Genomic DNA, 115,343 nt, shown 5'->3' with positions numbered 1-115,343 from the left:
TTTCCCTTCATTCGTAAGGATAAGACGTGAAAAGCGAATAGGTTTTTCGGGATCAAGTGTATGAGTCAGTTCTAATGCGATTTCTGAATGTGTTGATTTAAAAGTTGAGAATCCAAACCCATGACAAGCCTCATAGACAATATTTTCATCACATTCTACAGCAGAAACGGGTGAAAAACGTTTTAAAGACTGGCGATCAACCAGATAAAGTGCTTCTCCTGGCCGGTTAGATGTTGGATCATTTGCCCAAGGAGTTAATTTATAATCGCGGCTATTGTTAACCCAAGTAAAAATTGCACCTTCAGCAGAGACATGAAAACCAAATTTGTGATTAGCGATGACGTTAATCCACGGATGCGGTGTAGTTGTACGTCCATGAAGACGTATTACATAATGGTTATACTGGTTAAAACCACCGTAACCATTCCAATATTTTAGATCTTCTCCGTTTATGGGAAAAGAAGATGGTTTTCGTTGGCTAATAAGACCAATGGAAGCAAAAAAATTTTGTTCAGTTTGTGTTGTGACTTGCCTTCCTTCGTTATATTTTTGGTAATCTAATTGATCATAAGATTCTTGATAATTTTTACGAATTGTAAGATCAAAATCACTCTCATCAAATCGTTTAAGCTGTTCAGATAAAGAGCCATCTTGGGCATCAAGAACGATGCGCGCTGATGCAAGAAGCGTTTTAAAGCTTTGTTCACTCATTTGATCGCGCCGAAGCATGAAAATATGTTGGCGTTCATCTGCTTTTTGCATGTGGTGATAATAAGATTCACAGCCCCACTCAAGAGCGCGTTGTGTATTTTGTATATAGGAAAATGTTTGTTCATTAAGAATGACCAAATCCACAATGAGTCCGCGCATACGCCAATATTCATGTGCTTTAAGGAGCTCGCGCAGTACGGTTATATTTCCCTCGTTATTTAATCTAAGAAGACAGAGTGGATTGTCTCCTGAGATAGACATGGGCCAAAGATCAGACTGTTTTCCTAGCGTTTTTGCTAATATTTCAGAAGGAAGACGCCACGTTCTTTCTGGATAAATAAGCGGTGTTGCATATTTTTGATAGACAATAGCTTCTTTAAGCTGGGTTCCGCTCTGATACAGTGCAACTTGTGAGCGCGTCCATGCCATTGAAAGTTCTTTTTGAAACATATCAGGTTGTCGATAATGTTTAATATGATTATTTAGTGCTTCTTTTGTATGAGCAGCAAAAGTCCAAAAAATAAGTTCTGCTTTTTCATGGGCTGGAATTTTTATACGGCATCGCAATGACATAACAGGATCAAGAACGCAACCTTGACTGTTACTGAAACGAGCATTTTGATCAAATGCAGCGGGCCGATGAATGGATCGGCCCCGCCCAATAAAAAGAGAGCGATCCGTTTCAGCTTCTGTCTCTCGGAGAGTATCTGTTGTACTGGAGACAAAATGAGCAACATAGATTTCAGGATCGCTAGGTGAGCGTTTGCGCCTTTTGGCAAAAATTGTTTTACCTTCCTCAGCAATTTCTGTCTCTATAAACATGCGGGAAAAAACAGGATGAGCTTGGTCTGTGCCCATTGTGGCAAGCGCTAATTCACCATAAGAAGTCACTTCAATGAGGCGCTCTTTATTTGTCGTATTCATCAGTTGAATACGTCTACCTTCGCCACATCCTTCAGATGTAATAAGACATTCAAGTGTTGATTTTATACCATCAACCATTTTTGTATATTCAGCCTTTTCATCTGTAAAAATGCTGACAGCTTCTTCTTCAATAACACGTGTTGGTTCACCAGTAACAGACCACCACCGTCCACTATGCGTATCCCGTAAGAAGAATAAAGTACCTTGTTGATCTTCTGTTGCATCGGGAATAAAACGCGTAATCGCATAATCGCGCCAACGGCTGTAACCAGAACCATTCGCTGTTAACATAGTAAAATAAAAGCCATTAGACAAAAGTAAAGTTGCTCGTGGTTTGAACAACGGGTTTGTAATAATGCGCAAAGGGGCGGCGTCAAATGCTTGAGACTTGTTGCGCATACGATTAACAGCTTTGGTATGAATAATAGGAATAAGATGAGGCGCTCTTTCCTGTAACAGCAGTTGCGTTGCTTCAACAACGGGATCACGGTGAAAACGATCACGCATTCGCCCTTGAAAAATAACATTGTTAAGAGCAAGGATAGACATGCCATGATGGTGCGCATAATAATTGCGTACAACAGCGTATTTTTCCCCTGTTTTCACGCGTGAAGGGGTAAAATCGACAGAGTCATAATAACCATATGTTCCTAAAGCTCCAAGATCACGGAGTCGTTTTAAATTAGCAACAGCACAAGCAGGAGCATATTGTGCCGCTAGAAGGCTGGCATAGGGAGCTATGACAGCATTGCGTGAAAGACCACGTTGGAGTCCGAGGTTTGGAACACCAAAATGAGCGTATTGGTAATTCATTAAATGATCGCGAGCGTTAAATGCGGCCTCTGAAATACCCCATGGCAATTCCCGTTTATGGGCATATTGTATTTGACAACGAATAATCAATCGATTTGTTTGATCTAGGAGAGATCCTAAAGGTTCATGCATTATGAGAGATGGCATAAGATATTCGAACATCGATCCAGACCATGATAGGAGCGCACCTTTCCAACCTATGGGTACGAGGAGTCGGCCAAGACGAAACCAATGTTTAAGTTTTATGTCTCCTTTTGCGATAGCAAAAAAACTTGCAAGACGTGCTTCTGAAGCAAGTAGATCATAACAATTGTCATCGAGTTTGTTTTCTTGAACACGATATCCAATAGATAAGAGATGCCGTTTAGGCTGTTCTAAAAAGTCAAATTTCATATCAAAGGCTACTTGCCGTGCCACTATAGCCAGTCTGTTTAATTTTTTACGTAATTTGTCAGTATCACAATGAGCAGTCGCATCATAATGATAAGCGTTACAGGTATCGATAACGCATTTAGCCCAAGAAAGCGCATGAGCAGATTCTATCGTTTGAATTTTGTGGTCAAGTTCACTGACTAAGTGCACAATATCGTGGGCTGCATGTGAAAGGTCTGTGATGTGAGAAGGAATCGTATTTTCTTGTTCTACAAAAGTGAGGACAGAGTCATGAAAACGAGTGATGTTTTCTTCAATTTTTTGACGTAAAGAGCGTAAATTGGGTTGATGATCTGGAATTTCTCTGACAGTTTCTTCAAGAATAGCAAGAACATCCGATAAGCCTTCTCGATCACTTTGAAAAAAAAGATGCGGTTTTTCAGCCCATTCACTTAAGGCAGAAGAGAGTGTTATCAAATGACCGGCAAGATTTCCTGAATCAACGGTTGATACATAAGTAGGTAAAAGAGGCCTGAGTGTATCCGTTTCATACCAATTATAGAGATGACCACGGAACTTTTCCATTTTTGTAAGAGAGCGTAATGTACACTCAATACGGGTAATGGTCTCTTCAAAACCAATCCAGCCAAAATCACGTGCCGCAATAATAGAAAGGAGATAAACGCCAATATTCGTAGGAGATGTACGTTGAGCAACAAGAGGTTCAGGATCTTCTTGAAAATTATCGGGAGGCAAATAGTTGTTTTGTGCATTGACAAAGGTTGTATAATAAAGCCATGTACGCCGTGCAATAGAGCGAAGTTTTTTTTCATCTTTTGAAGAAAGATCAAGGCTATCTTGAAAGGTTGAAGGTTGACTCACAATCCAAGCAATGAAGGGTGAAAAAAACCATGCTATCCCAAAAGGCAAAGCAATCAAGCTTGCAAAACTATCAGAAAAAAGAGGGAGTGCTATAGTAAGGATACCAATAAGCGATGCTGGTGCCATTGTAAAAACATAGAAACGCAAACTATTGGGCATTGATTTTGTTGCGGCAGAAGTTTTCCATTCAAGAAGATGCTGTTTTGAAATCGTCATACGATAGAGTGTACGAATAATCGCATCGGTCATAAAATACGCCGAATGAGCAAGAAACGTCGTTTTAAGAAATATATCAGCGCTTGTAAGAGCAGTTTTGTTCCAAATTAATTGAAAATGTCCACGCAAAGAATGATCTATATTGGACGAGACTAGCGTTTTTAATACACATAGAATGGGAGAAATGAAGGAGCTAAACAACAAGAATATTTGCCAGACAATTGCACTCTTGAAAGACAAAAAAGCCCATCCTGCAAATGCTGCGATTAACCACATAAGTGGAGTAAGAGAACGACGTAAATTATCCTGCATTTTCCAACGCGTCACGAAACTTATTTGACGGTGGAAAAAAAGATAAGGCAAAAGCTGCCAATCACCGCGAATCCAGCGATGATAACGCATAACATCAATATTATAAGCGGTTGGATAATCTTCAATGACTTCTATGCTACTCACCAGAGCAGTACGAGCATAACCTCCTTCTAAGAGATCATGACTAAGGATAGTATTTTCTTTAATTTTGCCATCAAGCGCTTGTTCGAATGCATCAATATTATAAAGACCTTTACCGATAAAGGTACCTTCTCCTAAAAGATCTTGATAAGTATCAGAAACAGCAAAAACATAAGGATCAATGCCACGGTTGATAGAAAAAACCCGTTGGAGAATTGATGTTTTTTTTCCTGTTGTAAGCGAAGGAATAATGCGTGGTTGTAAAATGCTATAGCCCTTTACAACCTTTCCACTTTGCGGATCAAAAATGGGATGATTGAGTGGATGGTTAAGCTTTCCAACAAGTTTTGCGACGCTCTCTGGAGTAAGACGTGTATCACAATCCAACGTCATAACAAAACGGCAATCCATAGGAAGATGTGGATTGGGAGGATAAAAGCTTGTGTTTTCATCGCCTCTTAAGAGCCGATTGAGTTCATGAAGTTTTCCTCGCTTTCGTTCCCAACCCATCCAACATTTTTCGCTTGTATTATAAAGGCGTCGGCGATGTAAAAGGAAAAAAAGAGGAAGTTCATCACGATGATAACGACTATTGAGTTTATCAATACTCTTTTGCGCATAGTGCAATAAATCAAGATCATCTTGCGTTTCTCTCAATGGAGCATCCACCCAATCTGTAATGAGTGCAAAATGAATGGCACCTTTAGGATTGGAAAGATAGTGCACTTCAAGACTGCGTACTTGTTCATCAATATCATCGCGTGATGTCATCAAAGTAGGTACAACAACCATTGTCCGTGCATGTTTTGGAATACCTTCTTTATATTCATAGCCAATGAGTTGTCTTGATGGGACAAACCATGAAACAACAGTGTTAAATAAAGCAAAAGCAGCATCGATAGCAGGAAAAAGCGCTAATACAGTAAAGCAAAAAGACATCCATGATGTCATGCCAGATATTTGTAAAAGGGCGTAAATTACAAGCAAAAGAGCGAGCGTCAGAAAAGAGACAGGAATGGCGATGACTCTCAATTTTGAGCAAGAAGCTCGTGTCCATTTTATGAGAAAGGGCGGGATATATCCACAAGCCTTTTCAAATATGCCACGACCATCATCAACAAGGTACCACCCCACACAAGAATGATGAGGCATATCTTTAGAAGTGGAATTTGCCATTTCTACAACTTTATGTGCAATTTCCAGCTCACTAAGAGGCGAAAAGCGTGCAACTTTTTCAATGACTTGTCGATAAATATTGCGTGAGTGAGAATCAATTTCAGAAAAATCACTATTTTTACGCAAAATAGAATCGACACAACTCACTGTTTCAAACCATGCTGTCCAATCAACATCATCTATAGCTTTAAGAGCACGGATAATATTTCCCATGGTCACACCATCTGCTGCTTGTCGGGTATGTTCATCAGCTGTTGCAATTTCTAAGCTACTGCCTTGGCTTTTCAATTGCTTTTCAAGCCAAGTTAATGCTACGGTTGAATCGACAGATGCACTGCGTAGGCGATAGAATAAATGTGCTGAAAACGTTGGATCAACAGTAAACGGTTTATACTGCGTAAAGAGAGAGTGTAGATTTGTTTTATTTTCTACAAAAGAAATTTTATTAGCTACTTGATTAGCAAGATGGCGCATATGTCGCGCTTTTTCGATACGGACTGAAAGACGACGGACATTTTCAATGAGCAGCATTTGCATAACAGAAGGAAGAGCCCACAATTCACCAATTGTGAGCGCACAAACTTCTTGAAATCCGTTGGTTATAGCAGTGAGTGTTTCTTGTGAAAAGCTGCTATCGGTATGCGCAATATAAAGCCAAGTTAAAGCAAAAATTCGTGGTATTCCCGCTTTGTGTGTAGAAAGAGGAAGTTGCTTTATGAAAGACTTGGGCAGATTACGACGTAGCTTTTGTATGGTTTTATCAATGGTGTAATGATTATCAATGAGCCATTGAGCAGACGGTGCGATGGTCTCATCATTTCGGGCAGCAAAATCACTGGTATGAAAGGCATGAAGAATAAGTTTAGCATTTTCATTCAATCTCTTGCGAAAATCTTCTACTCCGTCATATTCAGGGAGTAAAATTTCTTTACCAGAAGCTATAGCATGCCCTAAGTTATAAAGATCTTCCTGTACCTTATAAATTGCACGAAGAGGAAAATCCGTATTAATAAAATAGCCTTTTTTCTCTTTTTGAGAAAAAAAGCACTTTATGAAAGGTATTATGCACGTCATAATGTCCCATTGTTATCCAATTACATCGTTTTTATTTAAATTGTAAGCATTTTATCTGAATAGTGAACCGTTGATAGACAAAAAACAAACTTTTTGTTTTTATTTGCAAGCATTTATAATTTTTGACGCCAATAATTAGAAAATAAGCAGACAATTTTTTAGAAAATAAAAAGGTCACCCTAAAATGAGTGACCTTAATAACACCGTCAACTTTAGTGATTGATGATTAATCTTGTTCTTGTTTTTTCAAAGCTGCACCAAGAATATCACCAAGAGAAGCACCTGAGTCTGTAGAACCATATTGTGCAACAGCTTCTTTTTCCTCTGCAATTTCTAAAGCTTTAATCGATACTGAAATTTTACGTGTTTTTTTATCAAATGCTGTAATGCGAGCATCAACCTTTTGCCCAATTGCAAAACGCTCAGGACGTTGCTCATCACGATCACGCGCGAGATCAGCGCGTCGAATGGTTGTCTCAAGGTTGTGGTCAATCAATTTCACACCAATGTCATTGTCGTTAACAGCAATCACTTCGCATGTTACAACAGCACCTTTTCGCAATTCGCCAGAAGCAGCTGCTTCTCCAACTTTATCACTGGAAAGCTGCTTAATTCCAAGGGAAATGCGCTCTTTTTCAATGTCAACATCAAGGACCACAGCTTTAACGATATCGCCTTTATTGTAAGTATCAATAACTTGTTCACCAGGACGGTTCCAATCAAGATCAGACAAATGAACCATACCGTCAACATCGCCTTCAAGCCCAATAAACAGACCAAATTCTGTTTTATTTTTAACCTCTCCTTCAATTTGCGAATTGACAGGAAATTTATTGGCAAAAGCTTCCCATGGATTTTCAAATGTTTGCTTTAAGCCAAGAGAAATACGCCGTTTAGAAGGATCAATCTCAAGAACAACCACTTCTACTTCTTGTGATGTAGACAGAATTTTTCCAGGATGAACATTTTTCTTTGTCCAGCTCATTTCAGAAACATGGATTAGCCCTTCAATTCCTGGTTCAATTTCAACAAAACCACCGTAATCAGTAATGTTGGTAACAGCACCCGTAATTTTTTTACCAATCGGATACCGAACACTGATGCTTTCCCAAGGATCACTTTCAAGCTGTTTCATTCCAAGAGAAATACGGTGCGTATCTTGATTAATGCGAATAATCTGCACTTTAATCGTTTGGCCAATTGTGAGCACTTCAGATGGGTGATTAACACGCCGCCATGCCATATCTGTAACGTGCAAGAGACCATCAATCCCACCAAGATCAACAAAGGCACCATAATCTGTGATATTTTTCACCACACCTTCAACGATTTGGTTTTCTTCAAGATTTTGTACAATTTCTGAACGTTGCTCAGCGCGACTTTCTTCTAAAACAGTGCGACGTGAGACCACAATATTGCCACGACGACGATCCATCTTCAAAATTTCAAAGGACTGTGAATTATGCATGAGAGGTGAAACATCGCGAATGGGACGAATATCAACTTGGCTGCGCGGCAAGAAAGCAACGGCACCATCAAGATCGACTGTAAAACCACCTTTTACTTGGCTAAAGATCACTCCATCAACGCGCGCACCAGCATTGAATTTTTCCTCTAAACGGACCCAACTTTCTTCGCGCCGTGCTTTTTCACGCGATAAAACAGCTTCACCCATCGCATTTTCAATGCGTTCAATGTAAACCTCAACTTCATCGCCAACTTGCAAAGAACCGTCTTTTGCTTTAGCTCCAAATTCTTTGAGAGGAATACGTCCTTCGACTTTAAGACCAGCATCAATAATGGCCATGTCTTTTTCGATTGCAATAACACGGCCTTTAACAACAGATCCTTCATTAAGATCATTAGTTTGAAAAGATTCTGTTAAAAGGGCTTCAAAATCCGCTGTTGTGGGATTGTATTGTGACATAAGAACTCCTAATATATACCTTGTATTATAAGGTATGAGCGCTAGGTTAGTGTTAACATAAGCAACTCCTAGCCTTTTTCCTTGAATAAAGGAAGAAAAGTTAGCGCTAGGCTGGAAGTTACCTTAACGAATTTATCCAATTATATGCATTTTTATGATTGGATCAATAAAACTGCATGCAATTTCAAATGTTGCTTCTATACTCAATTCTGACGTATCAAGCAAGTGGGCGTTTTTTGCTGGTTTTAGTGGACTTTGTTTGCGCGTTATATCGCGACTGTCGCGCTGTTCAAGTTGAGCTAGGATTTCATGATAATTTGCCTGAACACCTTTTTTTAAAATCTCCTGATAGCGACGTTTGGCGCGTGTTTGAACATTGGCTAGAACATAAAACTTGATATCGGCATCAGGACAAACAATAGTTCCGATATCACGCCCATCAAGCACACAGCCGGGTAAAACTTTAGAAAAGTTGCGTTGTTTTTCGACAAGAATTTTGCGTACAGCAGGGTTAATCGCTATTTTTGAAGCCGCTTCACCAAGTTCATGAGAAGAAAGAAGGGCAGGATTTAAGGTGTTAAAATCAAGTTCTTTAGCATAAATAATAGCATTTTTTTCATCATTAAGAGCTAAATTTTGTTGTAAAAGCGTATGAGCAACACTACGATAAGTAAGACCAGTATCGAGATAGCGAAGACGATAATGTACAGCAATTTTGCGTGCTAAGGTTCCTTTGCCTGAGGCTGCAGGTCCATCAATGGCAATAACAAAAGGCTTCAAGCGATTTTCCCCCCAAGTTGTTTTATAAAAGGAATAAATTCTGGAAAGCTCGTAGCGATCATTCGTTTATCATCAATGGTGACAGGTTTTTCTGATACAAGCCCAAAAATGAGAAAACACATAGCAATTCGATGATCAAGATGTGTGGAGACATGTCCACCACCCAAACCTTTGGCAGAACCTTTCCCATAAACAATAAGAAAATCTTGACCTTCTTCACAGTCTACGCAATTAATTTTTAATCCTTGAGCAACAGCAGACAGTCGATCTGATTCCTTTACACGCAATTCTTCAATTCCTAACATCACTGTTTTGCCTTCTGCAAAGGCTGCTGCTACTGCCAAAGCAGGATATTCATCAATCATCGATGGAGCACGTTCTTTGGGCACCGTAACGCCTCTAAGAACCGATGATTTTATCCGTAGATCAGCAACATCCTCTCCACCTGTTTGACGTCGGTTCAAAAATTCAATTTGAGCACCCATTTCCCACAATGTTTCGATAAGTCCTATTCGAGAGTTATTTATCAAAACATTTTCAATGGTGATATCAGAGTCTTCTACAAGAAGGGCTGCGATAATTAGAAAAGCAGCAGAAGAAGGATCACCCGGAATATGAATTGTTTGCCCAATAAGATGGGGTTGACCGTTAAGATGAATCAAACGCGCACCTTCATTATCTTTTTCTATTTCAAGTTGTGCACCGAATGCTTTTAACATTTTTTCCGTATGATCTCGTGTCAGAACTGGTTCAATAACAGTTGTAATGCCGGCGGTATTGAGTCCAGCAAGCAAGACTGCTGATTTAATTTGAGAGGAAGCTATTGGAACACGGTAACGAATCGGATTAGCCATTTTCGGGCCATAAAGCGTTAAAGGAAGGTGATCGTCGTGCGTTGCTTCAATTTCAACCCCCATGAGACGCAGTGGATCAAGGATACGTCCCATTGGACGTTTAGAGAGAGAAGCATCACCAATAAAGGTTGTTTTCATATGATATGGACCAACCATTCCCATAACCAAACGAGCACCCGTTCCAGCGTTTCCAAAGTCTAAAGGTTTTTGTGCAGCTAAAAGGCAACCATTCCCTGTTCCTCGTATGGTCCAGAAGCCATCTTTTTTAATAATACAGGCACCCATAGCTTGCATAGCAGCAGCTGTATTGAGTACATCAGCGCTTTCAAGTAATCCATGAATATGTGTCTCACCACTTGCTAATCCTCCCAATATAAGAGAGCGATGAGAGATTGATTTATCTCCTGGTATTTTAATTTTTCCAGAGAGACTACTCGATTTATAGGTGGTTATAGGGATTGCTTTTTGCATGGAAATTCTATTTAATTCTATCTAACTTTTATGAAATTGTGCATCCTTTAGCACATGCTTTAAAAGACGTCATGAAAAAATCACTGTGGAACAGTGTATTTATCTTTGACAAAGGCATTATTTTTCGATTAAGCACCATACAATTTATCTTTTAATGGAATAATAGTTAATCAAAGAGGCACGGTTTATGGCAAAACAAGAACTTGGAACTAAACGTGTTGATCCAGAAACGGGAAAAAAATTTTACGATCTAAATCGCGATCCTATTGTGTCGCCCTATACAGGAATTTCTTATCCGCGTTCTTACTTTGAAGTTGCAGCAGCTGAAGCAAACAATGAGGAAGACGTTGATGCTGAAGAGCTTGATACAGCACTTGAAAAATCTGCTTTTATGCTTCTTGAAGAGGATGATGAGGATTCTAAAGATGACGATCTTCCTGATTTAGAAGATAGTGATGTAGATCTCGGTGATGACGATGATACATTTTTATCTCATGATGATGACGATGAAGATGATGACGTTACTGATATTCTCGGAGGCGGTGTTTCTAATGATGACGATGCTTAAGAGAAGTAAAAGAGGATATCTTTTCCATTGAATGTAAATTCTTCTTGATCTTCAATTTTGATCGTTCTAGAAAAGCTGAAATTGTATACTTCCCTTTTGGGAAAGATTGTTTTTGTAGGGGCTATAGCTCAGCTGGGAGAGCGCTTGCATGGCATGCAAGAGGTCAGCGGTTCGATCCCGCTTAGCTCCACCAAAAGGACCAGCTATCCTATCAAGGGTTAATTATAATAGAGAATGTGTGCATCAATTTAAAAGGTCTATGTGCTATTTAATCATCATTCCAATAGCGCCTGTTCCTTGCATTTTTATGATATTATAACACATTTTTAATCATTTGTTGGATTATAAAATTTTACTGTCGTAACTGTAAAAGTAGATAATTTTTATGCTTTGCATAGAAATAGACGATGAGCTGTTTAACTTACGCTTTGTTTTAAAGGACAAATTTTGAATTCCCTTTATCACAATATTTCCACAAAATCATAATATGTTGGTTATCTATATCTTTTTAAAAGGTACGAAGTACCTAAACAGAGATGAGAGAATAAAATATTAAAATATACTTCTCAGTTATTGCGAATGAGAACTTTTTTTGAGTATTTTTACCCTAGTCAGATGTCCTGCAAATTAAAAAATTGCCCACCTTGAGTAGCATCTACCTGCTCAATACTAAGGTATATTCACGCTTAAATAACATATTGAATCAATTAATTTTGTTTCCTTGCCCGTCACAAGCAAGGTTGAGTTGTGAAAGCAAAGTGGCGCCATCATTATATGTGCTAATTCCCTATGTTGCCGATAATTCTTACATTTGAGAATGTTCATAAAAAACATTTTTAGTCTTTTCTTTCACAGTTTTTATCCACATGCCAATTACGCTTGTTATGTGCAAGCCAATAGTTTTTATTGATTTAATCTCAAGAGATCTGAAATGATAAAACCCTACGCCATTCGAGATTCTTACTTTGAATATGATGCTCGAATTGCATTTTTTTGATTGCTATTTTATACGCTTAACAAAGAAAATATTCATGTAATAATCAGCCAGTAATACGCATAATGAAAATAAAAAATGATATTAAACTTTAAAATTTTTCTTTAATAATCTCTGATATTTAGACCTGTGCGAAATGCCTGAGCCAAATAGGATATAGTTTCCATTGTAAATTTTTTAAACAAAGAAGGTAAAAATATCGAGAGTACAGTCAAATATATTGAGCATTGCAAAAGCTTTCTGTCTCTTGGGTTTATTCTAAAAAATAACAATTTATTTCATTTAACAATCAGAAAAACGATACAACCTTATTACGCCATAAGAAATTTGGCTCTCAAATAATTTTACCGCAACAATTCCCTAATTGAGATTTTCAAAAATCTTCCCTAATGCCATCCACATCTCTTTAATTGCTGTTCATAGAGCCTTGATATCCTTGCCATGCGCTGTGCTGCCTGTGAAAGTGCAGCAGTGACACGCCCGCCACGCGCATAAGCACCATGTCCCATATGATAATTTAAATAAAGGCTATATGCATCATCAAATCTCACCCCATTGCGTTGAACACTTTGGCGATGGTACCAAGCAATAAAATCAGCAGAATCTGCAAAATTCGTACGCCATGCAAAAGATCTGCCCGTAGAGCGAAGATACATTGCCCATGTACTGTCAAGCGCTTGAGAATAACCATAGGCTGTCGATTGACGCTTCCATGGAATAAAACCAAGTAGTTTTTTACGTGGAGGACGTGCATTGTGACGAAAGCTCGATTCCATATTAATGGTTGCAAGAATAATAGGCACAGGAATCCCATAGCGCATTTCTGCACGTTTAGAAGCCTTACCCCAATTGTCAAAAAAACCATTTTTTTGTGCCAAAATAGCACAAGCATTGTTTGTGTGGGTGGGAGTGGTCGTTGCACACCCATCTAGCAGAAACACCAGTGCCCCTAAAAACAAAAGGTGTCGCATCTTCCTATTCCTCTCGTTTAAGAAATAAAACAAGATAGAGATACTAAAAAAGTATTACCAATCAATAAAGAACATGATCTGACTTGTGATTTTAAAAAGCTTTCTTTGCTTTATTCCTCGTCAGCAAAACGCAATGTTTGCGACTGAGCCAATGTTGTTATTTTTGTTTGTTCAGAGTGATTCTCTTTTAATTCGACAGTTTCAATGCGATTTGCCCGTTTCATAATTTTGGAGGATGATATCAAAATTCCCTCTATATCTTCACCTGCTTTGTGAAAGTGCTTCTGTAACGCACGAACACGTATATCCATTCGTCCAAAATCTTCCATCAATTTTGCTACTTCTGATTGAATTAAATGTGCTTGTTCACGCATCCGTGCATCTTTCATAATGGTTTGTACCACTTGGACAGAAAGCATCAACAAAGATGGTGAAACAATAATCACATGGGCTCTATTGGATTTTTGTACCAATGCCTCAAAGTCCTCATAAATTGTTGCAAAAATCGATTCAGATGGCACAAAAAGGAAAGCAGTGTCATGGGTTTCTCCGGGAATCAAATATTTTTGTGCAATATCACGAATATGGACTTCCATATCGGTACGAAATTGGCGTTCTGCCTCTTGACGCTCTTGCGCTGATTCTGCCTTACGCATAGCATTCCAAGCCTCCAGAGGGAATTTAGCATCAACAACAAGAGAAGGGGCTTTATTGGGCATATGAATGAGACAATCTGGGCGCTTTCCATTGGAAAGAACAGCCTGAAAAGCATAAGCATTTGTTGGTAAGGCATCGGCAATAATTGCTTCCATCCGCCCCTGACCAAAAGTACCACGTGTCTGCTTATTGCTTAAAATGGACTGCAACTGAACAACTTGTCCCGTAAGCGATTGAATATTATTTTGCGCCGCATCAATCACTGCTAAACGCTCTTGCAAACGATTCAAATTTTCATAAGTGGATTTGGTCTGTACCTGAAGTGTTTGGCCTAAGCTTGTTGTCATCCCATTGAGTTGCTCACTGAGTGATTTATTTAATTCAGCCTGCCGTTGACCAAAAATTTCCGCCATCGTTTGCATTCGCCCTTGCATTTCAGCTTGTGTTTTCAGCAAGGTAGCCATCTGCATTTGTGCCTCACGTGCGCGTTCAGCAATTTCATTTTCCAAAAATGCTTTTTTTCGATGAGAATGTATCAACATAAAAAATGCCAAACAGACAAATATAAATAAAAGCAAAAGCATTAGTTTAGAAAAAAACTCACCAGCGAGTATGGAAAAAAACGAATCAAACATAAATTATAATATAACGCTCTTATTGTAAAAAAACGCAAGAATCCGTTATTCAATATTGACCAATAACAAACCATTGATTAATCTCTACTTATGCCAATGAGATCTTTAGTTACTTTACCTGATCCGATTTTACGGGAAGTGTCCAGACCTGTTGAGCAGGTCGATTCAGCTCTCCAAAAACTTGCGGATGATATGTTGGAAACCATGTATAATGCTAAAGGCGTTGGTCTTGCTGCTATTCAAATTGGTATACCGCTACGTATGTTGGTTATAGATGTCTCTGGAAATTCTGAAGATGAGCAGAAAAGACCATTTGTTATTATCAACCCTGAAATTTTATGGCTTTCAGATGAGCGTAATATTTACAAAGAAGGTTGTCTTTCTATTCCTGATTATTTTGCAGAGGTTGAACGTCCTAAACGCCTTCGTGTTCGCTATCAGAACCGTGAAGGAAAACAAACAGAAATTGAAGCAGACGATCTCTTAGCAACTTGCTTGCAGCATGAAATTGATCATTTAGATGGGCGCCTTTTTATTGATTACATTTCAAAGATCAAACGCGATATGGTGATACGAAAATTTAAAAAACGCGCAAAAGAAAAAAACATGCAGGAAGCAGTTTTGTAATGGCTTTACGATTAGCTTTTATGGGGACTCCAGATTTTTCTGTTCCTATTTTACATGCTTTATTGGATGCAGGTCATGATGTTGTTGCTGTTTATAGTCAACCCCCTCGCCCAGCAGGACGTCGAGGACTTAAATTAATCCCCTCAGCTGTTCAAAGTGCAGCGCAAGAAAAATCTATTCCCATCTTTACGCCACAAACACTCAAAACAATCGAACAACAGGAGCAATTTGCAGCACTTTCTGTTGATGCTGCTATTGTGGTGGCTTATGGACTCCTTTTACCCAAAGCTATTCTCGAAACGCCGCGTTTTGGTTGTTTTAATGCCCACGCTTCACTCTTACCACGTTGGCGTGGTGCTGCGCCTATTCAACGAGCAATTATGGCTGGTGATAAAGAAACAGGTATTATGATCATGAAAATGGATGAAGGACTTGATACGGGACCTATCGCTCTTTCTCGCTCCATCCCCATTACTGATAACACCACCACTGCTGAGCTTTTAAACAAACTTTCACATATTGGCGCAGAACTTATGGTAGAAACCCTATCAACTCTTGAAAAAGGACAACTTAAACTGACCCCACAATCAGAGGAAGGCATCACCTATGCTGCCAAAATCAAAAAGGAAGAGACCCGCATTAATTGGACAAAACCTGCAGAGTTTATTCATAGGCATATCCGTGCGCTCTCTTCTTCTCCTGGCTGCTGGTGCAATATGAATATTGGGGGACGAGAAGAACGTGTAAAAATTCTTGATAGTCGCTTAACAACAGGTCCTTCTCTTGAAATTGGACGAATAGAACCAGATTCTTTGATTGTCCATTGTGGACAAGGGCGGATAGAAATAACCTCTCTCCAAAGATCGGGTGGTAAAGTCCTTGATAGCGCAACCTTTTTGCGAGGCGCTCATATTTCTGCTGTTTTTTAAGATGCCACGTTTTAAACTCACTCTTGAATATGATGGCTCAAATTATGCTGGTTGGCAGCGTCAAGCAAAACTTCTCACTATACAAGGAGCTCTTGAACAGGCGCTCTTTTCCTTTAGTGGACAACAATTGACCATAACAACAGCAGGAAGAACCGATGCGGGCGTACACGCTACGGGACAAGTTGCGCATGTTGATTTCATAAAAAACTGGCATCCCCATACTGTACGTGATGCGCTCAATGCTCTTTTACGTAAACAGGGAGAAGCGATTTCAATCTTAAACGTACAAAATGTCCCTGATGACTTTGATGCACGATTTTCCGCAACCAAACGCCATTATCTTTTTAAAATACTTAATCGTCGCTCTCCACCAGCCTTAAATGCCAAACGCGTGTGGTGGTTGCCAAAGCCTCTTAATGCTGAAGCCATGCATGAAGCTGCTCAAAAGCTTGTAGGAAAACATGATTTTACCACTTTCCGTTCAGCACATTGCCAAGCCAAAAGCCCTATTCGCACCCTTGAACGCCTCGATATTCAAAGAGAAGGTGAAGAAATTTTCCTTTATGCGCAAGCTCGTTCTTTTCTTCATCATCAAATCCGTTCATTCGCAGGAAGCCTCATGGAAGTGGGTATTGGACGTTGGACAGCTCAAGATCTCGAAGCAGCTCTTCATGCTAAAGATCGTAAACGTTGTGGTGTTGTTGCTCCTCCTTCAGGACTTTATTTAACTAAAGTAGAGTATTAATTATCCTTCAAGAATGAACGTCTTAAAAGTCGTTAAGGCAGTTTATAAAAAGAACGAATTTCTTCAAAAGCTTCTGCTGCTGTATTGACAAATTTCATATAATTAACATCAGTAGGAGAAATTGTACCTTGTTCAGACAGATACTCAAAATTGATAGCATTGCTCCAGAACTCTTTGCCAAACAATAAAATTGGTACCTGTTTCATACGCCCCGTCTGTACTAAAGTTAACGTCTCAAACAGTTCATCCAGAGTCCCAAATCCTCCAGGGAAAATAGCTAATGCTTTCGCTCGTAATAAAAAATGCATTTTGCGCATCCCAAAATAATGAAAATTGAAACACAAATGCGGCGACACATACGAATTAGGCTCTTGCTCATGTGGTAAAATAATATTCAAGCCAATCGTTGGGGCACCAACATCACAAGCACCACGATTTCCCGCCTCCATGATTCCTGGTCCGCCCCCCGTAACAACCACAAATTCACGATATTCTGTCGTAGCGGAATAAAGTGAGCACAAACGCGCAAACTCTCTTGCTTCATCGTAATAATGTGACATAGCATGCAAATTTTTCTTTTGTATTTCATTTTTTGCAGCCCACGCTGCTTGCCCAGGTTCAGGAATACGCGAACCACCAAAAAAAACAACTGTTGATTGAATGTCATATTCTTTAAGGGTTATTTCCGGCTTTAAAAATTCAAGACCAATACGTTGTGAGCGCAACTCTGGACGCATTATAAAATCTTGATCGATATAGGCTAAACGATAAGTAGACGAACGCATTTGTGCTGAATTAGAGATTTTATGTATTTGTTGTAGAGCATCCTTCGTATGGAGAAGTGGTGTCCAATTTTCTTGCTCCTCTTTTCTTTTTTCTTTACAGCTTTTTTTCATGCACCTGTTCTACTTCCTCATCGTTTTATTGACTGAACACATTTCTTCGCGTAGTTCATAGAGAATAAACCTTGAAGCTTTCAACTTGTTTAACGGAACTCTCGTCATGACCCATCTCACACAACTTGAAATGATTATCGAACAAGCTTTTGACGATCGCGATTCTGTCAATACTACCACAAAAGGCGAAATCCGTGAGAGTGTCGAACATGCATTGAACCTTCTTGATAAAGGTGAAATCCGTGTTGCAGAACGACAAAAAAATGGACAATGGCATGTTCATCAATGGTTGAAAAAAGCGGTTTTGCTCTCTTTTCGGCTTAATCCTATGCAACTTATTACTGGTGGAATCAATGGAACACATTGGTGGGATAAAGTTCCTTCAAAATTCTCTGGTTGGCAAGAAGCAGATTTTAAAAGTGCTGATTTCCGTTCCGTTCCTGGAGCCATTGTACGCTATTCTGCTTACATTGCACCCAACGTTATATTGATGCCATCCTTTGTTAATCTTGGTGCTTTTGTAGATGAGGGCACAATGGTTGATACATGGACCACCGTTGGTTCTTGTGCACAAATTGGTAAACATGTCCATCTTTCTGGCGGTGTTGGTATTGGAGGTGTTTTGGAACCACTGCAAGCAAACCCAACAATCATTGAAGATCATTGCTTTATCGGTGCTCGCTCTGAAATTGTTGAAGGCTGCATTATCCGTGAAGGTGCTGTTTTGGGAATGGGAGTCTTTATTGGAAAATCTACAAAGATTATTGATCGTACAACAGGTGAAATTTTTATCGGTGAAGTACCAGCCTATTCAGTAGTTGTACCAGGTTCTCTCCCTGGAAAACCTTTACCAAATGGTGAAGCAGGACCGAGCCTTTATTGTGCTGTTATCGTAAAACGCGTTGATCAAAAAACACGAGAAAAAACATCCATTAATGATCTTTTACGTTCTTAAACACAAAATTAATTCATAATAATATTTCATCGTTTTTTAACTTGAATAATAACCTCGAATACAAGGATTCTCTCATTTCAAATCCTTTCATAGTGAATCCAATCACTATCATTTCCTTGCACGTTACAAACGCAGTTAGTGTGTGGGTAAGAAACACTTTAAGTAAAGAGTAAAAATATCTTTAATGAATTCTCTTAAGTGATAAGGACTGTCATAATATTTTGAGCTGAAAAAGAGTATGATAGGTGCGCTTTGCACCTTTATGACGCGTAAAGACGCTGATGCCAAAAGGATTTTATATCATTCACAGTGTATGTTACTTTATATTTTTTACAGCCCCATTGTGAAATGGAATTTGATGCATTGAGTGATGATTCACTAAAACAAGCACACCAATATGCAACATAAATGTATTTCGTTTAAAGCATTCTTTTTTACGTGAGAAGCATGACACCATTACGCAATACACAAAAATATGAAGCACAGCGCAATTTTATTTAAAAGTGTTCTTTAAGCATCTGAACCAATCGACAAAAGCAAAAGCACAATCAATGAGAGAAAATACTCCTTTTTTCATTATTTGTTCATTTTGAGCGCTTGAATAAATGCCGATTGTGGAATTTCTACTTTTCCAAATTGGCGCATCCGCTTTTTGCCTTCTTTTTGCTTTTCCAAAAGTTTGCGCTTACGCGTGACATCACCCCCGTAACATTTCGCTGTTACATCTTTACGCAAAGCACGAATTGTTTCACGCGCTATAACTTTACCACCAATAGCCGCTTGAACTGGAATCTGAAACATATGTTGGGGAATAAGATCTTTCAGTTTTTCACACATGGAACGCCCGCGCTTTTCTGCAATCGTGCGGTGCACAAGCATAGACAATGCATCTATAGACTCTCCATTTACCAAAATAGACATTTTAACTAAATCCCCCTCCGCATAATCGGTCATCTGATAATCAAAAGAAGCATAACCCTTTGAGATTGACTTTAGCCGATCATAAAAATCAAAAACAACTTCATTCAGTGGTAAATCATACGTTACCATAGCACGGGTTCCAACATAGGACAAACCAACCTGTACCCCCCGCCGCTCTTGGCATAGTTCTAAAATCGACCCAAGATAATTATCAGGAGTCATGATTGTCGCCCGAATCCATGGTTCTTCGATTGAAGAAATTTTAACCACATCAGGCATATCCGCTGGATTGTGCAACTCTTTAACAGAACCATCATTCATATTCATGCGATAAACAACCGAAGGTGCTGTCGCGATTAAATCCAAATTAAACTCACGCTCTAACCGCTCTTGAATAATTTCAAGATGAAGAAGTCCCAAAAAGCCACAGCGAAAACCAAATCCCAAAGCCGCGGATGTTTCCATTTCAAAAGAAAAACTCGCATCATTTAAGCGTAATTTGCCCATGGCTGCACGCAAATCATCAAAATCGGCAGCATCTATTGGAAAAAGACCACAAAATACAACTGGTTGCGCCGGCTTAAAACCAGGCAAAGCATTTTCACAAGGACGGCGCTCTTCAGTAATCGTATCCCCAACCCGTGTATCTGCTACTTCTTTGATAGAGGCAGTGATAAAACCAATCTCGCCTGGTCCTAACTCATCAACCTGTACCATTTTAGGTGTAAACACCCCAACACGCTCAACTGGATATTTTGCTCCTGTACCCATCATACGAATGGTTTGGCCTTTTTTTAAAATACCATCTATCACCCGTACCAAAACAATGACACCAAGATATGCATCATACCAGCTATCAACCAACATTGCTTTCAAGGGATTTGCAACATCGCCTGTATGGGGAGGTGGTAATTGTGCAACAATTGCCTCCAAAACATCAGGAACACCCAAACCTGTTTTTGCTGATATTTCTACTGCTTGAGATGTATCAATGCCTATCACATCTTCAATTTGTTCTTTAACACGCTCAGGTTCTGCTGCTGGAAGATCAACTTTATTGAGTACAACAACCAATTCATGCGAATTATCAATCGCTTGATAAACATTTGCTAACGTCTGTGCCTCTACACCTTGGCTTGCATCTACCACCAACAGAGAACCTTCACAAGCTGCCAATGAACGCGAAACCTCATAAGCAAAATCCACATGACCAGGTGTATCCATAAGATTTAAAATATAGGTTTCACCATTCTTTGCCTTATAGTGTAAACGTACCGTTTGTGCTTTAATAGTAATTCCACGTTCACGCTCAATATCCATGGAATCGAGTACTTGTTCTTTCATCTCACGTGTATCAAGTCCACCTGTTATTTGGATCAAACGATCAGCTAAAGTGGATTTGCCGTGATCAATATGCGCCACGATGGAAAAATTACGAATATAATTACGATCTATTGTCATATAAGGCGATTTAGCAAAGAATAATACAAAACGCAAAGACCAATTATGCTCCGGCTTCTATCAAAAGAATATAAACCTAAAAAGCTTCTCAAAACACAACTTTTCATAACCTAAAAAATAAGGCTTTTATTTGCTAAATTAAATCCAACGGTGCTAAAATGATATTTTCACATCTTATTTTATGACTCATATGCTGGATAAACCGATACCATCACACATTTTGCCAGCCTCCAATGTTGCAACAATCCTTTACACTTGAAAAAGTTTATAAGAGATATGCCTTTCTTGTACAGTTTTTACCCACATGGACTACCTGCTTGTAACGTGTCAGCAAGTAGATTTGGATTGATTTAATATGAAAACGATTTGAAGTGAGAAAATTTTACGGTATTCAGGGTTCTAATTCAATGTGAATAATTCTATATTATAATTATAAATCAATGTGTTATAATATTTATATGATGGGCGTGTATATCACTTAAGCTTGCAATAAAATTCGCAAGAAATGCTTTTTTATTTATACGCAATAACCTGCTTTTTTTAGCAATCTTATATAAAATAACATGAATATCGCGAGCCTTTCTCATTTTAAATCTTTTCATAGTGAATCAATCAAATTTTGTGCTTCCCCATTATAAAACAGGGCTAGTATATGGATAAAAACGTTTAAGAAATGAGTAAACATGCCTCTCTCTCTTTCAAATGCCAAAGGCTGTCATAATATTGAGAACTGACAAAGAAAATGCTAGTGCCTTTTATTTAAGTAAAACGATGATGCTCTGTAGTTTTTCTATACTTCACGCGGACCGTCAATGAATATGATGTATATTAAGAAAATTGTCTTTTTAAAAAACGCGTTAATATACAACATTATGGGAGGCTGCTTTAGGCGTTCTATTTTACGTGAGAAGCATAACTCGATTAAAGGACAAAAGAAATAAAGTGCGACAGTGCGTAATTTTCATTATTCAAAAACATTACCATGGATGTTTTTGAAAATTGTAAAGCTAAATTTAAACATGATCGTAAAGATGAAAGCTGTTTTTTGTCTTTACCACTTCATGCTTTGACTCAATGAAAGTTGACTTCCCGTTTCAGAGGTTAGGCAAACAGATAAATATTATTGCTCCAATTTTCTATACAAAAGCTGGAATAGCTTATAAAGCCTCCTTTATCTTCATATTAAAAAAAGCCTCAAAAATGAAAACTTTGCAAGCAAAAATCTCATGTAATAAAATCATAATAGAAAAGGTGCATAGCTAATCATTTTTTTCAATTGCTTTGTTTTTTTTACGCCATTGTGAAGGTTGTAATTCAGCCACAATGATCCCAATCAGAATAAGCAAACCGCCCAATAAAGCTAAGGGAGATAAATGTTCTCCAGCCAAACGCCCAACAATACCAGCCCATACCGGTTCACCTGCGTAAATGAGTGTCGCACGCGTAGGGGAAATGGACTTTTGTGCCCAATTCATAGCTAATTGAATGATGGCACTCATTAATGCCAATCCTATACCAATATTAAACCATACCCACGAAAATTCAGGGATGCTTTCACCCATCAAAGGCATACAAGCAAATGAAAAAAAACCACTAAAAAATAACTGAATAATGGTCACACGCCGACTATCAACCTTATTGGCAAAAATTCCGATGAGTATGACTTCTCCAGCAATCGCTAAAGCACCTAACAAAGTCAAAATTTCGCCTTTTGAAAAATCAAAATTTCCCGGCTTTTGTCCTGAAATAAGTACAAGCCCGATAAAAGCGAAAACAATACCAACCCAACAAGCAAAACGGGGAGGTTTTTTAAAAACAATCCATTGCAAGATTGGAACCATAGGTACATAAAGCGCTGTAATAAAAGCTGACTGACTACTAATAATTGTTTGAAGTCCAGCTGCTTGAAAAGCATAACCAAAAAACATGGCTAAACCAATCGCCATCCCAGCGAAAACTTCATAAACCGTTATACCTTTTATAGAGCGCCAAAAAATTGCTCCACATATAAGAGATGCAACAATAAAACGAAATCCAACAAAAAACAGGGGACCACTATAGCGTACTGCAATATGAATGACTAAAAACGTAATACCCCACAATATTGTTGCAGCAAATATTGCCAATTCTGGCTTACTTAATAAAGGATATTTAAGCTGTTTTATATTTGTCATGAAAGGCTTTCTCCTCCAATTTTCCGCACAATTTATGAAACAATAAGCGTTCCAATTCCCTGTTCGGTAAACAGTTCTAGTAAAACAGAATGAGGAGTTTTACCATTTAAAATGACAACACCTTCCACACCATTTTGAAGGGCTTTTATACAAGTCTCTACTTTTGGAATCATGCCTCCTGAAATTGTTCCATTTTTGATAAGTTTCTCTGCTTCAGAAACTGTCAATTCTTTTAAAAGTTGGCCCTGTTTATCCAAAACACCAGGAACATCAGTGAGAAATAAAAGGCGTTTAGCCTCTAATGCACCAGCAATAGCCCCAGCAAAAATATCAGCATTAATATTATAGGTTTTTCCATCGCGTCCTGGAGCCACAGGAGCAAGAACTGGTATCATTTCAGAACATGCTAAAAGATCCAGCAATGTGCGATCAACTTCAATAGGCTCACCAACAAATCCCAAATCTAAAACACGTTCAATATTCGAATCAGGATCAATGACAGTTTTATAAGCCTTTTCGGCAAAAACCATATTGCCGTCCTTGCCACATAATCCTATTGCCCATTCACCCTCTGCATTGATGAGAGCGACAATTTCTTTGTTTATGGAACCGGCCAAAACCATTTCAACGACTTCAACGATCCGCTCGTCGGTTACCCGTAAACCGTTTTCAAATCGTGATTCAATCCCCATTTTCATCAAAATTTCAGCAATTTGAGGTCCTCCACCATGAACAACAACAGGGTTAATCCCCGATTGCTTTAATAGAGCAATATCACGCGCAAATGCTCGCCCCAAGGCAGGATCACCCATAGCATGACCGCCATATTTTACCACAACCGTTTCATTTTCGTATTTTTGCATATATGGTAAAGCAGACGATAGAAATGCTGCTTGTTTTTCTAAAACATCTACAGCACCGTTTTTAGCATCATCCATTAATAGGGCCTCCTCATCACTTTTTACCATCTCTTAGTGGAATTTAGGAAAAGTAATAACGAAATGAAACAAGAAAACAACTTCCTCAAAAAATTGACAGCGAAAAATTAAACAAAACAGGCGTACAAAACGTCATTATTTTATGATTTTATGTATAAAATTGAAAAGCAAAGTTCTGAAAAAATTTTAAGCTATGCCGTACATTCGACTCGTTAGTTTACGCTTATGGATACTTAACAATGAATAAGAATATATACAACCATTGATTTTGTAAGATAAAAACAAAATTTTCTTATAATAATAAAATTAACAGATCACCAAGATAAGAAATAGGTTGACTTAGCACTGTAACCTTATCCAAGCAATTTTTAAGACTATCAAAAATGCCAAAAATAAAATTGGTTATGAGGAGTTGATATTTTATTTGAAAAAAATGGATTGTCTAACAGCTTATTTAGCTACTTTTTGGTAGGCTACTACCTATTTGACAGTTTTAGCATAGGGCTTTTAAAAAGGCATTTTGAGTAAAACAATAAATACAAAAAATGCCGAATGCATAAAGGCAGTTATCATGACACTGGAAATTAGTCACTCAATTGCGTTCTTCTTGTATGGATAAGTCCTTTTTAAAATATCATAGATACTCAAAAATAAGACTTATCCATAAAACTCGTTAAATGTAAAAAACTATCAGTGGCAGGCACTTACCCTAAATTAATCGTTTCTCTCTTTTCTTTTCAAGAAAAAAATGCTTTTCACAGATGATAAGGCTATAGAAAGCTTAATTAAAATAACCTTCCAAAAGTTTTTTCTAATCTATTCTGAGAACATTCACATATTTTAACCAGAAATATTTTCAAAAAATTCTTTCATACGTGAAAAAAAGCCATGTGATTGCGGTGAATTCTCATGATTTGAAAGTTTTTCAAATTTTTGCAATAGTTCACGTTGTTCTTGCGTTAATTTCTGTGGTGTCTCAATCGTGATATGGATGTAAAGGTCACCCCTTGCTTGCTGACGGCGCAACATGGGCATACCTTTGCCTTTAAGGCGGAATTGACGTCCATTTTGTGTCCCTTCTGGGATCTTAACACGCGCTTTAACACCATCAAGATCGGAAACTTCAAACTCTCCTCCTAAAGCAGCTGTTACCATTGAAATAGGAACGCGACAGTGAAGGTCTGCTCCTTCTCGCTGAAAAAATTCATGCGGTTTAACGGAAAGGAAAATATAAAGATCACCATTGGGGCCACCACGAATACCAGCATCACCCTCACCAGAAAGGCGAATACGCGTTCCATCTTCAATACCAGCTGGAACATTCACGCTCAATGAACGTTTTTTCTCTATGCGTCGTGTCCCCTGACATTTTGGGCATGGATCCATAATAGTTTCACCACGTCCATGACATGAAGGACATGTTCGCTCAATAGAAAAGAAACCTTGCGCAGCACGCACACGACCAGATCCATGACATGTTCCACAAACTTGTGGCTTAGAACCTTTTCTCGCTCCTGATCCTTCACAAACATCGCACGTGACGGAACTGGGAATATTAATTTCTGCAGTTTTTCCTGAAAATGCCTCTTCTAAAGTCACTTCCATATTATAACTCAAATCTGCACCACGTTCGCGACTATCACCACGCTTACGGTGTGTACCTCCCATAATCTCACCAAAAAAGTCTTCGAAAATATCCGCAAATCCACCACCAGCAGCAAAACCGCCAAAGGGATTTGCTCCCCCTTGACCACCGCTATTTTCAAAGGCCGCATGGCCAAATCGATCATAAGCAGCACGCTTCTGAGGATCTTTAAGAACTTCATAGGCTTCGCCAATTTCTTTGAATTTTCGCTCTGCCTCTTTATCCCCCGCGTTGCGATCAGGATGATATTGCATTGCCAACTTACGAAAAGCAGATTTCAACTTTTTATCATCACATTCGCGAGTCACGCCAAGAATTTCATAATAGTCAACCTTCATCATGTATTCCTGATAATTTTTCTGTCATCCATCTTTATGGATAAGATTGCTTTTAATTTATATTTTTAGCAACAAAGTTGCAACTCACTCAAATAATAAAGCCCAGCCTTATATTTCAAAGGCCGGGTTTATAAATTAATCAACACATATGCTGACACTATTTCTTCTTATCATTAACTTCTTCAAAATCAGCATCAACAACATCGTCATTCTTTGCTTCTGTTTCAGTGTCAGCGCTCGCTGCTTGTGAAGCTTCATACATAGCCTGTCCAAGCTTCATACTGACTTCAGCTAATTTTTGCATCTTTGTTGTTACTTCTTCAGTATCACTGCCTTCAAGCGCAGATTTCAAATCAGATATTGCTGTTTCAATCTGTCCTTTTTCTTCAGCTGATACTTTATCGCCATATTCACTGAGTGACTTTTCAGTTGAATGAATAAGAGCTTCCGCTTGATTTCTGGCTTCAACACCTTCACGGCGTTTTTTATCCTCAGCTGCATGCTCTTCCGCATCCTGTACCATTTTTTCAATATCAGCATCACTTAAACCACCTGATGCCTGAATACGAATTTGATGTTCTTTACCAGTTCCCTTATCTTTGGCCGAAACATTAACAATACCATTCGCATCAATATCAAAAGTAACTTCAATTTGAGGTATACCACGCGGTGCTGGAGGAATACCAACAAGATCAAATTGAGCCAATAACTTATTATCACTCGCCATTTCCCGTTCACCTTGGAAAACACGAATAGTCACAGCACTCTGGTTATCATCAGCTGTCGAAAAAACTTGCGATTTTTTCGTTGGGATAGTGGTATTGCGCTCAATGAGACGTGTAAAAACACCACCCAAGGTTTCGATCCCCAAGGATAAAGGTGTTACATCTAGAAGCAACACGTCTTTGACATCGCCTTGCAATACACCCCCTTGAATGGCAGCACCCATTGCAACAACTTCATCAGGATTAACGCCTTTGTGTGGATCCTTACCAAAGAAGCTTTGCACGACTTGCTGAATCTTGGGCATACGTGTCATACCACCCACTAAAACAACTTCGTCAATCTCACCGGCCTTTAATCCAGCATCTTTTAACGCAGCTTTACAAGGCTCGATGGTGCGCTGCACTAAATCGTCAACCAGAGATTCAAATTTTGCCCGAGTCAATTTCATTGTTAAGTGCTTGGGACCTGATTGATCTGCCGTGATAAATGGTAAATTGATTTCTGTTTGCTGTGACGAAGAAAGCTCTATTTTTGCTTTTTCTGCCGCTTCTTTTAAGCGCTGTAAAGCGAGTTTATCATTTTTCAGATCAATTCCTTGCTCTTTTTTGAATTCATCTGCAAAATAACCAACCAAGCGCATGTCAAAGTCTTCACCCCCTAAAAACGTATCTCCATTGGTTGATTTAACTTCAAAAACGCCATCTCCAATTTCAAGTACTGAAATATCAAATGTACCACCACCAAGGTCGTAAACAGCAATTGTTTTTCCGTCTTTTTTATCCAAACCGTAAGCTAAAGCAGCAGCAGTCGGCTCATTAATAATCCGTAAAACTTCAAGTCCAGCAATTTTACCCGCATCTTTAGTCGCTTGGCGTTGCGCATCATTAAAATAAGCAGGAACAGTAATAACCGCTTGTTCAACTTTTTCACCCAGATAAGATTCAGCTGTTTCCTTCATCTTTTGCAAAATCATAGCTGAAATTTGCGATGGAGAATATTTCTTACCCGCTTCTTCAACCCATGCATCACCATTGTCACCTTTAACAATTTTATAAGGCACAAGTGCTTTATCTTTTTCAACCATAGGATCATCAAAACGACGCCCTATCAAACGTTTAACTGCAAAAACTGTCCCTTCAGGATTTGTTACCGCCTGCCGTTTAGCAGGCTGTCCAACAAGCCGCTCTCCCCCATCAGTAAAGGCAACAACGGAAGGTGTTGTTCGTGCTCCTTCTGAGTTCTCGATAACCTTTGCGTTTTTGCCATCCATAACAGCCACACAAGAGTTCGTTGTCCCCAAATCAATACCAATTACTTTTGCCATATTATAATCTCCATTCAGCAAGCTACCTCAACCTTCATAAAGCATCTTTTTAAGACAGCTCCTCATAACACTCAAAGCCCATATATTGCTTTAAGCAACATAAAATAATTAAATTGCAAGTCGCAATAAGCCTTGCTGCCTCGTATATAAGAACAGGCTTTTATTGCTACAAGAGAATAATGAGAGAAACATCTCCAAAATAAAAAATTTATTTTAAAATAGGCGCTCTAATGACCCATAAATACCATATTTATGAGAGACTTGAGATCATAATATATTTTTCTTGCAATTTTCAATAAATATATCTTTCTATAAAAATTAAAAAACAAAAGAATGATTACACTCTCGCTCTTAATTTTCTCATCATTAACAAAAGATACTCACGTAAAAGCTTTTTAAAAGGCGAATAATTTATATCACGAATATTATAAATTTTCCTTGGACTAAAATAGTCATCATATCTAATGCTCATATCAGTAGAGATATTATTTATCGATCTCCTTTCAAAAATTCTCCTTTTAACGGTCTCATTGTTTACTGCTATTTGAAAGATGTGCTTTAAACCCACCTAAAGCGTTTTTTCTTAACTGTATAATTTTGAATTTTGAAAATATATAAAAATGTCTCTGTATAAACGCTTTAAGATACCAAGAGCTGTCGTAATATTAAAAATTGGTAAAGTGGTTGATGATTGTTCTGTGTTATATCTTTATTAAGTAAAGTAGTAGTGCATCATAGATTTTATACCATTTACAAACACTATTATGAGATGAACACGGAAGCGTTAAGAGGTGTGTTGTCATTGTAAACCTTATTATCTTCCTTTAAAATCAAAGAATTCTATGATTTTTATTCTCATATTCAAATCAATTTCATTTTAGCATTTCTTTCTTTTATTTTAAATAAAAGCTCTGCTAAAATAAAAAGTTATTCAAAGTGTGAACCTTATGAAGGAGGGTAAATCAATGATGACATCTATTATTAAGAAAATAACAAATCTTATCTTTAAGAATATAATAAATACACAATATCCATACAAAAAGGTTATCATAAATATCGTGTGTGCTCTTCTCTTTGCTGGTATAACCCTGCCTGCAGGTGCTCAGCAATATCAACTTGGCGACATAGAAATTCTCAATCCTTGGACACGCGAAACACCTAGAGGTATAAGAGTTGGTAGCGGTTATCTCTACATTATTAATCACAGTAATACCCCAGACCGTTTGGTTTCTATTTCCACAAACGGAGTAAAAAAAACAGAGATACACTCTATGGCTGTCGTTAATGATATTATGAAAATGGAAAAAATGCACAATGGCATTGAAATTCCGGGAAATGGCGAAATTACGCTTAAGCCTGGCGGCGATCATATTATGTTTATGGGGCTTTCACAACCATTCAAGTTAGGTGATAAAATTAGCGCAAAATTGACATTTGAGAAAGCAGGAACGATTGATGTTGATTTCTCTGTAAACGCTATGAAAATACCATCACCTTCTAAATCCTCTCCTGGTCACTAAATTCCTTTTTTATAATACACACTTTTAAAATAAAGAAGCGTGAAACTTTTGCACGCTTCTTTATTTTTTGTTTAATGCCATCAGTAAAAAATTCTCCCCTTTGATGAATTAACTATAGTCAATTTCAGGAATACGTAAAACTTGTCCAGGATAAATTTTATCGGGAGATTTTAGCATTGGCTTATTGGCTTCAAAAATAAAAGTGTTTTTATTACCTTGCCCTTTTCCATAAACCTCTTCAGCAATTTTCCAAAGATTATCACCAGATTTAACCTCATAAAAGCGAGAAGGTTTTCTGGGCGTTGTATCTATAACCTTTAATTGATCAACATCTACAGAAGAGATACCTTGTGAATTGCCAACAACTAGCAGTGCTTTTTCAAGTGTTTCCCTGTCTGGAACTTCACCGCTTAAAATAGCTTTACCGTCTTCAACTTGAATATTTACTTTTTCTGTACCGAGTTGAAAATGATCAAATGCCGTCTTAAAATCTTTTTCTTTTGGTTCATGGTCCCCAATACCTAACTTTTCCCCTACAGTTTTAATAAAATTAAAAAATCCCATTACAACCTCCTTCCGTGTAGCAGAAACAAATTTTTGTGCATATATTGCCACATTCTTTTCTTTGCTCTTAAAACACATAGGCAGATTTTCTAAACTTCAACAATCAAAACTATACCTGTTCAATTATGAGACAAATACAATAATAAACTTTGTAATAAACCTTGATAAAAAAAGCCTTTATGAAAATTTTCTCTCAAACGAAGGGATCTTAATAGACGTAGAAACATTATGAATTATGAAAGCAAAACAAGATTTTACAGTAATGACAAAAGGTTTTTTACTTTGCTACAATTTGTATCATATTTGTTTTGCAAAAAAAATATGAACTCCCATATAAATAAGTGTGGGTAATTTGCTACCACAGCAATAGAAAGGTCTAAGAAACCATGAAAGATACACCAACAATCACACAAACGATTGTACTTGTTGATGATGATCGCAATATTTTGACATCTTTATCTTTTGCGCTTGAGACAGAAGGATATCGGGTTGAAAGCTATACAGATGGAGCATCTGCACTCAAGGGTCTCACACTTCACCCTCCACACTTAGCTATTTTTGATATTAAAATGCCCCGAATGGATGGGATGGAACTCTTGCGTCGTTTACGTCAAAAATCTGATCTTCCAGTTATTTTTCTTACCTCTAAAGATGATGAAATTGATGAATTATTTGGTCTCAAAATGGGAGCTGATGATTTTATTACTAAACCTTTCTCCCAACGTCTTCTCATTGAACGCGTGAAAGCTATTTTGCGCCGTTCTAATGCACGTAACCAACCACTTTCTACAGGAACTTCTTCCACCTCTTCTCTCAAACGTGGAGATCTTGTGATGGATCAAGAACGCCATACCTGTACATGGAAAGATAAACCTGTTATTTTAACCGTTACGGAGTTTTTGATTCTGCAAACCTTAGCACAAAGACCAGGAGTTGTAAAAAGTCGTGATGCTTTAATGGATGCTGCCTATAGTGATCAAGTCTACGTAGATGATCGCACCATTGATAGTCACATTAAACGTCTGCGTAAAAAGTTTAAACAAGTGGATGATGATTTTGCAATGATTGAAACACTTTATGGTGTAGGTTATCGTTTCCACGAGGTATAAAACTACTTTGTCGCAAAAATTTGAACGGCAATCAAATCGATGACAGACAATTCTCAACTGGAAACTTTACAAAAAACAACCGTTAATGGTACATCCTCAACGCCATTTCTTATGTTTGCCCGTTTGCATCTTCGTACACAACGTCTCTTTAGACAATTGCTTTTTTCCAGCCTCACACGTCGCATTGTTATATTAAACATTGCTGCCCTTGCCATTTTAGTTACAGGCATTTTATACCTTAACCAATTTCGCGATGGTTTAATTGAAGCAAAAATTAAAAGTTTATGTACCCAAGGAAAAATTATTGCTGGGGCTATTGCTGCTTCTGCAACAGTAGATACAAATTCTATCCTCATTGATCCCCAAAAACTCTTAGAGTTACAAACTGGTGAAAGCGTTACACCCGCCCCTCAATCAACCGATTCTTGGGATTTCCCTATTAACCCTGAGCAAGTTGCCCCTCTTTTACGACGTCTCATCACACCTAAAACGACAAGAGCACGTATCTATGATCGTGATGCTACTCTCCTTCTTGATTCGCGCGTTCTTTATTCTAGTGGAGAAGTTTTCAGTTATGATTTACCCCCACTTAAAACAGAACAAAGCATGTGGGATCGCCTTACTTCATGGTATTCAAGCACATTTTATGGCAAAGGTATTGCTCTTGACAGAGAACAAACAAAAACCAGTGGTATTGCTTATCCAGAAGTGTACCGCGCATTAAACGGATCTCTTGCTACGGCTAAAAGACGCAACAGACAAGGTCAATTAATTGTTTCTGTTGCTGTTCCTGTTCAACGCTATCGCGCAGTGGTTGGAGCTCTTCTTCTTTCAACCACTGGTTCTGATATTGATAACATTGTAAAAGGTGAAAGGCTGGTTATCTTTAAAGTTTTTGCCGTTGTAGGCAGCGTACTTTTGGTCCTTTCTCTCTTTTTGGCCCATACGATTGCCCATCCATTAAGTAAATTATCTGCCTCGGCTAATCGAGTGCGTAATGGCAATAATCAGCGTGTAGAAATTCCTGATTTTTCAATGCGTGAAGATGAAATTGGTCACCTTTCAACCTCTATTCGTGATATGACTAATGCCCTTTATATGCGCATTGAAGCCATTGAACGCTTTGCTGCTGATGTAAGCCACGAATTAAAAAATCCTCTCACCTCCCTACGCAGTGCTGTTGAAACGCTCCCTCTGGCTAAAAATGAAGAAGCACAAGAGAAATTGCTTGAAATTATTCAACATGATGTGCGCCGTCTTGATCGGTTGATTACAGATATTTCTGATGCATCGCGGCTCGATGCAGAGCTTGCACGAGAAACCGCAGAGATTGTTGATATGACACCGCTTTTGGAAAGTCTTGTTCATGCTGTTCAGGAAGTGTATCGTAATACGCAAACCATTGATATAAGCCTTAATATTGTCCCGCGTCCTCATGGAAAAGCCTATCTTGTATTGGGACATGAACTCCGTTTAGGGCAAGTGATTTCAAACCTTCTTGAAAATGCACGTTCTTTTATTCCTCGGAATCGTGGCAGAATTTGCATTACTATGAAAAGTCATGCTTCAACCCTTATTTTAACCATTGAAGATAATGGCCCAGGTATTCGTTCAGAAAATATTGAACGCATTTTTGAGCGTTTTTATACAGATCGACCAAACGAAGATGCTTTTGGACAAAACTCTGGACTTGGCCTTTCTATTAGTCGGCAAATTATCGAGGCTCATAATGGGACAATTACAGCCGAAAATATTATTGATCCTACACTTGGGAAGTGTAAAACTGGTGCACGTTTTATTATTATGCTTCCCCTCGCTAAATAAATCTTTTATCCAAAGTAAAAGACATGAAAACAAAATGTGAAATACTCCACGCAAATTGCCTTCAATTAGGCGGCAAGGGGCTGTTAATTATAGGTCCATCGGGATCAGGTAAATCAACCCTTACCCTTTCTTTGCTCGACCGTGCTGAGTGGTCAAAACGTGAAGCGAAGCTTATCAGTGATGATTATACAATGTTGCGTGCGGAAAATGGAAAGCTCCACGGATACACTCCTGATAATTTAGAGGGCGGTATCGAGATTCGTGGCGTTGGTCTTTATATGATAGAATTTGAAAAGCATACAACTATCGATTGTGTTATTTTTCTCGGTCCAGAATATGAACGTTTTTCCACAAATAAAACTTTTCAATTTGAAGATTTGCACATTCCTCTTTTAAAACTTCCCTCTCTTCGTGAAGCCGATTGTACAGCCATTTGTCAAGCTATTGAAGCATTTTTGTTTAGAAAAATATGGCAAAAATCTGTCTAATTTTTTTCTAAAGATAAAAAATCACAATTTTTGCCTTTTTTTTGCAAATTTTTCTTGGCAGCAAGACAAAGCCTTGTAAAATGTGTTTCCCACCAATATGGTCGGATCTTATTAGTTAACAGGAGTTTGCGTAAATGATTGGACTCGTGCTTGTAACGCACGGTGAGCTGGCTGTCGAATTTTTACATGCCGTGGAACATGTTGTTGGTGTACAAGAAAAGTTCGCAACAATATGCGTTTATCCCGATGACGATATAGATCAGCGCCGAGGTGATGTTATAGCCGCAGTAACCGATACAGATACGGATCATGGCGTAATCATATTAACAGATGTGTTCGGTGGAACACCATCGAATATAGCTATCCCTGCTATTGAAAAAGGACGCGTTGAAATGATTGCGGGTGTTAATTTGCCCATGCTTATTAAACTGATTTCTATTCGCAAATGTCCTGATATTTCATTATCAGACGCGTTAAGAATAGCACAAGAAGCAGGGCGTAAATATATTAATGTACCAAGTATGATTTTATAGTGGATAATAAAATACCAATGTTTTCCAAAGATACCCTCCCATGTATAAGTCGTCATTTCAATATCTGTAATAAACGTGGCTTGCATGCACGTGCTTCTGCAAAATTTGTACAAACTGTTGACAATTTTAATGTTACTGTTGAAGTTGAAAAGGATGGAAAAATCGTTGGTGGATCATCAATTATGGGACTTATGATGCTAGCGGCTTCATCCGGTTGCAACCTCACCATTCGTGTTTCAGGACCAGAAGCAACAGATGCTCTTAATGCTCTTGAAAAGCTTATCAATAACAACTTTGGAGAGGAAAACTAGCGCTTTCTCACCATAAATAAGGATGATGATTCTTAGAAAATAGGAACTTTCCATCATTGTTTTGAATTTTAATTTCTCTTCCCGCTTTTATACCAATATTCATATCCATTATGGATTGGCATAATTATCATAAATGTAAAAGCTTATAGTAATTTTATTATACTGGAGTTTTTCCCTCCTTTCCTAACATTATTTGATCAATTTGAATAGTTTTGCGTATTACGGCTATTACCCGACTTAACCGTATAATTAAATCTTTACAGAAAAAGAGAACTCTTCACCTTGTATTAGAATATGCTTTATTTTAGGCTAAAGATAGATGTCAAAATAATTTCGCACATCAAAAATCTATCAACTTTTCTTATTTTCTGCTCACTTTGTAGTCTTTATAATACATAAGTAATCTTCTATTGCACATCATTGTGATACAGCTCATGAAAACGCAATTCTTATCGATATCATAACCATTTTTTAAAACGAATAAGCTTTGTACGCTCATAATTATAGTAAGCATTTTTTAGACATTCTTTTTCAATACTATTGCCTTATTTTCTATGGTACATGCCTCGCCCTTATTATCTATATTGTGCTTGGAATAGCATCTTTCATTATAAGGAGATAATATTATGGGTCGTCTATTTAGTGCCCTTCAGATTCCTCAACAAACAACACAACAACTTGTATCGTTGCAAAATGGCTTACCAAAAGCGCAATGGATCAACCCGCAAAATTTTCACGTCACCTTATCTTTTTTCGGTGAAGTTGAAAGTGCTACCGCAGATGCACTTATGCACGCCTTTGATACAATAAAGCTCTCTCCTTTTATGCTACAAATAGATGGTTTTGAAGTTTTTGGTTCAGAAAATGCTCCCCATTCTCTTGTAGTTCGCATTGAACCTTGTGAAAAGCTTAATCTTTTACATGAAAAGATGCAATATATCCGGAATAAATTAGAGTTAAAGCCTGATGAAAGACAATTTATTCCGCATATTACTCTTGCACGAATATTTGATATCAATCTTGAAGATCTTTCTTCTTATCTATCTTTTCAAGATGATTTTTTTATCCCTCCTTTTGAGGTTGATCATTTTGTTTTATTTTCATCGTCATCTCCCTCAAGCGAGTCCGTGTATCTTGTAAAAGGAAGTTGGGCGCTTCAAAGATAAAAGGGTGTTTATAACACCCTTTAAAAACTCTTTGAGAAAAGACCTCATATATGTGTAATTGCAGGGAATACTGCATTTTATGTTGGAGATTTATTATTGATGTGTTTTAAGCAGAATCAGCTTCACCAGAAGCTTCTTTTGCTCCTCCTTTAGCTACACCCACTATAGCTGGACGTAACACCCTTTCCCCGATAATATAACCTGCCTGAACAACTTGTTGAACAGTGTTATCTGGAACATCGGCATTAGGAATTTCAAACATCGCTTGATGAAAATGAGGATCAAATTTTTGTCCCTCTGGATGAATTTTTTGCACCCCATGACGTTCTAATGCTGCCATCATGGCACGTTCAGTCATTTCAACGCCTTCTGCCAATGATTTCAAACCAGCATCACTTTCCCGCGCCCCTTCTGGAATGGCTTCCAAAGCACGATTGAGATTGTCAGAAACCGATAACATATCCCGTGCAAAATTAGCAATGGAATAAGCCTTTGCATCCGCCACATCTCGCATAGTACGGCGTCGAAGATTTTCCATATCTGCAACAAGACGTAAAAGCTGATCTTTCAGTTCTTTATTTTCATCCTGCAAAGACGCTAAAAGATCACTAACCTCATTGCTTTCTTTTTCAACGTTTTCGTGTTCCTCTGTTTTATGTGTTTTTAAAAATTCATCGGCTGCCTGTTTAAGTGTATTACGATCAGCTGGATTTTTTAAATCACAATTTTCAAATGAAGCGTCAGTAAATTTGTTTTTTTCATCAGACATAAAAATTTTATTCCTTCATAAGATTCGTTATTCTCGATATCGAAATTCTACAGACAAAAATCAAGGGGTATCGATGTATATAATACAATGAGCTTCTATAGTACAAATACTTACCTGCATCGTTTTAACGCAATAACTGTGACACAAGTTGAGCTGTATAATCAACCATGGGCACAATCCTTGCATAATTAAGCCTTGTAGGACCAATAACGCCCAAAGCACCAATGACTCTTTGTTGTGAATCACGATAAGGTGCTACAACTAAAGAAGAACCAGAAAGTGAAAATAACTTATTTTCTGAACCAATAAAAATTCGAACCCCAGAACCTTCATCCGTTAAATCGAGAAGCTGTGCCATACTCTCACGCGTTTCAAGATCATCAAACAAATGGCGTAACCGTTCTAAATCTTCTTCTGCTTTCACATCTTCAAGTAAATTGCTACGCCCGCGAACAATGAGGTGTATTTTATGATCAGCACCTTCTCCTCCCCAAAGAGCTAATCCCGTTTCAACAAGATGATGCGATAAATCATCAAGCGCAGCCCGTGTTTCTGCGCATAAGCGAGCAATTTCCCCTTTAGCTTCACTCAATGTACGTCCTTGGATATGGGCATTGAGAAAATTCGTTGCTTCCGTCAATTGTGCATGGGTAACCCCTTCTGGCAAATGAACAATACGATTTTCAACTTCACCTTGTTGAGTCACCAAAACGGCAAGAGCGTGCTCCCTATCAAGACGCACAAATTCAATATGTTTCAATGTTCCTTCTTGTTTTGTTGCTAAAACAAGCCCTGCCCCACGTGAAAGATCTGAAAGAACTCGGCTTGCTTGAACAAGAAAATGTTCAACCGATTGTGCATGACCAGCCTCTTTGACTTGCATTTCAATATTTTCTCGCTCTTCGTTTGGCAAATCACCCGCTTCCATAAATGCATCTACAAAAAAGCGTAAACCTGATTGTGTCGGCATTCGACCCGCAGAAACATGTGGTGCATAAATCAAACCAAGATGTTCAAGATCACTCATCACATTGCGAATCGTCGCAGGCGATAATGTCTGTCGTAAAAGCCGCGAAAGATTGCGTGACCCTACAGGTTCACCATCATTAAGATAAGCTTCAACAATATGGCGAAAAATATCACGTGAACGTTCATCAAGATATTTTAGTTCATTATCAATAGTTTTGTGCTTCATCACAATTGTTTCACTACTTTTAAAATCCTCATCTCTTATATAAGTTTTGCCAAGGTTTGGTCAAATAGTCTAAAGTAGTATAAAAACATATTATCCTATTGACCCGTAAAATGCTAGCTTCAGAGTGATGATTGATAAATTACGCAGGAGGTATTTTTTGTTAGAGTGTGTGAGAAATATTTAAGATTAAGAGTTGATCTGTAAAGTGGTCTGCTGTAGGAACTTGCCAAGATAATTTGACCAAGAGAATCTGGATTGTTCAAAAACCGCTGTAAATAGAAAATTTCACCCTTTAGAGCAAACAAGAAATTGGAAATTTACCATAAAAATGCTATCATAAGAAAAAGACATGTCTTTCATATCTTTGCAAGGTTATCTTCATACAAGATAAAAAATTTTATTGGAATAAAATATCATAAAACGTGTAAAATAATCATATTATGTAAAATCAAGCAGAATGTGTGTGTATGAGCATTTAAGCCGGTTTTTAGCACAAAAACAATTCCCCTTTCATTTTTGGAGAAATCTATATGAGAAGCATAGCAGATAAAAAACTTGTCATTGCTACACATAACACCGGCAAATTGCATGAAATCACTACTTTAACTAAGCCTTTCGGTTTAATAATACAATCGGCAAAAGAACTGGGCTTGCCAGAACCAAAAGAAACGGGAAAAACATTTGAAGAAAACGCTTATATTAAAGCTTTTTCAGCAGCAAAAAAGACAGGACTTCCTGCCCTCTCTGATGATTCAGGCTTAGAGGTAGATGCATTAGAGGGTGCACCAGGCGTTTATACCGCTGATTGGGCAATTCAAGCTGATGGTACACGTAATTTTCCCAAAGCTATGGAAAAAATAGAAAATGAACTCCAAAAAGTTGGAGCGCGAGAAAAAAGCCAACGAAAATGCCGTTTTATATCCGTCATTTGCATTGCATGGCCTGATGCTCATGCAGATTACTTCCGCGGATGCGTTGAAGGAACGTTCATTTGGCCTCCACTGGGAGACAAAGGCTTTGGTTTTGATCCTATTTTTTTACCAGATGGATATGAAAATACCTTTGGAGAAATGTCAACAGAGCAAAAACACAACTGGAAACGTAATGATATTCCGCCTCTTTCACATCGCGCACGTGCTTTCAAACTTTTGGCAGAAAACCTTTTAGCATTCTCATGAATGAACCTTTTGGCATTTACATTCATTGGCCCTTTTGTGCAGCTAAATGTCCTTATTGTGACTTTAATTCGCATGTTCGCATCCATGGTGTTGATCAACCACGTTTTGTCACCGCCTTTAAGCGCGAAATAGAAACGCAATATCACAAAATAGGCCCACGCCATATTACAAGTATTTTTATTGGTGGAGGAACCCCTTCTCTTATGGAGCCGCAAACTGTCGATGCCCTATTGCAAGCACTTGCAAAAAAATGGGTAGTCGATGATAAAGTTGAGATTACATTAGAAGCTAATCCATCCAGTGTGGAAGCAGAGCGCTTTCGTGGATACCGTGCGGCAGGTGTTAATCGCTTATCTCTAGGGATACAAGCGCTCAATGATAAAGCATTGCGCAAACTTGGCCGACTCCATAATGTGGAACACGCTCTTTTTGCCATTACTTTAGCACGACAAATTTTTCCACGTTTATCCTTTGATCTCATTTATGCCCGTCCCGAACAAACCCTTGAACAATGGAAATCTGAACTTATACAAGCAATTGATTTGGCAGCGGACCATCTTTCTCTTTATCAATTGACAATCGAAGAAGGAACTGCCTTTAAACGGCTTCATGATGCAGGAAGACTTATCCTTCCCCCATCAGAGCTAGCAGCAGATCTGTATAATCTTACCCAAGAAATAACAGCATTGCATGGTCTTCCTGCCTATGAAATCTCAAACCACGCAATACCCGGTGCTGAATCAGCACACAATCTTCTTTACTGGCGTTATCACCAATATGCAGGCTTTGGTCCAGGAGCACATGGACGTTTCATTGAGCACGCACCGAATCATTCCTCTGCCTGTTCAAAAACATTGTCATCACACCTTGAAAACCGCGAACGTTATGTCACAATAAATGAAAAGCATCCTGAACAGTGGCTTAATTTGGTAGAAACAACAGGACATGGCTGTATTGAAACGGAACATTTAACCACTGAACAACAGGCAAATGAAATGCTCCTTATGGGATTACGCCTTAGCGAAGGCTTAGAACTTATACGCTATGAAACCTTAAGCCCTAAACGCATCCCAATGGAAAAACTGATCGATTTACAACACCAAGAATTGATAGAAATGGTGGATAACCAACGCTTAAAAGCGACAACCAAAGGACGTATTGTTCTTGATCACATCATCAGCCAACTCGCAAACTAAAGTTTTTATAACAACATACTTATTTTAATCATAATCATCATTTTTCACAGAAAAGGCGAGATTAGAGTATCGTGAGATACTCTCATTTCAAAACTATTTACAGTAAATTAGTTACCACCATTTGCTTACACCTTAAAAGTAGAGAAACGTATGGATAAAAAAGCTATAAAAAGAAGTAAAAATAACTCTTATGAACACCCTTAAGTGCTAAAAGCTATCGCAATATTTTGAGCTAGAAAGTGTGTGGTGGTCTAACTTTTTTTTCATAAACGTAAAGATGGTGGGCACTGTAGACTTTATACACTTCACGGAAAATTTTATATTACACTATTCACAAACACCGTAATGGCACGAATGTGACAAATATTGAGAAAATTTCTTTAAAACAAGTATGTGAATGCATAATACGATAATGTATTGTTTTTTATGAAATCGTGGCACCATTTAAAGAACCAGAGAAATGAGCATGAAACCATGTATCAATCTCTAATTATTTAAAAAGGTATTACTCTAGATAATTTTGAAAACTGTAAAACCGAATAAAAAAGGAGAGTAAAAAAGCACACTGATTTTCACCTTTATACCTTTATATTTTCCCTCAATCAGGTTGTGGTTGTATGTCTGTTTCAGAGATTACAAAAAAATAGATATACACAATACTTTTATCCTATTCTGGTATATAAAAGCTGTTGTCGCAAAAAAATACTGAACCAATATTTATTTGAGATACGCGGCTGTATGATTGGTATTGATCTATAAGTCACAGCAAAATCATGAGTTTTATTAAAACAAATAATGCACTCAAATGGCAAATATATCAGATATGAATCGAGATTATTTTGTTAGCGAGCGAAACGACATTAATCCCATATGATTTTATTTGTATGCATACATGCTTATGAGTGTCTGTACGCGTCCTTTAAGGTTATTTTATTAAAAAATTGAGAAAAATACTAGGCTAAAGAAGTCAACGTGATGCTACAAAAGAATTTCTGTGTATCTTTATCATAACCAATATTAAAGCTGATTAAATGAGCTCACCTTCTATCTCGTAATGATTTTGCAACAGAAGTTCTTGGGAACAAAAAGGCAGGGCAAAATATATGAAGTCAAACAAACTTAAAACGCGTTTCCTATGGACTTTACTCTAAGAGAGGCTAATTGAAATAAGAGGTACCTTTTATGAGAGTGCAGAAACCATATTAAGACACGAGCTATGAATGAGCGCATTTATGTTGTATGAATTTTTTACAATAGCAGCATGTTTTTGTGTGTCTTTATGGCTTCAACCGGTCATCACACAATTATGATATAATATTCATTGTTTTCCATTATGATTGCGTATTAACTTCCTTTCCAAACTTTAAAAAACAAATATTTTTAATCCAATATAGTCTGTAAACAGTTCTGCTTCTTAAAGCAGCTCCCTCTTGGCTTTCAAATTATGTAATTCACTTAACTAAAGACGCTACAGGCAAGAAGCCCAATTTAAGAAGATTCACCACTTACTCTAAAACCACTTAATATATTAAGTCTTACGAGTCTCATATCACCACACCTTAAATGGTAATATCTTATGGAACAACAAGACAAAGGTATTTTTGAACCAGCAATCATTTCTTCATGCAAAAAAATCAACAATAAAACGCTCATAAATAGTAGTAAGAGCTTCCACCGCATCAAGGGCTACACACTCATCTACCATATGCATCGTTTGCCCTGGTAAGCCAAATTCAACCACTGGGCAATAATCCTTAATAAATCGCGCATCCGAACTCCCACCTGAAGTGGAGCATTCTGGTATATTCCCTGTTACACTTTTAATAGCATTGGATAAAGTTTGAATGAGTTTATCATTTTTGGTCAAAAAAACATCCCCTAAACTTGGAATCCATTCAAGCTGATAAGAGGGATATTGATCACTATTGTTTTTTGATTGCACCAAAGCAAGACGCTTTTCAATTTCTTCCACCAGTGTTTCTTTTGTCCAAAGATCATTGTAGCGTATATTAAAACGAACTGTTGTCTGCGCTGGGATAATATTGACTGTTGAATTACCGGTATCGATGCTTGTTAGCTCCAAATTACTGGGTTGAAAATTCTCTGTCCCTTTATCTAAAGCAGTTTGTGTCAATGCCTGAATAAGCTTATTTGCCAAAGGCAAGGGATTAGCAGCCCGCTCTGGAAAAGCAACATGACCTTGGCGACCTTTCACGGTAATGATACCAGAAATCGATCCGCGGCGACCAATTTTGATGACATCCCCAACAGTCTTTACACTTGTTGGTTCTCCCACAAGAGCCGCAGTCCATTTTTCGCCCTTTTTTTCCGCCCATTTGAGAAGTTTTATAGTACCATTAACAGCAGGTCCCTCTTCATCACCGGTAATCAAAAAACTTACCATTCCTTTAATGGACCGTTTCTCAAGAACTCGCGCTAGCGCCGCAATAAAACAAGCGATTCCGCCCTTCATATCAACAGCACCCCGCCCATATAATTTTCCCTGATCTATGACAGCTTCAAAAGGTGAATAGGTCCATTCATCCAATGCACCTGGTGGTACAACATCTGTATGACCCGCAAACATAAGATGGGGTCCTTCGTTTCCCATTTTGGCATAAAGATTTTCAACATTATCTGTATTTTTATCCGTAAAAATAGGGCGCTCGACATGAAATCCCATTTTTTTCAAAAATTGTTCCAAAGTTGATAAAGCCCCTGCTTCATGAGGTGTAACAGAAGGACAACGGATAAGTCTCTGTAATAGCTGAAGCGGATCTGTAAGAACAGGCATAAGGTCCCTTCCCATTTTTTATAAGTCATAGCAACTTAAGGTTATTACGCTGAATTACAAAAAAGATAAAGCAAAAACATTGAAGACACTCAGCAAACCAAGCAGGGGAAAACAATCGTGCTGAGAGCTTCAATGGCTTCCTCATTATGCATGAGCAAGTACACACACAACAAAACACTCAACAAAAAGTTCCGTTAAATATTGCCTTCATTTGAAAGTTTTTGACGCCTCTAAATTATATGAATCAAAATTAATTGCTTGCAATCTATGAGCATTTTCCTTCAACCAAGCACGATACGTTTTACTATCAGGACATAGTTCTTCACAAAGAGCCCAAAATCTTGGACCGTGATTCATTTCAACAAGATGAGCAACCTCATGAGCAACAACATATTCCACAACTTCTTTTGGTGCCATAACAAGGCGCCAAGAAAAAGAAAGACGCTTATCTATTGAACAAGACCCCCAACGACTTCTCGTATCTTTATAACAAATTGATTTGACTTTACGCTCTACTTTATGGGCATAATGTGCCACCAAAGGTGTTATAATACGTGCTGCTTGTTTTTTCAAAACGTCAGCAATGCGTCTTGGAAGGTATTCTAATTGACCATAAACGATAATTTGAGGTTCTTGTTCTGCATCTCCTGCAATAATTTCCGTTACCCCACGTCCTTCTCTATGCTTTATGGAATGGCAAACACCCAACAAAGGAATCGTTGCCCCCTCTTTGAGATAAGCATTTTCATGAGAGATTTGTACACGAGCAAGACGCGCCTCAATCCAAGACCGATGCTTTTCAATAAAACTTTGAATCGTACAGAGACTTATCGCTGGTGGTGTTGTTACACAAATCCTCTGTCCGCTCGCATCAATACGTAAGGTAAGACGGCGCGCGCACTTATTTTCCCGCACCTGTACAGGTACAGAGCGATCAGAAAAAATAAAATGCTGTTTAGAAATGCTCATACATTATATCTTCATCATCAATGAATTTGCCCCTTCTCCCGCATTAATCCGGTCAATCAATGACCTCAATACCGTTTCGAGGCAATCCAAATCTTGCGGACGAGAAAAGCGATGATCAGCATCACGAACGAGTGTCAATGTTACATCATGGAGAGGCAAATGATCAAGTAAAGTCATAGTATGCTGATAGGGTATCTCCACATCTTCCATCCCTTGTAGAATATGGATTGGACATCCAACATCTATACATCCCTTCATGACGCAGTTGTCTCTGCCATCTTCAATAAATACTTTTGTAAAGGGAACCGGCTCCGTATAACTAATCGCAGATCGTTCAATATGCTCTGTTTCTTCTAAAATTTTCCACCCCTTTCGACCCAACCCTGATTCTATCAATGTTTGTGTAAAATCAGGAGCTGGCGCAATCAAGATCATGCCAGCAAGCTTCTTATTTTTCTGTGCTAACATCATAGCAAGCTTGAGTGCAATCCACCCGCCCATAGAGGTGCCAATCAAAATTTGTGGACCCTCACAATAAGTTTCAAAAACCGCTAAACTTTCTTTAACCCAGCGTGAAATCGTTCCTTGAAAAAAATCACCACCTGATTCTCCATGTCCAGAGTAATCAAAACGTAAACAAGACAAATCATTCTTCTGAGCAAAACTATCAACCAACATCGCCTTATCCCCTGACATATCGGATAGATAGCCATGAAGCCAAACCAAACCTGGAGATTGGCGCCCCTTGCGATAGCGTACTGCAAGTGCGGTGTTCTCAAACGAAAAAAACTGACAAGGAATATTTTGATCCATAATTCTTTATCCTCCATAAAACGATTTCTTTAAATTAAAAGAAAAACTTTTATAATCTAAATCATTTCAAAAAGTAATAAATCAAATAATGAAAAAGGCGCGAATTATAGTTGTTTTTAGGCGCATAATTGTATATTAAATTAACTGTAGTTGAATCAAAATTAAGGAGCATAAACCATTCGTAAACCGTTTAAAATGACACCTACCCAAAAAGACGGACCACGTTCAAATCAGGATATCCGAGTACCTCATGTTCAGCTTATCAATGATGAGGGGCAACATCAGGGAGTTGTTGCGATACAAGAAGCTCTTGCTATGGCTGCAGATGCGGGGCTTGATTTGGTTGAAATTGTACCAAATGCGGAGCCACCCGTATGTAAAATCATCGATTTGGGCAAATTAAAATATCAAACCCAAAAAAAAGCTGCTGAAACACGTAAGAAGCAAAAAGTCATCGAAATCAAAGAGATTAAGATGCGCCCAAATGTTGATGTCCATGATTATGGAGTCAAACTCAAGGCTGTTCATCGCTTTATTGATCATGGTGATAAAGTAAAGATTACTTTGCGTTTTCGTGGTCGTGAGATGGCTCACCAAGATCTTGGATTAAAGCTTCTTCAGCGTGTGAAAGAAGATACAAGTGAAATTGCCAAAATTGAATTGGAGCCAAAGCTTGAAGGCCGGCAAATGATGATGGTGATAGCACCTAAATAGTTTTGCATTGGAATAATATTTGCATGCAACTCGTCAGCGTGCAACTCATCAAAATGATGCGTATGGTATTATTTAGAAGCACCACATAGAGTTTTTGTGGTGCTTCTAAGGTTTTATAAATGTGTATAAATCCTTTTAAGAGTTTAATAATGCTTTATCGATTTATAAGAAGAATTCGTTATTTTGCATATTAAATGAAAAAGCTCAAACATCGTAAGGTGTTCTTATTTCAAGCTCTCTTATCATGTAATGCGGCAAAAATTTTTGCTTACACATCACAAACGGAAATGATACATAAAAATTATTAAAAAGCGAAATATTTTTTGTGAGCTATTTCAAGTGCCAAAGGCTATCACAATATAGAAATTGGTAAATACAATGGTGAAACTCGCCGTTACCTTTTATTGAAAATTAAAAATAATGATGAACAACAAATTTTCGTTATACCTTTCACAGAAACTTTGCACTACATTTTTCACTCTCACCGTCGTGAAATTGATATGATGAACCTTGAAAGAAAAGGCTATTTTTGTAAAAAAGATTAAGGGGCTTTTTAATTAAGAATGTTTCAATCTTGCATAAAATAATGAGAGAATATAGAAGCATTTCATGGCTAAAAAACAAATTTCCTCTTTTGATAAACATCTTATTATCCGCCTTTTGCGAGAAAATTTTCGTAAACATATGCGTTGGTACAGTGCTGCGATTTTCTCAATGATCATCATTTCTTGTACCACAGCAACCAGTGCATGGATTATGCGTGATGTTGTTAATCAGATTATTGATGCACAAAATTTTCCTATGATTGTTTTGATTTCTAGCTTCATTGCTTTTATCTTTATTCTCAAAGGAGTCGCAACTTTTTCCCAAACTTACTTTCTAAACAAAGCAGGCAATAGTATCATTGCGGAACAACAGCGTAAAATTTTTGCACGACTTATGGAACAAGGAGTCTCTTTTTATCATAATAACACTTCATCTGATCTTCTTGTTCGTGTAACTCATAATGCGACAGCTGTACGTAATATAATTGATACTATTATCACAACTTTTGTACGTGATTTGCTTTCCGTTAGTGGTCTGTTGCTTGTCATGTTCATTCAAAACTTTGTGTTAATCTCCATTACTTTAATCGTAGGACCACTAGCTTTTTTAGGCGTTCGAATGGCTTTAAAACGCGTTCGCCGCCTGATGGAAAAAGAGCTCCTTTCACTTGGTGAAATTATTAAAATCGTACAGGAAACGGCTGTTGGTATTCGAATCATCAAGGCCTTTTCACTAGAAGAGGTCATGAAAAAACGGATGGACAAAGCCATTTGTGATGTTGAAAAACAAACAAACAATATTGCCACACTCGAAGCTATTACCAATCCGATTATGGAAACACTCACGGGTGTTGCCATTGCAGGTATTATTTGTTTTTCCGGTTATCTTGCAACCCAACGCGCAGGTGTTCAAGGTGAATTTATGTCCTTTATTGTTGCTTTACTTTTAACTTATGAACCCGCAAAAAGACTAGCAAATGTACGTGTCAAAATTGAATCTGGCTTGGTCAATATCCGTACAATGTTTGAAATACTCGATTGTCCCCTTACAGTTATAGAACATAAAGAAGCTAAAGATCTGAGTAAAAAGCAGGGAACTATTCGTTTCGAACATGTTTCTTTTGCATACACTAATAACAAAATGATATTGAAAGATATCAACCTAGAAATAGAAGCCGGAAAAATGACAGCATTGGTGGGACCATCCGGTTCGGGAAAGTCAACCCTTATCAACCTTATTATGCGCCTCTATGACCCCACAAAAGGACGCATATTGATTAATGATCAAGATATTCGCTACACAACATTTCGCTCTCTGAGAAACCTGATGGCCTATGTAGGACAGGATACTTTTCTCTTTCAAGGAACTGTTAAATATAATATCGGACTTGGAAAAGAAGGGGCTAGTGATGACGAAATTATCGAAGCAGCAAAAGCAGCAAATGCTCATGACTTTATTATGAGTTTGCCAAATGGTTATGATACACAGATAGGTGATAATGGCTGTAACCTTTCAGGGGGGCAAAAACAACGGCTCGCTATCGCTAGAGCAATGATTCACGATAGCGAAATTCTGATTCTTGATGAAGCAACGAGTGCGCTTGATTCACACACCGAAGCACAAATTAATGAAGCCATTCACCACCTTACCAAAGGACGCACAACGATCATTATTGCTCATCGCCTTTCAACGATTGCTCGTGCTCATAAAATTGTGGTCATACAAAATGGACAACTGATTGAACAAGGTACTCAGAAAGAATTGCTAGCAAAAGAACATGGGTTTTATAAAAAAATTCATAATATCCAGTTCAAAGACATACCTCCTAATTTCTAGATCCTTAAATAAGATTTGAAATAAAAATGGATAGAAGGTAATGCTCCATTTATAAAAAAGGCTTGTTACCAAAAAAAGTATTACTTCAATCAAGAATTGGCAAAGAATTTATGGTTTATTGAAAATAAACTTCTTGGATTTAGATGAAAACTTTACTCGCTATTTTGTTGAATGCAATTGACTTTAACAGTGAAACTTCAAAAACCCCTTTCCTTCCTCAAATAAGTGTTGAAACATTCATAAATGTTTTGAATCCTAAAAGAGAGAGCATCAAGGTCTGAAAAAATTGCCGCGGATTATGATGATGAATCTGGATTAATACTACCTTTATCCGTGTTTATCCCTGCACTAACAATTTTTTCTCCACACACCTTAAAGGACAAAGATTCTACCCAATCTGATCTGTAAACAATCCAGATTTTTATTGAGTTCGTTCCACTTGATAACAAATCATGTGATTCACTTATACAAGACTTACCCTAAATATTCACCCTGTGCTTTCAAAATACTTTGTCAAAAAGACTTACATGCCTTATATCACCAAACCTCAAATGTCAGTCTTTTATGGTACAACAGGATAGGCTCACAATTATAAATTGTGCTGCAAATTATAGATACACTCAGCGTAAAAGAAAAACATTAAAAAATAAGAGAAGATTTATTATAAAACTTTTTTACTGTTGTAGATTGCTTTAAAGCAAGCTTTGCTGTTTTTTCTACATCCGAAACTAAAGTGATATTCCTCCAATACCTTAACTTCTTGAAGAGTTTATAAATGCACAACGTTAGTGCTTATATAAGGCTATGATTTCAATATGAAAAAAAACAGATGAAAAGTAAAATGACATTCCTCTTTCTTTTAACCGCCTAAATAGAAAAATACGGCATATAACTCTGATAAACATTTTTACAAAAAATATCTTTTGACCTGCATTTTAATACTTTGATTTATAATCATAATTTATTACTTTACATCTTAAATAAAAGATAAGATGTAATTTGCTTATTGTAAATTTTCTCTATATTTATGATGAATTAATCAAAAGCACTTGTTGTACGTCATAAGAGATATTGGTGTATGCATAAAAACTCTTAAGATAAGCAATAAAAATACCTCTACATTTTCAAGTGAAAAGATTGTCGGCAACATGAGAAGCTGGAAAATAGAATGATAATGCCGGCTTATATCTTTAATAAATACTTATACCTTTATTAACAATGGTAGTATGGATTTTATACCATTCATAAGAGGTACTTTATATCATTTCACAAGCAATCTTATGAAATAGGCTCAAGCCACATTGAGAAATGTTTCTTTAAAACAAGCACATGAATTTGCAACACAATAGTGTTATATTTTGGAGTGTTCTGTTTGGGGGGCTATTCATTATAAGAAAAGTGATCTCATTCAAAAACACAATAAACAAAAATCGAATATTTCAGATATATTTCTTCACGCCTCAAAAAATCTTCTTCTTTTATAGGATTTCTAGTCTATGTATCCTTCCTCAGATTTAGAAATGAGAGACAAAAGACAAAGAATTTATTTTTTAAATTCAATCTTTAATAATCTCTTTCATAAAAGAGACCAATGCTAGAATTTTGTTCATTTCCTATGGCACCTTTAGCTTTGAGATGACGCGAAATATCTAAATTAATTGTTCCTTTCGTCGTTCCATCGGACCCTGCTTCAAAGCCCAAATAAATATTATTGTGTATGTAGCGTCCAATACGTAAGCCTGTATTACCCTTCTCATTAACGATAACATCAAGATCATCAAGCCCAATTTTAGTTCGTAAAGTATTCAACAAAGATGTATTAGAAGCACCTGCAAGATCAGCCGCTGCTGCTGCAAGTTGAGCAATCTGAAATGGTGATAATTCATTAAGAGAGCGATTAAAAATCAAACGCGCCAAAATCTCATCCTGAGGCAAATTCGGTTGTGAAGAAAAATTAATATCAAGATTATCAATCGTCCCACTTACCGTTACAGTGACGCGAATATCACCACTGTTATTGTTGGTTACAAAATAAACCGTAGGATTAAGATTACCGCTAAAACTCGCTTGCCCTTGATCAAAATTAAGACGTTGCGAAAGAATATCAAAACGTCCACGAATCATTCTAAATTCACCAACTGGATGCACATCATTCAATGGGCCTGCTAGATTAATGCGTCCTCCAAGTTCAGCATCTAAGCCTTTTCCGCGTACAAAAAATTGATTGCGTGCTGTAATACTCATATTTGATAACACGACAGATGAAGATTCTTGTGTAACTATACGGCTTTTGCTTTTGTTCGTTTTCTTAACATCAGCACGTTCAAGTGTTGTTTGAATCGATTTAGTTAAATTCTTATTTCTAATATCAAGAAACTTAGCACTTTTAAAATGATCAGGAACAAAAACTTCAGCTTTTTCAACGATGATATCACCACCAACAACAAGATCATTTAAAAAATGACCTTTCATTGTCATCTCACCTGACAATGTTGCCAGAATCATAGAACCATCATTATAATTGGCATTATCAAGATGAAATATCAAATCTGTCTCTAGACCATTAGAGATACGACCTGAAGCAGAAATTCTCCCCCCCTCAAACGAAGAAGCTGAAGCTTTCTCTATAAGGATATGATCACCATTTAATTTGCCTTCAAGCGTTATATTATTCAATCCTACATTTGTTTGTGAATCAAAAAAGCTACCGTCGCCTATAGAAATATTTCCTATCAATTGTGGCTTTGATAACGTTCCATTAAGAACTGTATCAATTCTTGCTGTACCCGTTATATGTGCACCACGCTTAGCTAATAAGAGATTAACAAAATCAAGAGGCATTATCCCTTTAACGTTTAATTTTGCCTCTGAACGATTAAGAGATACAGGCCCATGGACGGAAAGATCTAATCCTTTATCTCCAGTAGCTATCATATTTTCAATATGAAATGTCGATTTTTTATAAGAACCACGAGCATTTATATTGATTGACATTGGTCCTTTATGCGTCATAGCGGTTAAATTTTCACTAGAAAGCTCAAAATGAGCAGATGGATCCTTCATTATTCCACCAATATCAATTTTGCCTATCAGTGTCCCATCAAGCGCTTGTCCTGCAATAAAACCATTCGCCAAACGTGCAGATAAATTTTGCAAATTAATATGAAGATCAAGCGTATTTTTCTCTAGAGATACATGCCCCTGAGCTTCTGCTTGTACTCCTTCTCCTGTTAAATTTGCATTTAAAGTAAGATTTTGATCTACAGTGTTTCCCGTAGCAGAAAGAGAAAAAGGCATAATTTTTTTATCTTGAAAAGCAACGGTTGTCAGTCCCTCACCTTTTATATCGTACGTTATATCAGGTTTTTTTAAATGACCACGAATCATAACATGCCCTGTTACACTCCCTGCTGCTCCAAGATCGGCTTTCCACAGATTGACTAAAGTAGCAGGAAGCGCATTCATTGTAAGTTGCAAATTCAGGGTATCTTGAATATTCCCTGCTAAGATGATGTTGCCTCCATTTATTGCAATTCCTAATTCATTGATTGTCATTCCATCTTTATCAAAAGCAATTATGGATGGTTTCAGCAATGTTGCATGAAAAATGTGTTGTTTTAGATCCACAGTTTCAATTTGCACTTCTCGTTTTATACTGTCTGGAAGTTCCTCAACCATTAAACGACCAGAAAGCTGTGCATTGAGAGTATCATGCAACATCGCTTGGACAGTAAAAACCGTTTGTCCATTATTTCTATCGGCGTGAGCATTTAAACGATTGACCATTATCAAAGGTGTTTGAATATGTTCTGCATTGATAACTCCTTCAAACTGTGTCATGCCAAAAGGATCGAATATGTCAGCATCTATTGCCAATTTTTTTATTTTATTCTTGGAAAAATTCAAATGGCTAACATGCGCCTTCACATTGGTTTTTTGTCTGCCATTTTGTTCATCAAAAATAAAATCTCCTTTTACTTTTCCACTACCATCCTGCAAAAATAACGCTGAAAGTACAGAAATATCATCGGCATCAATATGCAACGCTCCTTTCAACCCCCCCCCAAGTTGTTGAGAAAGAGCACCCGTTATTTTTGCACTTCCCCCTCTAATATCGATATTTTCAAGTTTTCGAATTTTATGAGAATCTTTAAAAGAGGCCGATAAATGCAAAGGTTTCTTAGCAAAAATCCCTTCACCTTTTACCACCCCCGTTAAAGCAGTAACTGGTGCTGTATTATCTATAAGTGCATCTATGTTAAATGTTGTGTTTTGAAGTTTCTTCCCTACGATTAATGCTTCAGCAATATGAGCACGTGTATTTAGTTTTATATGGCTATTGCGCCCTCTCGCCGTACTTTCAATCGTAAGCGCACCGCTTATCTTTGGATCTAATTTGGACAAATCAGATATTTCAGCAGATAGATCCATTTTAGCGCTTTCATCTGAAAAATAACCATTAGCCTTTATGTTTGTATATTGATTTTTCAAATTAAAATGACGAAAAATGAAACCCTTCGTATTTCGAGTAGCACCACCTGAAAGAGTGATGTTTCCTTTGAATAAACGATCAAAAGACTGCACGCCTATTTTCATATCGTCAGCCATTCCTGATAATTGGAGATCAAAAATGCCACTCAATAAATTGATCGTTCCTTTGGCTTTAATATCTGCACTACCAGAAAGTGATTGTTTACTGAACACTTCCAAAGGAGTTAATGTTTGAGCTTTTAAACCGAGATCGCCTTTAAAAACAAAACCCTCCATTGTCCCTTTTAACCAAGAAGAAAAACCCTGAGCCGTAACACTCAGATCATGAATCAAAATTGGTTTATCCGAAACAATATCCGTATCTAAATGCACATGAACCGCTTGGCTTAAATTTTCTACTAACGCTCCCTTAATTTTTTTAACCCCTTGAAGCGTTCCTTTAACCTGAACACCAACATGACGAGAAGCTGCATTATCAAGATTTTCGCTTACTCCTCCCATATCAAAAATTGCATCGCGAATATAAATATTTTTATTGCTTAAATGACCTACAACCAACCGCCCATTCCAAGATTGTTGCCCTTCGCGACCATAGTCAATGTTCAAAGCAAGAGTATTCGCAGGTTTTGATACTTCCGATACAGGTAAATGAATAGACTCCTGTTCGTTATCAAGAGCCATTTTACCATCAACAAAAAGCCGCCGCAAAAATCCATCAGCGGTTATTTCAGCATTGGCTATAACATTCATTGCTTTGCTCTGAATAACCATCTGATCAAGGTGTGTCACACCTTCTTTTGTTCTTCTTGTCTTTGCTTTTAATGTTATATCAGATTCGAAGAGACTACGATATTGAGAAGGTATTAAAGGGCTCAGTGTTCCCTCTAGTTTCGTAGAAAAACTGTGTCCTTCTGGAACACTTGCAAGAATAACATTACCATCTAAAATAGAATGATGATCGGACTCTAAAGAAAGTTTGATAACCAAATCATCAAAAGTACCATCACCTTTCACGACGAGATTTAATGCTGGACGTTGTTCAATGTTAAAAATATTCGCCAAAATACCATTTTGTGGTTCGTTAGCAGAAATATCAATTTGAGCTGTACGATTACTATCAGATATCTTGGTGACAACAGAAAAAGAACCTGGTGCATCTAAACGATGCGCCGCTATATCGACATCAAAATTACCACTAGCCAAAGTGAGATTACCTTTTAATGACATATCAGCAGAAAAACCAAAAAGATTCTGTTCAAATGTCACATGTTGAGCTATAAGCGTATTGATAGAAAGAGCAAGCGGCAATTTTGGTAAAGAGAACTTGCCCGTCCCAAGGGAAGAAACAAAAGAAGAATTGCCTTGCGGTTTGCGTAAAAATGTAACCTGTTCTGCCGAAAGCTGGTTAATGTCCATCCGCCCTCTCAGCAACGCTAGACGATTCCAATCCATTTTAGCATTGGTAATTTTAAGCCAAACCCCTTTTTTATCACTGACAGTAATAGCATCAATTGATGTTTGAGAAGACAGTGTCCCTTGTATATTATGTAAACGAACTTGACGATTGGGCGTTGAAAGCTTTCGTTCAATTAAAGAAACAAACCATGAGCGATCATCTGTTTTCATTTCGCTAGAGGGAAGAGTATCTCCTCTTTGCGCAAAAACAAAACCACCCACCCCAAAAAACAAAAATACAAAGAAGAAAGCTGATAAATGTACACCTTTTTTCATTAAAATGCTTGCCCTATACCCACATAAAAACCAATGCGAGGATCACCCTTCTCTCTCTTTAAAGGAAAGGCTAAATCAACGCGTAAAGGACCAAGACCCGTCATATAACGACCTCCTATACCGGCTCCCCATTTAATTTTTTGAGAAAAATCAAAATTCGCCTTTTCCCCTACGGCACCTCCATCAAGAAAACCGACAAACCCTATTTTATCATTTAAAGAAACACGCAATTCTGCCGATCCCTCAACAACTGCCCGTCCACCAACAACCGCATCATTTTCTGTTTTGATACCAATATTACGGTAAGCATAACCACGAACAGAGCCCCCACCACCAGCAAAAAAAAGCGTATTCGCGGGGATTTGTGCTGTATCATTCCCAAGAATTGTACCAAGCTTTGCCCGCGTAGCAAAAACAAAACGATTCCCTTCATCCAACGCCCAATAAGAACGACCTTCTGCTGTTACTTTTGCAACAAAGTTGCTAAAACGCATCTCATAAAAAGGCTCAATGAAAACTTCACCATATAAACCTTTTGTTGCATTAAGCTTATTATTACGACTATCGTAAATCAAACCGCTAGGGAAACCTATTGTTGTAAAATTACGGCTCCCAAAATAAATATCACGTGAATAACCATTTGAAACTTCTACAGCAGCCTGTCCCGATAGATTACCATTGAAAATATGTGTAATTCCTAATCTTCCTTTGATGGCCTTTGTCGTATAATTTTCTAGAACATCTTGTTGTATTTTTAATTCTGATCTGAGATCTGTATCTGGCGTGAGTACACCAGGCTTTATAAACGTACCACCGAAAAGATAATCAAAATTTTTAAAATTATACGATTGCTTTTTATTGCTACCAACACCACTTATTTTTGTTTCAATTTTAAGAACCTCTGCATGACCAAAAAGATTGTTATGCATCCAATAAGCTTCAAAACCAGCACCATCTAATGTTGAATAGCTACCGCCTACACCAAAACGACGCGGTTTACGTTCTTGTACAACAAGTGAAAGCGGTAAACTGCCATCTAGATTAATGGTATCAGCCTCACGTATATTGATAGCACGAAAAACACCAAGGCGCGCAAGACGTTCATTTGCCTTCGCTAACGCATCGGAATCGTATTTCTGACCTTGCTTCAATCCGGTCATCCATGCGATATAAGCTGAATCTACACGTGGTTTATTACTTATATTACGCACACTTAAAGGACCATAATGAGCCTTTTGTCCAAGATCAACAACAATCCGTCCTTCAACACGCAACGCAGCATGATCAGCCACGACCTCACTTTTCATAATTTTAGCTTTGGCATAACCTTGTTGACGCCATCCTTCTATCGCCCATTTTTCTGCTTTCAAAATGGTTTCAGATTTAGCAATAGCCCCAACTTTATAGCCCAATTCTTCAATTGTGGGCATTTTATGCGCTTTACGTTTTTCAAACGGAGCTACTTTATCAATATCTGCAATACTAAAAACATATTGTGGACCGGCATTAATTGTAATAACAATATTGGATTGTGCTGGAAGTTGAGTTACCGGACTTAAATCAGCGACTTCTAAGCCATTAATTTTAATACTAATAACACCACCGTAGCGTCCATCAGCATAAAGAGCAGAAAGAATTGCTCGATAATCTGAACGCGCCTTGGCTAGCAAACCAGAAGAACTGGCGGACGCTTTCTCTTTATCAGCAACAAGAGAAGAAACAGATTTAACTATTTTTATACCTTCTAATGGCGCGCCTGGCGGAGCAACAACATCAACTTTATAAAATCTCTCTGTACTTTTGGCATAATTTGAAGGAGAATTTGTTTTCTTTTGACCAAAAAAAGGTATGCCGAAAAAATCAAATGCAGCAAGTGGCTGTGGAAAAGCAAAAGCGAAACACAAGCCTATAAATACACAGCGCACAGTCCCTGATTTTAACAAAATTCTTGCCTGGTATACCATAAAATCAGATACCTTATAATACACTTTGCATCTACTACACTTTAAATAATATAAAAATGGGAAAGGTAAATATAATTACTTTGCACATTTTACACGTTTTATCACATCAAATAACATTCTGCGATACATAACGTCACCCTCCCCTTATATTTTCATAAAATTCTGCACTGTTGCATAACACGAACAGCCTCATTCTTTTTCCTTAACATATTTATTTAGCTTATTATAAACGTTTTATTGCGTTCCATACTATCATGGTTAAATTTGTACAAATGACTTTCCATGAGAACGCTAAAAAACTGCCTACGTATATAGATCTCTCTATAAAAAAAACCATAGAGATGCTTCTTGATTTTTATGCATAGATATGATTGTCTCTACAAAGTCTAAAGGGGGAAATAAACAAATGATCGCACGTGTTACAACTGTCGCTTTTCGCGGTCTAGAAGCAGTCCCTGTGGATGTACAGGTTATGATTTCATCTGGTAAAATAGGAATGGCTATTGTTGGATTAGCTGATAAAGCAGTTGCAGAAAGCCGTGAACGTGTACAAGCAGCCCTCCACGCTTGTGGACTTTCTATGCCTACTAAACGGATTACGATTAATCTTGCACCAGCTGATTTGCCTAAAGAGGGCTCGCATTATGATTTGCCAATCGCCGTAGGCTTAATGCTTGCTATGGGAATCCTCCCTCCCGAAGTAGCACAAGACTATATCATTTTAGGAGAATTATCACTGGATGGTTCACTTACCGCTGTTAATGGTGTTTTACCAGCTGCCATGACAGCTTTATCACTCGATAAAGGACTGATTTGTCCTTTCCAATGTGGACCTGAAGCTGCTTGGGCAAATGCAGAAATAAATATTCTTGCCCCAGAGACTCTGCTCACTATAGTCAACCATTTCAAAGGAACCCAAATTCAAAAACGTCCACAACCGCGCCAATATACTATCGAAACTGAACTTCCAGATCTTTGCGAAATCAAAGGACAGAAAACAGCCAAACGTGCCTTAGAAGTTTGTGCTGCTGGACGCCATAACCTCTTGTTTGTAGGACCTCCTGGTGCTGGGAAATCTATGTTAGCGCAACGCTTACCTTCCATTTTGCCACCTCTTGATAGCCGTGAGCTTTTAGATGTCTCTCTGATTGCTTCTATTACAGGAGAAGCGGTTCATAATACCATTTCACTTCATTGCCCCTTTCGTTCCCCACATCATTCTGCTTCCATGGCCGCAATGATTGGTGGGGGACTTAAAGGACGACCGGGAGAGGTCTCCCTTGCCCATAATGGTGTGTTATTTCTTGATGAATTGCCTGAATTTTCTCCGCAGGTTCTTGATTCTCTTCGTCAACCCTTAGAAAGTGGGGAATCGGTTATCGCCCGCGCTAATCACCATATTAGCTATCCTGCTCGCTTCCAACTCATTGCCGCAATGAATCCTTGCCGTTGTGGTATGGCAGGCGAAAAAGACCATGTTTGCGCTAAAGGAATACGCTGCCAAATCGATTATCAGTCCCGTATTTCTGGTCCTCTGCTTGACCGAATTGATTTACGGATTGATGTCCCTGCTTTGACAGCTATGGACCTTATGCAACCAGAACAATCAGAAAAAAGCTGCGATGTTGCCAAACGCGTCGCACGATGCCGTACCATTCAAGCTAAACGTTTTGCAACAATGGGGTTTGATCATATTCGCACCAATGGCGATTGCCCTGCCAAAATTATAGAACAGATTGCCATTCCTGATAAAAGTGCGACCACACTCTTACGAGATGTGAGTGAAAAAATGCACCTCTCTGCACGCGCTTATCATCGCATTCTCAAAGTTGCACGCACAATTGCTGATCTTGACGAATCAGATAATCTTTCACGCTATCATCTCGCAGAAGCTATTTCCTATCGACTAGGCACAGAAAGATTAACAGCTCTTAATTAAAAAACTATTCATCAATAAAAACTTATTGGAAAATACCGCAAATAAAGTTCTGTAAGTTTACCATCCTCTTCTAGAGATTTCAGCGCATAATTGAGTATATCAACCAATTTTTCATTCTTTTTTCCAACAGCAAGCTGCATTCCTTGTCCCAATAACTGTGGCGCCATATATGCCCCCCCAACAAAATGACAGCAATCAACAGATTTTTGTTTTTTGAACCATAACGATAAAGCAAATCCATCATCAAAAATAAGGTCAATTTTACGCTCCTGTAATGCTTTATAGAGCTCTTCTCTCTTTTTAAATTCTTGCCATTTTGCTTTAGGAAAATAATGATGAAAGAGCTTTTCGTGAATACTTTTAGACAAAACACCACTGGTTAAATGCACCAATTGATCGCTTATTGGCTCATCGAGATCTAAAAGTCGAGAAGCAACAAATCGCGCTGGAAAGCGCAAATATGACTTTGTAAAAACAAGATCTTGCTGGGTTTTACTTGTTTCTTTTAAACCCGCAATAATGACTTCTGCACCACCATTTTTAACATATTCTACAAGCTCTTTCCAAGGAATTACTTCTACTTCACAAAGCTTCTCTAATTTTAATTTTGAGCAAATAGCGCGCAATAAATCGATATTATAACCTGCAAGATGCCCCGTTTGATCAAGGAAATTAAAAGGAGGAAAATCAAAAGTTGTTACAAAACGCAAACGAAGAATATCCGTCGTATCAGGTTGTACCAAATGTTCATGCGAATCAAAAAAAGAAGGCAACCTTTCAGCTTCTCCGTAAGAGGAAAATAGAACCCCCCCTGCTACAAATAAAATACGAATAAAAATATTGTATGGATTATTGAATAAAAAGTACCATAAACGCAATTGAAGATGTTTTATATATATAGATTTTTTTATTTTCAAAATCTCTCCCCCATTTTTAAAGCTAAGATGCAACCCTTCTCAATTATTATCTAACGCACTTCACCAAAATATCTGGCGTTTAATAAATAAAATTCTTGCTATTTATAAAAAGTAATTTGAGAGAAAGGCGATTTGATTTTTTAAATATAAGAAATAAGCTGTACATACTTTAGTGGCACACTCCATTTTATCAAAACCATTTTCTTGCGTATCACAACCAGAGGGAGTATATAGACACTATTAAAGAAAAGAGTAAAAATACCCTTCAAATGCCGAGGGTTTTCTCAACATTAAGGTTGCATCAACATTTAAGAACCGGAAAATAAAATGATGATGCTGGTTTGTGCCTTATTGTCAATATGGGCAAAATGAGGGACATGAATCTTGTAGTATTCACAGGGTATTTTGCGTTATACTATTCAAACATCGTTTTAAAATGAGTTTAGGAACATTGAGAGATGTTTCTTAAAAAAGCGCGTGAATAACAGTGCAATGGGCTTTGTTTTAAATAAGGGACGTAACCTCCATTACAGAAATGAGAAAAACAAAAGCGTAAGACAATGCGTCATCACCCCCATTCTTTAAAAACATCGCCGTAAACGTTTTTAAAAGTTGTAAAACTGAATAAAAGAACGATAGTGGAAACGTGCTTTTACATTTACGCCTTTATATTTTCCACATTTTAAAGATAACATAAACTAATATACACAGTCTAATATACCCAATATTTTCGCCTCAATCTAATATACAAAAATTTGAGCTGCTTAGAGAGCTCGTAACCTTTGTTTTAAATATACGGCAGCATTAGAATTGAAAATTGATTTATGGATAAAACAAGTAAGACCTTTGTTAGTTTAACACAAAAATGTATAACTAATTTTGAAACATCACGCATATGCAAAAATAAACAAAATAAATAGCATCATTATTGTAAAGCTTAATTGACCTCATCCCCACTCTCAAAGGAAAAGGATTCCTATTAGCGTTGACGTCTAGACAATCCTGCTTCTCTCGACTAATTCCTCGGGGCTATCCACTCATGCGCTTCATTTAACTAAAGATTATACAAATAAACCCTGCTCCGAATATTCACCACGCACTTTAAAAATACTTAATGTATCAAGGTAGTGCTTACTTTCCTTATATCACCGCCCTAAATGACGGAGTTTTACGACATAACAGTACAATCTCATTTCATCATTCTCTTCATTATATATCGACAGATATTGAATCTAGTTCTGATATACGGTAAATGTTTAATGTGGTTATTCCATAAATAACTGATCAGAACATTAAGCTTTAAAAAAGCAGATAGAATATTGTAAATTGAACACAGGAATGGACTAACTTATGAGTGATGAAATAACCTCAGCGGCACAAAGTGATGATTATGGCGCTTCTTCTATCAAAGTCCTCAAAGGTCTTGATGCTGTACGCAAACGTCCTGGTATGTATATTGGTGATACTGATGATGGATCAGGTTTACACCATATGGTCTATGAAGTTGTAGACAATGCTATCGATGAAGCTTTAGCTGGTCATGCTACTCTTGTAAACGTCACACTCCATGCTGATGGTTCTTGTTCTGTTCGTGATAATGGACGTGGGATTCCAACAGATATCCACCCAACAGAGGGTGTTTCTGCAGCTGAAGTTATTATGACACAGCTTCATGCCGGCGGAAAGTTTGATCAAAATTCTTATAAAGTTTCAGGTGGATTACACGGTGTTGGCGTCTCAGTTGTGAATGCATTATCCGTTTGGCTTAAATTGCAAATCAGACGGAATGGTAAAATTCATGAAATATCATTTACCCACGGAGTGGCTGATGCTCCATTAAAAATTATTGGCGATTGCGATAAAGAAAGTGGAACAGAAATCAGATTTTTACCAAGTTCTGAAACTTTTACTATGGTTGAGTTTGATTTTGAAACTTTGGAGCGCCGTTTACGGGAATTGGCCTTTCTAAATTCTGGGGTTTATATTCTCCTTGTTGACGAGCGTCATGCTGATACTAAATCAGTTGAATTACATTATGAAGGTGGATTAACGGAGTTTGTCAAATATATTGATCAATCAAAAAAAGCCCTGCTTGATAATCCTATTTACATTGCAAGTGAAAAGGATGGTATGAGCGTTGATGTTGCCCTATGGTGGAATGATTCTTATCATGAGAAAGTCTTGTGTTTTACCAATAATATTCCTCAGCGTGACGGTGGAACTCATTTGATAGGTTTTAGAAGTGCCCTTACGCGTCAAATTAATGGCTATGCTGAATCTTCAGGTATTGCTAAAAAAGAAAAAGTGAACTTAACCGGTGATGACTGCCGTGAAGGATTAACAGCTATTCTTTCTGTCAAAGTTCCTGATCCAAAATTTTCTTCACAAACAAAGGATAAGTTAGTCTCTTCTGAAGTGCGCCCTATTGTTGAAAGTTTGGTCAATGAAGGTCTTTCAGTGTGGCTGGAAGAACATCCTCATGAAGCAAAACTTCTTATTAGTAAAGTGGTAGAAGCTGCAACAGCACGTGAAGCAGCACGTAAAGCACGTGAGCTCACAAGACGAAAAGGGGCGCTTGATATCACTTCTCTGCCAGGAAAGCTTGCCGATTGCCAAGAACGTGATCCTGCAAAATCAGAAATCTTTATTGTCGAGGGGGATTCGGCTGGCGGTTCAGCAAAAAGTGGGCGCTCACGTCAAAATCAAGCAATTTTACCCCTTCGTGGTAAAATCCTCAATGTTGAACGAGCACGTTTCGACCGCATGCTTTCATCTGATATGATTGGAACACTTATTACAGCTCTTGGAACGTCTATCGGTAAAGATGAATTTTCACCGGATAAGTTACGTTATCATAAGATTATTATCATGACAGATGCGGACGTTGATGGAGCCCATATTCGAACTTTGCTGCTCACTTTCTTTTTTAGACAAATGCCCGAGTTGATTGAACGTGGACATCTTTATATTGCTCAGCCTCCTCTTTATAAAGTATCGCGTGGAAAATCTTCCCAATATATTAAAAATGAAGCAGCATTTGAAGAATTCTTGATCGATACTGGATTAGAAGAAACAACGCTTGAGCTTTCAACGGGAGAAGTTCGTGCAGGGGCTGATTTGTATCAACTCGCTAAAGATGCTCGTATATTACGTCAACTTTTAGATGGTCTTCATACCCGTTATGATCGTAATATTGTTGAACAAGCAGCAATTGTTGGCGCTTTTAATCTTGAAGTCTTTGCAACACAAGAAAAAGCGCAAAAAATAGCAGATACTATAGCACACCGCCTTAATCTGATTGCTGATGATATGGAACAAGGTTGGAGTGGACAATATACAGCAGATGGAAACTTATGTTTTGAGCGTATTTTGCGTGGTGTTAAAGATGTTGTTACGCTTGATGTGGGACTTATAAATTCAACTGACGCACGCCAAATTGATCGCATTTCTCAAAATTTTATCGACATATATCATCCTCCTGTTCTTTTACGTCGCAAAGATAAAACAGAGCGTATTTTTGGTCCTATGAGCCTTTTAGAAAGCATTTTTACAAATGGTAAAAAAGGTGTTACTCTTCAACGTTATAAAGGCCTTGGGGAAATGAATGCTGAACAGCTTTGGGAAACAACGCTTGATCCTAATGCACGTTCTCTTTTGCAAGTAAAAATTAATGATGCAACCGATGCAGATTCACTCTTTTCTCGTCTCATGGGTGATGAAGTTGAACCTAGACGTATTTTTATTCAAGACAATGCCTTAAGCGTTGCCAATCTTGATATCTAAAGGTACTCTTCTGTTTTTAGCTGTGTAAATGTCGCAGTTTTATACGTTGTTTTTTCGTATTTGAACATTCCCTCTTTATTTCATTTACGATAAAAGAAAAATAAGGAAGGTCATACACATGGCAGTTGAAACAGAACGTGTAGGAGCCAAGGGTGGCATGGAGCACTCTTTTGGTTTTACAAGAGTAGATGAAACACAAAAACAATCCATGGTGGATGGTGTGTTTCATTCTGTTGCTGAAAATTATGACAAGATGAATGATATCTTATCCTTAGGGCTACACCGTGTGTGGAAAAATTCCATGATTTCTTGGCTTTCCCCACCAGCACTTTCTCATTGGAAAGTTCTTGATGTCGCTGGTGGTACAGGTGATATTGCTTTTCGTATTCTTAATGCTTCACGCCAAAAAGCCCATGCTACAGTGCTTGATATTAATGGCTCAATGCTCAACGTTGGCAAAAAACGCGCACAAAAAAATGGTCTTGCTCCTCTGATTGATTTTGTTGAAGCCAATGCAGAAAATCTACCTTTTGAAGATCAAAGCTTTGACGCTTACACTATTGCTTTTGGAATTCGCAATGTTCCTCATATTGATCAAGCTCTTAGAGAAGCTTTTCGTGTTTTAAAGCTCGGTGGACGTTTTTTATGTTTAGAATTTTCAAATGTCGAGATGCCTTGGCTCGATAAAATTTATGATCTTTGGTCTTTCCATGCTATCCCTAAGCTGGGTCAATTTATTGCAAATGATGGTGATGCTTATCGTTATTTGGTTGAATCTATCCGCAAATTTCCTAAGCAAGATGATTTTGCCCATATGATCAAGCATGCGGGATTTTCGCGGGTATCGTACCGTAATCTCACCGGTGCGATTGCAGCACTGCATTCAGGTTGGAAAATTTAAAAATGGTGCAAATTTCCCCTTACTTTCAATTGATGCGTGCAGGATGGGTTTTAACACGTGAAGGTGTTTTAAGTGCTCTTCCTCATGATGACCTTCAAGGATTTCCAGCGCTATGTCATCGTATAGCGAGTGCATTAGCACGACGCAAAACAAAAAAAAAACAGCGTTCTGAAAATATTTCGTATGCCATTAATAAGCTTGGACCCTCTTACATAAAACTTGGTCAATTTCTTGCCACAAGACCTGATATTGTTGGGCGTGATATTGCGGAAGATTTGTCACAACTACAAGATCGTGTCCAAACATTTTCTTGCACTGCCGCTGTCGCTCAAATTGAAAGTTCTCTTGGTCGCTCTATCGATGATTTATTCATAAATTTTTATCCCCCCATTGCTGCCGCTTCTATTGCTCAAGTTCACCCAGCTGAATACAGTGATGAAACTGGTCATAAGAAAAAATGTGCTGTAAAAGTTATTCGTCCTAATATCAGAGCGCGTTTTTCTAAAGATCTTAGAGGATTCTATCTCATTGCTCACTTACAAGAGCGCTATATCCCTGCCTCTCGAAGGCTTCGTCCTGTTCGTGTGGTGGATACTTTAGCACAAACAACACGCCTTGAAATGGATTTACGGTTAGAAGCAGCAGCTATATCTGAAATGGCTGAAAATATTCAACATGATACAGGCTTTCGGGTTCCGCGTATTGACTGGGAACGGACAGGACGTAATGTTCTCACAATGGAATGGATTGATGGTATCAGAATATCCGAAATTTCCAAACTCAAAGAAGCAGGATTTGATTTGCAGGCGCTTGCCATTACGCTTATTCAATCTTTTCTTCGTCATACATTGCGTGATGGTTTTTTTCACGCCGATATGCATCCTGGTAATTTATTTGTAGATGCAAAAGGATGTATTGTTGCTGTTGATCTAGGCATTACAGGAAGACTTGGCAAAAAAGAAAAGCATTTCCTTGCTGAAATTCTTTACGGCTTTATTACCCGCGATTACCATCGGGTTGCACGCGCCCATTTTGAAGCAGGTTATGTTCCTTCATACCATAATATTGAAAGCTTTGCGCAAGCCAACCGCGCTATTGGTGAACCAATACACGGACAATCAGCACAAAGCATTTCCATGGCTAAATTGCTCACTTTATTGTTTGAAGTCACTGAATTATTTGACATGCAAACGCGACCTGAACTTTTATTGCTGCAAAAAACGATGGTTGTCGTGGAAGGTGTTGCCCGCACATTAGACCCCACTTTTAATATGTGGAAAGCTTCTGAACCTGTTGTCAAAGAATGGATTAGTAAAAATTTAGGGCCCGTAGGCGTTGCAAAAGACTTTAGTGAAGGAGCGCAAGCTCTCCTTTCGCTGGCACGCAAAACACCACAATTGGTTCAAAATTTCCAACGGATAGAAGAAGATTTAGATCAAATGAGAAAAACAGGTTTTAATCTTTCTCCTGCCACCCTCAAACAACTTGCTGTCGAACAAAGTCGCAGAAACCGTTATGGTCGTTATAGCCTTTTCATCATTGCGCTTTGTTGCGTTTGTCTCACTTTTTACTTTTTTCATCTTTTCTAATTTCCTTAATATGCTAAAAATATCAATAATGAAATCATTGCAATCATTTTATTTCTTGGAGGTATTTTATGGCCAGTATTACTATTCGTAACCTGTCTCCTGAAACCAAAGAAGCTTTGCGCATACGCGCCGCGAAAAATGGTATTTCTATGGAAGAAGAAGTCCGACGCCTTTTAAGCAATCCCACTCCTTACACCACACAACTCTCTCATACTAGTGCTGTTGAAGTGCAATCATTGAAATCAAAATCTCTCCTTCTTATTATTGGAGGAAGTATTGCATCCTATAAAGCACTTGATTTGATGCGCCGTTTACAAGAACGTGGAGCACACTTAAAAGTTGTGATGACAAAAGCAGCACAAAAATTTATTACGCCTTTAGCCGCTGAAGCTTTAAGCGGTAGTACTGTATATACTGATTTATTTTCACGCGAAGAAGAACACGATATTGGACATATCCGATTAGCACGTAATGCTGACCTTATTATTTTAGCCCCTGCTACAGCCAATCGCATTGCAAAAATAGCCAATGGCATAGGAGATGATCTGGCTGATTGCATTCTTTTAGCGGCACGCTGTCCACTCTTAATTGCACCTGCTATGAATCCGTCCATGTGGGCGCATCCGGCCACTATTCGCAATGTTGCACAACTGCGCGCAGATGGCGTTCATATCATTGGACCAGAAATCGGAAATATGGCTGAACGTGACGAGATAGGATATGGGCGCATGAGTGAACCTTTAACGATTGTCGCTACCATAGAGGCTCTTTTGAATGTGCATGAAAAACCTCTCTCTGACCGCCATTTCATCGTTACCTCTGGCCCTACCCATGAACCAATTGATCCGGTGCGTTATCTTGCTAATCGATCTTCAGGAAAACAAGGTCATGCCATCGCAACCGCTCTTGCGCATTTGGGTGCAAAAATAACACTTATTTGTGGACCTGTTAATCTTGCAGACCCACAAGAAGTAAAAACCATTCATGTTGAAACAGCACAACAGATGTTACAAGCCGTTCAAACCGCATTGCCTGCTGATGGTGCCATCTTCGTTGCCGCTGTTTGTGATTGGCGCAGTCAAACGCAGTCTTTACACAAAATTAAAAAGAATGCTCATAAAATACCACCATCCCTTCATATGGTCGAAAATCCTGACATTTTAGCAACGATTGGACACGCTCCAAATCGCCCCTCATTGGTCATTGGTTTTGCTGCTGAAACATGTGATATCATTGCCAATGCGCAAAAAAAATGTGTTGAAAAAGGAGCTGATTTCATTCTTGCTAATGATATTTCTCTTCAACTAGATGGCACAAGTGTCATGGGTGCTGATACAAATCAAGTTTATCTCGTGAGTAAGGAAAAAGTTGAACAATGGCCCCATATGAGTAAACAACACGTAGCGCAAAAATTAGCAAACATGATTGTATCATTTTTTGCCCCCCAAACACCTACTCCTCATGAGGAAAATATACCCCATTTCAAATAATAACCCTTCAAATGCATTCATATTAAAACACCTTATAAAATAGAACTAACAATAGGTGTCTATCTATCTCGATTAGTATACAATATTTTGATTTATAGTGATAATCTAGCGTTGTTCATATTAAATTAGAATCCCGAATATCGTAAGATTCTCTCATTTCAAATCTCTCTCATGTTGAATCAATAAAAACCATTTTCTTGCACGTTGCAAAGAAGGATAGCCGTATGAATACAAAACGTTTAAGAAAGAACTAAAAACGCTTATAATGGACCGTCTCAAGAACAGAGCTGTCGAGCAATACTGAGAGAATGATGGTGCCCGCCGTGCTCTTTTATTAAGTGTAAAGATAGTGGTGCCCTATAAGTTTTATATTATTCACGAGAGCTTTACCCTTATACCATTCACAGGCACTGTTGGGAAATGTTTCTTTAAAAAATTGCCATAGTCTTCATACAAAAGTAGGATCTATTGCACCACTGTCTCCCCAGCTTATAAAAAAACAAGCTATCATTCACTTTGCCTATTATCAATTTTGAGAAAGCTCTTGCACTGAATAAAATTTATAAAAGCATTTTCTTTCTTCAATGTTTTTATCCCGATATTGCTCCTATTTATGATGTGCAAGTAAATGATTTTGATTATTTCATGATGAGAGCAGCTAATGAGAAAATATGACAACTTTATTTGAAGCTCTTATTCACTATGAAAAATAATGTAATAAATCAATGTATTTTAACATCTCAATACAATTTGAAGCATATCTTACACTGATGCTCATAAAGAGTGTAGATAAAATTCATTGCACCACTGTCTATAAGTTTATGAAACTGACGCCTTTATTATTTTCCTCAGTGATCGGTCTTTAAAATTAAATGTGTGTGTCCTCTCTCCAGCATACCAAGACCACAAAGACTAGAATTTGATCCATGATATCCTCACATTGTGATGTTTCATGAGAAGCATTTTTAGTCCTTTATCGAAAGCTTTGTATCCATACATTGGTCTCGCCTATAATGTGCAAGTAAATAATTTTTTGATGTTGAATAAAGGCTTTGAAATTAAAGAATATTTCTATATTTTGGATTCTTATTCAAGTTGAAAATGATCAATTCTCTTCATAAATTAATGGTGTTATTATCTAAAAATTATTTGATACAGTGTACCACTTGTATGAAAAGTGCTTCAATGAATTCTACTTCATTGCACTTATAGCTTTTAAAATTCAAAATCTCATCATTTTTAATCATCAGTGGTGTCTCCCACTCTTTGCTTCTTCTCAAGAAATTACCCTTCCATGGGATATGGACGATCAATCGCCTAAGCTTATTTTCCACTTCTATCATATTAATCATTCTGTTGCCCAAATCAGAATATCTACAAGCTACTACGTTACTCCGATTCCATTGAACTCAATATGTTTTGAATAAAAGCGAGAGGCAAAAGCATGCCGCCAAATAGTATAAAAGTACAGAGCATTAGGAATTGTACAAAACAATTAAGCACGTAGATAAACGAAGTTAGACAACACTACTGAATAAATAGAAGTCAACAACTTTCCTCCCAAATAGTTCTTATTCCTTAATTTTTCACATATATCATATAAACGCAATAACCTGCACTCTGTAGAAAAATATTAAAAATTTCTTCTACAACAGCTGCTTTTTAAATTCTTCTTGATTTTTAAAAATCAAAATTTCTATTTATTCAAATTTTATTTTAAACAAAGAAGCCTTAGCCGTTTTTTATAATGTTCTTGAAAAGAAATCTTGTAATTCAAAAAATAAAAAATTACACTGTGCATTCTTTAAATATATTTCTTGTTTTTTTGCTTCTTTCCTTAGTTTATTAATCTATGATTTTTACTGCTGCCTATCGTGCTTTACAACGTCTTCTGACCTCGCAATATAGTATTATGATACTGAAAGCATTGGGGATTACTTTTTTCATTCTCGCCATTTTATGGTTATGTGTGCACCAACTTTTTGTGTCTTACTTTTGGCCCTGGATTGCTCAGTTTCTTCCTGGACTCCCTAGTTGGGCGGGATGGATTGGTTTTAGCGTGCTTATCATTTTTAATCTTGGTTTGGCTCTTTTGTTGGCTTTTTTGATTGCACCAATCGCAGCTATGATTGGTGGTTTTTTCATTGACTCTGTTGCTGAAATCATTGAAAAAGAGGATTACCCAAACGAGCCTATTGGACAAGCTTTGCCGTTTCAGCGTTCTCTTATCATTTCCTTTAAATTTGTTATTTTAAGCCTTCTTGGTAATGGAATTGCTTTTATTTTATTCTTCATACCAGGTATTAATTTAATCGCTTTTTATGTTATTAATGGTTATTTGCTTGGTCATGAATATTTCTTGTTTGCTGCTTATCGTTTTCGAACAGAGCAAGATGCACGTGCTTTTTTACATACTCATTATACAACGGTTTTTGGTGCAGGATTATTGATAGCGCTTTTTGTTTCGATTCCAATTCTTAATTTATCAACACCGCTTTTTGCAGCCGCCTTTATGACATATTTACACAAAATGCTTTCCCAAAAGACCATGGCACGCATTACACAAAAATAATGTTACTTGACTTTAAGGCTAATAAAACTTGCCAGCCAAAGAAAGCATAATATTAAAATCTTATGCTTTATCTTTTATTAAAGCAATATATTGATTTATAAAGATAATTTATCGTTTCATAACATGAGTGAAAAACCTAAATATCATGAGGCTTTCTCATTTTAATCCTATCCATATTGGATCAATTGAAATCGTTTGTTAATATGTCATAAACGAAGGTGGTGTGTGGATAAAAGTACTTTCAAAAAGGCGTAAAATATCTTTTATGAATCCTCTCAATACAAACATTATCGTCACATTAAAACTGGAAAAGAGTATGATGGTATCGATTTGTACCTTCTATTTCAGTAAAAATGAAGAGCATAATGTATTTTATACCATTCATGGAGAGTGTACACTCTTCTGAGCACCGTCATAAGAGAGTTTTGGGGATTATTGAAAAATATCTGTGTAAAACAAGCACATGAATGAGTAATATGATAGCATTTTTGAGGGTATTCTATTTTAATTGTGAAAAGCGCGCGCTTTAAAAAAACCTTTTGAAAAAAATCTTGCTCTGATGTTAGCGTTTCGCTAATATGGTGTTATCATATACATTATCTTAAATGGATTATTTTAGCCTTGTTAACGCCTTATATTATAAGGTTTCTTTTCTTCAAAACTGTTGATACGAATGATTAATTGGATATTCATTTTTATTGAAAAATAAGGGGGTTGTTAACCATCGCAAGGAGTGAATTTTAATACCAAAGTAAAAAAATAAAAACATGTAAGTTCTTAAACTTATGAGAAATTTGTTATAGGGAATACTCTTCATAGATATGATTGTTATGATATTGGAAAATTAAAAAATTAAAAAACAAGCTATACGTACACTGATAAAAGTATTAAATAGGCTTCTTTGTTACACCGGTAAAGCAAATGTGACTGCTTAGGTTCATATTCTTTCAAATTATGCGAAAGATGTGTAATATTTAAAGGAAGGTTATAAAGATGAACTGGATTACAAATTATGTTCGTCCTAAAATTAATTCTATATTGGGGCGCCGTGAAATTCCAGAAAATCTATGGATTAAAGATCCTACCAGTGGTGAAATGATCTTCCATAAAGATCTGGAAGCTAATCAATTTGTCGCTCCCAATTCTGGCCATCATATGCGTATCAGCGCTAAAAATCGTCTCATGCATTTTTTTGATGATGGTGTTTATACAGCTCTTGAAAATCCAAAGGTTGTAACAGATCCTTTAAAATTTCGTGACGAAAAACGTTATATTGACCGGTTAAAAGATTATCGTTCTAAACTTGGTGTTGATGATAATATTTTAAGTGCACGTGGTACGATTGAAGGCTTACCAATTATTGCAACTGTTCAAGATTTCGCCTTTATGGGTGGATCACTCGGTATGGCTTCAGGAGAAGCTATTATTAAAGCTTTTGACACTGCCATTGCCGAAAGGCGCCCGTTAGTTCTTTTTTCTGCTTCTGGTGGCGCACGCATGCAAGAAGGAACGCTCTCGTTGATGCAAATGCCTCGTACAACTGTAGCGATTGAAATGTTGAAAGAAGCAAAACTTCCCTATATTGTTGTGCTGACTAATCCAACCACCGGTGGTGTTACTGCTTCTTACGCCATGCTTGGTGATATTCACATTGCCGAACCTGGCGCTATGATTGGTTTTGCTGGTCCACGTGTGATTCAACAAACTATACGTGAAACCCTACCAGAAGGCTTTCAAAGTAGTGAATATCTGCTCGAACATGGTATGATTGATATGGTTGTATCGCGTTTAGAAATGAAAACAACAATTGCGCGTCTTTTACGCTTGATGATGAAACGCCCTGCTGTTTTTAACCCTTCCGATCCATCCCCAACAGACTTTCAAACATCGCTTTCTAGGACAAAAGCAGCTTAAGTTTATGCAACAAAGCCAAATACAAAGGGTGGTGGATGATTTACTAAAAAATTATCCGAAAAAATTTGATCTTTCTTTAGAGCGTATTATTCACCTTTTAGAGCGTCTTGGTAATCCGCATTTAAAACTTGCCCCTATTATTCACATCGCTGGAACAAATGGCAAAGGATCTGCCTCAGCAATTTGCCGTGCTCTTTTAGAAAGTGCAGGATACTGCGTTCATGTCTATAGCTCACCTCATCTCGTCAACTGGAATGAACGCTGCCGGTTAGGTCAAAAAGGAGGTGGTCAACTTGTTACAGAAAACCAATTGGCTGAGATAATCCGTGAAATTATAAAAGTAAATCGTCAAGAGCCGATTACTATTTTTGAAATTTTTACAGCCGCTGCCTTTATGCTGTTTAGTATACATCCAGCTGATGTTGTCATTTTAGAAGTTGGTTTGGGAGGACGTTTTGATGCTACCAATGTCATTAACAAACCAGCTGTATCGCTTATTATGCCCATTGATTATGATCATGAAACCTTTCTTGGAAATACAATTGCTCAAATCGCTTTTCAAAAAGGAGGGATTATCAAACCAAATGTTCCAGTAGTCATCGGGAAGCAAAATTATGAAGAAACTCTTGCTACTTTAATACCCCTTGCCGATAAAAATAAAGCACCTTATTCTCTATTTGATCAAGATTATCAAAGTTATAAAGAACATGGACGTATGGTTTTTCAAAACAATCAAGGTCTCATGGATCTTTCACTTCCTAACCTTATTGGAGACCACCAAGTTGCCAATGCTGGCGCATCTCTTGAAGCAGTTTGTCAAGCGGGTTTTCAACTTTCAGAACAAACCATAAATGACGCTTTGAAAAATATCTATTGGCCCGCACGGATGCAACATCTTATCCAAGGACATTTGGTTGATCAACTGTCTCCTAATATTGATTTATGGTTAGACGGTGGTCACAATCCTGCTGCTGGAAAAGTTATTGCGGCAGAACTTACACAATGGAGAAAAAAAACAGATCGTCCCATTATTATGATTGCTGGTATGCTCAATACCAAAGATGCTGTTGGTTATTTTCGTTTCTTAGCGAACCTTGTCGATAAAATATATACGATACCGCTGATTAACAATAATGCCGGTATCTCTCCAATAAAATTAGCTGAATCAGCGCAAAAAGCAGGAATCTTTGCTACTCCACAGGCGCATCTACAAGATGCTTTGCATAAGATTAGAGCCGAATATAAAGAGGCAATTGTCCTTATTAGTGGTTCCCTTTATCTTGCGGGCGATATTTTGCGTGACAATAAAACACCTCCGTGCTAAAAATCGATTATTTTAAAAGCGTTGAAAGATAGACTTTTTAATCATGCAACTTGATTGTGCACTTTATCAACATCCTAAACTTGTTACTGTTTTTGGCGGATCTGGTTTTGTAGGACGACATGTCGTTGAAACTTTGACTAAGCGGGGATATCGCGTTCGTATCGCTGTTCGTTGTCCACAAAAAGCTTATTACATGCTCCAAATAGGAGAAGTAGGACAAACCCAAATGCTTAAAACGGATATCAAGCATCGTGCTTCTGTTGCACGCGCGTTGCTTGGAGCTGATGCGGCAGTGTTTTTACCTGGTAGCTTAAAACAAGCAAATCAATCGAATTTTAAAAACACACAAATTGATGGTGCTTACAATGTTGCTGAATTAACAGCACAAGCTGCTATTCCACTCATCTATATGTCAGCACTTGTGGCTAACGAGAATGCTTCATGTCTTTATGCACGTGTTAAGTTTATGGGTGAACAAATCGTTCATAACAAGCATCCTCAAGCAATTATTATCCGTCCATCCGTTATCTTTGGACCAGAGGATTGTTTCTTTAACACCTTAGCAGATTTGTCACGTTTTTTACCAATTATGCCTCTTTTTGGGGGTGGGCAAAACAAATTGCAACCCGTGTATGTTGGTGACGTTGCTGAGTTTATCGCGCGCACTTTAGATGGACAGGTTGCTTGGGGAAAAAATTATGATCTTGGTGGTCCCCAGATTATCACCTTTCAAAATACTCTTGAAAATATACTCAAAATTATTCACCGTAAAAAAACAATCCTATCCATGCCCCTTTCTGCTGGTCTATTGATTGGAGGAATTTTGGGAACTATCGGTAAATTGCCTTTTGTACCAACACTCGTAACAGCCAATCAGATACGTTTTTTGCAAATGGATAACATTGTTTCTAAAGAGGCTATAGAGAATGGATATACTCTAGAAGGTGTGGGAATTACCCCCAGAGCAATGGCTGCATTCTTGCCAAGTTATCTTTGGCGATTTCGTCCACATGGTCAATTTTCGCAAAACTTATTCGTCTAGAATAAATTTTTTCAAAACTGAGTTAATTATTTGATTTATAATTTATAGCTCGTTGTTAGCGATTCTGAAATCAGAATGCTCAATAGAGTAATGTTTTTGCGTTTTAAATGCTCTATTCAGTATCACAAAAAATGTTTAATCGTATACCTATAGTATTTTGATAAAAATCGTTGAAAACAAGAGAAAAGCACTTCTTATAAACTGTCTTTATCCAAGAGCAGATGCAACATTGGAATCCTAAAGAACCGATTCTGAATTGCCTATTCATAAATATGATAACCTATGACTTTGCATTATATTATTTTGGTAGAAAGCTTAATAATGAGATTAAAGTAAGGTAATACTTCCTTTTTCAACAACCGCATAAGCGCGTAGAATATAAGTATTCTACTTTCGATATTATCCCATAAAAAATCGATATAAAAACTGTGAAGCAATGCACAATTTTTATTATTTAAAAGGTATTCTCTCTGGAGATTTTTAAAAGCTTTAAAGTTACGTGAAAAGGATAGAGTTTTGTTTATATAATAAGACTTATCATGAAGATCTCTTATTCTTTCAGTAACATCATTACTCAGATTCATAAATGCATATTTGTTGCACAAATTTATGGAGATTTTAAAAGAGCTTTTTCACATAAGGAAGTCCTCTTCTTGTCTTGCATTTTTTTTTAATTTCTCCTACCGTCTTGGAAAAACTTATTTTAAAGGAATAAAGAATGGCAGCTCAAGATTTTGTTGTCAAAGATATTGCACTTGCCGCTTATGGTCGTAAAGAACTTGATATTGCTGAAACTGAAATGCCTGGTTTGATGGCTTGTCGCAAGGAGTTTTCCTCTAATCAACCTTTGCGTGGAGCGCGTATTTCTGGCTCATTGCACATGACAATTCAAACAGCTGTTTTAATTGAAACATTAAAAGCAATTGGCGCCGATATACGGTGGAGCTCTAGCAATATTTTTTCTACGCAAGACCATGCAGCAGCAGCTATCGCCGCAACTGGTATTCCTGTATTCGCCGTTAAGGGTGAAACATTGGAAGAATATTGGACTTATATAGATGCAATTTTCCAATGGCCAGATGGTAATCCTTCCAATCTTATTTTAGATGATGGCGCTGATGCCACAAACTATATTTTAATGGGAAGTCGTGCAGAACAAAATAAAGATATCCTATCGCATCCCAAAACAGAAGAAGAAGAAATTTTTTTCAAACAAATACAAAAGCGTATGGATGCAACGCCAGGATTTTTTACACGACAGCGCGCAGCAATTAAAGGTGTAAGCGAAGAAACCACAACAGGTGTAAACCGTCTTTATCAGTTACAAAAAGAAGGGCTTTTGCCTTTTCCTGCTATTAATGTCAATGATAGCGTCACTAAATCAAAGTTTGATAATAAATATGGATGTAAAGAATCATTGGTCGATGGTATTCGACGTGGAACAGACGTGATGATCGCTGGTAAAACTGCCATTGTCTGTGGTTATGGTGACGTAGGAAAAGGTTCAGCAGCATCTCTTTCTGGTGCTGGGGCTCGTGTTAAAGTAACAGAAATTGATCCTATTTGCGCTCTTCAAGCAGCTATGGATGGCTATGAAGTTGTTAATTTGGATGATGCTGCTTCCAGTGCTGATATTATCATCACGACAACAGGCAATAAAGATGTTGTTCGTTTAGACCATATGCGACAAGTAAAGGATATGTGTATTCTTGGGAATATTGGTCATTTTGATAACGAAATCCAAGTCGCAGCCCTTAGAAATTTGCCATGGACAAATATTAAACCACAAGTTGATATGATCACCTTTCCCGATGGAAAACGCATCATTTTGCTCTCTGAAGGGCGTTTGTTAAACCTCGGGAATGCGACTGGGCATCCCTCTTTTGTCATGTCAGCCTCGTTTACTAATCAAGTTTTAGCGCAAATTGAACTTTTTACCCGTACAGAACACTATACAAATGAAGTCACTGTTTTGCCTAAACATCTTGATGAAAAAGTTGCACGTCTACATCTTGATCGGTTAGGAATAAAATTAAGTGTTTTATCAGAAGAACAAGCCGCTTATATTGGAGTCACACCACAAGGACCTTATAAACCAAACCATTACCGTTACTAAACATTTCCTTGGGTTAAAAAAGGGTAAGATGTCGTGCGCAGCTTTGGTGACTATAACCCCAAAGAAAAAGCTCAAAAAATGATTCGAATCTATGCGTATATATTTTGCCTTTTTTTCTTTTTTTCTCCAACATGCGCTGTTGCTCAGTCATTGGAAGGTTATTTACCATTTTTCTTCACTTTACTAGATGGTCCATGGCTGCTTTTAGCGCTGTGTGGAGGAATTTCTTGTGCTTCACTTCTCACGTGTCTAGCTGTTATTATGTGTGCAAAAAAAACTGCACAGAAGCCTTTGAAGATAATTCAGGCAAATTTTTCTGAAAAACTTAAATATTATGAATGGCTTCTGGAAGAAACCGAGCAATTCCTTCTTATTTGGGAAAATCCAACAACCTTACCCCGTGTCGTTGGTGCCCTTTCTGCATTGCAAAAAATAGGAATCGATCAGAAAGATTTTCAGCGTTTTGAGCTCTGGGTTGAAGAAAATTCTCTGCGAGAACTTGATTATGCATTGACTCAACTACGTTGTAAATGTCACTCTTTTGATCTTTCTATCACCACCACAAACAATGTACTGCTACAAGTTACAGGCGTCATCGCAGGAACAGTCGCTATTGCTCGTTTTCAAGATATCTCAAAACAACAGAGTGAAAATGCTCGTTTACAGAAAGATATCGCCCGCCTTCTTACTGAACTGAGAATGCAGCGTAATCTTCTTGATCTTATTCAAGAGCCCGTATGGATAAAAGATTGTGAAGGAAAAGTTTGTTTTATCAATCGCGCCTTTAGAGAAATGACAGACTTTCGTGAAGGCAGTGATGAAGTGGGGGATCTTTTCAATGAAAATACACAACGCAAAACAGATGAAATAGAAACAATTTTTCAAGAACATGTTCACACAGTTATTGATGGAGAACGACATCGTTTTCATCTCACACGTATTACAACAGCCGAAGGGATGGCAGCTTTTGCGCGTGATGACAGCGCATATGAAAATCTTGCTCATGAATTACGTTATGTTCTTCAAAGCCATTGTGAAACACTTGACCAAATTTCAACAGCTGTAGCTATTTTTGATACAAACCAAAAATTAAAATTCTGTAATCATGCTTTTAAAGTTTTATGGCCGTTGGAGACTTCCTTTTTAGAAAGTGAACCAAGCCATACATTATTTCTTGAACGTCTACGTGAAAAAGGGCTCATTGCTGAACACCCCGATTGGCGCGCATGGAAAGAAGAACTTTTTAAAGCCTATCGACAAACAGAATCGAACCAACAAATTTGGAATCTTCCAGATGGGCGTACGGTGCGTGTTATCTCGAACCCTCATCCACAAGGAGGTGTCACTTGGCTTTACGAAAACCTTACAGAAAAAATTGATCTTGAACGCCGTTATAATACACTTATTAAAATACAAGGTGAAACACTTGATAAACTTTCCGAAGGCGTGGTTGTTTTTGGTACTGATGGACGCCTTCGTTTATCGAATCCTGCCTTGTCGAAATTGTGGTCGCTTCCTTATAATTTACTGGTAGAAGGGACCCATATTACACAGTTACAAAGCCATTGTTCAGCCTTAATCTTAGGACAAGAATGGGATCAATTTACCAAATTCATTACCGGTTTTGCTGAAAAACGTGAAACATATTCAGGTCGTATAGATCTTAAAAATGATATGATTATTGACTATACTCTGGTTCCTCTTCCCGATGGACAAACAATGCTTACTTTTGTGAATGTTACAGACACTGTCCATGTTGCGCGTGCTCTTCAAGAAAGAAATGAAGCATTAGAAAGTGCTGATCGTTTGCGTAATGAATTTGTCCAACATGTTTCCTATGAATTGCGTACACCTCTCACCAATATTATTGGATTTTCGGATATTTTACGTGATCAAATTTTCGGCTCTATCAATAAACGTCAACAAGAATATCTTGGGCATATTCATTCAGAATCAGGAACTCTTTTAAATATTGTTAACGATATTCTTGATCTTGCTACCCTTGATGCAGGCATTATGGAGTTGGACATAAAATCGGTTAATATTGCAGATGCTATGATACAAGCAGTAGCACGTATAGAAGATCGCCTTAATGGACGCCATATTACGCTTTTACAACAAATTTCTCCTTCCTTAAATTCCATTTCTGCTGACGAAAAACGCTTGCATCAAATTTTTGTGAATGTGCTGAGTAATGCTATTAATTTTGCAACGGAGGCGAGCACTATTGAATTTTGCGTTGATGAACAAGATGATAATATTGTCTTTAGCGTTCACAATGAAGGCTCTGATATTCCAAAAGACGTCCTTGATCGTATTTTTAAACGTTTTTCTTCTCATTCACACCATGGCGGGCGTGCAGGAGCGGGTCTTGGCCTTTCCCTTGTGAAGAGTTTCGTTGAACTACACGGTGGACATGTTGAGATTCTTACCGGTTCTGGAAAAGGAACAACAGTTAAATGTTTTTTCCCACTTCCCAAAGGAGATAAGATTTTTTAATTTCAATCTTTATTATAACAAAAATTTTTCATCCATTTCATGGAACCCTTAATGAACTTTAGTTTTTTTCTTGAAAATGAAGAGGCAACAAAGCTTTTTGCACAACATTTAACCCTTTCTTTAAAGCCGGGGGATCTTGTAACGCTGCAAGGAGATCTTGGGACTGGAAAATCAACTATTGCACGTACAATCATCCAAACACTTGCGAACGATAATACTATGGATGTTCCAAGCCCTACTTTTACTCTTGTGCAAAGCTATCAACTTCCACAGTTTGAAATTATTCATGCTGATCTTTACCGCCTTTCTATGGCAGAAGAAATTGATGAATTAGGGCTTCATGAAGCTCGTGAGAAAAATATTTTACTTGTTGAATGGCCAGAAAGAAATACAGCTCTTTTAGAACTCGCCACTTTTGCACTCACCTTACACTATAAAGAACATGGGCGTCATGTAACACTCAGATCAGCACAACATTCCATTGAACGTTTGCAACAGTCTTTTGCAATTCGTACATTTTAAAAAAACATCGACATGAGCATGAACATCATCATTTTTTAATTGATAATACCTCAATACGTACCGAAATTTGAGATGATGAACAACATAAAGAAGTCCCTCATGGATGTAATCAACTATGAAGATGAGATGAAATACTGGCTCTTTTATATAACAATGACATAAATTGCAAAGGACTCCAAACAAAAATCTCCTTATTTCTAGATTGATATTGCCTTTTTATGTGTTGAAAGCACTATCTATCTCTATAGTCTTATTCAAGAAGAAAATACCTTTATGAAATTATCATTCACCCAATATTTTTGACGCGCATATAAGGAAAGAATTGCCTATATTCTTCATACAGGGCAATTTTTTATAAAAAATAGTCAATTGAATCATGCATAAAAGTACGAATTCTTAAATTCATTTAACATTTTGATTTTATTATCTTTTTATTATAATATAATGCAAAAAAGAATGTTTAAAAAATCAAAAGGAGAGACAAAGCTTCTCTCCTTTATAGTGATTATATGTGGAATTAACTAAGCCCATCTTTTATCCATTCAGAAAGACGTCCTTTAGAGGTAGCACCAACCATATTCGATGAAATATTTCCATTTTTAAACATTAATAATGTAGGGATAGAACGTACTCCGTATTGGGTAGCCAGTTCCGGATTTTCATCAATATTTACCTTAGCAATTTTAACTTGATTTTGCATTTCCATTGAAATTTCATCCAAAATTGGAGCAATCATTTTGCAAGGTCCACACCATTCTGCCCAAAAATCAACCACAACAGGGGTGGAAGAGGTTAGAACTTCACTTTCGAAATTGTCCTTATCAACTTTTATACACGTCATTGATTTATCCTTTATATTCACTCTTTATAGATTGGTATGATAACAATTCATATCAAGTTATTGCAAAGATAAATTATTAAAGGACTTTTTTACACCAGAGATTGTGCATTATGTTTGTTTGGGCGATTTTATAAAAGTAAAAAAGCGTAAGGATACTTTGAAGGAAAGGAATAACTTATAAGGCAACTTCACCAAGAAACGCCTCGAGTTTTTCTGGAGAAAGCTTAAAAATTTTGGCTTCTTTACTGTAGATAAGCAGAGCTTGGATATCTTTATCAGGATGAATAGCTTGTAATAATTTTCGGTAAAGAGCCATTTGCAACCAGTGATGGGAAGCAATAGCAGCTTCATTTTCTGGCGGGGTTCCTGTTTTAAAATCGGCAAAGATGATGCTGTTTTGCGTGATGTAGAGACGGTCAATTTGACCAGAAATTGCGTGTTCTTTTCCACGAATTTTTACAATACCCATTAAGGAAACCTCAGCACGTGAATGCTCAGAAAAAAGGGGCTTGAGGTAAACATGATCTAATATTTTCCAAACATGGCGAAGAGCATCTTCTCTTTGGCTCTTATACCAATGAGAGGCTTTGATATTGAGATAGTTTCGAGCATAGTCTCGACGTTTTTTGGGGGGGTAATCGGGTAAATATTGTAATAATCGGTGAACGATATTACCATATTCAATGAAAAAAGCTCTGTTAGTGTTTGTTTCTCCTAAAACAGGGGAGATGGTAAGCTGTTTTGGACTTGAGGACAGCTCTGTATCAGCTTCAATGGCAAGGCTCGCGACTGAGGGTTTTAACGGTTTTGGTAGCACTGGCTCTTCTGGTACTTTATGGGAGAAAAAAGCAGGCAAAGGTGGTAAGGTTTGGCATTCAGCGCAAGGGACTTTTGGGTTTATAGAAGCAGAAGAAGGAGGTGTAATACAATAACGCCAAGCTGCAATATCTTCCGCAGAATCTTTTATAGCAAGAGCATGCGGTTCAAGGGCTTTTTTTACCAGTTGTAACCATGTATGAGATGGCGTTTTCTGTCCTTTATATCCACAAATAAACAAGCGATCCTCAGCGCGGGTCATTCCTACATAAAGAAGGCGCCTATATTCTTCTTCTGCACGCTCTTTTAAGTGTGAAATTGCTTGTTTAGAGAGTTTTGTATCAAACTTTTCATTGGGACGCCAAATAAAGGTTTGTTTTCCGTTCCATTGTGCATTGTTTAAAGGAACTTTAAGCAAGTGAGGCGCATGCTGAGGATGCCAAATCGCACTACCAGGATCAACTAAAAACACAATAGCAGCCTCTAGTCCTTTTGCAGCATGAACAGTCATAATGCGGATTTCTTCATTATTTTGTTCAAATTCACGTTTAATTTCTGGTTCACTTGCACTTAATGTTTCTAAAAAAGCTTGTAATCCTGGTAATCCTGTTTTTTGAATAGTGAGCGTATAATCCATAAAAGCATCGAGCACATCATTTGCTTCAGATCCTAAACGAGACAGAATTTTTTGTCTTCCCTTATCATTATTCAAAATATAGCTATAAAACTCGAAAACCGGTATTTTATCCACTAAAGCGCGATAATGGTTTAGCTTTTCAAAAGCATCTTTAAAAGATATCTGCGATGATGCGTGCGTACATAAGCTTTGCCAAAGAGAGCCGGTGCGGTGTGCAGCAAGCTGATAGAGTTCCTCTTCACTAAGAGCAAAAAGGGGGCTTTTTAAAACACAAGCAAGAGAAAGATCATCTTGTGGCTGCAAAACAAAACGTGCAAGCGCCATTAAATCACGGATACTAATATGTTTGGTAAGCTGTAAACGATCAGCCCCTGCTACGGGAATATTGCGGTGTTTAAAAGCACGGGTAAGAGCTGAGACAAATTGATCACGTTTACGAACCAATATCATAATATCACTTGCCCGTATTAAGCGTCCTTTTGCTGGAAGCATTTCACCTTTTTGTAACCAGTTGGCAATAGTTTCAGCAATTTTTTCTGCTAAACGAACTTCAGGGGTATCTAAATGATCAACGCTTAAATGCCAATCATGAGGAAATTCACTCGTCTCTTGGGAAATTGCATCCCATATAACAACTTCACCGGGACTATGAACACGAATAGCTTCATGCACCGTTTTTGTATTTTCTGCCGAAAGTCCTTTATAGTTTTCTGGTGTTTCAAAAACAATATCAACGCTTTTAAGAACATCCGCTGTAGAGCGAAAAGAGTAATGCAGTTGTATTTTTTCAAATTGTTGATTGGTTTGCTGCACTTTTTTTTGAATGATTCGTCCATTTTCAGCAAAATTTTCTGGAGCTGCGCCTTGAAAAGAATAAATAGATTGCTTTTCATCTCCAACAGCAAAAAGAGTCCGTATATTTGTTCGTTGGCTATAACCTGAGAAAAACTCTTGTGCCAACAGTTGAATAATTTGCCATTGCTCAGGATTAGTGTCTTGTGCTTCATCAAGTAGAATGTGATCAAGCCCACGATCAAGTTTATAATGAACCCATTGGCTTGCACCTTTACGCTGTAACAAATGAAGTGTACGCTCAATAAGGTCGTCAAAGTCTAAGAAGCCATTGGCCTTTTTTAGATTCGTATAGATTTTGAGATAAACAGCACATAACTGAAAAGCAGCCATATTGAGAGTAGCAACTTTTGCGCATTGATATTTCTCTAAAAGAATAGAAAGCTTTTTTTGTTTATCTTCAAGCATTTGTTGAATAAAAGGCCAAATTTCATCTGATTTTTTACGAGATAAATGTGAAAAATTACGCGGCTCACCTTTTGTTGTAAAATAAATATCAGAAATAATATTGAGAATATTTGTCTCATCATGCACCTTTTCTAATTGGGAAAGTTTTTCCACCATATCCTTAAAGCTTTGACTACCATTGATTTCACAATGCTTAAGAGCATAAAGAGGAAGGCGCGCTGTTTGTTTAATTTGTTCCAGCAGATATTGATTTGTTTCATTGGGCGCTAAGTTAAAAAGCGCGCGCAATTTTTCTTCTCCATTTTCAGATAAAAGAGAAGATAAAAAATCAGACAATTTATGTTGCTTTTCAACTGCCTCATAAAGCAATTGGTTAAAAGTATGTTCGCTAATAACTTGAAGTAACTGTTGCAAAGCAGGTTGTACATCACGACGGGCTAAAAGTTGACGACGAGATTCTTGTCGTAATTTTTTTCGACTGATATCATCGGGAAGTTCAAAATGCCCTGCAATATTGGCTTCTAACATAAATTGATGCAAGAGAGATTCACAAAAAGCATGAATCGTTTGGATTTTTAAGCCACCAGGCGTTTCGAGAGCACGCGCGAAGAGTTGTCGTGCATAAGTTAGTTTTTGCGCATTAACAGGTTTTTTTTCAAACCGTGTTAAGGTTTCTTGCAGCTGTGCATCATCGAGTTCATTCCAACTGGAAAGCGTGCGAAAAATTCGTGATTGCATAACAGCAGCAGCAGCTCTTGTATAAGTAAGGCATAAAATACGTGCTGGAGGCGTACCGTTTAAAAGCAAACGGATAACACGTTCACTTAAAACGTGGGTTTTTCCAGATCCAGCATTTGCAGAAACCCACACGTTTTTTTGGGGATGTGTTGCTGTTGCTTGTGCATCAAGAGCGGCTTCAGGAATAGAAAAAAACGTCATGATTACTCTTCTTTATGAAAACCACTTGACCATTCCCACAACCGAGCCAAATGGTCGTAGTCACCTTCATATCGTTTTGACATGGGGACAGCATGTGAAAGATAACCTTGTTGTGGATTTTTATAATAAGTTATGAGTGCGATAAGATTTTCCCATGCATTGTCAGCAAGATCAACAGCACTTAGATGAGTTTTTCCGTCTTTTTTCTTTAAAAGAATTGATTGGGATTTAATTTCACCTTTTTTGTTAAGAGGAATGTAAAATAAATTTGAGGGGGTAAAATCTTGAAAATCTGGGAAGCCCCCTTGTATGAGTAAAGCTGTTTCTAAAGCCAATTGCGGAAATAATAATTCACGAACTTGTTTTGATGAAGGAGGGGTTCCGGTTTTGAAATCTAGAATTTCAACCGTTTTATCTGGCAAAACATCAAGACGATCAGCACGTCCTGAAAGGGTTACTCCTGTTGTTCCTATAGGAATTTTTTGTGATACCACTTCCGAATATCGCTCTCGCAGTCCTAAACTTTGTTCCCATTGAATAAAGCGTGGAGCAAGATTTTCAAAACTATTCCACCAAATTACTTCAATATCGGGTGGAAAATTGAATTTATCAAACTCTTTACGTCCAATAGAAAGCAGTACATTGAGTGCATTTGCATCATTTGGATTTTTTATTTGTGTGCAAAAGGCTGCAAGAATAGCGTGATAAAGTGTTCCACGTTCTGAAGCGCTAGGATCATGAATAAGTTCTTTAAGTGGTTTGAGCCGTAAGATTTTTTTAGCATAAATAGCATAGGGATCATATCGTAATGTTTCTATTTCAGTAACTGAAAAATGACGCGGGCGTATATCAAGAGGCGGAGCAGGGCAAGGACGTTCCACCTCAGAAGTTATGCTTGTATGATCAAGCATCTTTGCCCAATGGCGTAGTATTTCACCTCGTTCACGGATTTGTTCCCAAACCTGTTTTCCTACAACTGTTTCCATGCGTTGTAGCCAGCGTGAAGGAATGGAAGGCGTATGATTAACGCGCAATGCGCGACTCATCACCACTTTATCCATTCCCATCGCCCATTGAAAATCATGCGCGGAAAGACCAATACGCTGCTCTGGTGGTTCCAGAGTTAACATCATTTTCATCGGTCGCGATAAAAAAGCATCATTTCGGGTTGATATCGGCCATGACCCTTCATTAAGACCGCCGATGACCACTGTATCAACTGTTTGCAAACGTGATTCCAACGTACCCCAGATGAATAAACGTGGATGTCCTCCAGGCGAAGGTGTGACAGAACGGGTTGCTATTATGGCAGAAAACATAGCGGGCCATTCGCAAAGATGAAATGTTAATCCGGATTGATCACTGACCAATTCACGTAAAAATTTTGATAGGGTTTGTCCTGCTTCGTGTTGATAAAGATGTGCAAGAGAATTATTCTCATTGCGCCCAAAATTTTCAAAAACCTCAACAGTTGCTATCGCAGCTTCGTTGATGGTACATTCTTTCTCTTTTTTCATAAGAGATGTTAAAGGTTCAACAGCTTTCCTCAAAAGATGACAAAGGAAACGTGCTTCTTCACATTTCTGCTGATCAAGAGCGTTGATTTCAGAACTATTATGAAAGTGCGTTTCAATCCATTTTTCAAGAAATTGATCACATTCGCAAAGATTGATGCGTCCTGTATTCCCTCGAAGAACAAAAAGTTCAAAATTTTCTGCCATTTCCCGTAAACGATGACGGTTTTGTTGGAGTGTTGTCAGTGGATGTTTAAGAAGAGAAAGAAAAGCAATGGGATCATCGGGTTGCAACACATTTTCTAAGATAAGTCGTAAGAGAGTTACAGGCAATGTTTGTGCAAGTGGTATTCCGCCTGAATCATTTGCTTCAATTCCAAATCGCTGTAATTCCACAACAACACGGCGTGCTAAATTACGGTCGTTTGTAATAAGGGCTGCAGTTTTTTGAGGTTCTTCAATAGCTTTGCGTAAGGTAACAGCAATCGCGAGAGCTTCTTCACGTTCATTTATAGCTTCAATAAATGACCAATCTGCACAAAGATTTTCATAATCGTTACGGACAATTTGTACCCATTTATCTGTTGTAGAAGCTGGTCGGAGTGCTTCTGATAAAAGAGCCATTCGTTTTTTCTTTGTTATACTTTGTTGGCCAATTTCGCAAACATGATGACGTTGACACTCCATGAGAGTTAGAAGTTTTTTTAAATGATATTGAGGATGGCTAAAAACATTTTCTGCAAGATCAAAAAAATCACAAGCTGTTTTTTCTTCATTGCTTGTGCTTAGTGCATTCCATTGTTCTTCATCCATATGAAGATCAAGGCCAGGAAGAACAACAGCCCCCTTTGGTAGAGAAGCGATAACCTTTAAAAGATGAGAAACTGCGGGCATAGAACCTGATACACCAGCTGCAATGACCGGTTTATCAGGCGGCATACGTCGTAAAGTTTCTGCATGCATTGTGAGTGCTTGATTACGCCATTCCGCGGGATTACTTCGTTGTCTTTCTGTCAAGATTTTTGGCCAATTTTGCGTAACAATAGTCAAGAAATCGAGCGTTATTTGCCACCATTCAGCGACCATATCAGATGCAATATTTTTAAGTTTTGACCAGTCTGCTCCTTCTGTTTCAATTTCGTCCATCAAATGTGCTAAATCTTGCGCGAGCCAAATAGCATCAGCACTATGAGCCGGAATAAGCACATCTTCTGTACCAAACATGGCACGCAGATGCGCAGGCAAATTTTCACGCCATGGACGGATAAGGCGCGCTAAAAGTAAAAGACGTTCGCTTTCTCCAATAGGCGGATCGAGAGCGCTGGTATGATTTTCAACAAAAAGGAAACTGTCTTCATCTACATCTCCTAGAGCACGAATGGTTGGCAAAAATGTTGATTGTGTATCACTTCTTTCAACAAAAGCTAAACGCAAAGCGCGAGCAGCACGACGTGTTGGAACATAAATAAGGCTATCAGCAAGGGCAGTTTGAATATCTCCACTGGAAGCGAAATTATCAATAAGGCTACCAGAAAGTAGTGCATCAACAAAGTGAGGCAAAAAAGCAGTTCCCGGAGAAATAGAAAAGACACGCGGTTTATAGGTCATATGATCTCATATTTGGGATAACAAATTTCAGCTTATTGATTATTTGTATTATTTTGACTGTATACAATATTTATACAAGGAAAAACTGAAAAGCTATATTTATACAGCAGATTTTTTAGTTTAAATTTAAAAAAATATTGAAGTAAATTATATGTCTTAAATCATCGCGAAAAAATATATAAAATTTTTCTGATATTTTTCAACGTAGAATTGGCTACAGTTTATTCTCTAACTCAAATAGGTAATATAAAAATAAATATTAAAGTTTTAAAAGGTGCTAGGGGTACCAATGCATTGCAGCTCTTTGAATATAATAAATTTACCGTATTCTTTATACAGTGCAATCTGAAAATATCCTTTACATACCCCACCATTTTCAGAAAAAAATAATATGTCTACCTTTAACAGCGAAAATAGATTACTTTTATGGAGAGAGTTTTGCAAAAGTTTATCGTGCAAGCCTCTATCTTGCTAGGATCACATCCCTTATGCAAAATAGAATGCCCAAAAATATCATTATGTTGCAATTTTATATGTTTGTTTTTAAATAGACATCTTTCATTGTACTTGAGCTTACCTCGTAATGTCGTCCCATAATAATATAAATGAATAGTATAATGTAAACTTCCGTGAATGGGATAAGATACATCACACACCACCATCGTTACATCATAACGCTACAAACCACCATAATCACTTTTTTACCCTCGCCCAATATTTTGAAAGCTCTTGGCTATAGAGAAAATTTATAAGAGGCTTTGTATTTCTTGCTTCAAGTGTTTTTACGCACACACCAATCCTACTTATGACGTGAAAACAAATGATTTTGATTGTTTCAATATGAAAAACGATAAATTATCATTATAAATCAAATTATTGTAGAAAATATTTTTCTTTATTTTAAGAGCGTACTTGATAATCCTTAAAAGCTGCAAATTTTATTTTCGGTGCCCGCTCTGCTTCATAATTCAATGAAAAATGATTTTCTGCTAAAAAAACTGGATCACCTTCTAAATCATACGCAATAGCAGAGCGGTGATTGCTGAGAAACTTTTGCAACTCATCTTTGCTCTGCGCTGAAATCCAACGGCATAAATTAAAGCGCGCTGATTCAAAACTTACCGGCAGAGAATATTCCACCTTAAGTCGTTCCGTTAAAACATCAATTTGCAAGGCACCAATAACACCAATGAGAGAAGGCGACCCATCATCAGGAATAAACAATTGTACAACCCCTTCTTCAGCCATTTGTTGCAAAGCTTCTTTGAGCTTTTTTGCTTTCATTGGATCGCCCAAACAAACACGACGCAAAATCTCTGGTGCAAAATTTGGTACTCCCTTAAAGAGGATATCTTCTCCTTCAGTCAAAGTATCGCCAATACGCAATGTTCCATGATTAGGAATCCCTACGATATCACCGGCATAGGCTTGGTCAGCAATTTGGCGTGAACGCGCAAAGAAAAATTGTGGAGCCGAAAGTGTCATCGGTTTTCCTGTTCGAACCAACTTTGTTTTCATACCACGTTCAAGTGTTCCCGAACATACCCGAAAAAATGCAATACGATCACGATGATTAGGGTCCATATTCGCTTGAATTTTAAAAACAAATCCCGTCATTTTAGGTTCCATGGCTATGACATTGCGCTGATCTGCACTTTGATCACGAGGACTTTGACCAAAATCAATAAGCGCATTGATCAAATCACGAACACCAAAATTTCGCAAAGCTGAACCAAAATAAACCGGAGTCATATGACCTTCACGGAAAGCTTGAAGATCAAAATTCTTGCAAACACTTTGAGCGAGTTCTACCCCTTCAATAAAAGTTGAATGTTGATATTCAGGGAGTAAATGGACAACCTCTCTGGGATTTGAAACTATCCGCTGTGTTATCTCATCATCTTTTTGACGAAAACGATTATGATGAAGGTCATAGGTACCAACAAAATCTTTACCCGTACCAATTGGCCATGTTATAGGCGCAGTATCAAGAGCAAGCTTTTCTTCAATTTCATCTAAAAGCTCTATAGGATCACGTGCCTCACGATCCATTTTATTGATAAACGTAACAATAGGAATATCCCGCATCCGACATACTTCAAACAATTTCAGTGTTCTTGGCTCAATTCCGCGTGCCCCATCCAATACCATGATAGCACTATCAACAGCTGTGAGAGTGCGATAGGTATCGTCCGCAAAGTCCTCATGTCCTGGAGTATCTAGGAGATTAAAAATATGATTTTCATATTCAAACGTCATCACCGAAGTCACAACGGAAATACCACGATCACGCTCAATATTCATCCAATCAGAACGGGTTTGAATACGATCTTTTTTGGCTTTTACTTCTCCTGCAAGTTGAATAGCACCACCAAACAATAAAAGCTTTTCTGTTAATGTTGTTTTCCCCGCATCTGGGTGAGCAATAATTGCAAATGTACGGCGTCGCTTTACTTCCTGCACTCTTCGTTCCATTATTCCTCCGTCGGCCGTGCAAGTGTTTCAGCAATCAGTGCACGCATTTCATTAATCCCATAAAGCGCTATAAATGATCCCCATCGTGGACCTCGCTCTTGTCCAAGAAGGACTTCATACAACATTTGAAAAAAAACATTGGAAACACCAGGCCCACCTTCAGGGCTTTTTTTGCTATGATCTTGATAACGTTCCGTTAATCGTGCAACATCAAGAAGCATATTTTGTAACATGTTGCCATCAATAGTTTCAGGTAAATTAGCTAATTTTTCCTCAATTTGTGCTAATGTTGCTCGTTCGCTATCATCTGGTATACGAAATTTCTTGTTTGGTTTAACAAAAACATCAAAATATTTAATAGCAAACTTCACCAATTGATCAAGTTCTGGATAAGTTTGTGCATTTGCTCCTTTAGCGTAACGAGAAATAAAACCCCAAAGAACTTCTGCATTCTCCGCATTTGAAGCACTTACCAAATTTAGGAGCATCGCAAAGGATACAGGCAAATCAACCTGCGGTGGACAACCATTATGAATATGCCATACAGGATTATTCAGACGCTCTTTCCATTCTTGGCGACCATAGGCTGAAAGATGCGCATAGTATTCATCAACCGCTTTAGGAATGACATCAAAATAAAGCCTTTTTGCTGTTTTAGGCTTTGAAAACATATAAAGCCCTAAACTCTCTGTTGGAGCATAAGTAAGCCATTCATCAATGGTTAAGCCATTTCCCTTGGATTTGGAAATTTTCTGCCCTTTCTCATCTAAAAAGAGCTCATAGTTGAATCCTTCTGGGGGCTTTCCACCTAATACTTTACAAATTTTAGAAGAAAGATTTGTGGAATCAATAAGGTCTTTTCCTGCCATTTCATAATCAATGCCAAGCGCTGTCCAACGCATTGCCCAATCTACCTTCCACTGACACTTAACCTTGCCCCCTGTAACCTCTGTTTCTATGGTTTCTCCTGTTTCTGGCTCAATATAAGTAACTGTACCTTTTTCAACATTACGCGCAATCATCGGTACCTGTAATACTTTTCCAGAAAAGGGAGAAATCGGTAGAAAGAGTGAATAGGTCGCTTGCCGCTCTTCACCTAATGTTGGTAAAATAATTGCCATAACCTTGTCATAACAGGCAAGAATTTTCAAAAGCGTTTCATCAAAACGACTGGAACTGTAATAATCCGTAGCACTTGCAAATTCATAATCAAAACCAAAACGATCAAGGAAAGCCCGTAACCGGGCATTATTCGCTGCCCCAAAAGAAGGATAATCATCTCCAAAAGGGTCCGGTACACGGCTCAACGGTTGACCAAGATAATGTTCCATCCTTTCGCGATCAGGCACATTCTCAGGAATCTTGCGCAAACCATCCATATCATCAGAAAAACAAAGCAATTTTGTTTTTACTTTATTCTCCGTAAGAATATGAAATGCATGACGCACCATGGTTGTACGTGCAACTTCCCCAAAAGTTCCAATATGCGGTAAACCAGAAGGGCCATAACCTGTTTCAAATATCACACTGTCTGGATAACCCGTCTTTTCATACCGTTTGATAATCTTACGTGCTTCTTCAAATGGCCAAGTTCTCGATTGAGAAGCTGCATCTTTTAATTCAGGCGTAAGGTTAAGGGTATCACACTGATCACGCATCATTATTTGTCCTAAAAATTACACTCTTTCAAAATAGGGTGTATGGTTCTTGAATTTATTCGTCAATAATAGCAAGCAAAAAGATGAAAATTTCTTTATACTCTTAAGTCACAATACAAAAACCGCCCTCGCTATAAACATATTTTGTTCTGATAAAAATCAAAAACATTCAATATTATAAAGCAAAATTGACTTGTTTTGATTATCGAAGCCTTCATTGCTATTATTATCATGGGTTTTGCTTATTATATTTATTAGCGCAAAAGATAAGCTTCTAATATTGAACGAAAGAACGGTAAAAACCAACAGAAAAAATGCTTCAACTAGGCATTTCATACAAAAGCACTAATCCACATTACACTTGTCACCGTAACTTTCTATTTCTTTTCTTTATCGCCTTGATGACGCATTGCTAATGTACGCAAACGTAAAGCATTTAATTTAATAAAACCAGTTGCATCTCTTTGATCATAAGTACCTTGATCATCCTCGAAAGTTACCAACTCACTCGAATAAAGTGATTTTTTACTTTGGCGCCCTTCAACAATCACGTTTCCTTTATAGAGTTTTAACGTGACTTCACCTTCAACATGTTCTTGAGATAAATCAATAGCTGCCTGCAGCATCTTACGTTCCGGCGAAAACCAAAATCCATAATAAATGAGTTCTGCATAACGTGGCATCAATTCATCTTTCAAATGAGCTGCACCACGATCTAGCGTTAAAGATTCTATAGCTCTGTGAGCCGTTAAAAGAATGGTCCCCCCTGGGGTTTCATAAATACCCCGCGACTTCATACCCACAAAGCGATTTTCCACCAAATCTAACCGACCAATACCATTATCGCGCCCATAATGATTTAATTCTGCAAGTAAAGTTGCAGGAGATAAATTTTTTCCATTGATTGAAACAGCATCACCTTTTTTAAAGCCAAGAGTGATTCTTGTTGCTTGATCTGGAGCATCTTCTACCGAAAGAGTACGCATATGGACATATTCAGGAGCAGGAAGTGCTGGATCTTCTAAAATCTTTCCTTCTGATGAAGAATGCAATAAATTTGCATCCACTGAAAAAGGTGCTTCGCCTTGCTTATCCTTTTCTACAGGAATTTGATGTGTACGAGCAAATTCAAACAGATCTGTCCGACTCTTAAAATCCCAATCACGCCATGGAGCAATAATCTTTATATCAGGGTTAAGAGCATAAGCGGAAAGCTCAAAGCGCACCTGATCATTGCCTTTGCCCGTTGCCCCATGAGCAATTGCATCTGCTCCCGTTTCCTTAGCAATTTCAATAAGGCGTTTTGAAATAAGTGGGCGTGCAATTGATGTTCCTAAAAGGTAAGTCCCCTCATAAACGGTATTGGCTCGAAACATCGGAAAAACAAAATCACGCACAAATTCTTCACGCAAATCTTCAATATAGATTTCTTTAACACCTAACATTTCAGCTTTACGACGAGCAAATTCTAGCTCTTCCCCCTGCCCCAAATCCGCTGTAAAAGTTACAACTTCAACGCCTAGCGTACTTTGCAACCATTTGAGAATAATTGACGTATCCAATCCCCCCGAATAAGCCAAAACAACTTTTCTAATATTTTGCCACTTCTTCATTTCAAAGTTCTATATGAGCTGCTCTTTTATTTCTACCTAGAAATCAAAACAATGCAACAAGTATAAAAATAAATTCTCTTTAAGCAACATTAAAAAGACGCAAAAAAGGTAAATAAAAACGCTTTAGAGTGTAAATAATGAATACTGCTTAAAAATAAAAGGAGATTTACGTGTCATTTCTACCGGAGTGGTCTATTGTTGTACAATTTGCTTTAGCATCGTTGATTTTAGCACTTATTCCAGGACCTGATATGATGCTTTCTGTAGGACGAACCATTACACAAAGCAAAAAAGCTGGAATTATGTGCGCCTTGGGTAGTGCAACAGGGTTTGCCATTCAAGTTACCGCTGTAGCACTTGGCTTATCAGCGCTTATTTTTGCTGCACCACACACTTTTATTCTTCTAAAAATTGTTGGCGCCTTTTACCTTTTATGGTTTTCCTTTCAAGCGTTACGGAGAAATCCGACATTTTCCTTTGAACAGACATCTTCTAAATCTCAAAGCGCTAAACGTAACTATCTTGCTGGTATTGGAATCAATCTTTTAAATCCTAAAGTTATACTCTTTAACGCCACATTTTTACCACAATTTATCAATGCGGATGATCCTATGGCAACACAAAAGCTACTCTTTTTAGGACTCTCTTATATTCCTATTTCTTTTCCCATTACAATTTCTATCGTTTTTACAGCGCATAAATTTACCAAAATTCTCAATAAAAATCCTCTTTATATTCGCTTTCTCGACTGGCTTATTGCTGGTACTTTTACTATCTTTGCCCTCCATCTCCTTATAGTTACAAAACATTGATTTATAAATGTAATTTATCGTTTTTAATTTAAATGAGAACAAAAATATTGTAGGATTCTCTCATTTTAAACCTGTTTATTTTGAATCAAACAATATCTTTCCCTTGTACGTTATAAGCGAATCGGGAGTTTTCGTGTGTAAAGCGAAATCTTTTTAAAGAACGTAATAAACAAAAGAGTGAGGCAATATACAATCTCCACTTTTTAAAAGATATTACCGTAGATGCTTTTAAAAGTCATAAAATAGAATTAAAAGGTATGGTAATAATATGGAAATTAGTTAAGACCCTTAAGACTTCATATTGCCTCTAAATGAGGTTTCCTCCTCATTTTAGAGATTACGCAAACAGACTACTATATACAATATTTTCCCCCATTGAGCATATAAAAGCTGAAACTGTTCGTCTAGCACTTATCCATCTTAATCTCTGTCTCACACATGCTATTATATGCTGATTTACTGAAAAAAAGCATAGGCTTTAATATCGCAGAAAGTTGTATTAACTAATGACCAATGGCATTTTCAAGTCGCAAACGTTCAGATTTCCGTAAACGCTCTGAAGCTGATTTAAGTTGTCCACATGCCGCTAAAATATCGCGTCCACGCGGTATCCGAATAGGAGAAGCATAGCCCGCTTGATTAACAACATCAGCAAAACGCTCGATTTGCTCCCAATCAGAACACTGATAATTGCTCCCTGGCCACGGATTAAAAGGGATTAAATTGATCTTAGCAGGAATCCCTTTCAATAACTTAATCAATCCCTTAGCATCATCTAAACTATCATTGATATCTTTCAGCATAACATATTCAAAAGTGATTCGTTTTGCATTGGAAAGACCAGGATAATTACGGCAAGCCTCCATTAATAAAGCAAGCGGATATTTTTTATTAATGGGAACAAGCATATCCCTTAATGTATCGTGTACTGCGTGGAGTGAAATCGCCAACATAACACCAATTTCTTCTCCGGTTCGGATAATTCCAGGAACAACCCCACTGGTTGAAAGCGTAATCCGACGTTTTGATAAAGAAAGCCCGTCACCATCAGAAGCAATCAATAAAGCTTTTTTAACAGCTTCAAAATTATAAAGAGGTTCTCCCATCCCCATCATAACAATATTGGTAATTTTGCGACCTTCAATGGGAACTATTGCCCCATCAGGGTTATTTTTATCAGGAAAATCACCCAAACAATCACGTGCAACCAATAATTGTGCCAAAATTTCTTCCGCAGTCAGATTGCGAACAAGCATCTGCGTTCCCGTATGGCAAAAAGAGCAAGTTAACGTACACCCTACTTGCGATGAAAGACATAAAGTACCACGTCCTTCTTCAGGGATATAAACCGTTTCAATTTCAACAGGCCTTCCAGCTCCACGTGCAGGAAAACGTAAGAGCCATTTACGCGTACCATCTTTTGATATTTGTTCTCCAACAATTTCTGGGCGCGCAATGGAGAAATGACACTTAAGTGTTTCTTGCATTGCTTTAGAAATATTCAGCATCTCATCAAAATTTGAAACGCCACGCACATAAAGCCAATGCCAAAGCTGACGCACACGCATACGCGTTTGATGCTCTGGTACACCAACTGTCTTTAAAGCCTGCACCATCTCATTTTGCGACAAACCAATTAAAGAGAGCTTAGAACTCTCCTTCACGATCACATTATCTGTTTCTCGCGCAAAACATGAACCAACTGGTCTAAGGTCATAGGAAATGGCCATTGCTTTCCAATTCACATCACTATTTTAGAAATTATCAAAACCTTAATGGCACTTTTGAGCTGCATTTAATGCAGCAGTGATCCCTTTTAAGGAATAAGTATAAGTGGTATGCGTTCCTCGTTTTGATATCGCTTTCACTGTCATATTGCTTCCTGCACGCATAGCAGAAACAAGCTGCTTTTCTAGCTCTGATGAAGCCAACCAAGCTGAGGAATCTTTCGTGAAAAAATCAAAGTCCTTACCTCCAATGGTCACTGTCACTCTCGACCCTTCTTGAAGGGTATAACCAGCCATAAACTGCGGTTCAAACGAAATAGGTGAATGAGAACGCTTGGTAACCAAGAAAAAATTATCACCATGATTAACTGTCGTTGGAAGAGCCTTCAAAGGTACCGATAACACATAGCAAATCGTATTTTTGGGCGATTTATAAGAATAGGCTCCCCACGCTTCAAATTGATTTAAACGGCTTGGCGTTTGTGCACATGCCACGCCCGCTGTAACAAGAACCATTACAGATGCAGCAATAACAGTCTTTTCAAACATCTTCATTTAGCTCACTTCTTTAGTCTCTAACAAGATTCTCTTCATTGGAAAAATTCAACAAAAACTCCTCGATATTCATGTGTTATTGTCTTAATTCCTTCAATAAGCGAAATATTTTCACACTAACCAGAATAGATTTCTACGTTTCATTGTGACCTTTTAATCGTTACCAAAACATAAACTTCTTATTCAATAATCACATTAAAAAATAACATCTTCATTTTACGCTACTCATTTCGTTTTTGTATAAAAAAAGATTTCTTTAAGCTATAGAACTTCAAAACGAGATGAAAATATACCATCACTCTGTTAAGAAATAAACCATACTCTTTATGTCACAAGCAATCTGATGCAAAATTTTGAAAATACACACCGTACTCCCCGCAAAAAAGCTTAATCGCCTTACGGATATCACTCCTCGACTTTATGCATTCAATACATTTATGTTCGCAAAATACTCCATCTTTCACCCATTATAGTGCATTCATACTTCGTATTCAATATCGTCCCGATAACACTTTTTCTCAATCTTCAAAATATCTTGTAAAAATAATAAAATATTATCAAGATATTAATAATAAAACATAAAGAATTCAGATTCTATCTCAATAATCACATACCACTTTGTTTCTTTTGATCTTATTTCCCTATATATTTTATCTCCAATTATTAATTTCTAAAATGATTTTAGTAGCTTATAATAGCTTAATCATATTATTTTAATATGTTAGACGACATTTTCCTTTCTGTTATAAAAAACTTCCTAAGAATTCTTTTGAAAAGTTTCCTTCTCTTATTTCTAAGTAATTTATCAACAAAAATATAAAACCTTTTCTACAGCAATTCTAACCTTATCATTTTTTAACAACATTTTAATCAATTAAAGTGGATCTTAATAAATCTTCCCATGCACAAAGCTGTTTCACCCAACCTAAAGCTATAACTTTCATTTTTACCCCTTTCTTGTACAGTTTTTATCCACACGCTAATTCCGTTTACAACATGCAAGAAAATGGTTTTGATTGATTCAACATAAACAGGTTTGAAGTGAGAGAATCTTACAGTATTCGCATCTCTCATCCAACATGCAAAATAGTTAATTATATTTATAAATCAATATCTTGCTATACTGAGCATACACTCTTATTTTTTCTTGAGCATTAAAATATTATCCCTAAACACTCAAACTCAACTTACGAAAAATTCGATGCATAAATAAACTTTTCTGTTGATTTCTTTCCCGCTTTCAAAGGACGAAGATTCTTAATCCAATCTGGACTGAAAAAGTTTGGATTCTTGTCGAGCAGTCTACTCTTGTCTTCCTACTTATTTGATTTACTTAACCAAAAGCTCTACAGACAAGTCCTGCTAAAGAATATTTACCACACATTCTAAAAGCACTTAATATATTAAGAAGACTTACATGCCTTATCTCTCCACACCTCAAATGATGGCTTTTTACAGTATAACAGGATAAAAGAATCCATGAAGCATAATGTTTAGATGCTTTAATATACAAGAACAAGAAAAAACAAGTACTTCGTTTTGTTACTTGCTCTTTAAAAAGAAAGTTCGCTTAGAAACGATTTCTCATAAATTGCATGACATAACCTTTTGCTATCAGTCTTTTAAGATAAAAATTATATTATTTTCTACGTTCCGTGGTGTATACCTTGCAACTTATGCACTCATAATATCTTCTAAGCTGCATTTGATTCTGAAGTTTGAATCAGTAAAGCATAAAGCGCATTAGCATTATGCGTATTGCGCAACTTTTGCACAACATCAGTGTGACGCAAAACACGTGCGATCTGTGATAAAGCTTTTAAGTGATCCGCACCAGCATTTTCAGGTGCTAAAAGGAGAAAAACGAGATCTATAGGTTCGTCATCGAGAGCTTCAAAATCAACAGGACTTTCAAGACGTGCAAATATACCAATGATCCGATTAATATCAGGTAATTTTCCATGAGGAATTGCAATACCTCCGCCCAAACCCGTTGAACCAAGCTTCTCGCGCTGTAAAACAACATCAAAAATCACATGCTCACTAAGACCTGTTAGCTTGGAAGCTTTTTCGGCTAAAATTTGCAGAACCTGTTTTTTCGAATTAGCCTTAAGAGCCGGAATGATCGCTTCCGGTGCTATTAACTCACTCAAATTCATACTTTAATTTTCCTCTTACACGCTAAAATGCTCATCAATAAACCTATAAACAGTATAGATACTTAATGTTCTTTCACTTTTCGCAACATCGCATGTGTTTTTACTTTTCAATTTATAATGGATGATGGCTCAATACATCTCATATCACTTCTATCACAACAATAAATAGTATTCGGATCATCATTAACGGCATGAGAAACCAAAGAAATGAAGTTGTTCATAAAGTTAATTTCCTTACGACTCTAGAAAAGGTCATTATTCATAAATTTATTAAACTTGTCATAAGAGTTGATGTATAATTCGCCATCAGAGTTTTTCTTTCTTTAAAAATGAGCCCTTAAATTAAGATGAAAAGCATACTGAGCAAAATGGACCTTTACTTTGAAAATTATTGTATAGCTTGAACATCGCCTTATAACAAGAATATAAAGGTTTTTAGAGATTTAATGATTAGTTTAAAAGATTTATAGATTTATCCTGATATCTGTAGCCCAGCTCCTATTTTCAAATAGGCCATATAAACCAATAAAATACGACAACTCCTATTGAATAACCGCAATATATAACCGGTGCTCCCATCAAAATACCTAAAACAGCATCATCGATATATTATTTGATTCGACAGAAAAAAATATGATAAATATCTTTTACCTTTCAATAATGCACGCATTTATTAAGAGCTTCGTTTATCACTCATTATCAAGTTAATCTAGTGATATCTTTCTATAATACAATCATGAGCAAGCTAAACTTATAAAACAACAAATTAACCTCTAATGATGAAGCCTTTTTCACCGCTCAATAACAACATTAAGGTTATAGTCATAAAAGAAGTTTTGGCATAAATAAGGAGATTTTCAGTAATAATGTTTGGTTAAATTTAAATGGAAACTCGTGAAAGCTGTAAAATCAAAGAGAAAATTGATTTCCCAAATAAATTCTGCGTACATCAACGTTGTTGATAATATCATTAGGACAACCATGAACTAACACCCGCCCTGTATGAATAATATAAGCGCGATCGACAAGCCCTAATGTCTCACGCACATTATGATCCGTTATTAAAACACCAATACCACGCCTAGTTAAATGACGAATAAGTTGTTGAATATCGAAAATAGCGATAGGATCAATTCCTGCAAATGGTTCATCAAGTAACATAAAATGGGGACGAGAAGCTAAAGCGCGCGCAATTTCAAGTCGCCGACGTTCACCTCCAGATAACGAAAGTGCAGACATTTTACGCAAATGATCAATTTTAAATTCATGTAAAAGGCTATCTAATTCTTCACGTTGTTTAAGGCGATCTTTTTCAACGACCTCTAAAACAGCTTTAATGTTATTTTCTACTGAAAGACCACGAAAAATCGAAGCCTCCTGTGGAAGATATCCAATACCTAAACGCGCACGTCGATACATCGGAAGATGCGTAATATCAAATCCATCAATTTTAATGGATCCTCCATCAGATTTTATGAGCCCCATAACCATATAAAAACAAGTTGTTTTACCTGCCCCATTAGGCCCTAAAATGCCAACGGCTTCTCCCGTACGAATGCCAAAAGAAACACCATTAACAGTTCGTCTTCCTCGATAAATTTTAATCAAGTTACTGGCAATCAAGGTCCCTTTTAAGGGATTTTTTGAAGCTTCACTTTCAAGATTATACCTATCGGTCTGTCTTTTTCTTTTGATTCCAAACATGAAATCTTAATGGCCATTCTTTTGATTTTGTTTTAAAATAATAGAAACACGACCTTTTTTCTTAGGCGTCTCACAACCTTCTAAAAAAGCCTTTCCGCTTTCCATATTTGCCGTTAGTTTGCACCCCGTGGCCACATTGTCACCATCAGTTAACACAACATGACTCCCTGTCAAACTCATTATTTTTGACTTTCCATCAAAAACGCCTTTATCACCCGTAGCAATTTGCGTAGCAATTTTTATATAAACTTTTCCTAAAGCTTCCATTTTTTGTATACTCGACGAACCAAATAAAGAAACAGATGATGCCTTTGTATCTTCCTTGTTTTTATCAATTTCTTTATGTGCTTTATCGTAGTAAACAACTAATTTTGCCGTTCTTAAAAGACGTTCACCTTGCACCACTGAAACATCACCTTTAAAAAGCGCTATCCCTTCTTTATCACGTATTTCCAAAGAATCTGCATGAAGTTCTACCGGTTCTTTGTCGCTTGATAAACTTATTCCAAAATGAGCCACTTCAGCATATCCTAAAATTGCTCCTCCTCCTAACATTCCCATGCTAAAAGCTAACGTCACACCTATCCATCTTTTGTACGATTTCATTATTTCAATTCTTCTGTTTGTATATACACATACTTCTCTTTATAAATATCCTTTGAAGATTCAAATTGATATTGCGTCATTGCTTTTGAAGCACTAAATGCACACCACCATGGAAATACATGTTTTTTCCTTTTTCTCGAATTTGTAATGCATTTGCGGCAAGATGCAAACCGGCTTGCTGAATATTAACACGTTGGTCTGTTTTTAACTGTCCCTCGGATAAATTAATACTCGCTGACATAAATTGTGCCATCATCCCATCATTCGTCGTAATGGTGAATGGCTTGTCCAACTGTAAAAAACCATTAATATTATCGTAAACCCCCCCTTGTGCTGCAAGAAAAACCTGTCTTTGTTGACCCATAAATGCTTTAGCTGTAATGTTTTGTAATCCAATCATTCCAGAGTGTGTATGATCTTGAAATGCCTTTTCTGCTTTAAGCCAATAAGGTTCATGAGCACGCGTATACCCTTCTAACTTTGGATTGAGCATCGTCAAATTCACCACGCCACTTTCTTCATTATTCAAAGGCATAGAATCAGAAGTAACGGGAACCAAGAAAAACGTAAACCAACAAAAAACCAGCGCTGAAATCAACGCTAAGAGAGGTAAAAAAAATTTTAATATGCTAACGCGACGCGAATGACGGGATGCTTTTTTAAAAACATCTCCGAAAGATGATTGCGTCGAAAAGGCTTCATAATGATTGTGTACGGACATACTCTCCTAATCTCTTAAATACTCCGCATTTTTAATCTGTATAACCTTTATAGAAGGTATTTTCAAATTTTGTTTCTTGCAATTTGTTTTTTCTTCGTTTTATTTTGCTTTTATCCGTTTATATATTGTAATATGTATGAAGTGCACAATTACAAAAAAATTTTTGTGTGAAAGTGAGGCTATTGTGGTAAAATCAGAGCTTGTGCAAATTATCGCTCGTCATAACCCGCATCTTTTTCAACGGGATGTGGAGAATATTGTAAACGCTATTTTTGAGGAAATTTCAACAGCACTTGCAAATGGCAATCGTGTTGAACTTCGTGGATTTGGAGCTTTTTCTGTAAAAAGCCGTTCAGCCCGTAATGGACGTAATCCACGAACAGGTGAAGCTGTTTCTGTTGAAGAAAAGTGGATTCCTTTTTTTAAAACTGGCAAGGATTTACGCGACCGTCTTAATCAGTGAGAAACTTATGATAATTAAACGTATTCTTCTAACAAGTATCGGTGTGATTCTCGCAGCTTTTTTGATTGTTTTTATCGTTGCTAATCGTCAAATGGTTCCGTTAACCCTTGATCCTTTTCGAGCAGATTCTGAAAGTTTTACTTATCATGCTCCCCTCTTTATATGGCTCTTTATTTTCTTTGGTTTTGGTATTTTATTAGGGAATCTGATCAGTTGGTTTTCCTATCACAAATACAAAAAAGCTCTCAAAAAAAGTAACGCCGAGATAGAGAAATTGAAAACGTCTATCACAAATCTGGTGTAATGGTATTTTAATTAAATCTTTTCTCTTCTCTCTGTATTTTATATTCAGTACAGAGTTAAAGGTGCTCTTTTCTTTTTTATACATATTTTAATTGGCTTTAGCTCTTTTGCACTTTTACGAAACACTTAAGAACTTTATAATATATTTTCATACCTCATATACCGTGATACAAAACATGCCCGCACAATGCTTTCAATCCTCCTCCCATAACAATAGATATCCGCAGGAAAAGTTGCCCCTTATTTTAGAAACAGGTGTAAGTGAAAACTATGCTCTCATTGATTCTGGTCATGGACAAAAATTAGAACGTTATGGAGCTTACCGCATTATTCGACCAGAAGGTCAAGCACTATGGAAACCCGCTTTACCACAAAAACAATGGGCTGATGTTGATGCTATTTTCACAGGAAACCGTGATGAAGAAGGGGTTGGTCGTTGGCATTTTCCTAAAAAGCCACTTGATGAAACATGGACTCTTTCTTGGAATGGATTGCCTTTTCTAGGCCGTTTTACTTCCTTTCGTCATGTGGGGGTTTTTCCTGAACAAGATGCCCATTGGCGCTCTATGGAAAAACAAATTGTTAAAGCCGAACGTCCTATAAAATTGTTGAATCTTTTTGGCTATACAGGTATTGCCTCTTTGATTGGGGCACGAGCGGGTGCGAATGTTACCCATGTTGATGCTTCTAAAAAAGCCATTGCGTGGGCAAAAGCTAATCAAGAAAAAGCAGGATTACCAGATCATTCTATTCGCTGGATTTGCGATGATGCTATGAAATTTGTCGAGCGTGAACTGCGTCGTAAGAAAAGCTATGATATGATTCTTCTTGATCCCCCTGCTTATGGGCGTGGACCCCATGGTGAAATTTGGCAACTGTTTGATCATTTACCCGCTATGATCACAAATTGTCGTAAACTTCTCTCTGATAAACCGCTCTCTGTTGTCCTTACAGCTTATTCTATTCGTGCTTCCTTCTTTGCACTTCATGCTTTAATGCGTGATGCATTTGTAAATCTTGGTGGTACGGTCGAATCAGGAGAACTCATTTTGCGTGAAGAAGTTGCAGGACGTGCTCTTTCTACTTCTCTTTTTAGCCGTTGGATTGCTTGAATATGTGTAGACCCAAAACTGGTACAGTGAAAGAAATTACCTCTCTTAGCAACCCCATCATAAAAGATCTTAAAGCACTTAGCCAAAAGAAAAACCGTAATAGAGAAGGTCTTTTCATGGCAGAAGGATTGAAATTGGTCATTGATGCTCTCAATCTCGGCTGGACAATACAGACGCTTATTTTTTCTAAAAGTAAAATCGGTAATGCTGCTATCGAAAATACTGCCGCACATGCTGTAGCCAACGGTGGTTTTGTTATTAAAGCCTCACAAAAGGTTATGGAATCACTTACCCGACGCGATAATCCACAAACAGTTATTGGTATTTTCAAGCAAAAATGGCACTCTCTTGAAATGATAAAAGGACAGATTAAAGATGTTTACATCGCGCTTGATCGTGTACGTGATCCTGGAAATCTTGGTACCATTATTCGAACTGCTGATGCTGTAGGTGCTAAAGGTGTTATTTTAATTGGCGAAACAACAGACCCTTTCTCGCCTGAAGCGGTCCGTGCAACCATGGGATCTATTTTCTCTGTGCCACTTTATCGTCTTGATGAAAGCGCCTTTTTAAACTGGTCTGCTCACTTTAAAGGTATGATCGTTGGAACACATCTCAAAGGATCTCTGGATTATCGCACACTTGATTTCAAAAATGGCCCTATTATCCTTTTAATGGGGAATGAAAAACAGGGATTATCAGATCTTCTTACAAATCGGTGTGATAAACTTGCGCGTATTCCACAAAGCGGACGCGCAGACTCGCTTAATCTAGCTGTAGCAACAGCTGTTATGCTTTATGAAATCCGTCGCCCCTATTTAATACTGGAACCATGTGAGGAAAAATATGACGCCTAAATCACTCCCTTTTCTTCTCTTGGGTTTGGCTTTTACAGTACTACTTGATCAAGCTGTCAAATACTGGGTTATGCACAATATGCCTTTAGGAACAGAAATTTCGCTTATTCCTTTTCTTTCCCTTTATCATGTGCGTAATTCTGGCATTGCATTTTCGTTTTTTTCTTCCTTTTCTCACTGGGTAATCATCGCCATCACAATCATTGTGATTATCTTCCTTCTATGGCTATGGAAAAATACTGAATATAATAAGTCTTTAATGCGCTTTGGCCTTATCCTTATTATTGGGGGAGCAATTGGCAATCTCATTGATCGTATTCGCTTTCATCATGTCACTGATTATATACTCTTTCATATTGATGATATTTTTTATTTTGCTATTTTCAACCTTGCAGATAGTTTTATCACTCTCGGTGTTATTGCCATCCTTATTGAAGAATTGCGCGCTTGGATGAAAGCAAAAAATCATTCTAACAATACATCTTCTCATTGATATGCTCATTGTCTTAGAAAACAGAGATCATTGACCATCATAAGCCTGATTATAAATTGATTTTTCTTGGATAATTCTTGCAGCTAATTGTTTTTCGTGTTTCTTTTCATAAGATTATAAAATCTTATTTTTCAACTTTACACTTCTACACTTGGTCAATGCAAAAGAAATGAACTCAAATAGAAATCAATATTTTTTATCCATATGTCCTCTATCAAATTCAGAGAGAAAATATTTTACAGCATTTAAAGTTCTATTATTTGCTTAGAACATTTGCTTTTCATATGTTTTTAGTTTTTACAGGTATTGTTTTTTACAGAGCCCTTCTTAAGCGCTTCGTTAAAAAACTCTCCTTTTTTGGTTTATATATTGTTTAATAAAAAACATTTTTTCAACTATCTTCAATGGTGTCTTCTTAAATCAACCTATTGATTATAAATATAAATTACCGTTTTTCATATTGAATAAAAGCCCTTAATAGCCTAAATCTCTTTTATTTGAAATCTGTTCATGCTGAATTTATTAAAACCATGTCTCTTGCAAGACACAAGCAAGTCAATAATCTTGATTTATGTAATATAAACAGATTTGCAACCAGAGAATCTTACGATATTCGGAATATTATCTAGCATACAAAAAGACAGTTTATCATTATATCTCAATATGTTATATAAATCCAATTCAATAGCTCTTCTAACCGTGCAAAACAGGTGCAATATTGAAGATTGAAAAATAGCGTTATGATAGTTGCCGCTCTTCTCATAAACGCAAAAATAGTGGATATTTTATAAAGGATTGTATTACATAGTTTCTGTGAATAATAAAAATTTTTGAGTGTAGTCTTTATTATCTTGTAAAAATATGGCGAAAAATGGAAACATTTTTTATTAAAATGAACCATTTCCTTACCAATTTGTAAGGTTCCTTGCTTATATAAATCTCTTGTAATTTTTAAATAAATCGCCATAATAAGAGTAGGTATACTGGAATTCTGTCAGTGATTCTTAAGGGTTTTTTGTATTTGCCAAATTAAAGCTTATGCCAAGCTTATCTGTATAATGACAGAGATACTTTTAAAGCCCTGTACCTGACGGAACATATGCTAAAGGATTTTATATTATGGCTAATTTTAAAGATTTACGTTCGGCACCTGCTTCTCATGCCGATGCATCAATTGATCAGGGATTACGCGACTATATGTTGGGTGTCTACAATACAATGGCCATTGGTTTGCTTATTACAGCTGCTGCCGCTTATGCAATTGTATCATTAGCAACGACAACGGATATGGGCCAAGCAGCAGCTCAGATCAATAGCAGTGTTTATCTAACATCATTTGGAGTAACATTTTATACATCGCCATTCTCTTACATTGTTATGTTTGCACCACTCATAGCAGTTTTATTCCTCAGTTTTAAAATTAATACATTGAGTACAAACGCTGCTCGTAGCCTCTTTTTTGGTTATGCTGCTCTGGTTGGTCTTTCACTGTCTTCAATCGTTTTGCGCTATACGACAGAAAGTGTTGTGCAAACCTTTGTCATTTCCGCCGCAACTTTTGGAGCTCTTTCACTTTATGGATACACAACAAAGCGTGATCTCACAGCAATCGGTTCATTCCTATTCATCGGATTGATCGGCTTGTTTCTTTCCATGATTGTGAACATTTTTCTTGGATCAAGCGCTTTGCAATTTGCTATCTCTGTAATTGGTGTTTTTATCTTTGCTGGTTTGACAGCCTACGATACCCAAAGCATTAAGTTGATGTATTATGAAGGAGATGAAAGCGACACCAGAGGACGTAAAGTTATTATGGGCGCGTTGAATCTTTATCTTGATTTCATCAATATGTTTGTCTTCTTGCTACAATTTCTTGGCTCAAACCGTGATTGATTGCAAAAATCATAACTTAATTAAAGAACCTTGTTTCTAAAAGAGACAAGGTTCTTTTGTTTTTAGTGTAAGTCTTTACCCTTTGTCTCTTAGGGACTATTCTTTTCGCAAAATGACAAAAATACCCTATAAGCAAAAATTTCCTTGGTTTACCGGTTTTATCCAACAAAAACTCCATAGCTCCTTTTTAAATGCAATTCACAGCCGTTCTCATCATCAATCAAACATCATCAATAAAAATAGTAATTATGATCTGACCGTTGCTTCCTATAATGTGCATAAATGTGTAGGTGTTGATAAAATTTTTAATCCTACAAGAATTGTCCGTGTTATTACTGAATTACAAGTTGATATCCTTGCTCTTCAAGAAGCAGATAGACGTTTTGGAGAACGCATCGGTTTGATTAATCTTCAGCTATTAAAAGCTGAAACCGGTTTGATTCCTGTACCTCTTAATACTATGTCACCTCATGGACATGGTTGGCATGGGAATGCTCTCTTTTTGCGAAAGGGATATGTACGTGATACTTTACAAGTCACTCTTCCTAGTATTGAACCACGTGGGGCTGTAATTGTAGAGTTGGAAATGGCAGCAGGCCCTATTCGTATTATTGCGGCTCATTTTGGCTTATTACGTTACTCTCGTAAACAACAAACAAAAATGCTCCTTGAAATTTTCCAAAAACGCTCCCTTATGCCTACACTCCTCATAGGAGATTTTAATGAATGGCGGATGGGAAAAGGCTCATCTTTAAATCATTTTTTTCCCTATTTTGATAGCACTTTTGAAGTTGTACCAAGTTTTCCCTCTCGCTTTCCTTTTTTAGCCCTTGATAGAGTTTTTTCTTTTCCACACCAATTGATAACAAGTATTGAAAATCATCATTCACCGCTTGCACGCATTGCTTCAGATCATTTGCCTATCAAAGCCTATCTTAATCTTTCCAACGCAATCAACATTCTTAAAAATAAATAAAAAAATTAATGTGCTTCATCCCAATTTTGAGCCGTCATGACTTTTACTTCAAGCGGTACAGATAAAGATAAAATCGGCATTGTAGCATTTTCCATAACATTTTTAACAACAGCCATGGTTCTTTTACTTTCTTCTTCTGTTACTTCAAAAATCAGTTCATCATGCACTTGCAGTAACATTTTTGCTGATAGTTTTTCTTCTTTTAAAGCATCTTCCATATGTATCATAGCGCGGCGAATAATATCGGCTGCAGAACCTTGAATTGGAGCATTGATAGCTGCTCGCTCATTAAGAGAACGAATTTTTACATTCTTTGCTTTTATTTCTGGATAATGGATACGACGTCCAAAAATTGTTTCTACATAACCATTTTCACGTGCAAAGATTTTGGTCTTCTCCATATAATCTTTAATTCCTGGAAATCTTTCAAAATACAGTTGAATATAACGACCCGCTTCTTGGCGTGAAATTCCCAATTGATTGGCTAATCCAAAAGCTGAAATACCATAAATAATACCAAAATTAATCGCTTTTGCACGCCGTCGTATATCTGAATGCATTCCTTCTATCGCAACGCCAAACATTTGTGATGCCGTTATAGTGTGAATATCATGCCCTTTAGCAAAAGCTTCTTTTAATGCTTTTATATCCGCAATATGTGCAAGAATGCGCAATTCAATCTGACTATAATCAGCAGAAAGTAACACATGTCCTTTGGGAGCAATAAAAGCTGTTCGAATTTTACGCCCTTCAGCAGTCCGCACTGGAATATTTTGCAAATTTGGCTCTGATGATGATAACCGCCCTGTTGATGTTATTGCCAAAGAATAATTCGTGTGAACTCGCCCTGTTTTTGAAAAAATATAAGAAGGCAAGGCATCTGTATAGGTAGATTTTAGCTTTGCAAGTTGACGCCACTCAATAATTTTACGCGGCAAAACATGACCTTCAGCAGCCAACTCTTCTAAGGTCTGTGCAGAAGTTGACCATTGTCCACCCTTAGTTTTAGCGCCTCCAGGTAATCCCATTTTGCCAAAAAGGATATCCCCTAATTGCTTTGGCGAAGAAAGATTAAACTTTTCATCAGCTTGTTTGTAAATTTCCTCTTCTAAAATCAAAGCAGCTTGTGCCAATTCTCCTGAAAGACGCAATAAAATCTGCCGATCAATAAGAATCCCACGTTCTTCCATTTTTGCAAGAACTTCTACAAGGGGTCGATCAAGACGCTCATAAATTTTTGTCATTCCACGAGCAACAAGTTGCGGTTTTAATACTTGCCAAAGGCGTAGCGTTATATCAGCATGTTCCGCCGCATAAAGGGTTGCTTGTTTTAAATCTACTTGTGCAAAAGAAGTAATTTTTTTTCCGTTATGCGTTAAATCTTTATAGGAAATTGGTTTATGCTCAAGCCAACGTTCAGATAAATCATCCATATTATGGGTTAATGTTCCAGCATCAAAAGCATATGATAAAAGCATGGTATCATCAAAAGAGCTTATCATAATGTCGTATTGCTTCATCACCAACCAATCATATTTTATATTCTGGCCAATTTTTAACACCGATGAATCTTCTAATATCGGTTTTAAAAGTGCTAAAGCTTTTCGGGTCTCAATCTGCGAGGCAATGCGCCCGCCCCTCAAAAGGTCCTCTTCTCCTTCATCAAAATGTTCAAGAGGTATATAAGCTGCTTTTTCTGGCTGTAATGCGAGTGAAAAACCAACAAGCTTTGCTTGCATCGGATCAAGAGATGTTGTTTCAGTATTAAAAGCGAAAAAACCCTGCTCTTGTGTTTGTGATAACCAATCTTTTAAAATTTCCTCATCAAGAATTGTTGTATAAGCATCTCTTGTAATTTTTTGAGTCAGCGCTTGATCTTTACGTTTTTGTGCAAAAACTTGTGGAGAATTTTCAGAAAAATTATGAAGAGATGCGCGCTCAGTATTATTGATATCAGAATCATGCCTGTGGCTCAGTTTTTCCCATTCAACATCTATATCAAGGGCATCAATAACAGCTGCATCGCATGACGTTGCCTCTGCCACGCGACGCGTTAATGTTGAAAATTCCATCGCTTTCAAAAAAGCAATTAAACGTGGACCATCTTGTGGCTCCAAAACAAAATCATCTAAATCATTATCTATAGGAACATCTGTTTTAAGCCTAACAAGTTCACGAGAAATTTTAACTTGTTCTCTATAAGCTTGAATGTTTTCGCGTCGTTTTGTTTGTTTAATTTCTGTTACGTTTTGCAATAAAAGATCAAGAGAATCAAACTGATCTAACAACTGAGCTGCAGTTTTGGGACCAATACCTGGAATACCTGGTACATTATCTGTTGAATCTCCAATTAATGCTTGTAAATCAATCATTTTTTCAGGCGCAACACCCCATTTTTCTACAACTTCTGAGATACCTATATGTTTGTCTTTCATTCCATCATACAAAGATACATGCGTATTTACGAGTTGCATAAGATCCTTATCAGAAGAAATAATGGTTGTTTTTGCCCCAACCTTTGTTGCCAATTTTGCATAGGTAGCAATCAAATCATCCGCTTCAAAGCCTTCCTTTTCAATACAAGGCAAATTAAAAGCCTTCGTTGCTTGGCGTATTAGCGCAAATTGAGGAATTAGATCTTCAGGAGGTTCAGCGCGATTCGCTTTATATTCAGGATAAATTTGTTTCCGAAAAGTATCAGATGAATAATCAAAAATAACAGCAAAATGTGTTGGAACAATACCAGTAGCTGTATTACGAGCATCACAAAGTAATTTCCATAACATATTGCAAAAACCAGCTACTGCTCCTACAGGAAGTCCATCCTTTTTACGTTTTAAAGGCGGCAAAGCATAATAAGCACGAAAAACATAGCCTGATCCGTCAACCAAAAAAAGATGATCTGTTGCTTTCATGACAATTCTATTTCTCCATTTCAGCTAAAAAACAAATTACCTGTATATATTTTTTTTCACTTTTATTTTTATTTTTTCATTTTGCCTCTAAAAAGCCATTTTTTCTTTTCATAACACATGAAGTCGTTGCACTTTATATTAAGTACCTAGAGCTTTTCTTTGCTGTTACAGGATTAATAGCTTTCATTTTGCTCCTCCTATGATAGCTGAGGTACGATGTAGCGACAGGGTCGTTGTGGTGTTCCCCTCCCCACAACGACCATTTTTTTGACATCCATATTCTTTAATTTAAATAGTGATTTTTTTAGAGAAAAAATGATGTTATTCATGAATTTTAAAGTTATTCCACAGAGCTTTTTCACCTATCTTGTTGATAAAATCAGCGTGCAACCTTTTTTCTTGCGGACTCAATCTTGAAGGTAAAGCCTGTGGGCGAATTTTAACTGCATAAGATGTATCTTTATCATTCTGGATATGTTCAAGTCCCCTTCTGTTATCAAAACCCAATACACCTTGCTTTCCACCGATCAGTTCAATATAAACATCGGCTAAAATCTCTGCATCAAGCAAAGCACCATGAAGAACACGATGACTGTTATCAATTCCAAAACGTTTGCATAAAATATCAAGAGAATTAGGACCCATAGGGAATTTACGCCGTGCCATAGCCAATGTATCAAGAATATTATCAACACTGATAAGCGGTTTGTTGACGCGTTTTAATTCTGCGTTAATAAAACCAATATCAAAACTCGCATTATGCGCAATCATTGTCGCACCTTTGATAAATTCCAGAAATTCATCAACAATATCACTAAAACTTTTCTCGTTTTTTAGGCGTTCATTGGTTAATCCGTGAATTGCTACAACTTCATCAGGAATAATAACGCCTTCAGGGTTTAAATAAACATGAAATTGTCGCCCCGTAAGATAACGATCAACCATTTCTACACAACCAATTTCGATTATGCGATCTTTTTCTTTATCTAAACCTGTTGTTTCTGTATCAAAAATAATTTCCCGCATGACTTCAATTCTTTAGTTTTTTTATCACATCAAAAACCTGTTGACGTGTATTCTCTAAATCTTTCCCTGTATAAATAATAAAATCAGCACGTTCTCGTTTTTTTTCATCCGGCATTTGTCGAGCATTGATAAAGGCAAATTTTTTCTCATTCATACCTTGGCGAATCATTACACGTTCTTTTTGTATTTCTGGTGGAGCAGAAACAACAATAACGCTATCCACACGACTTTCACCATTTTTTTCAAACAGAAGTGGAATATCAAGAATAACTAATTTTTTCCCTTGTTTACGCGCTATATCAATAAATTCCCTTTCTTTTTCTTGCACCAAAGGATGAATTATTTTTTCTAATGTTTGTAATTTTTCCTTATCATCAATCAAAATTTCAGAAAGTTTCAAACGGTTAACTTCACCTTTTTCAACAACACCAGGAAAAATACTCTCTATGAATGACAAAACTGGCTCACTTTTATAAAGCCGTTGTACTGCTTCATCAGCACTAAAAACAGATATACCCGCTTGCTTGAAAAAATCAGCAACTGTTGATTTTCCCATAGCAATTGATCCCGTTAATCCTATGATCTTCATTCTTTCTTTTCACTCATATCCTCTAAAATAGCTGTCCGTAATGTTTTTGTTACCTGTGGTCTTATTCCAAACCACTGTTCAAACCCTATAACAGCCTGATGTAGAAGCATCCCAAGTCCATCAACCGTCTTGAGATCACAAGCTTTTGCCTGTTGTAAAAAAGGAGTTATTAATGGTGTATAAATAATATCTGTTACTAACGCCGTTTTTTTTGCTTTATGAAAATCGCAAAAAAAAGAATCACTTTTTTCTTCTGGATTTTTTATGCCAATAGAGGTTGTATTAACAATCAAATCAGCTTGATGAAGTATTTCATGGATTTTATGCCAATCGTAAACTTTAATGTATTTTCCAAAATGCTGAGCTAAATTATCAGCGCGTTGTTTTGTACGGTTAATCAAATAAATCTGTTCAAATCCGCGTTTTTCTAAGGCATATATGATAGCGCGTGCGGCACCACCTGCTCCAAAAACAAGAGCTGTTTCTCCTCCCCAATCAGATGCAAAATCATCAAGATTAGCGCTAAAACCATAGGCATCGCTATTCGTGGCACAAAGCTTATCTCCTTCATACCAAAGTGTATTAACAGCACCAATCATTGTTGCTCTCTCATCTTTATAATCTGCTAAACGAAAAGCTTCCTGTTTATAAGGCAAAGTAACATTTCCTCCACAAAAACCTATTTTTTGTAAAGATGCAATAAAATGACTGAATTTTTCAGATGTTACTTCTTGTGCAAGATATTCTCCTTGTAAACCATATTGTTTAAGCCAAAAATTGTGAATTTTAGGCGATTTTGAATGATGAATTGGAGAACCAACAACAAAAGCACGCGGATAATTTATTTTTTTTATTGTTAAGTCAACCATCAATAATTCCTAAATGACGCAGTTTTATGAGTAGAGGCAGCAAAGGTAAACCAACAATGGTAAAAAAATCTCCTTCAATTTTTTCAAAGAGATGAATCCCTTCCCCTTCAATTTGATATACTCCCACGCTGTTTAGAACATCTTTTCCTACGCGTGCTAAATAATGTTCAATAAATTCTGACGAGAGCAAACGGACGGACATATGTGCACTAAAAGCTTCAACCCAAATTTTTTGACCATTTTTAAATAAAGCTACCGCACTATGAAGAGAATGGGTTTTTCCTGATAACTCACATAAACGTTGATGTGCTTCCTTAATATTTGTTGCTTTGTGAAAAACTTTACCTTCCAAATCAAGCACTTGATCACAACCAATAACGAAAGCATCAGGAAAACGATCTGAAACATTTTTTGCTTTTGCACTCGCAAGAAAACAGCTGAGTTCTTTAGATGTTTTTTCTTTTGCTTTTTTTTCTACTTCTCTTTCATCAAAAGAAGCTCCTTCAATGAAAAAATTTAAACCTGCTTTTTTTAATAATTTTGCACGATAAAAACTAAGAGATGCTAATATTAACGTATCTGCGTTCATGAGAATTTTCTCTCATTTTCCTTCACGAAATCGTGATAAAAGTTCAAATATTGCAGCAGCAGTTTCTTCAATAGAGCGTCTTGTGACATCAATAATAGGCCAACCAAAACGTTCGCAAATGCGTTTTGCATAGATTAATTCTTCAGCTATGTTGATACGATTTGTATAACTATCAAGAGCAAAACCTTCTCCCAAATCTCGATTTTGACGAATATGTGAGATTCTTTCAGCTGAAGCAATTAAACCAATAATTAAAGAATTTTTTGCCTCTAAAAGGGATTCTGGCAAATCAATATTAGGAATAAGAGGAACATTAGCCGTTTTTATTCCGCGATTTGCTAAATAGATACTTGTTGGCGTTTTAGAGGTTCTTGAAATTCCAACAAGGATCACATCTGCTTCGGATAAGCTACTGGAAGACTGTCCATCATCATGCTCTATTGTAAAATCCAGTGCTTCAATACGGCGAAAATAATCTGCATTAAGATCATGTTGTGCGCTCGCACGTAAATGTGTTGGCATTCCAAGGTAAGACTGAAAAGCATTTAAAACAGGATGCAATATATCAATACATGGAACTTTTATTTTTTTACACTTTTTTTGAAGGAGAAGTTTAAATTCTTCATCAATCATTGTGTAAAGAACAATACCTGGCTCTTGTTGTATTTCATCAAGAGCTTTTTGTAACTGTATTTCATTACGAATCATAGGATAGATATGCTCTGTTACCTGACTCATTGTATACTGCGATGCTACAGCTCTTCCAACAGAGATTAATGTTTCTCCCGTTGCATCAGAAAGCATGTGTAAATGAAAGATTTTTTTTTCTTTTGTCACAGAAATTTTAACTCCTTGTTAAGATATGTGTATATATCCTTACCGTTTTTTATAAAACTAAAATTTAGGAAAAATTCTTCGTTTTTATACACAAATTAAATGCTTGTGATAATTTTATACCTCTTATAAAAAAGAGGGGATAATATCTTTAAGATAGTGTTATTTTTATTCTTTTTTTTAGTCTCTTTTGTGGATAAAATTGAGGATAAATAATAATCCACACTAAACACAGTTATAAATAAGAAGAATCCCTTCTTTAATATAAATTTATTAATATAAATTTCTGTAAAAAATACTTTTGAATAGCATTTAATTAATGCTATAATTCTAACTCATATTTTTGTTATAAAATAAATTAAACACTATTTGTATTTTTATATTTTTTCAATTTTTTCATACAATTACTTAATATTACAGGGATAAATTTCATATAAATGGTACTTGCAGATTAAAAAAATTGAGTGTAAAATATTTTTTTTCTTAAGAATATTTCATTCATAAATTTCCATAAATTATTTAAGATAATCTTCTCCTTAATTACAAAGAGCATATTTCATGCAAAAAATGAAACTACAAGAACTTAAAAGCAAAAATCCCGTTGAACTTGTTTCTTTTGCTGAAACATTAGAAGTTGAGAATGCCTCTCTTATGCGCAAACAAGAATTAATGTTTGCTATCTTGAAAAAACTTGCTCTACAAGATGTAGAAATTATAGGAGAGGGTGTTGTTGAAGTTTTACAAGACGGATTTGGTTTTTTGAGATCTGCTGACGCTAATTATCTTCCTGGTCCCGATGATATTTATCTTTCACCAGCACAAATACAGTCATTTTCTTTAAAAACAGGCGACACCATTGAAGGTCCTATACGTAGTCCAAAAGAGGGAGAACGTTATTTTGCTCTCCTTAAAATTAATACAATTAATTTCGAAAAACCTGAAAAGATTCGTTATAAAATTCACTTTGATAATCTTACTCCTCTTTATTCAAATGAGCGTTTCCAAATGGAAATACAAGATCCTACAGAGAAAGATATGTCATCACGCGTGATTGATTTGATATCTCCATTGGGAAAAGGACAAAGAGGGTTAATTGTCGCTCCTCCTCGGACAGGAAAAACAGTTTTACTTCAAAATATTGCTCATTCTATTACCACTAATCATCCTGAATGTTATCTCATTGTTCTTTTAATTGATGAACGACCAGAAGAAGTTACAGATATGCAGCGTTCAGTAAAAGGAGAAGTGGTTTCTTCTACTTTTGATGAACCTGCAATACGTCACGTACAAGTAGCAGAAATGGTCATTGAAAAAGCCAAACGCCTCGTTGAATATGGACGCGATGTTGTTATTCTTCTTGATTCTATTACACGTCTTGGACGTGCATATAATACAGTTGTTCCTTCTTCGGGGAAAGTTTTAACAGGTGGTGTGGATGCAAATGCTCTCCAGCGTCCAAAACGTTTTTTTGGTGCAGCACGTAATATTGAAGAAGGTGGATCTTTAACCATTATTGCAACGGCTTTGATTGATACAGGAAGTCGTATGGATGAGGTTATTTTTGAAGAATTTAAAGGAACAGGTAATTCTGAAATTGTTCTTGATAGAAAAGTTGCTGATAAGCGTATTTTCCCTGCTATGGATATTTTAAAGTCAGGAACGCGTAAGGAAGAACTTTTGGTAGAACGACAAGATTTACACAAAATTTTTGTTCTTCGTCGTATTTTAGCATCTATGAATGTAACAGATGCAATTGAATTTTTGATTGATAAATTAAAGCAAACAAAAAACAATAGTGAATTTTTTGATTCAATGAATACGTAGAGTCATTAAAGTTTTTATTAGGATAAAACCTGTGGATACAATCTTTGCTGTTTCGAGTGGATTGTTACCTTCAGGGGTTGCAGTCATTAGGCTTTCTGGTCCTCATGTTGTGGATATAGTTAAAACGCTTTGTGGTCGTTTACCTAAAGCACGTTTTATGCATTATGGAAATCTTACTGCTCGTGATGGGAGCTTTTTAGATTCTGGTTTAACTGTTTTTTTTCCTGCTCCTCATAGTTTTACGGGGGAAGATTGTGCAGAATTCCATTTACATGGAGGAAAAGCCGTTGTTAGTCGTTTTCTCGATGAATTGTCGACATTTTCTGGATGCCGTATTGCAGAAGCAGGTGAATTTTCACGTCGTGCTTTTATGGAAGGAAAATTAGATCTTGTTCAAGCAGAAGGTCTTGCTGATTTAATAGAAGCAGAAACGGAAAGCCAACGGCGTTTAGCTGTTATGGGTACAAGTGGACATTTAA

The 115,343-nt window shown here is 37.2% G+C and carries 77 protein-coding genes and 1 tRNA gene (2 of these 78 cut by a window edge); 39 read left to right on the top strand and 39 right to left on the bottom strand.

Annotated elements, in window-relative coordinates; all coding sequences use genetic code 11:
* From ACFIJK_RS02335 to aroA, 4 genes are all read right to left on the bottom strand, one after another.
* Nucleotides 1-6,621, bottom strand: partial view of a GH36-type glycosyl hydrolase domain-containing protein gene (locus ACFIJK_RS02335; RefSeq protein ID WP_375626216.1) — the 5' portion only. 1,947 nt of this gene lie to the left of the window's left edge; the window shows 6,621 of its 8,568 coding nt (coding positions 1-6,621); its start codon is at nucleotides 6,619-6,621; its stop codon lies off the left edge, out of view.
* A gap of 226 nt (nucleotides 6,622-6,847) precedes the next feature.
* Entirely contained in the window at nucleotides 6,848-8,548 is a 1,701-nt protein-coding gene (rpsA, locus tag ACFIJK_RS02330; protein WP_026500132.1) for a 30S ribosomal protein S1, read from the bottom strand.
* A gap of 132 nt (nucleotides 8,549-8,680) precedes the next feature.
* A complete protein-coding gene (gene cmk / locus ACFIJK_RS02325; protein ID WP_375626214.1) occupies nucleotides 8,681-9,328 on the bottom strand; it encodes a (d)CMP kinase in 648 nt (215 codons plus the stop codon).
* Nucleotides 9,325-10,653, bottom strand: coding sequence for a 3-phosphoshikimate 1-carboxyvinyltransferase (aroA, locus tag ACFIJK_RS02320; protein ID WP_375626212.1), 1,329 nt, complete (start codon nucleotides 10,651-10,653; stop codon nucleotides 9,325-9,327). Before aroA ends, cmk begins: the two co-directional genes overlap by 4 nt.
* 187 nt (nucleotides 10,654-10,840) lie before the next feature.
* Here aroA and ACFIJK_RS02315 point away from each other — a divergent pair, with 187 nt between their 5' ends.
* Together ACFIJK_RS02315 and ACFIJK_RS02310 are read left to right on the top strand one after the other, a co-directional pair.
* Complete coding sequence (locus tag ACFIJK_RS02315; RefSeq protein ID WP_012754501.1) at nucleotides 10,841-11,221, top strand: TIGR02300 family protein; 381 nt, start codon at nucleotides 10,841-10,843, stop codon at nucleotides 11,219-11,221.
* Nucleotides 11,222-11,338: 117 nt separating this feature from the next.
* Nucleotides 11,339-11,414, top strand: a tRNA-Ala gene (locus ACFIJK_RS02310).
* A gap of 1,187 nt (nucleotides 11,415-12,601) precedes the next feature.
* On the opposite strand, the gene ACFIJK_RS02305 is transcribed toward ACFIJK_RS02310, so the two are convergent.
* Together ACFIJK_RS02305 and ACFIJK_RS02300 are read right to left on the bottom strand one after the other, a co-directional pair.
* Nucleotides 12,602-13,186, bottom strand: coding sequence for a hypothetical protein (locus ACFIJK_RS02305; protein ID WP_375626210.1), 585 nt, complete (start codon nucleotides 13,184-13,186; stop codon nucleotides 12,602-12,604).
* 110 nt (nucleotides 13,187-13,296) lie between these two features.
* A complete protein-coding gene (locus ACFIJK_RS02300) occupies nucleotides 13,297-14,478 on the bottom strand; it encodes a DNA recombination protein RmuC (RefSeq protein WP_375626208.1) in 1,182 nt (393 codons plus the stop codon).
* Nucleotides 14,479-14,568: 90 nt separating this feature from the next.
* On the opposite strand from ACFIJK_RS02300, the gene def reads away from it, so the two are divergent.
* Genes def through truA form a run of 3 tightly spaced genes read left to right on the top strand, consistent with a single transcriptional unit; the run spans nucleotide 14,569 to nucleotide 16,779 of the window.
* On the top strand, nucleotides 14,569-15,105 hold the full coding sequence (def, locus tag ACFIJK_RS02295; protein WP_375626206.1) for a peptide deformylase: 537 nt from the start codon (nucleotides 14,569-14,571) through the stop codon (nucleotides 15,103-15,105).
* Entirely contained in the window at nucleotides 15,105-16,034 is a 930-nt protein-coding gene (gene fmt / locus ACFIJK_RS02290; RefSeq protein WP_375625464.1) for a methionyl-tRNA formyltransferase, read from the top strand. The genes def and fmt overlap by 1 nt, the downstream gene beginning before the upstream one ends.
* A gap of 1 nt (nucleotide 16,035) precedes the next feature.
* Nucleotides 16,036-16,779, top strand: coding sequence for a tRNA pseudouridine(38-40) synthase TruA (gene truA, locus ACFIJK_RS02285; RefSeq protein ID WP_375625465.1), 744 nt, complete (start codon nucleotides 16,036-16,038; stop codon nucleotides 16,777-16,779).
* A 32-nt stretch (nucleotides 16,780-16,811) separates the two neighbouring features.
* Here truA and ACFIJK_RS02280 read toward each other — a convergent pair whose 3' ends face one another.
* Nucleotides 16,812-17,675 carry an LOG family protein gene (locus ACFIJK_RS02280; protein ID WP_375625466.1) on the bottom strand — a complete coding sequence of 288 codons (864 nt, stop codon included), beginning with the start codon at nucleotides 17,673-17,675 and terminating at the stop codon, nucleotides 16,812-16,814.
* 106 nt (nucleotides 17,676-17,781) lie between these two features.
* On the opposite strand from ACFIJK_RS02280, the gene dapD reads away from it, so the two are divergent.
* The gene (dapD, locus tag ACFIJK_RS02275; protein WP_375626203.1) at nucleotides 17,782-18,630 is read left to right on the top strand and encodes a 2,3,4,5-tetrahydropyridine-2,6-dicarboxylate N-succinyltransferase; all 849 of its coding nucleotides are present in this window, start codon (nucleotides 17,782-17,784) and stop codon (nucleotides 18,628-18,630) included.
* A gap of 576 nt (nucleotides 18,631-19,206) precedes the next feature.
* On the opposite strand, the gene lepA is transcribed toward dapD, so the two are convergent.
* From lepA to dnaK, 5 genes are all read right to left on the bottom strand, one after another.
* Nucleotides 19,207-21,012 carry a translation elongation factor 4 gene (lepA, locus tag ACFIJK_RS02270; protein WP_375626302.1) on the bottom strand — a complete coding sequence of 602 codons (1,806 nt, stop codon included), beginning with the start codon at nucleotides 21,010-21,012 and terminating at the stop codon, nucleotides 19,207-19,209.
* Between the two features lie 1,259 nt (nucleotides 21,013-22,271).
* Entirely contained in the window at nucleotides 22,272-23,186 is a 915-nt protein-coding gene (locus ACFIJK_RS02265; protein ID WP_375626201.1) for a DMT family transporter, read from the bottom strand.
* Nucleotides 23,187-23,218: 32 nt separating this feature from the next.
* Entirely contained in the window at nucleotides 23,219-24,124 is a 906-nt protein-coding gene (gene argB, locus ACFIJK_RS02260) for an acetylglutamate kinase (RefSeq protein ID WP_375626199.1), read from the bottom strand.
* Between the two features lie 840 nt (nucleotides 24,125-24,964).
* On the bottom strand, nucleotides 24,965-26,107 hold the full coding sequence (gene dnaJ, locus ACFIJK_RS02255; protein ID WP_375626197.1) for a molecular chaperone DnaJ: 1,143 nt from the start codon (nucleotides 26,105-26,107) through the stop codon (nucleotides 24,965-24,967).
* 157 nt (nucleotides 26,108-26,264) lie between these two features.
* Nucleotides 26,265-28,157, bottom strand: coding sequence for a molecular chaperone DnaK (gene dnaK / locus ACFIJK_RS02250; protein ID WP_375619241.1), 1,893 nt, complete (start codon nucleotides 28,155-28,157; stop codon nucleotides 26,265-26,267).
* A gap of 965 nt (nucleotides 28,158-29,122) precedes the next feature.
* Between dnaK and ACFIJK_RS02245 the strand changes: the two genes are divergently transcribed.
* Complete coding sequence (locus ACFIJK_RS02245; protein ID WP_375626195.1) at nucleotides 29,123-29,677, top strand: copper chaperone PCu(A)C; 555 nt, start codon at nucleotides 29,123-29,125, stop codon at nucleotides 29,675-29,677.
* 108 nt (nucleotides 29,678-29,785) lie between these two features.
* On the opposite strand, the gene lysM is transcribed toward ACFIJK_RS02245, so the two are convergent.
* Nucleotides 29,786-30,241, bottom strand: a complete 456-nt coding sequence (gene lysM / locus ACFIJK_RS02240; RefSeq protein ID WP_375625471.1) for a peptidoglycan-binding protein LysM — start codon at nucleotides 30,239-30,241, stop codon at nucleotides 29,786-29,788.
* A 386-nt stretch (nucleotides 30,242-30,627) separates the two neighbouring features.
* On the opposite strand from lysM, the gene ACFIJK_RS02235 reads away from it, so the two are divergent.
* The 6 genes from ACFIJK_RS02235 to thpR all read left to right on the top strand — a co-directional run bounded on the left by ACFIJK_RS02235 (nucleotide 30,628) and on the right by thpR (nucleotide 35,672).
* The gene (locus ACFIJK_RS02235) at nucleotides 30,628-31,350 is read left to right on the top strand and encodes a response regulator transcription factor (protein ID WP_005774392.1); all 723 of its coding nucleotides are present in this window, start codon (nucleotides 30,628-30,630) and stop codon (nucleotides 31,348-31,350) included.
* Between the two features lie 39 nt (nucleotides 31,351-31,389).
* Nucleotides 31,390-33,174 (top strand): stimulus-sensing domain-containing protein, encoded by a 1,785-nt coding sequence (locus tag ACFIJK_RS02230; protein WP_375625472.1) that lies wholly within the window; start codon nucleotides 31,390-31,392, stop codon nucleotides 33,172-33,174.
* A 23-nt stretch (nucleotides 33,175-33,197) separates the two neighbouring features.
* Complete coding sequence (locus ACFIJK_RS02225) at nucleotides 33,198-33,662, top strand: HPr kinase/phosphatase C-terminal domain-containing protein (RefSeq protein ID WP_273787504.1); 465 nt, start codon at nucleotides 33,198-33,200, stop codon at nucleotides 33,660-33,662.
* Between the two features lie 134 nt (nucleotides 33,663-33,796).
* Entirely contained in the window at nucleotides 33,797-34,195 is a 399-nt protein-coding gene (locus ACFIJK_RS02220; RefSeq protein ID WP_375626191.1) for a PTS sugar transporter subunit IIA, read from the top strand.
* A 17-nt stretch (nucleotides 34,196-34,212) separates the two neighbouring features.
* On the top strand, nucleotides 34,213-34,506 hold the full coding sequence (locus ACFIJK_RS02215; RefSeq protein WP_012754483.1) for an HPr family phosphocarrier protein: 294 nt from the start codon (nucleotides 34,213-34,215) through the stop codon (nucleotides 34,504-34,506).
* Nucleotides 34,507-35,132: 626 nt separating this feature from the next.
* Nucleotides 35,133-35,672 carry an RNA 2',3'-cyclic phosphodiesterase gene (gene thpR, locus ACFIJK_RS02210; protein WP_375626189.1) on the top strand — a complete coding sequence of 180 codons (540 nt, stop codon included), beginning with the start codon at nucleotides 35,133-35,135 and terminating at the stop codon, nucleotides 35,670-35,672.
* 106 nt (nucleotides 35,673-35,778) lie between these two features.
* On the opposite strand, the gene grpE is transcribed toward thpR, so the two are convergent.
* The gene (gene grpE / locus ACFIJK_RS02205) at nucleotides 35,779-36,441 is read right to left on the bottom strand and encodes a nucleotide exchange factor GrpE (RefSeq protein WP_375625476.1); all 663 of its coding nucleotides are present in this window, start codon (nucleotides 36,439-36,441) and stop codon (nucleotides 35,779-35,781) included.
* A 124-nt stretch (nucleotides 36,442-36,565) separates the two neighbouring features.
* Entirely contained in the window at nucleotides 36,566-37,636 is a 1,071-nt protein-coding gene (gene hrcA / locus ACFIJK_RS02200) for a heat-inducible transcriptional repressor HrcA (protein ID WP_273787508.1), read from the bottom strand.
* A 530-nt stretch (nucleotides 37,637-38,166) separates the two neighbouring features.
* On the opposite strand from hrcA, the gene rdgB reads away from it, so the two are divergent.
* Complete coding sequence (gene rdgB / locus ACFIJK_RS02195) at nucleotides 38,167-38,814, top strand: RdgB/HAM1 family non-canonical purine NTP pyrophosphatase (protein ID WP_375626186.1); 648 nt, start codon at nucleotides 38,167-38,169, stop codon at nucleotides 38,812-38,814.
* Nucleotides 38,811-40,010 (top strand): radical SAM family heme chaperone HemW, encoded by a 1,200-nt coding sequence (hemW, locus tag ACFIJK_RS02190; protein WP_375626184.1) that lies wholly within the window; start codon nucleotides 38,811-38,813, stop codon nucleotides 40,008-40,010. Before rdgB ends, hemW begins: the two co-directional genes overlap by 4 nt.
* A 1,621-nt stretch (nucleotides 40,011-41,631) precedes the next feature.
* Here the strand turns inward: hemW and dapE are convergent.
* The 3 genes from dapE to ACFIJK_RS02175 all read right to left on the bottom strand — a co-directional run bounded on the left by dapE (nucleotide 41,632) and on the right by ACFIJK_RS02175 (nucleotide 44,586).
* The gene (gene dapE, locus ACFIJK_RS02185) at nucleotides 41,632-42,804 is read right to left on the bottom strand and encodes a succinyl-diaminopimelate desuccinylase (protein WP_375626182.1); all 1,173 of its coding nucleotides are present in this window, start codon (nucleotides 42,802-42,804) and stop codon (nucleotides 41,632-41,634) included.
* A gap of 207 nt (nucleotides 42,805-43,011) precedes the next feature.
* On the bottom strand, nucleotides 43,012-43,773 hold the full coding sequence (locus tag ACFIJK_RS02180) for a M48 family metallopeptidase (protein WP_375625480.1): 762 nt from the start codon (nucleotides 43,771-43,773) through the stop codon (nucleotides 43,012-43,014).
* Nucleotides 43,774-43,776: 3 nt separating this feature from the next.
* Entirely contained in the window at nucleotides 43,777-44,586 is an 810-nt protein-coding gene (locus tag ACFIJK_RS02175) for an alpha/beta hydrolase (RefSeq protein WP_375625481.1), read from the bottom strand.
* Nucleotides 44,587-44,781: 195 nt separating this feature from the next.
* Between ACFIJK_RS02175 and infC the strand changes: the two genes are divergently transcribed.
* The gene (gene infC, locus ACFIJK_RS02170; RefSeq protein ID WP_026500140.1) at nucleotides 44,782-45,300 is read left to right on the top strand and encodes a translation initiation factor IF-3; all 519 of its coding nucleotides are present in this window, start codon (nucleotides 44,782-44,784) and stop codon (nucleotides 45,298-45,300) included.
* A gap of 609 nt (nucleotides 45,301-45,909) precedes the next feature.
* Nucleotides 45,910-47,682, top strand: a complete 1,773-nt coding sequence (locus tag ACFIJK_RS02165) for an ABC transporter ATP-binding protein (protein WP_375626179.1) — start codon at nucleotides 45,910-45,912, stop codon at nucleotides 47,680-47,682.
* 1,563 nt (nucleotides 47,683-49,245) lie between these two features.
* On the opposite strand, the gene ACFIJK_RS02160 is transcribed toward ACFIJK_RS02165, so the two are convergent.
* Nucleotides 49,246-53,904 carry a translocation/assembly module TamB domain-containing protein gene (locus ACFIJK_RS02160; protein WP_375626177.1) on the bottom strand — a complete coding sequence of 1,553 codons (4,659 nt, stop codon included), beginning with the start codon at nucleotides 53,902-53,904 and terminating at the stop codon, nucleotides 49,246-49,248.
* Nucleotides 53,904-55,868 (bottom strand): autotransporter assembly complex family protein, encoded by a 1,965-nt coding sequence (locus ACFIJK_RS02155; RefSeq protein WP_273722402.1) that lies wholly within the window; start codon nucleotides 55,866-55,868, stop codon nucleotides 53,904-53,906. Before ACFIJK_RS02155 ends, ACFIJK_RS02160 begins: the two co-directional genes overlap by 1 nt.
* A 406-nt stretch (nucleotides 55,869-56,274) precedes the next feature.
* On the opposite strand from ACFIJK_RS02155, the gene ACFIJK_RS02150 reads away from it, so the two are divergent.
* The gene (locus tag ACFIJK_RS02150) at nucleotides 56,275-57,807 is read left to right on the top strand and encodes a YifB family Mg chelatase-like AAA ATPase (protein ID WP_273722401.1); all 1,533 of its coding nucleotides are present in this window, start codon (nucleotides 56,275-56,277) and stop codon (nucleotides 57,805-57,807) included.
* A gap of 11 nt (nucleotides 57,808-57,818) precedes the next feature.
* Here ACFIJK_RS02150 and ACFIJK_RS02145 read toward each other — a convergent pair whose 3' ends face one another.
* Entirely contained in the window at nucleotides 57,819-58,724 is a 906-nt protein-coding gene (locus ACFIJK_RS02145; protein ID WP_375626174.1) for a transporter substrate-binding domain-containing protein, read from the bottom strand.
* Between the two features lie 1,350 nt (nucleotides 58,725-60,074).
* Between ACFIJK_RS02145 and gyrB the strand changes: the two genes are divergently transcribed.
* The 11 genes from gyrB (at nucleotide 60,075) to tsaE (ending at nucleotide 78,476) form a co-directional block, all read left to right on the top strand.
* A complete protein-coding gene (gyrB, locus tag ACFIJK_RS02140; protein WP_375626172.1) occupies nucleotides 60,075-62,507 on the top strand; it encodes a DNA topoisomerase (ATP-hydrolyzing) subunit B in 2,433 nt (810 codons plus the stop codon).
* A gap of 118 nt (nucleotides 62,508-62,625) precedes the next feature.
* Complete coding sequence (gene ubiE / locus ACFIJK_RS02135) at nucleotides 62,626-63,408, top strand: bifunctional demethylmenaquinone methyltransferase/2-methoxy-6-polyprenyl-1,4-benzoquinol methylase UbiE (protein WP_375626170.1); 783 nt, start codon at nucleotides 62,626-62,628, stop codon at nucleotides 63,406-63,408.
* A gap of 2 nt (nucleotides 63,409-63,410) precedes the next feature.
* Nucleotides 63,411-64,997 (top strand): 2-polyprenylphenol 6-hydroxylase, encoded by a 1,587-nt coding sequence (gene ubiB / locus ACFIJK_RS02130; RefSeq protein ID WP_375625488.1) that lies wholly within the window; start codon nucleotides 63,411-63,413, stop codon nucleotides 64,995-64,997.
* A gap of 68 nt (nucleotides 64,998-65,065) precedes the next feature.
* Nucleotides 65,066-66,487, top strand: coding sequence for a bifunctional phosphopantothenoylcysteine decarboxylase/phosphopantothenate--cysteine ligase CoaBC (gene coaBC / locus ACFIJK_RS02125; protein WP_375626168.1), 1,422 nt, complete (start codon nucleotides 65,066-65,068; stop codon nucleotides 66,485-66,487).
* 1,852 nt (nucleotides 66,488-68,339) lie between these two features.
* On the top strand, nucleotides 68,340-69,059 hold the full coding sequence (locus ACFIJK_RS02120; RefSeq protein WP_375625490.1) for a sulfate transporter family protein: 720 nt from the start codon (nucleotides 68,340-68,342) through the stop codon (nucleotides 69,057-69,059).
* Between the two features lie 993 nt (nucleotides 69,060-70,052).
* Nucleotides 70,053-70,973: an acetyl-CoA carboxylase, carboxyltransferase subunit beta gene (gene accD / locus ACFIJK_RS02115; protein WP_375625491.1), complete on the top strand. Its 921-nt coding sequence runs from the start codon at nucleotides 70,053-70,055 to the stop codon at nucleotides 70,971-70,973.
* A gap of 4 nt (nucleotides 70,974-70,977) precedes the next feature.
* Nucleotides 70,978-72,297, top strand: coding sequence for a bifunctional folylpolyglutamate synthase/dihydrofolate synthase (locus ACFIJK_RS02110; RefSeq protein ID WP_375626165.1), 1,320 nt, complete (start codon nucleotides 70,978-70,980; stop codon nucleotides 72,295-72,297).
* Nucleotides 72,298-72,340: 43 nt separating this feature from the next.
* Nucleotides 72,341-73,339, top strand: a complete 999-nt coding sequence (locus ACFIJK_RS02105; protein WP_375626163.1) for a complex I NDUFA9 subunit family protein — start codon at nucleotides 72,341-72,343, stop codon at nucleotides 73,337-73,339.
* A gap of 718 nt (nucleotides 73,340-74,057) precedes the next feature.
* On the top strand, nucleotides 74,058-75,455 hold the full coding sequence (gene ahcY / locus ACFIJK_RS02100; protein ID WP_375626161.1) for an adenosylhomocysteinase: 1,398 nt from the start codon (nucleotides 74,058-74,060) through the stop codon (nucleotides 75,453-75,455).
* A gap of 33 nt (nucleotides 75,456-75,488) precedes the next feature.
* Nucleotides 75,489-77,954 (top strand): PAS-domain containing protein, encoded by a 2,466-nt coding sequence (locus ACFIJK_RS02095; protein WP_375626158.1) that lies wholly within the window; start codon nucleotides 75,489-75,491, stop codon nucleotides 77,952-77,954.
* Between the two features lie 51 nt (nucleotides 77,955-78,005).
* Entirely contained in the window at nucleotides 78,006-78,476 is a 471-nt protein-coding gene (tsaE, locus tag ACFIJK_RS02090) for a tRNA (adenosine(37)-N6)-threonylcarbamoyltransferase complex ATPase subunit type 1 TsaE (RefSeq protein ID WP_375626156.1), read from the top strand.
* Nucleotides 78,477-78,993: 517 nt separating this feature from the next.
* Here the strand turns inward: tsaE and trxA are convergent.
* From trxA to ACFIJK_RS02060, 6 genes are all read right to left on the bottom strand, one after another.
* On the bottom strand, nucleotides 78,994-79,317 hold the full coding sequence (trxA, locus tag ACFIJK_RS02085) for a thioredoxin (protein WP_012754458.1): 324 nt from the start codon (nucleotides 79,315-79,317) through the stop codon (nucleotides 78,994-78,996).
* Nucleotides 79,318-79,492: 175 nt separating this feature from the next.
* A complete protein-coding gene (gene addA, locus ACFIJK_RS02080; RefSeq protein ID WP_375626154.1) occupies nucleotides 79,493-82,969 on the bottom strand; it encodes a double-strand break repair helicase AddA in 3,477 nt (1,158 codons plus the stop codon).
* Nucleotides 82,970-82,971: 2 nt separating this feature from the next.
* Nucleotides 82,972-86,091 carry a double-strand break repair protein AddB gene (gene addB, locus ACFIJK_RS02075; protein ID WP_375626152.1) on the bottom strand — a complete coding sequence of 1,040 codons (3,120 nt, stop codon included), beginning with the start codon at nucleotides 86,089-86,091 and terminating at the stop codon, nucleotides 82,972-82,974.
* 900 nt (nucleotides 86,092-86,991) lie between these two features.
* Complete coding sequence (locus ACFIJK_RS02070) at nucleotides 86,992-88,566, bottom strand: peptide chain release factor 3 (RefSeq protein WP_375626150.1); 1,575 nt, start codon at nucleotides 88,564-88,566, stop codon at nucleotides 86,992-86,994.
* Entirely contained in the window at nucleotides 88,566-90,227 is a 1,662-nt protein-coding gene (locus tag ACFIJK_RS02065; RefSeq protein ID WP_375625501.1) for a lysine--tRNA ligase, read from the bottom strand. The genes ACFIJK_RS02070 and ACFIJK_RS02065 overlap by 1 nt, the downstream gene beginning before the upstream one ends.
* Nucleotides 90,228-90,601: 374 nt before the next feature.
* The gene (locus ACFIJK_RS02060) at nucleotides 90,602-91,837 is read right to left on the bottom strand and encodes an argininosuccinate synthase (protein ID WP_375625502.1); all 1,236 of its coding nucleotides are present in this window, start codon (nucleotides 91,835-91,837) and stop codon (nucleotides 90,602-90,604) included.
* A gap of 170 nt (nucleotides 91,838-92,007) precedes the next feature.
* On the opposite strand from ACFIJK_RS02060, the gene ACFIJK_RS02055 reads away from it, so the two are divergent.
* Complete coding sequence (locus ACFIJK_RS02055; RefSeq protein WP_375626147.1) at nucleotides 92,008-92,649, top strand: LysE family translocator; 642 nt, start codon at nucleotides 92,008-92,010, stop codon at nucleotides 92,647-92,649.
* A gap of 503 nt (nucleotides 92,650-93,152) precedes the next feature.
* Here the strand turns inward: ACFIJK_RS02055 and rlmN are convergent.
* The 6 genes from rlmN to lptC all read right to left on the bottom strand — a co-directional run bounded on the left by rlmN (nucleotide 93,153) and on the right by lptC (nucleotide 100,121).
* Entirely contained in the window at nucleotides 93,153-94,379 is a 1,227-nt protein-coding gene (gene rlmN, locus ACFIJK_RS02050; RefSeq protein ID WP_375626145.1) for a 23S rRNA (adenine(2503)-C(2))-methyltransferase RlmN, read from the bottom strand.
* A 42-nt stretch (nucleotides 94,380-94,421) separates the two neighbouring features.
* Nucleotides 94,422-94,925 (bottom strand): invasion associated locus B family protein, encoded by a 504-nt coding sequence (locus ACFIJK_RS02045; RefSeq protein ID WP_375625556.1) that lies wholly within the window; start codon nucleotides 94,923-94,925, stop codon nucleotides 94,422-94,424.
* Between the two features lie 1,700 nt (nucleotides 94,926-96,625).
* Nucleotides 96,626-97,090: a PTS IIA-like nitrogen regulatory protein PtsN gene (gene ptsN / locus ACFIJK_RS02040; protein ID WP_012754449.1), complete on the bottom strand. Its 465-nt coding sequence runs from the start codon at nucleotides 97,088-97,090 to the stop codon at nucleotides 96,626-96,628.
* Nucleotides 97,091-97,999: 909 nt separating this feature from the next.
* On the bottom strand, nucleotides 98,000-98,794 hold the full coding sequence (lptB, locus tag ACFIJK_RS02035; RefSeq protein ID WP_375626142.1) for an LPS export ABC transporter ATP-binding protein: 795 nt from the start codon (nucleotides 98,792-98,794) through the stop codon (nucleotides 98,000-98,002).
* 6 nt (nucleotides 98,795-98,800) lie between these two features.
* A complete protein-coding gene (locus ACFIJK_RS02030) occupies nucleotides 98,801-99,400 on the bottom strand; it encodes an LptA/OstA family protein (protein WP_375626140.1) in 600 nt (199 codons plus the stop codon).
* A gap of 76 nt (nucleotides 99,401-99,476) precedes the next feature.
* Nucleotides 99,477-100,121: an LPS export ABC transporter periplasmic protein LptC gene (gene lptC, locus ACFIJK_RS02025; protein WP_375626138.1), complete on the bottom strand. Its 645-nt coding sequence runs from the start codon at nucleotides 100,119-100,121 to the stop codon at nucleotides 99,477-99,479.
* A 184-nt stretch (nucleotides 100,122-100,305) separates the two neighbouring features.
* Between lptC and ihfB the strand changes: the two genes are divergently transcribed.
* The 7 genes from ihfB (at nucleotide 100,306) to ACFIJK_RS01990 (ending at nucleotide 106,218) form a co-directional block, all read left to right on the top strand.
* Nucleotides 100,306-100,584, top strand: a complete 279-nt coding sequence (gene ihfB, locus ACFIJK_RS02020; RefSeq protein WP_012754445.1) for an integration host factor subunit beta — start codon at nucleotides 100,306-100,308, stop codon at nucleotides 100,582-100,584.
* 7 nt (nucleotides 100,585-100,591) lie between these two features.
* A complete protein-coding gene (locus tag ACFIJK_RS02015) occupies nucleotides 100,592-100,888 on the top strand; it encodes a LapA family protein (protein WP_375626136.1) in 297 nt (98 codons plus the stop codon).
* A 175-nt stretch (nucleotides 100,889-101,063) separates the two neighbouring features.
* Nucleotides 101,064-101,999, top strand: coding sequence for a class I SAM-dependent methyltransferase (locus ACFIJK_RS02010; protein ID WP_375625509.1), 936 nt, complete (start codon nucleotides 101,064-101,066; stop codon nucleotides 101,997-101,999).
* Nucleotides 102,000-102,001: 2 nt separating this feature from the next.
* Nucleotides 102,002-102,856 carry a TrmH family RNA methyltransferase gene (locus tag ACFIJK_RS02005; RefSeq protein WP_375626133.1) on the top strand — a complete coding sequence of 285 codons (855 nt, stop codon included), beginning with the start codon at nucleotides 102,002-102,004 and terminating at the stop codon, nucleotides 102,854-102,856.
* On the top strand, nucleotides 102,846-103,349 hold the full coding sequence (gene lspA / locus ACFIJK_RS02000) for a signal peptidase II (RefSeq protein WP_375626131.1): 504 nt from the start codon (nucleotides 102,846-102,848) through the stop codon (nucleotides 103,347-103,349). Before ACFIJK_RS02005 ends, lspA begins: the two co-directional genes overlap by 11 nt.
* A gap of 1,119 nt (nucleotides 103,350-104,468) precedes the next feature.
* Complete coding sequence (locus ACFIJK_RS01995) at nucleotides 104,469-105,242, top strand: Bax inhibitor-1/YccA family protein (protein WP_375626129.1); 774 nt, start codon at nucleotides 104,469-104,471, stop codon at nucleotides 105,240-105,242.
* Between the two features lie 112 nt (nucleotides 105,243-105,354).
* The gene (locus ACFIJK_RS01990) at nucleotides 105,355-106,218 is read left to right on the top strand and encodes an endonuclease/exonuclease/phosphatase family protein (protein ID WP_375626127.1); all 864 of its coding nucleotides are present in this window, start codon (nucleotides 105,355-105,357) and stop codon (nucleotides 106,216-106,218) included.
* 5 nt (nucleotides 106,219-106,223) lie between these two features.
* Here ACFIJK_RS01990 and polA read toward each other — a convergent pair whose 3' ends face one another.
* The 6 genes from polA to ACFIJK_RS01960 all read right to left on the bottom strand — a co-directional run bounded on the left by polA (nucleotide 106,224) and on the right by ACFIJK_RS01960 (nucleotide 113,043).
* The gene (polA, locus tag ACFIJK_RS01985) at nucleotides 106,224-109,133 is read right to left on the bottom strand and encodes a DNA polymerase I (protein WP_375626125.1); all 2,910 of its coding nucleotides are present in this window, start codon (nucleotides 109,131-109,133) and stop codon (nucleotides 106,224-106,226) included.
* Between the two features lie 321 nt (nucleotides 109,134-109,454).
* On the bottom strand, nucleotides 109,455-110,159 hold the full coding sequence (dnaQ, locus tag ACFIJK_RS01980) for a DNA polymerase III subunit epsilon (protein ID WP_375625515.1): 705 nt from the start codon (nucleotides 110,157-110,159) through the stop codon (nucleotides 109,455-109,457).
* A gap of 4 nt (nucleotides 110,160-110,163) precedes the next feature.
* A complete protein-coding gene (gene coaE, locus ACFIJK_RS01975; protein WP_375625516.1) occupies nucleotides 110,164-110,748 on the bottom strand; it encodes a dephospho-CoA kinase in 585 nt (194 codons plus the stop codon).
* Nucleotides 110,745-111,617, bottom strand: coding sequence for a shikimate dehydrogenase (locus ACFIJK_RS01970; protein WP_375626122.1), 873 nt, complete (start codon nucleotides 111,615-111,617; stop codon nucleotides 110,745-110,747). The genes coaE and ACFIJK_RS01970 overlap by 4 nt, the downstream gene beginning before the upstream one ends.
* Nucleotides 111,610-112,206, bottom strand: a complete 597-nt coding sequence (locus ACFIJK_RS01965; protein WP_375625518.1) for a Maf family nucleotide pyrophosphatase — start codon at nucleotides 112,204-112,206, stop codon at nucleotides 111,610-111,612. Before ACFIJK_RS01965 ends, ACFIJK_RS01970 begins: the two co-directional genes overlap by 8 nt.
* Nucleotides 112,207-112,218: 12 nt before the next feature.
* The gene (locus ACFIJK_RS01960; protein ID WP_375626120.1) at nucleotides 112,219-113,043 is read right to left on the bottom strand and encodes a pyruvate, water dikinase regulatory protein; all 825 of its coding nucleotides are present in this window, start codon (nucleotides 113,041-113,043) and stop codon (nucleotides 112,219-112,221) included.
* A gap of 555 nt (nucleotides 113,044-113,598) precedes the next feature.
* Here ACFIJK_RS01960 and rho point away from each other — a divergent pair.
* The gene (rho, locus tag ACFIJK_RS01955; protein WP_015857121.1) at nucleotides 113,599-114,864 is read left to right on the top strand and encodes a transcription termination factor Rho; all 1,266 of its coding nucleotides are present in this window, start codon (nucleotides 113,599-113,601) and stop codon (nucleotides 114,862-114,864) included.
* A 31-nt stretch (nucleotides 114,865-114,895) separates the two neighbouring features.
* On the top strand, nucleotides 114,896-115,343 hold the beginning of the coding sequence (gene mnmE, locus ACFIJK_RS01950; RefSeq protein ID WP_375626117.1) for a tRNA uridine-5-carboxymethylaminomethyl(34) synthesis GTPase MnmE. Its footprint extends 860 nt past the window's final position; 448 of the gene's 1,308 nt are visible here — the first part of the coding sequence; the start codon lies at nucleotides 114,896-114,898; the stop codon falls past the right edge of the window.

This window comes from Bartonella sp. PS17NMGDW, from assembly GCF_042193555.1.
Taxonomy (GTDB): Bacteria; Pseudomonadota; Alphaproteobacteria; order Rhizobiales; family Rhizobiaceae; genus Bartonella; species Bartonella grahamii.
Note: the sequence above shows the minus strand (reverse complement) of the source record. Positions and strands in the feature narration are given on the sequence as shown.

Coding starts and splice junctions, on each gene's coding strand:
- rpsA (WP_026500132.1), bottom strand. CDS start 8,548: ATGTCACAATACAATCCCACAACAGCGGATTTTGAAGCCCTTTTAACA.
- aroA (WP_375626212.1), bottom strand. CDS start 10,653: ATGCAAAAAGCAATCCCTATAACCACCTATAAATCGAGTAGTCTCTCT.
- ACFIJK_RS02315 (WP_012754501.1), top strand. CDS start 10,841: ATGGCAAAACAAGAACTTGGAACTAAACGTGTTGATCCAGAAACGGGA.
- ACFIJK_RS02305 (WP_375626210.1), bottom strand. CDS start 13,186: ATGCGACACCTTTTGTTTTTAGGGGCACTGGTGTTTCTGCTAGATGGG.
- ACFIJK_RS02300 (WP_375626208.1), bottom strand. CDS start 14,478: ATGTTTGATTCGTTTTTTTCCATACTCGCTGGTGAGTTTTTTTCTAAA.
- def (WP_375626206.1), top strand. CDS start 14,569: ATGCCAATGAGATCTTTAGTTACTTTACCTGATCCGATTTTACGGGAA.
- fmt (WP_375625464.1), top strand. CDS start 15,105: ATGGCTTTACGATTAGCTTTTATGGGGACTCCAGATTTTTCTGTTCCT.
- truA (WP_375625465.1), top strand. CDS start 16,036: ATGCCACGTTTTAAACTCACTCTTGAATATGATGGCTCAAATTATGCT.
- ACFIJK_RS02280 (WP_375625466.1), bottom strand. CDS start 17,675: ATGAAAAAAAGCTGTAAAGAAAAAAGAAAAGAGGAGCAAGAAAATTGG.
- dapD (WP_375626203.1), top strand. CDS start 17,782: ATGACCCATCTCACACAACTTGAAATGATTATCGAACAAGCTTTTGAC.
- lepA (WP_375626302.1), bottom strand. CDS start 21,012: ATGACAATAGATCGTAATTATATTCGTAATTTTTCCATCGTGGCGCAT.
- ACFIJK_RS02265 (WP_375626201.1), bottom strand. CDS start 23,186: ATGACAAATATAAAACAGCTTAAATATCCTTTATTAAGTAAGCCAGAA.
- argB (WP_375626199.1), bottom strand. CDS start 24,124: ATGGATGATGCTAAAAACGGTGCTGTAGATGTTTTAGAAAAACAAGCA.
- dnaJ (WP_375626197.1), bottom strand. CDS start 26,107: ATGAAGGTTGACTATTATGAAATTCTTGGCGTGACTCGCGAATGTGAT.
- dnaK (WP_375619241.1), bottom strand. CDS start 28,157: ATGGCAAAAGTAATTGGTATTGATTTGGGGACAACGAACTCTTGTGTG.
- ACFIJK_RS02245 (WP_375626195.1), top strand. CDS start 29,123: ATGATGACATCTATTATTAAGAAAATAACAAATCTTATCTTTAAGAAT.
- lysM (WP_375625471.1), bottom strand. CDS start 30,241: ATGGGATTTTTTAATTTTATTAAAACTGTAGGGGAAAAGTTAGGTATT.
- ACFIJK_RS02235 (WP_005774392.1), top strand. CDS start 30,628: ATGAAAGATACACCAACAATCACACAAACGATTGTACTTGTTGATGAT.
- ACFIJK_RS02230 (WP_375625472.1), top strand. CDS start 31,390: ATGACAGACAATTCTCAACTGGAAACTTTACAAAAAACAACCGTTAAT.
- ACFIJK_RS02225 (WP_273787504.1), top strand. CDS start 33,198: ATGAAAACAAAATGTGAAATACTCCACGCAAATTGCCTTCAATTAGGC.
- ACFIJK_RS02220 (WP_375626191.1), top strand. CDS start 33,797: ATGATTGGACTCGTGCTTGTAACGCACGGTGAGCTGGCTGTCGAATTT.
- ACFIJK_RS02215 (WP_012754483.1), top strand. CDS start 34,213: ATGTTTTCCAAAGATACCCTCCCATGTATAAGTCGTCATTTCAATATC.
- thpR (WP_375626189.1), top strand. CDS start 35,133: ATGGGTCGTCTATTTAGTGCCCTTCAGATTCCTCAACAAACAACACAA.
- grpE (WP_375625476.1), bottom strand. CDS start 36,441: ATGTCTGATGAAAAAAACAAATTTACTGACGCTTCATTTGAAAATTGT.
- hrcA (WP_273787508.1), bottom strand. CDS start 37,636: ATGAAGCACAAAACTATTGATAATGAACTAAAATATCTTGATGAACGT.
- rdgB (WP_375626186.1), top strand. CDS start 38,167: ATGAGAAGCATAGCAGATAAAAAACTTGTCATTGCTACACATAACACC.
- hemW (WP_375626184.1), top strand. CDS start 38,811: ATGAATGAACCTTTTGGCATTTACATTCATTGGCCCTTTTGTGCAGCT.
- dapE (WP_375626182.1), bottom strand. CDS start 42,804: ATGCCTGTTCTTACAGATCCGCTTCAGCTATTACAGAGACTTATCCGT.
- ACFIJK_RS02180 (WP_375625480.1), bottom strand. CDS start 43,773: ATGAGCATTTCTAAACAGCATTTTATTTTTTCTGATCGCTCTGTACCT.
- ACFIJK_RS02175 (WP_375625481.1), bottom strand. CDS start 44,586: ATGGATCAAAATATTCCTTGTCAGTTTTTTTCGTTTGAGAACACCGCA.
- infC (WP_026500140.1), top strand. CDS start 44,782: ATGACACCTACCCAAAAAGACGGACCACGTTCAAATCAGGATATCCGA.
- ACFIJK_RS02165 (WP_375626179.1), top strand. CDS start 45,910: ATGGCTAAAAAACAAATTTCCTCTTTTGATAAACATCTTATTATCCGC.
- ACFIJK_RS02160 (WP_375626177.1), bottom strand. CDS start 53,904: ATGAAAAAAGGTGTACATTTATCAGCTTTCTTCTTTGTATTTTTGTTT.
- ACFIJK_RS02155 (WP_273722402.1), bottom strand. CDS start 55,868: ATGGTATACCAGGCAAGAATTTTGTTAAAATCAGGGACTGTGCGCTGT.
- ACFIJK_RS02150 (WP_273722401.1), top strand. CDS start 56,275: ATGATCGCACGTGTTACAACTGTCGCTTTTCGCGGTCTAGAAGCAGTC.
- gyrB (WP_375626172.1), top strand. CDS start 60,075: ATGAGTGATGAAATAACCTCAGCGGCACAAAGTGATGATTATGGCGCT.
- ubiE (WP_375626170.1), top strand. CDS start 62,626: ATGGCAGTTGAAACAGAACGTGTAGGAGCCAAGGGTGGCATGGAGCAC.
- ubiB (WP_375625488.1), top strand. CDS start 63,411: ATGGTGCAAATTTCCCCTTACTTTCAATTGATGCGTGCAGGATGGGTT.
- coaBC (WP_375626168.1), top strand. CDS start 65,066: ATGGCCAGTATTACTATTCGTAACCTGTCTCCTGAAACCAAAGAAGCT.
- ACFIJK_RS02120 (WP_375625490.1), top strand. CDS start 68,340: ATGATTTTTACTGCTGCCTATCGTGCTTTACAACGTCTTCTGACCTCG.
- accD (WP_375625491.1), top strand. CDS start 70,053: ATGAACTGGATTACAAATTATGTTCGTCCTAAAATTAATTCTATATTG.
- ACFIJK_RS02110 (WP_375626165.1), top strand. CDS start 70,978: ATGCAACAAAGCCAAATACAAAGGGTGGTGGATGATTTACTAAAAAAT.
- ACFIJK_RS02105 (WP_375626163.1), top strand. CDS start 72,341: ATGCAACTTGATTGTGCACTTTATCAACATCCTAAACTTGTTACTGTT.
- ahcY (WP_375626161.1), top strand. CDS start 74,058: ATGGCAGCTCAAGATTTTGTTGTCAAAGATATTGCACTTGCCGCTTAT.
- tsaE (WP_375626156.1), top strand. CDS start 78,006: ATGAACTTTAGTTTTTTTCTTGAAAATGAAGAGGCAACAAAGCTTTTT.
- trxA (WP_012754458.1), bottom strand. CDS start 79,317: ATGACGTGTATAAAAGTTGATAAGGACAATTTCGAAAGTGAAGTTCTA.
- addA (WP_375626154.1), bottom strand. CDS start 82,969: ATGACGTTTTTTTCTATTCCTGAAGCCGCTCTTGATGCACAAGCAACA.
- addB (WP_375626152.1), bottom strand. CDS start 86,091: ATGACCTATAAACCGCGTGTCTTTTCTATTTCTCCGGGAACTGCTTTT.
- ACFIJK_RS02070 (WP_375626150.1), bottom strand. CDS start 88,566: ATGGAACGAAGAGTGCAGGAAGTAAAGCGACGCCGTACATTTGCAATT.
- ACFIJK_RS02065 (WP_375625501.1), bottom strand. CDS start 90,227: ATGATGCGTGATCAGTGTGATACCCTTAACCTTACGCCTGAATTAAAA.
- ACFIJK_RS02060 (WP_375625502.1), bottom strand. CDS start 91,837: ATGAAGAAGTGGCAAAATATTAGAAAAGTTGTTTTGGCTTATTCGGGG.
- rlmN (WP_375626145.1), bottom strand. CDS start 94,379: ATGGCCATTTCCTATGACCTTAGACCAGTTGGTTCATGTTTTGCGCGA.
- ACFIJK_RS02045 (WP_375625556.1), bottom strand. CDS start 94,925: ATGTTTGAAAAGACTGTTATTGCTGCATCTGTAATGGTTCTTGTTACA.
- ptsN (WP_012754449.1), bottom strand. CDS start 97,090: ATGAATTTGAGTGAGTTAATAGCACCGGAAGCGATCATTCCGGCTCTT.
- lptB (WP_375626142.1), bottom strand. CDS start 98,794: ATGTTTGGAATCAAAAGAAAAAGACAGACCGATAGGTATAATCTTGAA.
- ACFIJK_RS02030 (WP_375626140.1), bottom strand. CDS start 99,400: ATGAAATCGTACAAAAGATGGATAGGTGTGACGTTAGCTTTTAGCATG.
- lptC (WP_375626138.1), bottom strand. CDS start 100,121: ATGTCCGTACACAATCATTATGAAGCCTTTTCGACGCAATCATCTTTC.
- ACFIJK_RS02015 (WP_375626136.1), top strand. CDS start 100,592: ATGATAATTAAACGTATTCTTCTAACAAGTATCGGTGTGATTCTCGCA.
- ACFIJK_RS02010 (WP_375625509.1), top strand. CDS start 101,064: ATGCCCGCACAATGCTTTCAATCCTCCTCCCATAACAATAGATATCCG.
- ACFIJK_RS02005 (WP_375626133.1), top strand. CDS start 102,002: ATGTGTAGACCCAAAACTGGTACAGTGAAAGAAATTACCTCTCTTAGC.
- lspA (WP_375626131.1), top strand. CDS start 102,846: ATGACGCCTAAATCACTCCCTTTTCTTCTCTTGGGTTTGGCTTTTACA.
- ACFIJK_RS01995 (WP_375626129.1), top strand. CDS start 104,469: ATGGCTAATTTTAAAGATTTACGTTCGGCACCTGCTTCTCATGCCGAT.
- ACFIJK_RS01990 (WP_375626127.1), top strand. CDS start 105,355: ATGACAAAAATACCCTATAAGCAAAAATTTCCTTGGTTTACCGGTTTT.
- polA (WP_375626125.1), bottom strand. CDS start 109,133: ATGAAAGCAACAGATCATCTTTTTTTGGTTGACGGATCAGGCTATGTT.
- dnaQ (WP_375625515.1), bottom strand. CDS start 110,159: ATGCGGGAAATTATTTTTGATACAGAAACAACAGGTTTAGATAAAGAA.
- coaE (WP_375625516.1), bottom strand. CDS start 110,748: ATGAAGATCATAGGATTAACGGGATCAATTGCTATGGGAAAATCAACA.
- ACFIJK_RS01970 (WP_375626122.1), bottom strand. CDS start 111,617: ATGGTTGACTTAACAATAAAAAAAATAAATTATCCGCGTGCTTTTGTT.
- ACFIJK_RS01965 (WP_375625518.1), bottom strand. CDS start 112,206: ATGAACGCAGATACGTTAATATTAGCATCTCTTAGTTTTTATCGTGCA.
- rho (WP_015857121.1), top strand. CDS start 113,599: ATGCAAAAAATGAAACTACAAGAACTTAAAAGCAAAAATCCCGTTGAA.